Below are 115343 nucleotides of genomic sequence, written 5' to 3'. Positions count from 1 at the left end.
GCGCTGCGACGGCCAGACCGACGGGCCACCACCACAGCGGGACCCACAGTTTCTCCGAATACACGACGGTGCGTGTGTCGGCGTGAGAAGAGTCCGCGGTCGGTTCGAGGTCGGGCTGGCGATCGTGAGGCACGCCCTCCAGACTACGTGGCCAAGGGAAAGGTGCCGCATGCCGTGCAGCGCGTCACGGGCCGTACGGCGTAGTCTCGGACCACGTGAGCGACGATGCACGACGTGACGACCATCAGGCGAATTCGCCGAACCCGCCGGTGATTGCGCTGAAACGACTCGACGACGGACTGCCGTTGCCGACGCGAGCCCACGAGGGCGACGCGGGAGTGGACCTGCACATCACCGCCGACGCGAGCATCGCGCCGGGCGAGCGTCGTGTCGTCGGAACCGGCATCGCCGTGGCGCTTCCGCTGGGTACCGTCGGACTCGTTCATCCCCGTTCGGGGCTCGCCGCACGTTCGGGTCTGTCCATCGTGAACGCGCCCGGCACCATCGACGCGGGCTATCGCGGTGAGATCAAGGTCTGCCTGATCAACCTCGATCCGCGTGAGACCATTCACCTGGTCCGCGGTGACCGCATCGCGCAGCTACTGGTGCAGCGCGTCGAACTCTGCACGTTCGAAGAGGTCGATTCGCTCGACGACACGACGCGCGGGAGCGGCGGATACGGTTCGAGCGGAGGCCACGCCAGTCTGGTCGACTCGGCGGTTGCCGGAGCGACGAGCACCATGACGAAGCAAGAAGAGGACTGATCATGTTCGGACGGCGTAAGAAGAACGCAGCCACCGACGACTCGCGTGTGAGTGGCGTCGCAGACGACACGGCGCCCGACGCCGACGACACCGAGCACGCGAACGTCGACCCCACGGTCGGACCGTTCGACCTGACCGAGGTCGACGACAGCCGTGACGCACTCGTCGAGACCCGTCTCGACCTCGGCTCGGTGCTGATTCCTCTGCCCGAGGGTGGTCAGCTGCAGGTCGAGATGAACCGGTCCGGCGCGCCGCAGGCCGTACACGTCGTCACGCAGCACGGCCGCATCACCATCGCCGCCTACGCCGCTCCGAAATCGCCTGGACAGTGGCGCGAGGTGACAGGCGACCTCGCGACGTCGCTACGAGCGGACAAAGCAGACGTCAGCATCGAGACCGGCCCGTGGGGGCGTGAGCTGCACGCCGTCACGGCGAACGCCGACCTCCGTTTCATCGGCGTCGACGGCTACCGCTGGATGGTGCGCTGTGTACTCGCCGGGCCCGCCGGTGCGGTCGGCGGCGACGCCCCGCTCGTCGCGATCGCCCGGAACGTGTTGTCGCAGACGATCGTCGATCGTGGCAGCGATCCGCATCCGGTGCGCACCCCACTTCCGGTGGTTCTGCCCGCGGCTCTGACGGCTCAACTCGCGGCGGCTCAGCAGCAACAGGCCCAGCAGGCCGCGGATCGGCAAGCGCCGGGCCAACCGACGGGTCAGGCGGCCCCTCAGCCGGCTGCACCCACTGCTCCGACCGAGGGTCCGCGCCGCGGCACGTCCGGATCGGCCATGCAACAGCTCGGCTGAACTCGGCTTTCGGCTCACGTCAGGAGCGACGAGAGCGCCGACACGGTCCTGATCCCGAGAATGCCTGCGTCGCGACCGATGTCGTCGAGCGTGATGGTGGCGAGCGACGACGTCGGGAGCGCGGTGTGCCACGTGTCGGCGACGGCACGCGGGTGGACCGGGTCGTCGACGGCCGCGACGATGGCCGTCGGAACGAACGTACGACGCAGGTCGTCGATCGTGGGAGCGGCGTAGCTCGCGGCCTCGTTCAGGGCAAGCGGCAGGTCCGGCCACTGCGACGCCCACGAACGGGTGAGCGTGGCGGACAGCCACCCGGGTGTCGACGCGACCATCGCCGCGGTCACGTCGTCGAGGCCCGATTCGCACAGGCGAGCCGACGTGAAGCGGGCGCTCAGCGCTGCAGGCGCATCGCCCGGTTCGCCGAGCCACGGCGGCAACGCGGCGAGCACGCCGACGATCGATTCCGGGTGACGCCGAGCCCAGGACAGTGCGACAGCGGCACCTATCGAGATGCCGCCCACGATGATTCGGCCATGGCGTCGAGCTGCGTCGTCGAGTGCGTCCTCGTATCCCGCGACGACGCGTCGAGGATCGGGATCGATCGCCGACGTCACAGTGCCCATCGTCTCGAGGGCAGGGGAGAAGGCGTCGCGCGCGAAGACGGCGTCCGATCCCGTTCCGGGAAGAACGACGGCGTGTGTGGCCCATGTCATTCCGTCGATTGTGCCGGTAGAGCCGGCACCCCGGACAGCGGGACCGTGAGTCGTCACATGCAGTGCGAGGCCGGTTGGCCACAGCAGGTTCGCGGGTCTACAGTGGCCGATGTACAGGCCTTTACGCGACCGACCCGGTCGCAGAATGCTCCAGGAGCTCACCATGGCACCCGCTGCCGCAGGATATTTCCGCCGACTCACGCGGAAGCTGACCGAGGACGTCGACCAGCTCGACGCCGAAGAGATGGCTGAGACGTCGGAAGCGTCGGGAGCACGCCGGGCATGTGATTGCTCGCGCGGCGAAGAAGTCACGATGCTGGGTCGTCTTCGCAGCGTCGAGACGTGCTCCAAGGCTGCGAACGCCAACGTCGAAGCCGAATTCTTCGACGGCACCGCCCCCGTCACGCTGGTGTGGATCGGCCGCCGCAAGATCGCAGGCATCGAGCCCGGCAAGACGGTGATGATCAAGGGCCGCGTCGGAGAACGCGACGGCCGCAAGATCGTCTACAACCCCTATTACGAACTCCGCGACGAATCCTGATTCGCCGCGTATGGCACTCTCGACGTCGTGACCGACAGAGACGGTAAAGCACCCGACGCCCCGGAAGTACAGCAGACACCGGAGGTCGATGCGCCGCCTGTGCCGACGAACGCGGCTGCGAAGAAGGAGACCGTCCTCGAGCAGATGGGCGGACTGTCCGGGCTGGTGTCGTCGACTCTGCCGGTCATCGTGTTCGTCCCGGCGAACAGCCTGTTCGAGCTGACGGTGGCGATCTGGGCCGCTCTCGCCGTCGCTCTCGGCGTCACGATCTGGCGCCTCGCCAAGCGCACCCCGATCCAGCCGGCCATCTCCGGTTTCTTCGGCGTCGGTATCTGTGCCTTCATCGCTTATCGAACCGGAGACGCCAAGGGCTACTTCCTGTTCGGCATCTACACCAGCCTCGTCTACGGCGCGGTGTTCGTGCTGTCGATCGTCGCTCGGTGGCCGCTCGTCGGAGTCGTGTGGGGATACCTCAACGGTGGGGGCACGTCCTGGCGATCGAACCGACGGTCGGTGTACGCGTACGACATCGCGACGCTCGCCTGGGCGGTCGTCTTCGGTGCGCGGTACCTCGTGCAGTCGCAGCTCTACGATTCGGACCAGACCGGCTGGCTCGCGGTCGCCCGCATCGGAATGGGGTGGCCGCTCACCGGCGTCGCGCTGCTCGTCACGTTCTGGGCTGTGCGACGCGCGGATCGTGCGTCGGCTGCGTGATTCAGGTCGTCTGGACCAGTCCGACCGCTGCACGCAGCTCGCCCTCGACCTCGACGGACGCGACGAACAGCAGTTCGTCGCCGCCTTCGAGCGGGTCGTCCTGCTGGGGGACGATCACCCGCCCTCCGCGCAGAATCGTCACCAGCGCAGCGTCTCTCGGCAACGACAGCTTCTTGACGGGCTTGCCCGCGAGGGGTGTGTTCTCGGGGAGCGTGACCTCGACGAGGTTTGCCTGACCCTTGCGGAACGTCATGAGGTGCACCAGATCTCCGACCGACACCGCTTCCTCGACGAGGGAGGCGAGCATTCGCGGGGTGGACACCGCGACGTCGACGCCCCACGACGAGTCGAACAGCCATTCGTTGCGCGGATCGTTCACGCGTGCGACGACGCGGTTGACCCCGAATTCGGTCTTGGCCAACAGGCTCAGGACGAGGTTCGCCTTGTCGTCACCGGTGGCGGCGATCACGACGTCGTAGGTCTCGAGCGCCGACGCCTCGAGCAGTCTCAGCTCGCACGCGTCGGCGAGCACCCACTCGGCCTCGGGGATGGCGTCGGGGTCGAGGTGGTCGAGCTTGCGCTCGAGGAGCATGACCGTGTGGTCGCTGCGAATCAGCTCGCGGGCAATGGATCTGCCGACGGCGCCGGCTCCTGCGATTGCGACTCTCATGGGTTCCCGTTCGTTCTCGAGGCTGATGTGGCCAGCGTACGACTAGTCGTCCGACGGCGGCGGGTTGCTTGCCAGGGCGATGGCCTCGGCCACCGTTCCGGACACCGCCGCGACGTAGATCTCGTCGTCGGCCTGGATGATCGTCTTCCGGTCCGGGAGGAGTCCGGTGCCGAACCGGATGATGAACGCGACGCGTGAGCGCGTCGCTTCCTCGAGCAGCGACAGCTTCTTGCCGACCCAACCGTCGTCGATCTCGAGGAGCACCACCGCGACGCTGCCGGACGGATCACGCCACTTCGTGGTCGGGTCGTCACGCAACAGGTTGTGCAGGAACCGGTCCGTCGCCCACGGAACAGTGGCCACCGTCGGGATACCGAGACGCTCGTAGACCGCCGCGCGTTTCGCGTCGTAGATCCGGGCGACGACCTTGTCCACGCCGAACGTCTCCCGCGCCACACGCGCCGCGATGATGTTCGAGTTGTCGCCCGACGATACGGCGGCGAACGCTTCGGCTTTCTCGATGCCTGCTTTCACCAGCACGTCACGGTCGAACCCCATACCGACGACCCGCACCCCGTCGAACGTCGGGTCGAGCCGGAGGAACGCATTCTCGTCACGGTCGATGATCGCCACGTCGTGGCCGATCCGCTGGAGTGCGCCGGCCAGTGATGCGCCGACGCGGCCGCACCCCATCACCACTACGTACACCGCTGCTGCTCCCCTCGGATCACGACTGTCCGTCGATGCGCGTTCGCATCGGCCTGCACCAACGTATCGGGCCACGCCTCGCGAATCGAGCGGAGGTGGCATCGAATTCAAGTTTCGATGCTCCTGGTACTCGCTTCCTCGGCACGAGCGCCTAGGCTCTCACCGTGCCCAAGCTTTCGACCGCCGCGAAGCGGCTCGTGCTCGGCAGGCCGTTCCGCAGCGACAAGCTCGGTCACACGCTCCTTCCGAAGCGCATCGCACTGCCCGTGTTCGCCTCCGACGCGATGTCGTCCGTCGCGTACGCGCCCGAGGAAATCTTCCTGGTGCTGTCGGTTGCCGGGATCTCGGCCTATGCCTTCACCCCGTGGATCGGCCTTGCTGTCTGCATCGTCATGGCCGTCGTCGTCGCGAGCTACCGGCAGAACGTGCACGCGTACCCGTCGGGTGGCGGCGACTACGAGGTGGCCACCACCAACCTCGGGCCGAACGCCGGGCTGACCGTCGGCAGTGCGCTCCTCGTCGACTACGTGCTCACGGTGGCCGTCTCGATCTCGGCGGCCGCGTCGAACATCGGGTCCGCCGTACCGTTCGTCGCGCAGCACAAGGTGCTGTTCGCGGTCGTCGCGATCGTGCTCATCACCGCGATCAATCTTCGCGGCATCCGTGAGTCGGGTGCGGCGTTCGCGATCCCGACCTACGCGTTCATGATCGGCATGATCCTGATGCTGGCATGGGGTCTGGTCCGAGTGTTTGTTCTCGGTGAGGACCTGCAGGCCGAGTCCGCGTCCTTCGAGCTGAAAGCCGAGGACTCACATCTGTACGGGATCGCGTTCGCGTTCCTGATCGCACGGGCGTTCTCGTCGGGTTGTGCGGCGCTGACCGGTGTCGAGGCGATCAGCAACGGCGTTCCCGCGTTCCGGAAGCCCAAATCACGCAACGCGGCGACGACGTTGCTCATGCTCGGCGTCATCGGCATCACGCTGCTGATGGGCATCATCGTTCTGGCCGAGAAGATCGGCATCAAGTACGCCCTCGACCCGCACGAGCAGCTGATCGGTGCGCCCGCGGACTACCACCAGAAGACGCTCATCGCGCAGCTCGCCGAGACCGTCTTCCAGGGCTTCCCGATCGGGTTCTTCTTCATCACCATCGTCACCGCCCTGATCCTCGTGCTCGCCGCCAACACCGCGTTCAACGGCTTCCCGGTTCTGGGATCCGTCCTCGCACAGGACCGTTACCTTCCACGGCAGCTGCACACGCGCGGTGATCGCCTCGCGTTCAGCAACGGAATTCTGTTCCTGTCCGGTGCCGCCATCGCCTTCGTCGTCGTCTTCGGCGCCGAGGTGACCAAGCTCATCCAGCTGTACATCGTCGGCGTGTTCGTGTCGTTCACGTTGAGCCAGACCGGCATGATCCGGCACTGGACGCGGTTGCTTCGCACCGAGCAGGACCCCGATGTTCGACGCCACATGTTCCGCTCCCGCATCGTCAACGGTGTCGGTCTCGCGATGACGGGCGCGGTGCTGGTGATCGTGCTGATCACCAAGTTCGCCGCGGGAGCGTGGATCGCCATCGTCGCGATGGTCGCGATCTTCGCGTTGATGCGGATGATCCGTCGCCACTACGACACGGTCGCCCGCGAGTTGGAGAACGAGGAGTGGGACGGCGTACTGCCGAGCCGCACGCACTCGATCGTGCTGGTGAGCAAGCTGCACATGCCGACGCTGCGTGCACTCGCCTATGCACGGGCCACCCGCCCGGACACGTTGGAGGCCGTGACGGTCAACGTCGACGAGGCCGATACGCGCACTCTGGTCCGCGAGTGGGAGGACAGTGACGTCACCGTCCCGCTCAAGGTCGTGGAGTCGCCGTACCGCGAGATCACGAAGCCGGTGCTCGACTACGTCAAGCGAGTACGCCGTGACTCGCCGCGTGACGTCGTCACGGTGTTCATTCCCGAGTACGTCGTCGGACACTGGTGGGAGCAGATTCTGCACAACCAGAGTGCGCTGCGACTCAAGAGCCGCCTGCTGTTCCAGCCGGGCGTGATGGTCACCAGCGTGCCGTGGCAGCTGCATTCGTCCGAGAAGGCGAAGCGCGAGTCGATCGAGAACGCGCCGGGAGCGTCCCGTCGCGGCTACGAGCCCCCGAACGCGTCGTGACGGGACAGATGTCGATGACGGAGAACTGGTTCGGCCGCACGATCGAGGTCACCCTGGGACCACCCGGGCACGGCGGGTTCTGCGTCGCCCGCCACGACGGGCGCGTGATGTTCGTCCGGCACGGACTGCCGGGCGAAGTCGTCCGAGCCAAGGTCACCGAGGATCGAGGCGGATCGTTCTGCCGCGCGGACGCCGTCGAGATCGTTTCGCCGTCGCCGGACAGGATCCCGCAGGTCTGCCCCATCTCCGGACCCGGTGGTTCGGGCTGTTGCGACTACTCGCACGCCACCGTCGACGCCGGTCGCGCGATGAAGGCTGCTGTCGTCGCCGAGCAACTGCGTCGAATCGCGGGTATCGATCGCGACGTCACCGTGGAGGGTCTCCCCGGTGACGACGACGGCACCCGGTGGCGTACGCGAGTGCGGTTGGGTGTCGACGGCGCAGGCCGCGCCGGTTTTCACCGGTTCCGTAGCTCGACGCTGGTGACCGATCTCGGCTGCCCACAGGTGGTTGCGGGTGCACTCGACGGTCTCGACGCCGAACGATGGCGTCCGGGAAGCGAACTCGCCGTCGCGGTCGACGGGGACGACGTGCGCCACGTCGTCGAGATCGCTCCTGCTGCGGTGTCGCGGACAGGTCGTCGATCGCCGGGCCGTCGCGGCGCTGCGGCACGTCGGGCAGCCGCGTCGCGACCACGTCCGGAGAAAGTCGTCGAGGGAACCGGGCGTCCGCACGAGTTCGTCTCAGGTCGGCAGTGGGAACTCGACGCCACCGGATTCTGGCAGGCCCATCGGAACGCCGCGCAGGTCTACAGCGACGTCGTGTCCGAATGGGCCGACGCTGCCGCGGGCTCGGTGGCCTGGGATCTCTACGGGGGAGTCGGGGTGTTCGCGGCGAGCGTCGCCGACGCAGTCGGTCCGTCGGGTCGGGTCGCCAGTGTCGAATTCTCCCGTCGCGCAGCCGCGGACGGTGCTGCGGCACTTGCCGATTCACCGCAGATCGAATTCGTTCCCGGCCGGGTCGAACGCGTCGTCGCCTCGCTTCCATCCCCATCCGTCATCGTCCTCGACCCGCCGAGATCGGGCGCGGACAAGGACGTGGTGTCGGCGATCGAAGCGACGGACGCCCACCGGGTGGTCCACATCGGTTGCGATCCAGCATCGTTCGCCCGTGACACGGCGTTGTATCGAGCCGCGGGTTTCGAGTTCGCGGACATGCGGGCGTTCGACGCGTTCCCGTTGAGCCATCACGTGGAATGCATCGGATTGTTCGTTCGCTGACGGAAATCGTGGCACCCCCACGGCGACACCGGGTGTCGTAGCGTGGGCGGGTGCTGTCCAGAATGCGAACTTCGTCCCTGTCCACCCTCGCCGTAGCGGTTCTCGCCGTCGGCGCGGTGGTCTCGTGCTCGTCGTCGGAGGTCGGTGAGTCGCCCGAACCGACGGGTGCGTCCGCCGAGGGTGCTTTCCCGGTGACGATCGACACCAAGTTCGGCGAGGTGACCGTCGAATCGAAGCCCCAGCGCGTCGTGGCTCTCGGCTGGGCCGACGCGGAAACCGCTCTCGCGCTCGGTGTCCAGCCCGTCGGTGCGAGCGACTGGCTTGCGTTCGGGGGAGATGGGGTCGGGCCGTGGGCAGAGGGCTTGTACGACGCGTCGCCCGAGATCATCGGCACCCAGGAGCCGTCCTACGAGGCCGTCGCCGCGCTCGAGCCCGACGTCATTCTCGATACCAAGAGCTCCGGCGACCAGGACAGATACGACCGGCTGTCGCAGATCGCGCCGACCATCGCACTGCCCGAGGGTGCCGACAACTATCTGACCTCGCTCGATCAACAGGTCACCATGGTGTCGGCGGCACTCGGCGAGTCAGCGAAGGGAGCCGAGCTGTTGTCCGAGGTCGAGGCGAATTTCGCCGCGGCTGTGGAGCAGAATCCGGAATTCGTCGGCAAGACGATCACCGTCGGCGCGTACAGCGGAACCGGTTACGGCGCATACGTTTCCGACAGCACGCGCATGCAGTTCATGAAGAGGCTCGGGTTCGTGTCCAATCCGACGATCGATGCGCTACCGCCGCAGGGGTTCTCGGTGCCCATCTCCGACGAGGAGCTCGGCCTGCTCGACGCGGACCTCGTCGTGATCTTTCCGATTCAGACGTCGCCGTCCGACGTCACCGACAATCCGCTGTTCCGGGCGATACCGGCAGTGCAGGACGGTCGGTCGCTGGTGTTCGACGACCCCGTCGTCGCGAAGTCGTATTCGACCAGTTCTGTGCTGTCGCTGCAGTACGCGGTGGAACAGGTCGTTCCGCTGCTCGCCGACAGACTCCAGCAGTAGGCATCAGGGCAGGACGACGGCGAGCTGTGCGCGCTCCGGATACGCCGGAGCGAGGATTCGCTGGGCGCCGCAGGCGCAGTGCTGGTAGCTGATGCGGCCCTCGCTGGTGTCGTGTCGGCTCGTGGTGGTCCAGGTGTGGTCGTGTGTGGTCATACGCCCACTGTGCTGTAATGGGCTTATGCACATCAACCCTTACGGAACGTATGCGGTGCAACTGGGCGTCGACCTCTACAACACGCCGCCTGAATCGGCCGCCGAACTCGGACGGCGCTGCGTCGACGGAGGGCTCGTCGTCGACACCGAGCCGACCGACGCCGATCTCGCCGACGCGATGCAGTTCCTCCGTGAATGGGCAACCGTCGTCGACGCGACGACCGACGAGGCACGCGCGGACATCCTCAACGGGATGCTCGCCCGCGCATCGGCTTATCCACGCCTCACCGACCACGCGGGCGACGGGTGGCACATGCATTATCGTGACCCGAACATCCCGCTCGGCGCAGTCATCAGGGCGCTCGTGAGTGTGGGTACCGCACTGCACCTGACGACGCGCGGGATGACGCGGCTGGGACGCTGTGCGGCAGAGGGCTGTTCGAACATCTTCGCCGACGTCTCGCGCACCGGACGCCAACGTTATTGCGGTACAGCGTGTTCCAACCGCGACGCGGTTCGGCGCCACCGCGCACGAGCCGCGTCGCGTGCCTGACGTCAGGTCTTGCGGTTGTAGAGACGCATCGTCAGCGGCCCGAAGATCACCAGGAATCCGGCGCACATCACCGCGGTGACCATCAGCTTCGAGGAGTCGGGTTCGCCTGCCATCAGGGACCGAATCGACGTGACGAGGAAGCTGACCGGGTTGACCTCGACGAAAGCGCGCAGCCAGCCCGGCATCGTCTGTGGATCGACGAAGATGTTGCTGGCGAACGTCAGCGGGAACAGGATGAACATCGAGACGCCCATGACGGCGGCCTCGGTCCGGACGATCATTGCGATCATCGTCCACACCCACGACAGGCAGAACGAGAACACCAGCAACAGCACGACCGACGCGACGACGCCCACGACGCCACCCTCGGGCCGGAAACCGATGATCAGGCCGAGAATCAACACGATGACCGACGCCAGCGAGTAGCGCACGACGTCACCGAACAGGGCACCGACGAGCGGCGACGGACGCCAGATGGGCAGCGATCGGAAGCGGTCGAAGACGCCCTTCTCGATGTCCTTGTTGATGGTGATGCCGGTGTACATGGTGATCATGACGACCGTCTGCACCAGGATGCCGGGCAGCAGAAACTGGATGTAGGCGCTCGTCGACCCGGCCAGCGCTCCGCCGAACAAGTACGTGAACAGCAGCGTGAACATGATCGGGAACATCGTCACGTCGAACAGCTGCTCGGGAACGTGCTTGATCTTCAGCAGCGCGCGCCACCCGAACGACAGCGACGTGGACAGAGCGGACGGCCTCGCGGGTCGGGGACCCGATGCCCGAAGGACGTCGGACACCGCGTCGGTCGACGCCGCGATCTCGGTGGGGGAAGTAGTCATGACGCACGCTCCGTGGTGTCGGTGGTGTGTCCGGTCAGGGCGAGGAAGACCTCGTCGAGACTCGGTTGGCCGATGGCGAACGACGCGATACCGATTCCCGCTTCCTCGAACGCGGGCAGAGCCGATGCGACCGACGACGTCGACTCGAGACGTGCCGACAGAGCCGCAGGATCTGCTTCCTCGACGACCTGCTCACGCAGAATCGTGCGCAGGACCCTCGCTGCGGCGTCACGCTGCAGGGGATCGGAGACGCGCACGTGCAGCGATCCCGCGCCGACGGACGCCTTCAGTTCGCTCGTGGTGCCCTCGGCGATGACCTGTCCGCGATCGATGACCGCGATGCGGCCTGCGAGCTGGTCGGCCTCGTCGAGATACTGGGTGGTCAACAGGACCGTCGTGCCGCCCGCGACGAGTGCGCGCACGATCTCCCACACCTGATTTCGGCTGCGGGGGTCGAGGCCGGTGGTGGGCTCGTCGAGAAAGATCAGTTCAGGGGTGACGATGATGCTCGCCGCGATGTCGATACGTCGACGCATACCGCCGGAGTAGGTCTTCACCTGTCGCCCACCGGCATCCGCGATGCCGAAGGCCGACAACAGCTCGTCCGACCGCGAGCGGGCGGCCGGGCGAGAATAGCCGTACAAGCGTGCGAGCAGCACCAGATTCTCGGTGCCGGTGAGGTCCTCGTCGAGCGACGCGAACTGCCCGGTGAGGGACACTTTGCTGCGCACCGCGTCGGGCTCGGCGGCGACGTCGTGACCGAGTACCCGCGCGGTGCCACCGTCGATCGGTAGCAGCGTCGCGAGCATCCGAATGGTCGTCGTCTTGCCCGCGCCGTTCGGACCGAGCACGCCGTACACCCCGCCCGACGGGACGCGTAGGTCTATTCCATCCACGGCGACGTTGTCGCCGAAGCGTTTGATCAGGCCTGACGTCTCGATTGCCGCCTCGTGTCCCATTCGTCCAAGATTGTCCGAGTTCACGCTGTTCCGCAAATGAATTTCCCGGTCGGCCATCCATTTCGTGACATGTACCGAATGTGTTGTGCGGCGGGAAAACGCGGAGGTTTCGGTGTGAAGGCAATATGAGCACTACTCTCTTGATCAATGAACGCGATCAGAGTCGAAGCAGTTGGGACCTCGTTCCGGTGAGCAGCAACCCGAGCCAGGGTTCGCCGTATCAGGGAATGCCAGGCTCAGAAGAGAACCCGTCGACACCCGAGGGCGGCGACGGTCCCGCCTGTGCCGTGCCCAGCGCGCAGCTACGCAATCTGCGCGCCGACGAGGCCGAACGTCTACGCCGACTGATGGTCGCCGTCGCCGCTGGAGATCAGCGCGCCTTCGGCGAGTTGTACGACGCCACATCGGCTCGGGTGCACGGCATGGTGCTGCGGGTTCTGCGCGACCCGGGGTACAGCGAGGAGACGACTCAGGAGGTGTTCCTGCAGATCTGGCGGTCGGCGCCGAACTACGACCCGGCCCAGGGGAGTCCGCTCGCCTGGATCATGACGCTGGCGCATCGACGTGCCGTCGACCGCGTCAGGTCCGAGCAGTCGGGAACCGATCGTGAGGCGGCGTACGGGGCGATCAGCCAGTCCTCGGAACACGACGAGGTGCTCGAAGCGGTGACGCAGCGACTCGAATCCGAGGCCGTGGTTGCGTGCCTCGACACACTGACCGATACGCAGCGCGAGTCGGTACGAATGGCTTACTACAGCGGATGGACCTACCGCGAGGTGGCCGAGCGGCTCGGAGTGGCCGTGCCCACCATCAAATCGCGAATAAGAGATGGACTGATCAAGTTGAAGACATGTCTGGGGGTGACACCCTCATGAGCGACGCATCCCGACAACGGCTGCTCGACGCGGCAGAGGTGTACGCCCTGCACGCGGTCAGCGAGGCCGAGCACGCCGAGATCGAGAACGACCTGCGGTCCGTCGACGACACGGCCCGCGTTCAGTTCAACATCCTCGTCAGCGAGATCCAGGAAACGCTGGCTCTGGTGTCGGTGCTCGACGCAGTCGAACCCCCGGCGGAGCTGAGAACCCGTGTGCTGGACGAGATTCCGAACACTCCGCAGGCGGCGCCGACTCCGCGCGAGAAGTCGAACGTGACGAGCATGGCAGGCCATCGCGAACGTCGAAAGTCCAAGTGGCGCACCACGGTGATGGCCGCTGCGGCAGCGGTGGTCGTCGCGGTCGGTGGCGTCGTCGTGGCTACCCAGGTGCTGCAGAACGAGCCGACGCCGACGCAGGCCGAGCAGATCGTCGCGGCCCCGGATGCGCGCGAGGCCGTCGCCGAATTCCCCGGTGGCGGAACGGCAACCGTCTCGTATTCGCGCGAGTCCGATTCGGTCGTCGTGAAGCTCGACGGCGTTCCGGCTCCCGAGCCGGGCAAGGACTACCAGATGTGGTTCGTGGACGGGACCCCGCGATCGGTGGGTCTGGTGACTGCGGATCAGTTGTCCGGCGACGGAGACACCGTCATCGACGGCATGGGTGCGTCGACCAACTTCGCGTTCTCGCTCGAGCCTGCGGGTGGTTCACCGCAGCCGACCGAGGTGCTGACGATGGTGTCGCTGACGGCCTAGACCGCACGAGAGAGTTCGGCGTCGGGAGTCATCTGCCGACGCCGAACTGTCCCAACGACTTGATGGCGATGTTCATCTGGGCGTACGCACCCGCGGCGAGGTTGCCCAGCACGGCCAGTTTCGTCGCGGGCGCGTCCACGGTGAGCGCGTGGAAATCGGCGACGGTCACGACGGCGACGGTCAGGTCGGTGTCGGCGCGGAAATTCAGCAGAAACGGTGTGTTCGCCAACAGAGGCATCTCTCCGAAACTCATGCCGGGGGACAGCGTCGAGATCCGCTGATGGAATCCGTCGGGTGTGTCGTAGGTGGAGCTGACTTCCCCGACGAGGACGAGAAACAGACCGGCAGCGGGGTCGCCCGCCCGCACGATGACGTCGCCCGCTGCGTAGTGCCTGGTGTCGATCACTGCCTCGACCCGCGCGTACTGCTCCTCGGTGAGTCCGGCCAACACCGGATGTTCGACGGCCGAGATCCTCACGGGCTGCCGCGGGCCCACGCAGTATCGGTCGAGCACCAGTTCCTCGGCCCATCCGATGCCCGAGCCGATGTCTCCGAACACTCGTCCACCGGGGTCCTTCGGATCGATGCTGGACGACGCATGACCCAGGACGCCTCGTGGGTCGACGAACGCCGCGTGACAACGCTTTGCGGCGAGCTGGGTGCGCAGGTCGTCGAACATGCTGCGCGCGATGTCGCTGACGTCGTCGACGCCCCGGACGTCGAGCACGAGTGCGTCGAGGTCCTCGTCCAACGTTCCGATCTCGCGCACCGCGGTCTCCGCGCCCGAGAACAGCAGATCGCCGTGCAGTTCGTACACCCGCGCGCGGTGACCGAACTTGGCCAGCGCGTCCTGCTCGATGTCGCTTCTCCGTTTACGCGACGGGGCCTCCGCGACGGTGTAGCGTCCACGGACCGCCGACGCCGCGGCGCGGGGCACGTGCAGGAAGTGCAGCTCCAGCGTGCGAGAGAGCTGACGGCACGCCGCCACCCCGCGGACGCTGTTGCCGTGTCCGTCCAGGCGCGGCGAGTAGACGGCGATGCCCATCTGGCCCGGCAGGACCGCAAGTACCCCGCCGCCGACCCCGCTCTTGGCGGGCAAACCGACTTTCGCGACCCAGTCGCCTGCGCCGTCGTACATTCCGCAGGTCGTCATGACGCTGAGCACTCGCTCGACGAGGACGGGGGACAGGGCGCGTTCACCTGTTCGCGGATTGACGCCGTTGTTGGCCATGGTCGCGGCCATCATCGCCAGGTCGGCGGCGGTGACGTCGATGGAACACTGACGGAAGTACAGGTCGACGGCCTCGTCCGGGTCGCCGGCGATGATGTCGAACGACCGGAGCATGTACCCGATCGCGCGGTTCCGATGACCGGTTCTCGCCTCGGACCGGTACACGGCGTCGTTGAACGTCAGTTCGCGTCCTGCGTACCGCGAGTAGGCCTTTCTGATGCGTTCGAAGCGCTGCTCGGCAGTCCGACCGTGGATCAGCGATGCCGATGTGATGGCACCGGCGTTGATCATCGGATTTCGCGGACGTTCGGTGACGGGGTCGAGGCTGATCTCGTTGAACGGTTCGCCGGACGGCTCGATGTCGATCTTCGCGGCGACCGCGTCCTCCCCGTTGTCGGCGAGCGCGAGACCGTACGTGAACGGCTTCGAGATGGACTGAATGGTGAACGGCGCGCGCGTGTCGCCGATTTCGTAGACGTACCCGTCGCTCGTGGCCAGCGCGATTCCGAAGCCGTCGGGGGACACCGCGGCCAGTTCGGGTATGTAATCGGCCACGGCGCCCGAGATTTCGTCGCGGCACGCCTCGTGGATGCGGTGCAGAATGTCGTCGACCACGGTCGTCATGAGGCAACCCTATGCTGCAGCTACGGGATTCGATGTGACCACGGACGCGCCATCCGTGGTTGGGCGCACCGAGCAGACCACAGTATTGTCGATTGGAACGTGTTGTCGAGGGCTTCGCTCGCGACAGGCTACGTAGACTGTGCTGATCGTGACTCGCAAGAGTCCGGCCGAAGGGAGCGATCTCGGTGGGTGTCCTAGCTCGTGTTCAGACGCCCGAGGACCTGCGCCGTCTGGCCCCGTCCGAGGTTGCCGACCTGGCCGGCGAAATTCGCGATTTCCTCGTCGAGAAGGTGTCCGCCACAGGAGGCCATCTCGGCCCGAACCTCGGCGTCGTCGAACTGACACTGGCCGTGCACCGCACCTTCGATTCGCCGAACGACCCGATCATCTTCGACACCGGTCATCAGGCGTATGTCCACAAGATGATCACCGGTCGCGCGGGAGCGTTCGACTCCCTGCGCAAACAGGGCGGGCTGTCCGGCTACCCGGCTCGTTCGGAGAGCGAGCACGACTGGGTCGAGTCCTCGCACGCGTCGGCATCGTTGTCGTACGCCGACGGTCTCGCCAAGGCGTTCCAGTTGACCGGGCAGAACGACCGTCACGTCGTCGCCGTCGTGGGCGACGGCGCGCTCACCGGCGGAATGTGCTGGGAGGCACTGAACAACATCGCGGCGGGCAAGGATCGCTCGCTCGTCATCGTCGTCAACGACAACGGCCGCTCCTACGCGCCCACGATCGGCGGGCTCGCCGAGCACCTCGCGGCCCTCCGACTCCAGCCCGGCTACGAGAAAGTCCTCGACAACGGTCGACGGATCGTGCGCAGGATTCCGTTGGTCGGAAAGACGGCGTACGCGATGCTGCACGGCATGAAAGCCGGTGTGAAGGACGCGATCAGCCCCCAGGTCATGTTCACCGACCTCGGGATCAAGTACCTCGGGCCGGTCGACGGTCACGACGAGCCTGCACTCGAGGCCGCACTGCGACGAGCCAAGGCGTACGGCGGGCCCGTCATCGTCCACGCTGTCACCCGCAAGGGGATGGGCTACGCGCACGCCGAGAATCACGTTGCCGACCAGATGCACGCCACCGGCGTCATCGACCCGCTCACAGGTCTCGCGCGGTCGAAATCGGGGCCGGACTGGACGTCGGTGTTCTCACAGGAACTCATCGATCGGGCCGCGGTACGCGAGGACGTCGTGGCCATCACCGCGGCGATGGCAGGCCCGACGGGACTTGCCGCCTTCGGAGAGGCCTATCCCGACCGTTTGTTCGACGTCGGCATCGCCGAGCAGCATGCCGTCACCTCGGCGGCGGGTCTCGCGCTCGGTGGACTGCATCCGGTCGTCGCGGTCTATTCGACGTTCCTCAACCGTGCCTTCGACCAGCTGCTCATGGACGTGGCGCTGCTGAAGCTGCCGGTGACCCTCGTGCTCGACCGTGCGGGCGTCACCGGTGCGGACGGGGCGAGCCACAACGGCATGTGGGACATGTCGCTACTCGGTATCGTGCCCGGCATGCGCGTCGCGGCGCCCCGTGACGGCGCGACGTTGCGCGAGGAACTCGGCGAAGCCCTCGCGATCGACGACGGTCCGACCGCTCTGCGATTCCCGAAAGGTTCGGTCACCGAGGACGTTCCGGCGATTCGCCGGCTGGACGGCGTGGTCGACGTGCTCGCCGAGCCGGAAACGGACGACCGCGACGTTCTGATCGTTGCGGTCGGAGCGTTCGCCGGCTTGGCGCTCGACGCAGCGAAGAAGCTGACGGCACAGGGACTTTCGGTTGCCGTCGTCGATCCGCGCTGGGTGCTTCCGGTCCCGGACTCGCTGACGGCGCTCGCCGCCGATTACCGCCTCGTCGTCACGCTCGAGGACTCGGGTGTCCACGGCGGTGTCGGATCGAGCGTATCCGCAGCTATCCGAGCCGCAGGAGTCGACACGGTCTGCCGCGACATCGGTGTGCCGCAACGCTTTCTGGATCACGCCTCCCGCGAGCAGATTCACCGCGAACTGGGTCTCACGTCCGAGGACGTCGCTCAGAACATCGTCGACTGGGCCAAGACGGTCTGATCACCCGAGCGTCGCGTCGAGCCAGTCGAACATGCGTTGATCGGTCAGTAGTCGGGCCATCGGCTGGCAGTGATAGTTGGCGCCCTCGGCCGCGGTGAAGTCGCACAGATGCACCGGGGCGACGACGGCGTCGGCCAGTTGCTTCGGCTGGCCCGGCCAGAACTGTTCGTCCTCGGAGTTCGCCACGAACAACGGGGTGTCGATCTTGCCGAGCAGACCGTTCATGGTGTACCTGCGTACTTCCATCACGGTGTCGAAGTAGCCGTCGCGCAGGTACGGTCTGGCGCGGAAATTCCATTCGCGTGCAGTCTCTTTCGAGACTTTCATTCCCATCGCCATGTCGCGGTCGAATGCCGAGCGGTTACCGTCGTCGAGCATGCGGATCATGTTCTTCGGGAAGTGATCCGTCCACGAGGTGGCGACGTCGACGACGCCCGGATCGAGTATCGCTGCCGCGAAGCGGTGTTCGAACGCGAGCGCCCGCGGTACCCAGAACCCTCCCTGGCTCAGCCCGTACAGGGCCAGCTTGTCCGCGTCGACGTCGGGACGGCCGACGAGGGCGTCGACGACCGGCGTCACGACGGCTTCCCAGTCGGGTCGGAACCCGATGCCGCGTTCGAACAGCATCGATTGTTGTCCGGGTCCGTCGAACACGAGCACGTTGTACCCGCGCGCCAGCGCGCCCGCCGCCCCCGACGACCACAGCGCACTCATCGACCCGTCGCTGCCGTTGACCATGACGAACGTCTTCCGGCGACCGTCACCCGGTGCGTGGAAGAAATAGCCGGGCATGTGCCCGTCTTCGTACGGAATCTCGATGCGGTCCACCGAGTACGACGTCGTGTCCACGAAACGATCCCACGCCGAGCGATGCTGCCGGAACGTCGGCAGCAACTGGTCGTCGCTGCCCAGTCCCGCGATCGAATTGACTGCGACGGCGAAATACGTCGACGCGCGCAGATACGCCTGTGCCGCGCTGACGTCGTGGCCGGACTCGGCCGAACGGTCGGCGAGAGCCTTCACGCGCGTTCCGAGTGCGACCCAGGCGTCGAACCAGGCGTCGTGGTCGTTGTCGCGGACGTGCGCGATCGCGGACATGACCTCACCGGCGTCGGTCGCACCGAACGCGGCTGCGCCGAGCGCGATGCGGACTTCGAAGTCGAAATCGTCGTTGCGGTAGAACCCGGCGGTGAACGCCTGATGGGGATGCGTCAGGAACGATGGTGTGCGGGGCATGGTGTCACGATGCCTGTCGGCGGGTGCGGCATCGGCGCACACTCCGAAAAATCACCCTCCGAAATCACCCCGAGCCGGTGTCCATTCGGACACCCGGACATCCTCGACGAGGTGCGCGCGCGCGAACGGATCGTGGGCGAACAAGCGTCTGACGGCGTCGGCGTCGTCGGCCTGCACGATGAATGTCGCTCCGGTGTGGTCAGCCGTCGGCCCGGACGATCGAACGACCTTGCGGCGAACGAGTTCGGTCAGCCACGCGCGATGATCGGTGCGGTGGTCGTCGCGGCCGGCGGACGATTCGTGGGTGTACGAGTACTCGACGACGAACATTCCCATGACATCTCACTCCCTTCGGAGTGCTTCTCGATTCACTACAGGACCATGTCCTCGAGTTCCATACCCTTCGTCTCGCGGATCTTGAACCTGACGAAGAAGAACGACAGGAGCGCGAAGAACGCGAAGAAGGAATAGATGAAACCGAGGCCGATGGATTGCGACAGCGGTGGAAACGCAAGTGTGATGGCGAAATTCGCGATCCAGTTCGCTGCGGTACTGAGGCCGAGGGCCACAGCACGAATGTTGTTGGGGAACATCTCGCCGAGCATCACCCACATGATCGGACCCCACGTGGCGGCGAAGAAGATGACGAACAGGTTGGCGCCGACCAACGCGACGACGCCCCACGGTTCCGGGAGGGTCAGATCGTCGCCGGATCCCACCGCCTGAGAGAACGACACCGCCGCGAGTACCAGCCCGACGAACATTCCGATCGACCCGATCGACAGAAGCTTCTTGCGACCGACCCGATCGACGAACAGAATGGCGACGAACGTCATGCTGACGTTGATGATCGACGTGATCACCGACGTGACGAACGACTGATTCTCGCTGAAGCCGACCGACTTCCACAGCGTCGTCGAGTAGTAGAAGATCGCGTTGATGCCGACGAACTGTTGCAGGATCGCCATCGCGATTCCCACCCAGACGATCGGCTGCAATCCGAATTTCGGTCCTCGGATGTCGCGGAACGACGACCGAGATTCTTTCCGCAACGTCAGCCGAATTTCCTGAACTCGCTCACCGGGATTCAGCTCGCCGGACACTTCGCCGAGAATGCGCGCGGCCTCCTCGTCGAGATGCTTGCCGACGAGGTATCGCGGCGATTCGGGGATGAGCGTCGCAAGAAAGCCGTAGACGAGTGCCGGTACGACGCCGACGAGGAACATCCACCGCCACGCTTCGAGGCCGAACCACAGATCGTTCGACGGCCCACCCGCGGCGTTCTGCAGCACGGCGTCGGACAGCAGGGCTGCGAAGATGCCGACGGTGATCGCCAACTGCTGCAGCGACGCCAACCCGCCACGGAATCGAGCAGGGGCGATCTCGGAAATGTACGCCGGGGCGATCACCGACGCGATACCGATTCCGAGACCGCCGAGCACGCGCCACAGCATGAGATCGGGCACGCTGAAGGCGAATCCGGACCCGAGCGACGAAATCGTGAACAGAGCCGACCCCAGCAGCATGACGCGTTTGCGGCCCCAGCTGTCGGCGAGTCGGCCCGCGAACCACGCGCCGACCGCACACCCGAGCAGCGCGATCGCGACCGCGAAACCGGTGACGAACGACGACAGGGCGAAGTTCTCCTGAATGGAATCGACGGCTCCGTTGACCACCGAGGAATCGAAGCCGAACAGGAAGCCGCCGACCGCGGCCGCGACGGTGACCCCGATGACCTTCGCAGTGTGACGTTCTGCAGATTGCGTCATGGCGAGTCCTGCTTTCGCGGTCGGGACCAGCAGCGGCGATGGTCTGAACGTCATCATGGACCCGACCCGAGCACGGCGTGTGCGAAATCGTGCGATTCTCGTTCGAACAGTTACCGGGCCTGTTGCGTCCCGAGCCATTCGTCGAACGTCTGGGTTCCGTGGTCCGCGTCCGCGCCCGTCAGCAGGGTCCCGTCGCGCATCGCTTTGCCGTATGCGCCCGGTATCGGGAGTTCGACGATTCGGCCGCCGAGGTGTGCCGGAGTTCCCTCGATCGAGGCGGCGTAGTCGCGCACCATCCGGGACATCAGTTCTGTGTGAGGGCCGCCGAGATCCTTCACACGCCCTGCCGGCGTGCCCTCGGCCAGTTGGACGAGGCGTGCAGCGACCTCTCGCGCCGCGATGGGCTGCGACCGCATCTTCGGCACGACGATGATCGGACCGATCTTGATCTGTCCGTAGATCTGCGACGCGAACTCGTGGAATTGAGTCGCACGCAGAATCGTCCACGGCACGTCACCGCTCGTGACTTCTTTCTCCTGGGCGACCTTGCCTGCGTAGTACATGTGCGGCGCGTCGTCGATGCCCACGATGGACAGGGCGACGTGGTGCCGCACGCCCGCGGTTTTCTCCGCCGCGAGAAGAGTGCGCGTCACCGTCGTGAAGAACGCCGTGGAGTCCTTCGCTGACATCGTCTGGGTGGACGAGACGTCGATCAGTACGTCGACGCCGTCCAACGCGCCGGCCAGTCCTGTTCCGGTGGTGAGGTCCACTCCCGACGAGCGCGAAAGAACCTCGACGTCGTGTCCGTTCTCCTTCGCCACTCGGACGACGTGACGGCCCACGACGCCGGTGCCCCCTGCAACTGCGATTCTCATGTTCTGTGTCATACCACCTCGGACGAGACAGTCCGGGCGAATGTGACAGGGTGCCGCTGCGCGACCCGTGCGCGGATAGTTGGCCTGGAGGCCAACCATCCGCGCACGGGCGGCTACGCCGCAGCTACACGCTGGCGACGCCCGGAGCCAGGAAACGCTTGCCGGTCACCGCTTCCGACGTGCCGGTGCGGTCGAGGTACGGCGTGATGCCGCCGTTCCAGAATCCGAACCCACCACCGAGGAGCAGGCAGAGATCGATGTCCTCGGGTGCCGCTACGACGCCCTCGTCGAGCATGATGCGGATCTCGTCGGCGAAGGCCCGACGCGTCCGGTCGAGCACCTCTTCGGCAGTCGAGGGCGAATCACCCTGTGGCCACAGCGCGGCGACCTCGGGGTCGACGACCTGGCCTTCCGGTCCCCAGGTCCACACGCCGGGCTTCTTGGCGTCGACGAGTGCGCGGAAACCTGCGGAGTCCTTGAACCGATCCGGGTACGCCTCGCCGAGCGTCTCGGCGGTGTGCAACGCCACGGCAGGTCCGACGAGTCCGAGCAGCGTCAGCGGGCTCATCGGCATGCCGAGTTCACCGACGGCACCGTCGGCGACCTCGAACGGGGTGCCCTCGTCGATGGCGGTGATGATCTCGCCCGACGCACGCGTCACGAGTCGGTTGAACACGAAGCCAGGAAGGTCGGCGGACAGTACCGCGGACTTCTTCAGCGTCTTGGCCGTCGCGAACGCCGTTGCGAGCGTGGCATCGTCGGTCTTCTCGCCCTTGACGACCTCCAGAAGCGGAAGCACGGCAACGGGATTGAAGAAGTGGAAGCCGACGACGCGTTCGGGGTGCGACAGGTCGGCGGCCATCTTCGTGATCGACAGCGACGACGTGTTGGTCGCGAGAATTGTTTCGGGAGAGACGAATTCCTCGACCTCGGCAAAGACCTTCTTCTTCACGTCCAGGTTCTCGAACACGGCCTCGATCACGAAGTCGGTCTTCGCGAACGCAGCCTTGTCGATGGATCCGGACACCAACGCCTTCAGGCGGTTCGCGGCGTCGGGGGACAGGCGCTTCTTGCCGAGAAGCTTGTCGATCTCGTCGTGGACGTAGCCGACGCCCTTGTCGATGCGCTCCTGATCGATGTCGGTGAGGATGACCGGCACCTTCAGCTGGCGTACGAACAGCAGAGCCAGCTGGCTGGCCATCAAGCCCGCTCCGACGATGCCGACGCCGGAGATCTTGCGCGCCAACGACTTGTCGGGCGCGCCCGCCGGACGCTTCGCGCGCTTCTGCACCAGGTCGAACGCGTACAGGCCTGCGCGTAACTCGTCCTTGACGAGAAGTGTCGACAACGCTTCGTCCTCGGCGGCGAATGCCGTGTCGAGTGACGCCGAGTCGGTGATGTCCGTCGATTTGGCGAGCTCGATGAGCTCGACGGCAGCGACAGGTCCCGGTGCGAAGTTGCCGGTCTTGCCCGCAACGATTCCCCTGGCTCGGGCGACGGCGTCGTCCCATGCCTGGCCGCGATCGATGTCCGGGCGTGCCGGGGTGATCTCGCCCTTGACGACCTGTGCGGCCCATGCGAGGGACTGCTCGATGAAGTCGGCCCCGCCGAGCACGACGTCGGCGATGCCGAGGTCCAGCGCCTGTTGCGGCTTCAGGGTGCGGTTCTGGTTGAGCGAGTTCTCGATGATCACCGTGACCGCGTTCGATGCACCGATGATGTTGGGCAGCAACTGAGTTCCGCCCCAGCCGGGAACGAGGCCGAGGAAGGCCTCCGGAAGGCCCAGTGCCGCAGCGTTGTCGGCGACCGTGCGGTAGTGCGAGTGCAGACCGACCTCGAGGCCGCCACCCAATGCTGCGCCGTTGATGAACGCGAACGTCGGAATCTCGGACTCGCGCAGGCGTCGGAACACCTTGTGGCCGAGCTGCCCGATCTGCAGCGCCTCATCCTTGGTCTCGATGTTCGGTACGCCGTTGAGATCCGCGCCGACGGCGAAGATGAACGGCTTGCCGGTGACCGCGATGGCAACCGGGTTTGCCGCGAACGCCTCGTCGAGGGCCGCGTCGAGCTGCGTCAGTCCGCCGGGACCGAAGGTCGACGGCTTGGTGTGGTCGTAGCCGTTGTCCAACGTCACCAGTGCGATCGGGCCGTCGAGACCAGGGACGGCAACGAGCTTGGTGAACGCGTTCGTGACTACCTCATCGGTGAACGCCGTGGTGATGTCGCTCATTTGGAAGCTCCTGAGTAATCGGCGTGGTTCGGGTTCTCCCAGATGACGGTTCCGCCCATGCCGAGACCGATGCACATGGTCGTCAGGCCGTAGCGGACCTCCGGCTGCTGCGCGAACTGACGGCTCAGCTGCGTCATCAGTCGCACGCCCGACGAGGCGAGCGGATGACCGCACGCGATCGCGCCACCCCACTTGTTGACGCGGGGGTCGTCGTCGGAGATGCCGTAGTGCTCGAGGAACGCCAGAACCTGGACGGCGAACGCCTCGTTGATTTCGAACAGGCCGATGTCGTCGATGCCGAGGCCCGTCCGTGCGAGCACCTTCTCGGTGGCCGGGACCGGACCGATGCCCATCACAGCAGGATCGACGCCTGCGAAGGAGAAGCCGACCATCCGCATACCGACGTTCAGGCCCAACTCGTGGGCCGTGTCCTCGCCTGCCAGGATCGCGGCGGTGGCCCCGTCGTTCAGGCCTGCGGCGTTGCCGGCGGTGACGCGCCCCGCGGGACGGAACGGCGTCTTCAGCTTCGCGAGATCCTCCACGGTGGTGCCGGGGCGAGGCGGCTCGTCCTCGGTCGCCAGGCCCCAGCCTGCGGCGGACTTGGTCGCGACGGGTACGAGCGTGTCGGCGATGAAGCCGGCCTTCTTCGCGGCGTCGTACTTCTCTTGGCTCGCGGCGGCGTAGGCGTCGGTGCGATCCTTGGTGATCGACGGGAAGCGATCGTGCAAGTTCTCGGCCGTGTTGCCCATGACGAGGGCGCTCGGATCGACGAGCTTGTCGGCGAGGAAGCGCGGGTTCGGGTCGACGCCCTCGCCCATCGGGTGCCGTCCCATGTGCTCGACTCCGCCGGCGATGACGACGTCGTACTGGCCGAAGCCGATGCCCGAGCCGGTCGTGGTGACCGACGTCATCGCGCCGGCGCACATGCGGTCGATCGCGAATCCGGGGACGCTGCGGGGGAGTCCGGCGAGAAGTGCCGAGGTACGACCGATGGTGAGACCCTGATCGCCGGTCTGGGTGGTCGCAGCGATGGCGACCTCGTCGATCCGCTCGGGCGGCAGATTCGGATTCTTGCGGAGCAGCTCGCGGATGGCCTTGACGACGAGGTCGTCGGCACGGGTGTCGGCGTAGATGCCCTTGGGGCCTGCTTTGCCGAACGGGGTGCGGATGCCGTCGACGAACACGACATTCCGCTGTGAGTTGGACGCGGGTACAGACACGCTTCGATCCTCCCGACTGATGCGGACGTTCTTGCCCGGCCGACGCCGGGCTGCCCCCACTGTAGCCGGTATTACCGGTCGGTAACTTGAGGAGGGGTCAGTGCCTCGACGAGGACGGGAACGACCAGCTCACGCTGCCACGGCCGGGCGCCTGCTTCCGTGAGCCTCGACTCGAACGACGCGGCGTCGTCCGACGGTTGCCAGTCCCAGACCAGACGGCGCAACTGATCCGGCATCAGAAGGTTCTCGACGGGCACCGACACGTTCTCGCTCAACTCCGACATCGCAGCACGCACAGCGGAGAGGCGGTCGGCCGCGTCCGGGTCCTTGCGGGCCCACCGACTCGGCGGCGGCGGACCGTCGAACGGAAGCGTCTTGGGTGGCAGGTCACGCGCGTCCAGAGAGCGCGCACGCTCGAGCGCGCTCAGCCACAGGCGCGTCGACCTGCGTTGACGCGGACCGCCGAACACCGGAAGGGCGCGTAGTTCGCTCTCGGTCTTCGGGTCTGCCGTCGCCGCGGCGATGATCGCGGAGTCCGGAAGGACGCGGCCGGCCGCGAGGTCGCGACGGTGCGCGACCCCGTCGCGGGTCTGCCACAGCTCACGCACCGCGGCGAGCACGCGCGGTGACTTCACGGAGTGAATGCCCGACGTCTTGCGCCACCGATCGCCCTTCGGCTTGGGCGGTCCGAGAGTGAGGATGTGCTCGAATTCCTGACGAGCCCATTCGGTCTTGCCCTGGCGTTCCAATTCCGCTGCCATTGCATCGCGCAGCTCGACGAGGACCTCGACGTCGAGAGCGGCGTAGTTCAGCCACGTCTCGGGCAGCGGACGCGTCGACCAGTCGGCTGCGCCGTGGCCCTTCTGCAACGACAGACCGAGCATCCGCTCGACGATGGCACCGAGCCCGACGCGTTCGAATCCCGCGAGACGGCCCGCGAGCTCGGTGTCGTAGAGAGAGGCAGGCACGAGGCCGAGTTCGGCGAGGCCCGGTAGATCCTGGTCGGCCGAATGCAACACCCATTCGAGCGGGTTGACGACCTCGGCGAGGGGAGCGAGAGCGTCGGCGACCGGGATCGGATCGAGCAGCACCGTCCCCGCACCACGTCGTCGGAACTGAAGCAGGTAGGCGCGTTGCGAGTAGCGAAATCCCGACGCGCGTTCCGCGTCGACTGCCAGTGGTCCGTCGCCGCCCGCGAGCAGTTCGGCAGCGGCGCGTACACCGTCGGCCGTCGTGACGACGTCGGGCACACCGTCGGCCGGGGCGAGCAGAGGTACCGGGTTCGGTGTGTCCGAGGAGTCGTCGGAACTGGTCGCTGACATGTGAGGAGACTCTAGGCCCTCACGAGTGACCTGCGTACCGCGCTACGTGCGGCTCGCGTCCCGTCCCTTCAGCTCGGTGATGCCTGCAGGCGGCAATCCGGCGGCGTACGCCAGCACTTCGCAGAACGCTTCGACGTGCGATGCCAACTCGATCGACGTCGCCGTCCACGACGCGCGCAGCTCGAGCTGGTGAGCCTTCGGTGGGCCGGCGATGTCGCCGTAGCGCACCGAGCTGGTGGACGTCACCGTGCCCCCGAGCGCGGTCAGCGGCTCCGATCGACTCTCGAGCGCGTCGACGAGCCAGCTCCAGCCGACCTCGGGGAGAAGGGGGTCCGACGCGAGCGATTCGTCGACGTCGGCCTGGATGTAGGCCACGAGACGCATCGTGCCGTTCCAGGCTTCGTCCCCGTCGGGGTCGTACAGGAGGATCAATCGGCCGAAGGCGTCGCCGTCGAACTGCTCGTCGGTGTTCTCGTGCGCCTGCTGTTGCACCTCGGCGCCGACTGCATAGCTGTAGGGGGCAAGACGCTGCGGAGGCCGGATCGGCCCGATCTCGATCGCCGGGTGCACGACGGCCCGGTGCATCGCCTCGATCGCCGATCGAAACGGCGCAGGCTCGGCAGAGGGTCCGGGTTTGGTCACGACTCCGGACGTTAGACTTCTCACGTATTTCGGCGTCGGAGGCGCGCCGATTCGGAACAAATGTCGCTTCTGGTTCGTTCGCGTGACCCGAAACCGTGGCGTACCTGCATGAAGGAAGTGTCGCCGCCGCGTGGCAGCATGGACGGCGATGAACAACGACACGCCTTCGACCCGTCGCCAGCTGCCCGACGCCCCTCTTCTGGCGGCCGCCGCCGGAAGGAAGGCGTCGCGACGACCTGTCTGGTTCATGCGACAAGCAGGACGTTCGCTTCCCGAGTACCGGAAGATTCGTGCCGGTATCGGAATGCTCGACTCGTGCTTCGATCCGGCGCTCGTCGCCGAGATCACGATGCAGCCGGTGCGTCGCCACGACGTCGATGCGGCAATCCTGTTCTCCGACATCGTCGTTCCGCTCAAGGCTGCGGGTATCGATCTCGACATCGTCGCCGGCACCGGCCCGGTCGTCGCGAATCCGGTGCGTTCGGCGGCGGACGTAGCCGCGCTGCCCACGCTGCACAGCGAGCAGGTCGAGCCGGTGGCGAAGGCAGTGACGTTGCTGACCGAGGAGCTCGGGCAAACCGCCCTCATCGGGTTCGCCGGCGCGCCGTTCACACTGGCGTCGTACCTCGTCGAGGGTGGTCCGAGCCGCAACCACGAGAAGACCAAGGCGCTGATGCGTTCGGATTCCGCGACGTGGCATGCACTCCTCGACACCCTCGCGGACACCACGATCACGTTCCTGCAGGCTCAGATCGACGCGGGCATCGATGCCCTGCAGCTGTTCGACTCCTGGGCCGGCGCACTGTCGCTGGCCGACTACCGCGAATTCGTGCTGCCGCACTCGACCAAGGTGTTCGACGCCGTCAGCGCAGCAGGCATTCCCAAGATCCACTTCGGCGTCGGCACCGGTGAACTACTGGGCTCGATGGGCGAGGCAGGTGCGGACGTCGTCGGCGTCGACTGGCGCATCCCGCTCGACGACGCCGTCCGACGCGTCGGCCCCGGAAAAGCGTTGCAGGGCAACCTCGATCCGGCGGTGCTGTTCGCAGGCTGGGACGCCGTCGAATCCGAGGTGCGACGCATCGTCGGCGAGGCGGATCGTGCCGTGGCGGCCGGCGCCACCGGGCACGTGTTCAACCTCGGACACGGCGTGCTGCCGGATACCGACCCGGACGTGCTGACTCGCGTCGTGGAGCTGGTGCATTCGCTGTGACCGTGCGGCGGGTAGCGGTCGTCGGCGGCGGTATCACCGGCCTCACCGCGGCGTATCGGCTGCGTTCGACGCTCGGTCCGGACGCCGTGGTCACGGTCGTCGAAGAGTCGGATCGGCTCGGTGGCACGCTGCGGACGGTGCACCTCGAAGACGGCCCTCTCGACGTCGGTGCCGAGGCGTTCATCGGTCGTCGACCCGAGATCCCCGCCCTGATGGATGAGCTGGGTCTCGCGAGTCAGCTCGTGCATCCCGCAGGCAAGCGGCCACTGATCTACTCGCAGAATGCGCTGCATCCGCTTCCCGGCGGCACGCTGATGGGCATTCCGGCGTCCGCGTCGTCGGTCGTGGGACTCGTCGACGACGCGACCGTGCGCGCCATCGAGGCAGAGCCCGAAACCCCGCTGCAGTGGAATCGAAACACGGACGTCAGTGTCGCCGAGCTGGTGGGCGGACGGTTCGGTGAGCAGGTGCTGCACCGGTCGGTCGATCCGCTGCTCGGCGGTGTGTACTCGGGCCTGTCCGCGTCGATCGGTGTGCGCGCAGCGCTCCCGACTCTGGCTGCCGCACTGGATGATTCGGCGACGAGTCTCACCGCGGCGATCGCCGCAGCGATACCGCCGCCGAGCGCTGGGCCGGTCTTCGGTGCACTGCGTGACGGCTACGGCGTCCTGATCGACGCGCTCGTCGCTGCCGCGGACGCGCGCATCGTCCTCGGAACCGCGGTCACGTCTCTCCGTCGCACGTCCGGTGGTTGGGATGTCGACCCGATCGGCGAGGTCGACGCCGTCGTTCTCGCAGTTCCGGCGCCCGCGCTCGCAACCATTCTCTCCGCTGCCGTGCCCGAGGCGTCGGCAGCGGCGGCCGACATCGAGCTCGCATCGGCCGCCGTCGTCGCGATGGCACTTCCGTCGGACGCCGAACTACCCGACAACTCGGGTGTACTCGTGGCGACGGACGCAGGTCTCGAGACCAAGGCGTTCACGCTGTCGAGTCGCAAATGGGGGCACCTCGCCGACCGGTCGGTCTCGCTGGTTCGTGCGTCGTTGGGTCGATTCGGTGACACCAGGGCGCTCGACTGGACGGACGACACGCTGATCGATGTTGCGCGTCAGGATCTACGGCGCGTGACCGGCATCGAGATCGACCCGTCGTCGAGCGTCGTCCAGCGATGGCGCGGGGGACTGCCGCAGTACGCGCCGGGGCATCTCGATCGCGTCGCCGCGATCTTCTCGGCTGTCGAGGACGTCGACGGGGTGGCCGTTGCAGGCGCGTGGAGCAACGGCGTCGGTGTGCCCGCGTGTGTCGCGTCCGCCACCAGGGCGGCCGCGGCCATATGCGAAGTGGCACGATAGAGCTCATGGCACGCCTCGACTATCAAGCGCTCAACTCGACTCTTCGCTATTCGATGTTCTCGGTGTACAAGGTCACGCCCGGAGTCCTGGGTGAGGACCGCGAGGACGCTGCGAAAGAGGCGCGATCGTTCTTCGAGAATCGCGGTGAGGACGTCGTGGTCCGCGGCATCTACGACATCGCGGGCATGCGGGCCGACTCCGACTTCATGGTCTGGACGCACGCAGAGCGTATCGAGGACCTGCAGGCGACGTACTCGGACTTCCGTCGCACCACGGCGTTGGGTCGCGCGAGCACGCCGGTGTGGAGCAACTCGTCGCTGCACCGGCCTGCCGAATTCAACAAGAGCCACGTGCCGTCGTTCATCGCGGGCGAGGAGCCGGGCGCGTACATCTGCGTGTACCCGTTCGTCCGGTCCATCGATTGGTACCTGCTGCCCGACGAGGAACGCAGGACCATGCTCGCCGATCACGGCAAGGCTGCACGCGGCTATGCGGACGTCCGCGCCAACACCGTGCCTGCGTTCGCGCTCGGTGATTACGAGTGGATCCTGGCCTTCGAAGCGCCACAGCTCGACCGCATCGTCGATTTGATGCGCGACCTGCGTGCCACCGAAGCGCGGCGGCACGTGCGCGAGGAAACGCCGTTCTTCACCGGACCTCGTGTCGACATCGAGACCCTCGTGGCCTCGCTGCCGTGACGGAGCGCGAGATCCAGGCGGTCATTTTCGACTTCTCCGGAACGCTGTTCCGACTCGACGAGGACGATTCCTGGTTCGCCGGAGTGACGCGTCCCGACGGGTCGCCCCTCGACGGGCATCACGTCGCCGAGCTGATGCGCCGGATGACTGCCCCCGTCGGCGAGGTCGTGGAGTTCGACGACGTGTCGCGGCATGCCTGGCAGAACCGCGATCTCGATCCGGCGCTGCACCGTCAGGCGTACCTGCACGTATTGCGCGAGTCGGGTGTCACCGAGGCCTCGCAGGCGGATTCCGTCTACGGACGCGTCATCGATCCCTCCTGCTGGACGCCGTATCCCGACACCGCCGACGTGCTCGAATCGCTTGCGAGTCAGTCTGTTCCCGTCGCGGTGCTCAGCAACATCGCGTTCGACATCCGGCCCGCGTTCGAGGCGCTGGGGATCGACAAGTACGTGACGGAATTCGTCCTCAGCTACGAGGTCGGCGTCGTCAAGCCTCGGCCGGGAATCTTCCAGCACGCGACGCAGGCGCTCGGCGTCGATCCGGCTCGGACGTTGATGGTCGGCGACAGCGAGGAAGCCGACGGCGCTGCGACGGCCATCGGATGTTCGTTCGCGCTGGTCGAGCCGCGTCCGACGGCCGACCGTCCCACCGCGCTGCGCGACGCGCTTGCTCGATACGGACTCTGACCCCGAGGTGAGCGTCGAGGGTGCCGCGCAGCACATGGCCCACTGGGGCATGTTCCGTGCCTCGGCGACCGACGGGGAGATCACCGAGGTCCACCCGGACCGGAACGATGCCAATCCGTCGCCGGTACTGGGGAACATTCCAGGTTCGGTGCGTCACCGCTCGCGTATCGCCGGGCCCGCGGTGCGGCGCGGATGGCTGGAGAACGGCCCTGGCCCGTGCGATCGTCGGGGCAACGACGAGTTCGTCGCTGTGTCCTGGGACGAACTCACCGATCTGCTCGCGACCGAGCTCCGGCGCGTCGTCGACACATTCGGGAACGGGGCGATCTACGGCGGCTCCTACGTATGGGCCAGCGCGGGCCGATTCCATCACGCGCAGAGCCAGGTTCACCGCTTCTTGAACTGTCTCGGCGGCTATACGCGTTCGGTCGACAGCTACTCGACCGGCGCGACGAGCGTGATCATGCCGCACGTCGTCGGCGCGCACTGGAAGATGTTCTCGCGCTCCACATCCTGGGACGTCATCGCCGAGAACACCGAGTTGCTGGTCGCGTTCGGCGGCGTCCCGTTGAAGAACACCTCCATCAACCACGGCGGCACATCGAATCACCCGACCCAGGATGCGTTGACCGCGCTGCGTGCTCGTGGCGGCAAGATCGTCACGATCAGCCCGCTCCGTGACGACATGACCGGCGCCGCAACGTGGTTGGCTCCCATTCCCGGCAGCGACGTCGCCGTCATGCTGGGTCTCGCCCACGTGCTGGTGACCGAGAATCTGCACGACACGGCGTTTCTCGACGCGTACTGCACCGGCTACGACAGGTTCGAGCGATATCTGCTGGGGCACAGCGACGGTATACCGAAATCCGCTGCCTGGGCATCGGGCATCTCGGGTCTTGCCGAGCAGACCATCGTGGATCTCGCGCGCGAGATGGCGTCGCATCGAACCCTGGTGACGGTCACGTGGTCGCTGCAGCGCGTCAAGAGCGGCGAGCAGGCGCCGTGGATGGGGCTGACGCTGGCGTCGATGCTCGGCCAGATCGGTATTCCCGGAGGGGGATTCGGCCACGGGTACGGATCGATGAACGAACCGGGACTCGCCCCGGTACCGTATCCGCTGCCGACGCTGCCGCAAGGGCTCAACCCGGTGTCGACGTTCGTTCCCGTCGCGGCGGTCTCGGACATGTTGCTGCACCCAGGCGACGAATTTCGTTACAACGGCCGACGTCTGACCTATCCGGATATCAAGCTCGTCCACTGGGCAGGCGGCAATCCGTTCCATCACCACCAAGACATCGGACGGCTTCGGCGTGCGCTGGCACGTCCGGACACGATCGTCGTGCACGATCCGTACTGGACGCCGATGGCGAAACACGCCGACATCGTCGTCCCGTCGACGACGTCACTCGAACGCAGCGACATCAGTTGCACCCGCAACGACCCGCTTCTCGTCGCGATGCACCCGGCCGTACCCCGTTTCGCCGACGCGCGCGACGACTACGACACGTTCGCCGCCGTCGCCGAGAAGTTAGGCGTCGCACGGGAATTCACCGAGGGCCGGACGTCAGGGGAGTGGCTCCGACATCTTTACCGACAGTGGCAGGGCTATCTCGCGTCGGCGGGCGTCACGACACCGACGTTCGACGACTTCTGGGCCGACGGCTCGTTCCGCATGTCGACCGAAGACGGGCTGACGCTGCTCGGGGACTACAGAAAGGACCCGGTCGCCGCGCCGCTTCGCACTCCGAGCGGCAAAATCGAGATCTTCTCCGAGGTCGTCGACGGCTTCGGGTACGACGACTGCGTCGGACACCCGGCCTGGTACGAACCCGACGAGTGGCTGAACGGCGAACGCGCAGAAGCGTTTCCGCTGCATCTCATCGCGAACCAACCGCGCACGAGGCTGCACGGTCAGCTCGACCACGGCGCCACGAGCCAGGCGTCGAAAGTGCAGGGCCGCGAGCCGATTCGACTGCACCCGGCCGTGGCGCGGGCATACGGTGTCGCCGACGGTGACGTCGTGCGTGTGTTCAACGACCGTGGCTCCTGTCTCGCCGGGGTCGTCGTCGACGACGGGATGCTCGAGCGCGTCGTGCAGCTGTCGACGGGTGCGTGGTACGACCCGGAGGACCCGTCGGACACGGCGTCGATGTGCAAGCACGGCAATCCCAACGTGCTGACGGCAGACGTGGGCGCGTCGTCGCTGTCGCACGGTTGTACCGGCCAACACGTCCTCGTGCAGATCGAACGCTACGACGGCGAGCTGCCGCCGATCACGGCGTTCGATCCGCCGACGATCGTCACTCGAACACGAATCGGGTGATGGTCTCGGCGACCAGGGCCGGCTTGTCGACGCCCTCGATCTCCAGCGTCTGCGTCGTGACGATCTGGACCGCGCCCCCGGCAACGTCGTCCACCGACGCCAGCGTCGTCTGCAGCCGTACGTGCGACCCCACCGTGACGGGGTTGACGAACCGAACCTTGTTGGATCCGTAGTTGATTCCGAGCTTCACGTTCTCGACGGAGTAGATCTCCGCATTGAGCAGTGGGATCAGCGACAGACTGAGGTAGCCGTGCGCCACCGGTGCACCGAAGGGGCTTTCCTTCTTCGCTCGTTCGACGTCGACGTGAATCCATTGATGGTCACCGGTCGCGTCGGCGAACGTGTTCACCCGATCCTGGGTGATCTGCAACCAATCGCTGGTCCCGAGATCCTCGCCGACGGCGGCTTTCAACTGCTCTGCTGACGAAAAAGTGCGCATGGTCACATTATGCCTTCGCGATACGGGAAGGCAGCAATGAGATTGTCCTGAATCTCCGTCAGGTTCGGGATCGGCCGGTATTCGGTTCGCAATCGGTCGATCTCGTCATCGTTCCGTGTCAGATCGGACGAGTATTGAACCGCTTTCCCGTCGAACACCGAGTAGTAGTCCTCGAATTTGTATCCGGCCCCGCCGATTTCCCGGTCGAGCTCGATCCACGCGTTCGGAATGCCGTAGGAGTCGGCGACGATCAACCCGTGCAGGCTCGTGGACATGACGAAGTCGCAAGACGTGATGTCGGCGATGACCTTGGCAGGCTTACGAGACGGGTCGATCAGTGTGATCTTCTTGTCGCGCGCAAGAGCGAGCACAACAGGGTCGGTCTTGTGCATCCAGTGGTAGACCAGGCCGATTCGGCCGGCCACGGAGGTGGAACGTGGGTAGACCCTGCTCGCCAAGAGCCCCGGATCCCCCACGGCCACTTCACGGTCCGACTTGACGCGCTCCAACGAGAGATACCCGCGCACGGCATGGAAGTCGAAATTCGGGAAGTCGAAGATCCGACCGTCGAGCCCGTCCTTCAGCATGAAACCGGAACCCCAGATCTTCAGAGTGTCCGGCGCGTTCATCAGCTGGACCATCTCCAGCGTCGAACCAGCTCCTGTCATGTCGCTGTTCTTCGGGCGTCTCCACGAGCACTTCTTACCGAAGAGTGCGTCGACGAGGCCCGGCGTCAGCTCATCGCCGAAATTGGGGCGAATACCGGTGACCTTGAGCTGGCGCCACCAGAAAGTCTTGATCGAATTCGGCACACGATAAAGATACTGCAGTACAGGACCGTGAGGTCGGTTTACGTTCGACAGGGTTCGCAACCGCCGTGGCCGCGCCTACTCCTGGTTCGTCGAGGGCTGCAGCGTCAGCGAGATCGAGTTGATGCAGTACCGCTGGTCGGTCGGTGTCGGGTAGCCCTCACCCTCGAACACGTGGCCGAGGTGGCTGTGGCAGTTCCTGCAGACGACCTCGACACGACGCATACCGAGCGAGTTGTCCTCCTTCAGGATGACGGCGTCGCTGTCGGCGGGATCGTAGAACGACGGCCAACCGCAGTGGGATTCGAACTTCTCGGTGCTGCGGAACAGTTCGGCTCCACAGGCGCGGCAGTGGTAGACGCCTTCGGTCTTGGTGTCGGTGTACTCGCCGACGAACGGCCGTTCGGTACCGGCCTGCCGCAGCACCGCGAACTCCTCGGGAGTGAGCTTCTCGCGCCACTCCGCATCGGTGTGCTGGACGGCGGGCACGGAATTGTTGTCGGTCGCTGAACTCATGCCACCACGCTAATACGATTCCGTTGCCCGTGCGGTTTTCGCAGCTCGGTCGCCGTTCGTGGCTGCCTCTGCGTCGATGCGACGGCTGTCGGCCCCGATCCATTCGGGCTCGATTCCTCGATCCAGGCGGCCGTCGCTGCGTGCAGCGAAATACCGTCCGACGAGCACGCCGAAGATGACGATGATCAGCAAGCTCCACCCGAACGTCGTCCGCATGTAGTCGAACGCTCTGCCCGCAGTGTAGAAGCGACCGGACAGCCATCGGTCGTAGCTCATGAACCCGTAGATCGCGAGCCATGCGGGCCAGTTCCTGAGCACCGAATTCTTGAGCACCACCGTCATCAGCAGCGGGAACAGCATCATGGAGTAGTACATCTGGCCCAGCGAGCCGAGCAGCCAGTGGGCCGTGAGGACCAGGCCCGACGTCGTAGCGACGAAGAACAGGCGATCTTCGCGGCAGTAGCGGTACAGGATCCACAGCGAGACGAGCACCATGACGCCGAGGACGCCGCGGAGGCCGAAGATCATCCACTCCGGCAGACCGTAGTAGCGACCGTTTCCGACGATGGCGCTGTTGAAGTAGTCGCGCGATTCGAGCAGGTACGGGACGGTGCGTCGAACGAAGTCCATCGGATCGACCGACAGCGGCCACGCGATCGCAGTGAACACCAGAGGTATCGCCGCCGCGGTGACGAACACCTTCCACTGCTTCGTCATCAACGGGATGATGAGCAGCGGCACCAGAATCGGTTTGACGACGATGGTGAGGCCGATCGCGACACCGGCAGTCAAGTCCTTGCGCTTCAGCAGGAAGTAGACGAACGCGATCTCGCCGAGCAGGACGAACCCGTTGAAGTTCGTGAACACGAGGGTGTTCGTCACGGTTTCGCTGGCGAACGCCGCCAGGAGCAGCGCGGGGGCTGCAACCGAATTCAGGCCGTACCCGAATATCCGCAGCAGGATGTAGAGCGCCGCGATGATCGCGATCGTGCTGGCGAGGATGAACAACCAGCGTGAGCGTTCCGGGTCGATGACGGCGATCGGAGACAGCAGCATCGTCGCACCCGGTGGGTACAGGTAGTGGGGATCGACGGAGTCGAAGTTCGCCGTGTACACGGGCTGCCGGTTCAGGAACGCCAACGCCGCCTTGTAGACGGGGTTGAAGTCGTCGGTGATGTCACCGTTGACCGCGCGCACGAGCACGCGGTTGAGCACCGTCATGACGGCGAACGGCCACAGTGCGAACTTGATTACATCTGTGGTGGTCCGGCCGTTTCGAGGCTCGAGGAAGCTAAGTGACACGCGCAGAACGGTACCTTGACCGGCTGTCGTCGCTGTGTCGGACACCCCGAGCCCATGAGCTCAGGCGGGGCATGCGCTGCCGTCGGGCGGGAGTGCGGCGTCGAGCGCGTAGTTGCCGACCGCAGTCTGCGCACACACCGATCCGCCGACGACGGGGTGGCCCGCGCCCTGCCACGTCATCGACGCCGAACGCGCACCGGTGGAGGCGACGAGGCCCGTGACTCCGGCGAACCCGGCGTTGCCGACCATCGGATCGCCGGACCCGCTGAGCGACAGAACCGGAATGTCCAGCGAGGACGGTAGCGGGGCGGCCGGCGCAGTCGGCCACGACGAGCAGCTCAGCGCCGTCAGCGCCGCGTCCGTGCCGAAGACGGGGTAGCGCTCGGACCACGCGGCGCCTGCGTCTCGAACGACCTGCGGCGAGGGCCACTGCCTGCCGTCGGTGCAGCGCGCGACGAACTGGCCGTCAGTGCCGTAGGCAGCGTGCGCGCGCGACGCCAGCAGTTGCAGCCGGCCGACGTCGCCGGATCGCGCGGCCGACAGGGTGTCGGACAGATCGAGCGCCCGGCGCGATGCGTCGCCCGCCGACGATGCGAGGGCGTACGCGATGCCGTCGAGCACTTCGTGCGACGACAGTGGCGCGAGGTCACCCGCAGCGGCGCGTCCGACGAGGTCGGCGACGGCGTCCTGCGGTGCGTCGCCGAGGGAGCACTGCAGTGCTCGGCATCGCAGCGCGAACGCGGCGAACGCCGCCTCACGTCCCTGCGTCTTCTGTTCCGCCAGCGTCATCTGGTCGACGCCGACACCGGTCGGCGAGTCGAGGACGAGCCGCGCCACGTGTTCCGGATACTGCGCGGCGTAGGCCAACGCCGTCGAAGCGCCGTTACCGGTTCCGATGATGCCGAGGGTGTCGACGCCCCATGCCATCCGCAGCTGGTCCAGATCGTCGGCTGCGTAACTCGTCGCGAACGCCAACTCCTGGGGCTGGAGAAGATCAGTGCACTCGATGGTCGCCTCCCGGCCGACGTCGACGGCACGGTCCGCCGCGTCACCCGAGCCCGCCGAGAACTGACCGAGGCCCTCGAGCGCCTCGCGGGTGTCGATCTTGATGCAATCCACCGCCGTGGACCGTCCGATGCCCCGTCTGTCGACCGCCACGATCGGATTTACGCCCAACAGCGTTCCGCTCTGACCGGCCGCGATGTCGGCAAGCGTCGCCATCGACGAACGGTCGGCACCGGACGTCAGGACGAGGGGAGGCGCGTCGGCAGGCGTGCGGTCGAGTCGCGCACGCATCACACCGACCGAGAACGAGCCGAACATCTGTCCCGACGCGTCCACCGGCGATTCGAAGTCGGCACAGTCCAGAACGAGACCAGGTGTGGCGGGCGTCAGGCCGTACGCGTCGAGCGTGCTCTGAGTGCAGTCCCTCCACGCCAGGTCGTCGACCGGCTTCTCGAGCTCGGGAACCTGCGGTTCGTCGTTCGCTTCCGACTGGTCGGGTTGCCCCGGCGAATTCTGCTCGACGGCCACATCCGGCCGCGAGGACGGACCCGCCGCGCAGGCCGATCCGAAGAGCGCCACGGCCACACCGACGGCGAGTATCGATCGTTTCGGCGTCACGGCACCTCATTCTGCCCGGTCGCTGCATCCCGGGCCCGGACCCAACGCGTCAGCAGCGTGCCGTCGTCGTCGGCCAGCACGTGGGCGCGGTTCATGGCGCGCATGGACGCGTGTTCCGAGTGCGCGATGCGTCCCGCGGAGCCGGCGACGGCGATCGGGGAGACCGTCGAGCAGATCTCGTCGACGGCGTCGTCGTCGAGAAAAGTTCCGAACAGGCCCGGCCCCCCTTCGAGGAGAACCCGTCGCTCTCCGGCGCGTTCGAGCTCGGCAGTCACGGCTGCCGGGGTGACGTCACCGTCGACTACGACGACGCGCGCGCCCGCGGCTTCGAGGCGTCGTCGAGCCTCGGGGGAGGACGACGACGCGGTCACGACGGTCGGGGGAATCTCGGTGTCCGTGAACAGCCGTGACTGCGGATCGAGCGACGCGGACGCCGTCACGACGACGATCCGCGGAACCGGCGACTGTCCGGCCGCGATCCGACGCTCGCGTTCGTCGTCGGCCAGGTGCACACCGCCGTAGTCCTCGGCGCGGACGGTGCCCGCACCGACCACCACGACATCGGCCAGCGCACGCAGTGCACCGAACACTCGTTTGTCCGACGGCGTGCCAAGACCGGCGGAGACTCCGTCGGCGCTGACCGCGCCGTCGACGCTCGACACGAAGTTGACGCGAACCCACGGCCTGGTCAGAGCGCCTGGGTACGCATATGCGCGACGAAGCTCGTCGTCGTCAAGCTCGGCACCGACCCGGGACGCGAGATCGTTGTCGGATGTGAAGTAGGTCGCAAAATCCAGTAGCCGCACAAAGTAGATGAGAACACGTCGATACGCTCAGTCAATGCCTGCACGTCTTGTCGACCGCAATCCTGTGGTGCCGTCCGATCAGCTGATCGCCCAGATGGTCCCGCCAGCCATGTTCGACGACGTCAGTTTCTCCTCGTACATTCCGGACCCGAACGAGCCGAGTCAGGCCGAAGCGGTCGCCAAGGCCGAGGCGTTCTCGCAGAAGGTCGCGAAGATTCGTGGCAAGGGCGGCAAGCGCGGACTCTTCGGCAAGAAGGCCCCTGCGACGGGCGCAGGCCTGTACCTCGACGGCGGCTTCGGTGTCGGAAAGACCCACCTTCTCGCATCGATCTTCCACAGCGTGCCCGAGCCCAAGGCGTTCGGCACGTTCGTCGAGCTCACTCACGTCGTCGGCGCTCTCGGCTTCAACAAGGCCCTCGAAGAGCTGTCGAGTCACAGCGTGCTGTGCATCGACGAGTTCGAGCTCGACGACCCGGGCGACACGATGCTCGTCTCCCGGCTTCTGACCGAGCTGTCCGCGCGCGGTGTCTCGATCGTCGCGACGTCGAACACGCTGCCGGGACAGCTCGGAGAGGGCCGCTTCGCGGCCGCCGACTTCCTCCGCGAGATCAAGAAGCTCGGTTCGATCTTCGAGACCATTCGCGTCGACGGTCCCGACTACCGCCACCGTGATCTGCCGCCTGCCCCCGAACCGACGTCGGAAGCCGAGCTCGTCGAGCGTGCGGCACAGGTCGAGGGCGCCACGCTCGACGACTTCGACGAGCTTCTCGCGCATCTCAGCACGCTGCACCCGTCGCGGTACGGAAAATTGCTCGACGGCGTCAGCGCGGTGTTCCTGAAGAACGTGCACCCCGCTGCGGATCAGTCCATCGCTTTGCGGCTCGTCGTGCTCGCCGACCGGCTGTACGACGCCAGCATCCCGGTCACCTCGTCGGGCGCGAAGCTGGACGAGATCTTCACCGAGGAAATGCTGGCCGGTGGCTACCGGAAGAAGTACCTTCGCGCGACGTCGCGTCTGCTGGCACTGTCGCGCTTCGCTGCTGTCGGCTGAGGCCGCCGGTCAGAGGTCCCCGGTCAGAGGGCGCGTTCCATGACGTAATCGTCGTGCACCTCGGTGCCGACGGTGAACGTCTTGGTGCCGACGATCTCGAAGCCGTTCTTGGCGTAGAAGCGTTGCGCCCGCGCGTTCTCCTGATTGACGCCGAGCCAGACTCCCGCACATCCGGTCGCCGACGCGTGCTCGAGCGCAGCCGTCATGAGTGCACGTGCCACCTGGCCACCATGGTGACCGGGAAGCACGTACAGCTTCGACAGTTCCATCGTGGGGGAGTGCGCGACGACCGCGGCAAGCGCTGGGTCGGCAGGGTCGCCGTGTACGAGCATGGCGTATCCGACGACCGAATCGTTCTCTCTCGCAGCGAGAATGGTGCGCCCAGGATCGCTGAGGTAGTCGCCGAAGCGTTCGTGTGACAGGACGTCGGCGACGAACGCATCGATCGATTCTCGCGTCGACCCGGGTGGGCACGCCAACGGGAACGTGACGGCCGCGACGTCGGCCAATTGCTCCGCTTCCCACAGACCGGCCACACCCACCGTCACGGTCACAGCCGGTCCACCGCTTCCTTGGCCTCACGCAACGTCAGGCCGGTGCGCGCACGCAGCAGCTTGATCGCCGCGATCGTTCTGCCTTCGGACTTGAGTGTGCGGAGTTTCGGAATGATGTCTTCCCACGCTCCGGTGTCGAGCCCCGTGGCGTGCGTGTACGTACCCGGCGTCGGAAGGGGTTCTCCTCGTCCCACCGAGTCGACGATGTCCTTCGCTTCCTTCAGGCCGGCGCCCGTTCGTTCACGGAACAGTTTGACCGCGTTGATCTGTTTCTTCTCGCCGACGAGGCGGTAGATCTCGTTGCGCGCGTGGTCGTCCAGACCGGCCAGCATCATCTGCGTGGTCGTCGCAGAATTCTTGCCCGGTGCCTTACGAGCCAACAGCCATGCGGCGAGAACCGCAGTGTCGACGAGAACGAGTGCGACGATGAACCATCCCCAGGTGGGCATAGCCCTAAGTAGAACATTCGACTATGAGGGCGACGTCGTCCGGTCCCGCGTGTTCGGCGCGAAGAATTCCGACGCTGCCTCGAGAGTGCGTTCGGCCGTGTGATGCTTCGCTGCGGACAGATCGTGTCCTGCTCCGTCGATGTCGAGAAATTGCGTCGGCGCGGGGACGAGCGCGATCGCGTCCGACAGCTCTGCTGGGGTTCCGAACGGGTCCTTGGTGCCGGAGACGAACAGCGTGGGGACCGTCAGGTCGGGCAGATGGGCGGTCCGGGCCTTCTCCGGTTTCCCGGGCGGATGCAGGGGATAGGACAGCAGAACGAGGCCCTGGATCGCCCACGCGTGCTCGGCCGCGAGCATCGACATCTGGCGGCCACCGTAGGAGTGACCGGCGGCGATCAGCGGGCCGTCGACGTCGGCCAGCCTGTCTGTGGCTCGTCGAATGCTTGCTCGATCGTCGGCCGACTTCGACGGGTGTGGAGGGCCTTTCGGCTTGGTACGCCGGAACGCCATGTCGAAACGGAGAACGACGAATCCGGCCGACGACCACCGCGTGGCGATGTCGACCAACAGTGACGAGGCGCAGTTGCCGCCTGCTCCGTGCGTGAGCGCGAGCGCGCCGACCGGATCGCCACCGGGGGTGTGGAGAAAACCATGGACGTCGTCGTCGACGAGCTCGACACCCTCGGTCGGTTCACTCATCGGTGCCCGCGTCGACCTTCGGCTCGTCGGATGTGCCCGTGTTGTCCTCAACGATGTCGGCGAATGCTGTTCCCGAGACCATCCCGTCGGTCCCGGGGAGTACGACCGTGGGCCTTGCTCCTGGTTCGTATCGTTCGTCGAGACCGGCGACCTGCTCCTCTGCCTGTCGCTTGGTTTCCTCGTCGACGGAGATGTCGCTTCCCGTCTGCTTGTCGTCGGCCACGATGGGCCTCCTTCCGTTCGGGGGGCTGCCCCTACAGCGTGCACTGCGCGCGGCTCGGCCACCACCGAAAAGCAGAAGAACCCCGGACACGGGGGTGTCCGGGGTTCTTCTGCGTGGTGCGCGATACTGGGATTGAACCAGTGACCTCTTCCGTGTCAGGGAAGCGCTCTCCCGCTGAGCTAATCGCGCGGGTTCTCGAAACTATAGCCGAACTGCACGTGTGCAGCCGACGACGAGCGGATGACGGGATTCGAACCCGCGACCCTCACCTTGGCAAGGTGATGCGCTACCACTGCGCTACATCCGCATGCGAAACCGTTTCGGTCTCTGACGAAAAGAACCCCGGCACTGAGATGTCGGGGTTCCTCTTCGTGGTGCGCGATACTGGGATTGAACCAGTGACCTCTTCCGTGTCAGGGAAGCGCTCTCCCGCTGAGCTAATCGCGCAAGCTTACGAGGTGGAGACGGGAATCGAACCCGTGTGCACGGCTTTGCAGGCCGTTGCCTCACCACTCGGCCACTCCACCATGGGCCAGGCGTTCTTTCGATTGCCCTGAACTACGAGAATGTTCCAACCTCGAGCGGATGACGGGATTCGAACCCGCGACCCTCACCTTGGCAAGGTGATGCGCTACCACTGCGCTACATCCGCATTCGCTCCCCGGAGGCGGTTGCCCTCTCCGTGGTGCGGTGAAAACACTAGACCAACTTCTGGCGAACTCACAAATCGCCTCGTCAGCACAGCTGTGTGGCCTTCACGCCACGCACATAGGTATGAATGAGCGGGCGGGAATCTCGTGATGCACGCTCGTCCGTTCGGGGGTGCGGGGGCGTGCGGAGGCGATTCGGGGAATGCGTGGGGCGCGTGTTACTGTTTTGCCTCGTTCGACGAGATCCCCTCGGTCCCGTGGCTCAGTGGAAGAGCGTCCGCTTCACACGCGGAAGGTCGCTGGTTCGATCCCAGCCGGGACCACAGAATCGAAAAACCCCGCACGTACTCGTGCGGGGTTTTTCGTCGTCCGGGCACTGTCGTCGTCCGGGCACTGTCGCCGGACGTCGGTAGCCTGTATCCGTGACCGCAGACGACGCCCGCACCGACAGCCCGCCGCGCGACGACGCGCCGCGCGACGACAAGGGCGGTGTCTTCGACAAGGTCGCCGAACGGCGTCGTCGGTTCCGCAAGAAGATCGCCGCCAACCCGACCGTGGATTTCGCCTACCGCATCGCGGTCGGTGTTTTGGGTGTCGTCGTTCTCGCCCTCGGCATTCTCGCCATCCCGTACCCGGGTCCCGGTTGGCTGATCGTGTTCGCGGGCCTCGGCATCCTTGCGTCCGAGTTCACGTGGGCGCACCGCCTGCTGAAATTCGTGCGGAAGCACTACGACCGGTTCATGGAGTGGTTCTCGCGGCAGTCGCTCGTGGTCAAAGGGATAGGGGTGCTGTTCACGACCCTCGTCGTGCTGCTGACCCTGTGGCTGCTCGGCACGTTCTCGCTCGTCGGTGGTTGGTTCGGTCTGGACTGGAGCTGGCTGTCCAGTCCGCTGTAGCCACGCCGCGGACGTGTGGCGGTAAGTACCGGGTGTTCAGCCGATAGGCTGTCATCGGTCTCACCGGCCGCGAAGAACGAACGAGGAGCACATCGCTGTGAGTAGTCCCGGAAACGCCGTCTTGCCCGCACGCATCATGGTGCCGGCTGGAACGACCGCCGGAACGGCGCTCCGTGACACCGGATTACCCAACAAGGGTCCCGACGCGATCGTCGTCGTTCGTGACGCGGACGGCAAGCTACGCGACCTCTCGTGGGCTCCCGACGTCGACGCCGAGGTCGACCCGGTACCGGCGAACACCGACGACGGACGCAACGTCATCCGGCATTCGGCGGCGCACGTTCTCGCGCAGGCCGTGCAAGAGCTGTTCCCCGACGCCAAGCTGGGAATCGGCCCGTTCATCAAGGACGGCTTCTACTACGACTTCGACGTGAAGGAACCTTTCACGCCCGAGGATCTGACCAAGCTCGAGAAGAAGATGAAGCAGATCGTCAAAGCGGGGCAGCGCTTCTCGCGTCGCGTCTACGAGTCGATCGAGCAGGCACGCGAGGAACTGGCGAACGAGCCGTACAAGCTCGAGCTGGTCGACGACAAATCCGACATCGACGACCCCGAGATCATGGAGGTCGGCGGCGGTGAGCTGACGGCCTACGACAATCTCAATCCGCGCACCGGAGAACGCATCTGGGGCGACCTGTGCCGCGGACCCCACATTCCGACGACCAAGTACGTGCCCGCGTTCAAGCTGACGCGCAGTTCCGCTGCATATTGGCGCGGCAACCAGGAGAACGCAGGCCTGCAGCGCATCTACGGCACCGCCTGGGAGTCGACCGAGGCACTCGATCACCACCTCGAGCTGCTCGCCGAAGCCGAGCGTCGCGACCACCGCAAGCTCGGTTCGGAGCTCGACCTGTTCAGCTTCCCCGACGAGCTCGGATCCGGCCTCCCGGTGTTCCACCCCAAGGGCGGCGTGATCCGCAACGAGCTGGAGAACTACTCGCGGCAGCGCCACATCGAGGAGGGGTACGAGTTCGTCAACACCCCGCACATCACCAAGGGCCACCTCTACGAGGTCTCCGGTCACCTCGACTGGTATCGCGACGGCATGTTCCCGGCGATGCACCTCGACGCCGAACTGGACGATGACGGCGCAGTCCGCAAACCAGGTCAGGACTACTACCTGAAGCCGATGAACTGCCCGATGCACAACCTGATCTTCCGGTCGCGCGGTCGTTCCTACCGTGAACTGCCGCTCAGGCTGTTCGAGTTCGGCTCGGTCTACCGCTACGAGAAGTCGGGCGTCATCCACGGACTCACCCGCGTGCGCGGCATGACGCAGGACGACGCACACATCTTCTGCACCCGCGAGCAGATGCGCGACGAGCTGACCCGCACGCTGGAATTCGTGCTCGGGCTGCTGAAAGATTACGGCCTCGACGATTTCTACCTGGAATTGTCGACCCGTAACCCCGAGAAGTCGGTCGGTAGCGACGAGGTGTGGGAGGAAGCGACGAACACCCTTGCCGAGGTGGCGGCCGCGTCGGGCCTGAACCTGGTTCCGGATCCGGGTGGCGCCGCGTTCTACGGTCCGAAGATCTCGGTCCAGGCGAAGGACGCGCTCGGCCGCACCTGGCAGATGTCGACCATTCAGTTGGACTTCAACCTTCCGGAGCGCTTCGAGCTCGAATACACCGGATCCGGCGGAGTCAAGGAACGCCCCGTGATGATCCACCGAGCACTGTTCGGGTCGATCGAGCGGTTCTTCGGTGTGCTGACCGAGCACTACGCAGGTGCGTTCCCGGCATGGCTGTCACCGGTTCAGGTCGTCGGAATTCCGGTGGCCGAGGTACACCAGGACCACCTGTTCGCCGTCGTCGCCGAGTTGAAGAAGCGTGGAATTCGCGCCGAGGTCGACGCAAGCGACGATCGGATGCAGAAGAAGATCTTCAACCAGACGGCTCAGAAGGTCCCGTTCATGCTCCTGGCCGGTGAGCGCGACGTCGAAGCCGGTGCGGTCAGCTTCCGGTTCCGCGACGGTACCCAGGTGAACGGGGTTCCGACGGAACGCGCCGTCGAACTGATCTCCGACTGGATTGCCGCCCGTGACAACGCATCTCCGACGGCCGAGCTCTTTCTTCCCGACACTTCAGGAGTGAGCTGAACATGCCCGAACAGGACGCCACGATCGTCGACACCGGGGTGGGTGATCCGGATCGGTTGGAGCGGTTGTGGACGCCGCATCGGATGTCGTACATCACCGAAGCGCCGGAATCGAAGAATCACTCCAGCGAACCGTTCACCGACATCCCGAAGATGACGGACGAGGACGGGCTGGTCGTGGCGCGCGGCGAGCAGGTCTACGCGGTGCTGAATCTGTACCCGTACAACCCGGGCCACACGATGATCGTGCCGTACCGGCGCGTCGCTGCGCTCGAAGATCTGACCCGGGCCGAGAGTGACGAGTTGATGGCCTTCACGCAGCAGGCCATCCGCGTCATCAAGACGGTGTCGCGTCCGCACGGGTTCAACGTGGGATTGAACCTGGGCGCCGCCGCGGGTGGTTCGCTCGCCGAACACCTGCATCAGCACATCGTCCCCAGGTGGGGCGGCGACGCGAACTTCATCACCGTCGTCGGCGGTGCGAAGGTCATGCCCCAACTACTTCGGGACACACGGGCATTGCTGGCGTCGGCCTGGGCCGAATGACTACGATTCTGCAGGGGGGTGCGTCGTGCTGAGTATCTTGGGTCGAGCGCCGGTGTCCAAAGTGACGGCGCCACTCGGACGTGCGCTCAATGCCACCGGCCTGACTCCCAACTCGGTGACTCTGATCGGAACGGTCGTCACCGTCGTCGCCGCCATCACGATGTTCCCGGCCGGGTACCTGTTCTGGGGCACCATGGTCATCACGCTGTTCGTGCTGTTCGACATGCTCGACGGAGCGATGGCCCGGGCGCGCGGTGGCGGCACGAAATACGGGGCAGTACTCGATGCCACCTGCGATCGCGTCGCCGACGGTGCGATCTTCGCCGGTCTCGCGTGGTGGGCCGTGTTCAGCGAGAACGACAAGGTTCTCTTCGTCGCGACACTGGTATGCCTCGTGACGTCGCAGGTCATCTCCTATGCGAAGGCTCGCGCCGAGGCCAGCGGCCTGTCGGCGGACGGTGGCTGGATCGAACGTCCCGACCGCCTGGTGATCGTGCTCGTCGCAGCCGGTCTCACCGGCATCGGCAGGCACTTCGACATCCCCGGCCTGCAGAGTGTTCTCTACCCCGCGATGTGGGTGCTGGCAGCCCTCAGCGTCGTCACCGTGTTCCAGCGCGTGCTCGCCGTGCGCGGATCGGACGGTGCCCGCGACATCATCACGCCGCCGTCGAGTGACGCCACGGGAAAGACCGAATCGGCATGACGTTCGCCGAACGTGCCACCGATGCCGGGTACGCGGCAGGATGGCGAGTAGTGCGTGCCCTGCCCCACGGCCTGGCGAGGAGGGCGTTCGACACGGGCGCCGACGTCGCGGCGTCGCGGCACGGGGGACCACAGCAACTCAGGCGCAATCTAGCCCGAGTCTTGGACGTCACCCCGGACGCGGTCCCCGATGATCTGATCCGGGCGAGCGTGCGGTCGTACGCACGGTACTGGCGTGAAGCGTTCCGGCTGCCCTCGATGGATCTCGACGCCCAGGCCGCCGTCATCGACGGGTGTGTGCAGGGACGAGAACACCTGGACGCGGCCCTCGCCGACGGCTCCGGGGCCGTTCTCGCGTTGCCGCACAGCGGGAACTGGGATATGGCAGGTATGTGGCTCGTGCGCTACTACGGTCGATTCTCGACGGTCGCGGAGCGGCTGAAACCGGAGACGCTCTATCAGCGTTTCGTCGACTACCGCGAGAGCCTCGGTTTCGAGATCTTCCCGTTGAGCGGCGGCGAGACTCCGCCGTTCGCGGCGCTGTCGGATCGTCTGCGCGACAACAAGGTCGTGTGCCTGCTCAGTGAGCGCGATCTGGCCCGACACGGTGTTCCCGTCGAGTTCTTCGGTGAGCAGACGCGGATGGCCGCAGGCCCTGCGAAGCTCGCTATCGACACCGGTGCCCACCTGCTTCCCGTGCACTGCTGGTTCGACGGCGACGGCTGGGGCTTTTCGATCTCGCCGCGCATCGACGTCACGGCCGGGATCGACAGCGCCACACAGGCTCTCGCGAACGTGTTCGCGTCGAACATCGCCGCGCACCCGGAGGACTGGCACATGCTGCAGCCGCTGTGGCTGTCCGACCTGAGCCAGGCCAGGCGCGATCGAATCGAGGGCACGTGAAGATCGGAATGGTCTGCCCGTATTCGTTCGACGTTCCGGGCGGTGTCCAGGCCCACGTCGAACAGCTCGCCGACGTGTTCATCGAGCGTGGCCATCGCGTCAGCGTCCTCGCGCCCGCGTCCGAGGAGACGACGCTGCCGGAGTTCGTCGTCTCCGCGGGCGAAGCGCTCGCAATTCCCTACAACGGATCCGTTGCACGGCTCCGTTTCGGACCCGTCACCTACGCGCGCATCAGGCGTTGGATCGCCGAGAACGACTTCGACGTCCTGCATATCCACGAACCGAACGCGCCGAGTCTGTCGATGTTGGCCCTCAAGGCCGCCGAGGGTCCGATCGTCGCGACCTTCCACACGTCGACGACGAAATCGTTGGTACTGAGCACCTTTCAAGGGGTGCTGCGGCCGTACCACGAGAAGATCAGCGGACGCATCGCCGTCTCCGAGCTGGCCCGCCGCTGGCAGGTCGAAGCGCTTGGCAGCGACGCCGTCGAAATCCCCAACGGCGTCGACGTGCAGGCGTTCGCTCGCGCCCCGATGCTCCCGGGTTACCCACGCGCAGGCCGAACCGTGCTGTTCCTCGGACGCTTCGACGAACCACGCAAGGGCATGGCGGTCCTGCTCGGCGCGTTGCCGACGCTCGTCGAACACCACCCCGACCTCGAGATTCTGGTCGTCGGCCGCGGAGACGAGGACAAGCTGCGCCGCGACGCAGGCCCGCTCGCGCGGCACCTGACGTTCCTCGGGCAGGTCGACGACGACGTCAAGGCGTCGGCGATGCGCAGCGCCGACGTGTACTGCGCCCCCAACCTCGGCGGCGAGAGTTTCGGCATCGTGCTGGTCGAGGCAATGGCGTCGGGAACCGCGGTGGTGGCGAGCGAACTCGACGCGTTCCGGCGGGTGTTGCGCGACGGGACCGCTGGGTTGCTCGTTCCGATCGACGACTCCGCAGCGTTGGCGACGGCGCTCGATTCGGTGCTGTCGTCGGACGCCACACGGCAAGCACTGGTCGACGCGGCCAGCACGGTCGTCGTCGAGTACGACTGGCCGGTCGTCGCCGAACAGATCATGCGGGTGTACGAGACGGTGACCGTCGGAGGTCAGAAGGTCAGGTCGGCGAGCTGATGACGTTCTCGGCATTGACCATCCTGATTCTCGGGGCGATCGCGGCGGTGATTCTCGTCGTCGGGTTGTGGGCCTACGGCACGGCGAACCGGCTCGACCGACTGCACGTGCGCACCGATCTCGCGTGGCAGTCGCTCGACGCGGCGCTGGCGCGGCGAGCGGTCGTCGCACGTGCGGTGTCGGCGGCGACGCGCGCTCGGCCGGTCGAATCGAGGAAACTCGCGTCGCTCGCCGACGTCGCCGAACGGGCGGACCGCGTGCATCGTGAGAACGCCGAGAACGCGCTGTCCGTCGCGCTCGCCGCAGTCGATTCGACCGATCTTCCGCCGCAGCTCGTCGCCGAACTGGCCGACGCCGAAGCGCGCGTGTTGATCGCGAGGCGGTTCCACAACGACGCGGTGCGCGACACGCTGGCACTGCGCACGACCCGTCCGGTCCGCGTCCTGCATCTCGGTGGCACGGCGCCGTTGCCTGCCTACTTCGAGATCGTCGAGCGGTCTGCATCCGCGACGTACGGAACCGAGGGTCGAGCCGTGCAACGGACGTCGTCGCGTGTCGTTCTCGTCGACGAGCGCGGACGGGTGCTGCTGCTGCGCGGCCACGATCCGACCGTTCCCGACGTCTATTTCTGGTTCACGATCGGCGGCGCCGTCGAACCCGGCGAGAACCTGCGCGAGGCGGCGGCACGCGAAGTACTGGAAGAAACCGGGCTCGTCGCCGCGGCGGCGGACCTCAAGGGCCCGATGTGGCGACGCGTCGCCACGTTCCCGTTCAACGGGACGCTCCTGCGGTCCGAGGAACTGTTCTTCGCCTACCGCACACAGGAGTTCGAGCCCGAGCACTCGGGGTTCACCGATCTGGAACGGCGCACGGTCACCGGGCATCGCTGGTGTACCGAGGACGACATCCGGTCGCTGGCGGCGACGGGGGAGACCGTCTACCCGCAGGATCTCGCCGAACTGCTCGACGAGGTCAACATCGTGTTGGCACGACGCGTCGAACCCGAGGTCCGCGCGATTCGCTGAGAACGACGGCGTCGAGAGGTCCAGGAAATCTCGATTGGCTATGGAGTGACGGTCCACTGCTCCCTACACTCGGTCGCGCCGTGAGCAGCAGTGCCGGCAACGCCATCGTTCCCATACTTCAGGAGTTCGTCGTGAGTACCCCTATCGTGCCAGTGAGCAGCCACACCGACAGCGTCGACGGCGGCGTCGGAACGGCCAGGGTCAAGCGCGGGATGGCCGAGATGCTCAAGGGCGGCGTCATCATGGACGTCGTCACCGCCGAACAGGCCAAGATCGCCGAGGATGCAGGCGCCGTCGCGGTCATGGCGCTCGAACGCGTCCCCGCCGACATCCGTGCTCAGGGTGGCGTGTCGAGGATGAGCGACCCGGACATGATCGACAGCATCATTTCCTCGGTGTCGATCCCGGTCATGGCGAAGGCCCGCATCGGACACTTCGTCGAGGCGCAGATCCTGCAGAGCCTCGGTGTCGACTACATCGACGAGTCCGAGGTCCTCACCCCGGCCGACTACGCCAACCACATCGACAAGTGGAACTTCACCGTCCCGTTCGTGTGTGGCGCCACGGGCCTCGGCGAGGCGCTCCGCCGAATCACCGAGGGCGCGGCCATGATTCGCTCCAAGGGCGAGGCGGGCACGGGCGACGTGTCGAACGCGACCACGCACATGCGGAAGATTCGTGACGAGATCCGTCGCCTCACGTCGCTGCCCGAGGACGAGTTGTACGTCGCCGCAAAGGAATTGCAGGCGCCCTACGATCTCGTGGTCGAGGTCGCGAAGGCGGGCAAGCTGCCGGTGACGCTGTTCACCGCGGGCGGCATCGCCACGCCTGCCGACGCGGCGATGATGATGCAGCTCGGCGCCGAGGGTGTCTTCGTCGGATCGGGAATCTTCAAGTCCGGCAACCCGCAGCAGCGCGCCGAGGCCATCGTCAAGGCCACCACGTTCCACGACGACCCCGATGTCCTCGCCAAGGTCTCGCGTGGTCTCGGCGAGGCAATGGTCGGCATCAACGTCGACGATCTGCCCGTCGGCCACCGTCTGGCCGAGCGCGGCTGGTGAACCGCATGTGAGTGCGAATGCGTGCTCCAGCACGCATTCGCACTCACGAGGGGATGATCGCAGGCCGGTCGGGATGGTCCCAGCGGACGAGGAAATCGGGCCGGTCGGTCACGTCCCGGTAGTACTCGGCCAGCGGTTCGAGAGTCCACTGTTCGGATTCGCCGGTCCTTCTGCGAAGAGTCGCCGCGGACAGCGTCAGATGTACGACGACGGCAGCGGATACCCGTCCCAGCAGCATCGGTCCGGCGACGATCACCAGGTGGTCCGGGGCCGCGTCGACGAGCGTGGCGCGGGCCGAGCGGTCCGTCGCTTCGTCCCACAACCGGGGCAGGATTCGGCCACGACCGCCGGGCTGCAGCGGTGCGATCACCTCACGGTCGAGGGCGTCGAAGTCGAACCACGTGGTCCGGTAGGTCAATTCGTCGGTCCGCGAGTACTCGAAGCGCAACGACGCGGGTCTGACGAAGTCGTGAAGGTCGATTACCGTCGCCGACCGTCCGTCGGATGCGGCGACATCACGGACGCGCGCGGCGAATTCGACCGGATCGGCCGCGTCCGCGCCGTCGATCGCAACAACGGCACGACGTCCACGCGGGGTTCGTTCGACGATCGTATGGGCGAGACGATCCGGGAAGATCGGTTGAACGGCAGGCACGTCGACCATCCTGCCTGTACGGCTGCTTGTTAGCCTTCTTCGGCAGCTAGAGAAAGGTGACCCATGGCCAGTATCGAGGACATTCTCGAACTAGAGCGCATCGAGAACGACATCTTTCGAGGCAGAACGTTCCCGAGTCTGCTCCAGCGCACCTTCGGTGGACAGGTCGCCGGTCAGGCGCTCGTGTCCGCAGTGAACACCGTCGAGGAGCAGTACCGGGTGCACTCGCTGCACGGTTACTTCATTCGACCGGGGAATCCGACCGAGCCCACGATCTACCTCGTGGATCGCATCCGCGACGGCCGGTCGTTCTGCACGCGGCGCGTCACCGGAATCCAGGACGGCAAGGCCATCTTCACGATGTCGGCGTCCTTCCATGTCGACGACGACGGCATCTCGCACCAGGACACGATGCCGCGTGCCGTCGACCCCGAATCTCTGCCCGATCCGCGTGAACTGCCCGACTACGACCACTCGTTCTACGCGGAGTGGAAGGAGTGGGACATCCGGCGTATCCCGGACGATCAGCAGGACAAGCATGCGAGTTTCGCGGCGCAGCAACGAGTGTGGTTCCGCTACCGCGATCGGTTGCCGGACAGCCAGGTGTTCCATGTCTGTGCACTGGCGTACATGTCGGACATGACGCTCATCGGCTCGGCGAAGGTGCCGCACCCGGACGTCGTCACGCAGACCGCGTCGCTCGATCACGCGCTGTGGTTCCTACGCCCGTTCCGTGCCGACGAATGGTTGCTCTACGACCAGACGTCGCCGTCTGCGGATTTCGGTCGTGCTCTCGCGCAGGGCCGGATCTTCGATCGGCAGGGCCGAATGGTCGCGGCCGTCGTACAGGAGGGTCTGATGCGTTTCGAACGTGACACGAGCAAATCCGCCACAGACCCGTTCACGCCTCGATGACCGAGCCGACGATCGGCGTTCTGGCGCTGCAGGGCGACGTCCGTGAGCACCTCGCAGCGCTGGAAACCAGCGGAGCACACGGCATCACGGTGCGCAGGCCCGAGGAACTCGACGCGGTCGACGGTCTGATCGTCCCCGGCGGAGAGTCGACCACCATGAGCACTCTGCTCTCGGTGTTCGACCTGCTCGAACCACTCCGAGCCCGGTTGAAGGACGGCTTGCCCGCGTACGGGTCCTGCGCGGGCATGATCCTACTGGCGAGCGAGATACTCGACACTCGGCCCGACGCACAGCATCTCGACGGGCTCGACATCACCGTTCGACGCAACGCGTTCGGTCGGCAGGTCGATTCCTTCGAAACCGACCTCGACGTCGTCGGCATCGACGGGGATCCCGTCCGCGCGGTCTTCATTCGCGCACCGTGGGTCGAACGCGTCGGTTCCGGCGTCGAGGTCCTCGCGACCGTCCCCGACGGCCCAGCCGAGGGGCGCGTCGTCGCGGTGCGTCAGGGAAGCGTCATGGCGACCAGCTTCCACCCCGAGGTCACCGGTGACCGCCGCGTGCACCGGCTGTTCGTGGACCTCGTCCGAGCGGCCTGATCGGGTTCGACCGCCATCGCGGCGTCGGACGCCCGAGGGCGCGCGTAAACTGTGCAGACACTTGTATGCAGTACGAAAGGGGCTCCATCGTATGAGCGGCCACTCCAAATGGGCCACCACCAAGCACAAGAAGGCTGTGATCGACGCCAAGCGCGGCAAGTCGTTCGCCAAGCTGATCAAGAACATCGAGGTGGCGGCCCGCACCGGTGGTGGAGACCCCTCGGGTAACCCGACGCTGTACGACGCCATTCAGAAGGCGAAGAAGACGTCGGTTCCCAACGACAACATCGAGCGGGCACGCAAGCGCGGTGCGGGCGAGGAAGCCGGCGGCGCCGACTGGCAGACCATCATGTACGAGGGCTACGGCCCCAACGGTGTCGCGGTGCTGATCGAGTGCCTCACCGACAACCGCAACCGCGCAGCCGGCGAGGTGCGTGTCGCGATGACGCGCAACGGCGGCAACATGGCCGACCCGGGTTCGGTGTCCTATCTGTTCTCCCGCAAGGGACTGGTCACCCTCGAGAAGAACGGCCAGTCCGAGGACGACGTCCTCATGGCCGTGCTCGACGCCGGTGCCGAGGAAGTCAACGACAACGGTGACACGTTCGAGATCGTCAGTGAGCCGACCGACCTCGTCGCGGTCCGTACCGCTCTGCAGGACGCGGGCATCGACTACGACTCCGCCGAGGCCAGCTTCCAGGCGTCGGTCAGCGTTCCGGTCGACGCGGACGGCGCACGCAAGGTGTTCAAGCTGATCGACGCGCTCGAGGACAGCGACGACGTACAGAACGTGTACTCCAACGTCGACATCTCGGACGAGGTGCTGGCCGAACTCGACGCCGACTAGGTCGGCGCACCGGGCGGGTGTCGCACACGCCCGCCCGGGCGTCCCTCCGCTACGCTATCGAACAACAGTTCGTAGGCGGAAGGTGTGCCAGAGTGCGTGTGATGGGCGTCGATCCCGGCTTGACCCGCTGCGGGTTGAGTTTGATCGAAGGCGGTACCGGGAGGAGCGTCACCGCGCTCGACGTCGACGTCGTCCGCACTCCCGCGGACATGGAACTGTCCCAGCGTCTTCTCCGTATCTCCGAGGCAGCCGAGTACTGGCTCGACACACACAAGCCCTCCGTGGTCGCGATCGAACGTGTCTTCGCGCAGCACAACGTGCGGACGGCGATGGGCACCGCTCAGGCCGGGGGAGTCATCGCCCTCGCCGCCGCCAGACGCGGCATCGACGTCTGCTTCCACACGCCCAGTGAGGTCAAGGCAGCCGTCACCGGTAACGGAAGCGCCGACAAGGCGCAGGTCACCGCGATGGTGATGCGTATTCTCGGCCTGCAGGTCGCACCGACGCCCGCCGACGCCGCGGATGCTCTCGCGCTCGGGATCTGTCATTGTTGGCGGGCTCCGATGATCGCCCGGATGGCACAGGCCGAGAAGATGGCGGCGGAGCAGAAGCGCAAGTACGAAGCGAGGCTCGCCGAGGAGCGCAAGGCCCGTGCGGCACGCAAGTCCGCAGCCGAGCGTGAGGTGGCACGAAAGGCAGGTGCGCGGTGATCGCGTCGATACGCGGCGAAGTCCTCGAGATCGCCCTCGATCACGCCGTGTTGGAAGCGTCGGGCGTCGGATACCGCGTCAACGCGACGCCCGCGACTCTCGGAACGTTGAGCCGCGGCGCCGAGTCGAGGTTGCTGACCACGATGATCGTCCGCGAGGACTCGATGACCCTGTACGGCTTCTCGGACAACGAGACGCGTGACCTCTTCTCGCTGCTGTTGACGGTGTCCGGCGTCGGGCCGCGCATCGCGATGGCGACGTTGGCTGTCCTCGACCCGCATGCGCTGCGTACGGCACTCGCGGACAGCAACGTGACGGCGTTGACGCGTGTGCCCGGGATCGGCAAGCGCGGCGCCGAACGCATGATCGTCGAGCTGCGCGACAAGGTCGACGCGATCGTCGGATCGTCGGGTGTTCCGTTGCCGTCCGGGAGCGCCGCCGGTTCACCGGTACGTGATCAGATCGTCGAAGCGCTCACGGGACTCGGCTTCGCCGTCAAACAAGCCGAGGACGCCACCGATTCGGTTCTCGCCGCGCAGCCCGACGCGTCGACATCGGCCGCGCTGCGGTCGGCTCTGGCCTACCTGAGCAAGAGCAAATGACCGACGAGTCCGACGTCGACGAGTCGCAGGTGACCGCCCAGGCCACCCCGGACGATCTCGACATCGAAACGAGCCTGCGACCGAAGTCGCTGACGGATTTCATCGGCCAACCCCGTGTGCGGGAGCAGCTGCAGCTGGTGCTGTCCGGTGCCAAGCTCCGCGGTGGCACTCCGGACCACATTCTGATGTCGGGACCTCCCGGTCTCGGCAAGACCTCGATGGCGATGATCATCGCTCAAGAACTCGGTACGTCCCTGCGCCTGACGTCGGGGCCCGCGCTCGAACGGGCGGGCGATCTCGCCGCCATGCTCAGCAACCTCGTCGAGGGTGACGTTCTGTTCATCGACGAGATCCACCGCATCGCTCGACCTGCCGAGGAAATGCTGTATCTCGCGATGGAGGACTTTCGGGTCGACGTCGTGGTCGGCAAAGGCCCCGGCGCCACGTCCATTCCCCTCGAAGTCGCGCCGTTCACCCTCGTCGGCGCCACCACCAGGTCCGGCGCACTGACCGGCCCGCTGCGAGACCGGTTCGGCTTCGTCGCTCACATGGATTTCTACGAGCCGGAGGAACTCGAGCGCATTCTGCTCCGGTCGGCCGGAATCCTGGGTGTCCCGATCGACAAGGGCGGGTGCGCCGAGATCGCGGGACGGTCCAGGGGCACGCCTCGTATCGCCAACCGTCTGCTCCGACGTGTCCGCGACTACGCCGACGTGCGCGGCGACGGCACCGTGACGAAGGACACCGCGAAAGCGGCGCTCGTGGTCTACGACGTCGACGACCTGGGCCTCGACCGACTCGACCGGGCCGTGCTCAGCGCGCTGATCCGCAGCTTCGGGGGAGGGCCGGTGGGCGTGTCGACGCTGGCAGTGGCGGTCGGCGAAGAACCTGCGACGGTCGAGGAAGTGTGCGAGCCGTTCCTGGTCCGAGCCGGAATGATCGCGCGCACCCCGCGCGGACGCGTCGCCACTGCAGCCGCGTGGGAGCACCTGGGTCTCGTGCCTCCGCCGGATCTCGCCATCGGCGGTATCACGGTCCGGGCGAGCGAGCCTCAACAGGGCCTATTCGAATAATCTGCTGATAATCGGTGGGAGCCGAGCAGTGGACGACCCCGGTAATGGCACACTGGGGGCCGTGCACGGACTCCGCTGCGGAGTTCGAGCGTGCGCACTGCACGTACCGATGACATTCGAGAACACCCCGTACTACGAAACTTCGAGGACTGACGTAAAGATGGAACTGCTCTTCCCGCTCCTGATCGTGGCCCTGCTCGTACCGATGTTCCTGAACGTCCGCAAGCAGAAGAAAATCATGGCCGACACGCAGGCGCTGCAGGATTCGCTGAAGATCGGCGACGAGGTCGTCACCACCGCCGGGCTGTACGCACGTGTCGTGCTCGTCGAGGACGACACCGTCGACCTCGAAATCGCCGACGGCATCGTCACCACGTGGTCGCGCGCCGTCGTCCGCGAAGTTCTTCCCGCCGACACCGAAGGCGACGAGGAATTCTCCGCGCCCGACGACCTGTCCGGCATCGGTGACTCCACTCCGTCGCTCGAGAAGCCGGCACCCCAGGCTCCCGCAGACGAAACGACCTCGCAGACCACGCCTCGCCTCGACAAGGAGTGACCTCGGCCCAGCACGGTCGCCGCTGTCGGACCTGATCCGGCAGCGGTTTCGCGTGCCGGGGAACGCGTCCCCCTCGTCCGACCCAGCATGCCGTCCGAAAGCCCAGAGGAGAATCACACACCGTGGCACCTTCCAGCGGATCGGTGCATCCAGGTCGCTATCTAGCCGTGTTCGCGGTTCTGATGGCTGCCGTGTATGCACTGGTCTTCTTCACCGGAGACAAGTCGCCGAGTCCCAAACTGGGCATCGACCTGCAGGGCGGCACGCGCGTCACCTTGACCGCACGAACCCCTGACGGCAGCGCGCCGAGCCAGGACAGCCTGAAGCAGGCTCAGCAGATCATCGAGACGCGCGTCAACGGCCTCGGCGTCTCGGGGTCCGAGGTCGTCATCGACGGCGACAACCTGGTCATCACGGTTCCCGGCGACGACAGCTCGCAGGCTCGATCGCTCGGACAGACGGCACGTCTGTTCATTCGGCCCGTCCAGAGCGCCTTGCAGCCGTCGGCCGGCGCGCAGGCGCCTGCGACCGAGACGCCGGCTCCGGCCGCGCCGACGACCGAGGCACCGGCGCCTGCAGGCGATTCGGTTCCGCAGGGACGCCCGTTCCCGGCTCAGGACCCGAGCGCAGTCGACCCGACTCTTTCTCCCGAAGCCCCCGCTGCGGACACCACGTCGTCCGAGGAGCCCGCGACCGAAGGCACCGAGAGCGAGCAGGCTGCCGCACAGATCGCCGAGGCAAAAGCCTCGCGACAGAGCGAAGACCCTCAGGTTCAGCAGACTGCGGCCGCGACGATCGACTGCAACGCGCCCGACCCGCTGCAGGGTAACGACGACCCGGCGCTGCCCCTCGTCGCGTGCTCCACGGACGGTACCGCGGTCTACATCCTCGGCCCGAGCATCATCGACGGACAGCAGATCGCGGATGCGACGTCGGGTTTCAACACACAGCAGTCGCGTCACGAGGTCAGTCTGAGTTTCGACTCCGAAGGAAGCACCACGTGGGCGCAGTTCACCGGCGCCAACATCGGTAGTCAGGCCGCGTTCACGCTCGACTCCAAGGTCGTCAGCGCCCCGCAGATCCAGGGCGCGACGCCCGCCGGCAGCGCGACGTCGATAACGGGGCAGTTCACCGCCCAGTCCGCGGCCGAGTTGGCGAACACCCTAAAGTACGGATCGCTGCCGCTGTCGTTCGCGTCGTCGGAAGCCGAAACGGTGTCCGCGACTCTCGGACTCGCATCGCTCGAGGCGGGCCTCATCGCGGGCGCGATCGGTCTGGCCCTCGTGCTGGTGTACTGCTTGATCTACTACCGGGCGCTCGGACTGCTGACCGCGTTGTCGCTGGTCCTGGCCGGGTTGATGGTCTACGGCATCCTGGTACTGCTCGGTCGGTGGATCAACTTCACCCTCGACTTGGCAGGTATCGCCGGTCTGATCATCGGCATCGGTATGACCGCCGACTCGTTCGTGGTGTTCTTCGAACGCATCAAGGACGAGATTCGCGAGGGACGCAGCTTCCGGTCCGCCGTTCCGCGAGGATGGGCTCGCGCCCGCAAGACGATCCTGTCCGGTAACGCGGTCAGTTTCATCGCCGCCGCTGTGCTGTACGTGCTCGCTGTCGGCCAGGTGCGTGGATTCGCGTTCACACTCGGCTTGACGACGATCCTCGACGTCGTGGTCGTCGTTCTCGTCACGTGGCCGCTCGTCTACCTGGCGTCCAAGTCCACGTTCTGGTCCAAGCCCGGGGTCAACGGCCTCGGCGCCGTCGCCGAGATCGCGCAGGAACGCAAACGTGCGGCCGCGCGACCGAAGCCCGACACTGCGGCCGCCGCGCCGACCAAGGGGGCATGACATGTCAGATTCTCCCCGCAGCGACGTCGAGGGTTCGACGCTCGTGAAGGACGCCGACGTCGCACAGGACGCTCAGCCGCATCATGGTTGGCTGAACCGCCTTTACACCGGTACCGGTGCGTTCGAGGTCGTCGGACGTCGGCGCTTCTACTACCTGCTGACCGGTGCGATCGTCTTGATCTGCCTTCTGAGCATGGTCTTCCGCGGCTTCACGCTCGGCATCGACTTCGAGGGTGGAACGAGGATTCAGCTCCCGGCCGCCGACAATGTCAGCACCGAGCAGGTCGAGACCGTCTTCTCCGACACGCTCGGTTTCGAGCCGGTGTCGGTGCAGACCGTCGGTTCCGGCGCCGCGGCCACCGTGCAGGTGCGGTCCGAGGCCCTCGACGCAGGCCAGGTCGACAGCGTGAAGACTGCCCTGTTCGACGCGTTCCAGCCCGTCGACGGCAGCGGAACCGCCACGCCGAACGCGATCAGCGTGTCCGACGTCAGTGAGACGTGGGGTGGTCAGATCACGCAGAAGGCGTTGATCGCGCTCGTGGTGTTCCTGGTGATCGTCAGTATCTACATCTCGATACGCTACGAACGGGACATGGCGTTGGCGGCGCTCGCCGCGCTCGGGTTCGACCTGTTGGTCACAGCCGGTGTCTATTCGCTCGTCGGATTCGAGGTGACTCCGGCGACGGTCATCGGTCTGCTCACGATCCTCGGTTTCTCGCTGTACGACTCCGTCGTCGTGTTCGACAAGGTCGAGGAGAACACTCGCGGCATCCTGCACCTGAACCGCAAGACCTACGCCGAACAGGCCAACCTGGCTGTCAACCAGACGTTGATGAGGTCGATCAACACGACCGTCATCGGTGTGCTTCCGGTGCTGGCGTTGATGATCGTGGCGGTGTGGCTGCTCGGCGTCGGAACGCTGAAGGACCTGGCCCTCGTCCAGCTCGTCGGCATGATCGTCGGCGCGTACTCGTCGATCTTCTTCGCGACGCCGCTGCTCGTCACGTTCAAGGAGAAGTGGGGTCCGGTCGCGGCGCACACCAAGAAGGTGTTGGCCAAGCGCGCCGAGGCGGCCCAGCGCGGCGGGGGAGCGACGCCTGCCGTCGCCGTCGCATCCAAGGCTCCCGCGTCGGTGACTCCGACGCCCGGTTCGCGGCCGACCGGAAAGCGGAACAAGAAGAGGCGTTGATGCACGCACGGATCGGGGTAGTGCGCATGACGACGGCAGCGGTGGCTGCCGTCGTCACGGCATCGGTCGTAGCGGGCTGTTCGGCAGCCGAGGACCAGGTTCCGTCCATCGGGTACGCGCTCGACAACGTCGTCACGACGTACAACGCGAACACCGTCGACGGCGCGGCATCGGGTGCGCGACAAGCGTTCCCGCGGGTGCAGACCGGGTTCAGCTACCTGGGGCCCGAGGGAGAAGCGCTGGCGGACAACGACATCGGCAGTGCGGCCGTCGTGCCCGGCGATGTGCTGACGGTGCGGTACGTGATCGCGCCACAGGCCGTGTACTCCGACGGTGTTCCGATGACGTGCGACGATCTTGTGCTGACGTGGGCTGCCAACAGCGGCCGCTTCGTGGCGGGCGAGAACGATCTGCCACTGTTCGACGCGGCGTCGACGGCCGGGTACAAGGACATCGATCAGGTCGCCTGCACCGCAGGAGCCAAGGAAGCCACGGTCACGTTCCGGGCCGGGCGTTCGTACTCGGACTGGCGAAACCTGTTCGGCGCCACCGATATTCTCCCCGCCCATGTCGCAGCCCGGGTGGCAGGCGTTCCCGACGTCGTCGCGCCGATTGCGTCGGACGACCTCGACGTCGTCGGCCGCATCGCCGAATTCTGGAACACGGGGTGGAATCTGACGCCCGGCTCGGTCGACACGTCGTTGCTGCCGTCGAACGGACCGTATCGAGTCGATTCCTACACCGCGGACGGCGGTCTCGTGCTCGTCGCCAACGACAAGTGGTGGGGCATCGCCCCGGCCACCGATCGGATAGTCGTGTGGCCCAAGGGAACCGACATTCAGTCTCGTGCCGGTGAGGGCGAACTGGAAGTGATCGACCTCGGGGCGGGTAACGACGTCCCGTCGGACGGGTTCGCGCGTACCGACTATCCGTCCACCGGCATCGAGCAACTGACGTTCGCGACGAGCGGTGCACTCGCCCCGTCGGCTGCGCGCCGGGCGATCGCGCTGTGCACGCCGCGACAGTCCCTGTTCGACAGCTACGGTCACCCCGGTTTCGACGAGACGACCGGTGTCGGGTCGGGCGTCGTCGATTCGCGTCTCGTTCGCGTCGACGATCTGCTGTACGCGCCGGTGGCGGCGACGGCGGCGAACCGGTTCCGTCAGCCCGACATCGCCACGGCGACGGCCGAACTCGCCGGTGCAGGCATCGACGGCCTCACCGTCCGTATCGGATACCTCGCGCCGGATTCGCGTCGCGCCCAGATCGTCGCGGACATCGCGGCCGCGTGCGCACCGGCCGGAATCACGGTGCAGGACGCGGGTTCACCGCAGTTCTCGCCGACGGCACTCCGAACGGGCGGGGTGGACGCGATTCTCGGTTCCACGGCGTCGGCGTCCGGTGCCGCGGGTTCGGTGTCCGACGCGACTGCGCACGACAGTCTGCACAGCGGTGCGGGCAGCAACGTCGGCGGCTACGCGAACGGTCGTATCGACGCGATCGTCGACCAACTGTCCGTGGAAACCTCGGATGCCTCGCGTCTCGCGCTGTCTACCGAGGGCGAGAACATTCTGTGGAACGACATGCCGTCGTTGCCACTGTTCTCGGCCCCGCGAACCGCGGCCGTGGCCGACGGTATGGGCAACGTCGTCGTCGATCCGACGGCCGCGGGTATCGGCTGGAACATGGACAGGTGGATACTTCATCGGTGAGTAGACACAGCGACCCGTCCGTGACGACCGAGAGCACGGCGTCGAAGAACATCGACCGACTCGTACGGTGGGCGGACGACTTCCCGACCGCGGGTGTGCGTTTCGCCGATCTGACCCCGGTGTTCGCCGACGCCGTCGGTCTTTCATCCGTCATCGACGAGCTGGCCGTCGCGGGCGAGGGCACCGATCTCGTCGCCGGTATCGACGCCCGCGGATTCCTGCTCGGGGCAGGCGTGGCGTTGGCACTCGGTTCGGGAGTTCTGGCCATGCGCAAAGCGGGCAAGCTTCCTCCGCCTGTGGTGTCCCAGCGATACGAACTCGAATACGGCGCAGCCGAACTGGAGATCCCCGAGGCGATCGATGTCTCGGGCCGCCGTGTTCTCGTCGTCGACGACGTGCTGGCCACCGGTGGCACCATCGCCGCGGCCGCGGAACTGCTGCGAGGGCGCGGCGCCGAGATCGTCGGTGCCGCCGTCGTCCTCGAGATCGCTGCGCTCGGTGGACGTTCGCGATGTGAGGGGTACCCGGTCACCTGCCTGAAGCAGGTGTGAGGACTAAAGTTGTCCCATACTGCGTTCCAAGCGGGAGCGACACGACGCAGACAGCGCGGCAGGAGGCGATCACATGACCCGTTCCGTCGACCGATCCGTGCCAGAACGATCCAGGCCGGAGACCGAGCAGAACGACGCGGGGGACCAGCAGGCCACGCCGTCTCGGGCGGCAACCGGTAGAACCACGCCCGCGGTGCCGACGTCGGCGTCGAGACGAGTCCGCGCGCGGCTGGCGCGTCGCATCACGGCCGGACGCAGCACGGCGGTCAAGCCGGTGCTAGAGCCGCTGGTGTCCATGCACCGGGAGTTGTACCCGAAAGCCGATCTCGCGCTGCTGCAGCGGGCGTACGACGTCGCCGACGAACGGCATGCGACGCAGATGCGCAAGTCGGGCGATCCGTACATCACCCATCCGCTCGCCGTCGCGAACATTCTCGCCGAGCTTGGCATGGACACGACGACGCTCGTCGCCGCGCTGCTGCACGACACCGTCGAGGACACCGGGTATTCGCTGACTCAGCTGACCGACGAGTTCGGCGAAGAGGTCGCGCACCTGGTCGACGGCGTCACCAAGCTGGACAAGGTCGTTCTCGGGTCCGCGGCCGAGGGCGAAACCATCCGCAAGATGATCATCGCCATGGCCCGCGACCCGCGTGTGCTCGTCATCAAGGTCGCCGACCGGTTGCACAACATGCGCACGATGCGGTTCCTGCCGCCGGAGAAGCAGGCGCGCAAGGCCAAGGAGACGCTGGAGGTCATCGCGCCGCTCGCGCATCGCCTCGGCATGGCGACGGTCAAGTGGGAACTCGAGGACCTCGCGTTCGCGATCCTGCACCCCAAGAAGTACGACGAGATCGTCCGCCTGGTCGCAGATCGGGCGCCGTCGAGGGACACCTATCTCGAGAAGGTGCGTGCCGAGATCAACGCGTCGCTGTCCGCGTCGCGCATCAGTGCCGCGGTCGAGGGGCGTCCCAAGCACTACTGGTCGATCTACCAGAAGATGATCGTCAAGGGGCGCGACTTCGACGACATCCACGATCTCGTCGGCGTTCGCATCCTGTGCGACGAAATTCGCGACTGTTACGCCGCGGTCGGCGTCGTGCACTCGCTGTGGCAGCCGATGGCAGGCCGGTTCAAGGACTACATCGCGCAGCCGCGGTACGGGGTCTACCAGTCGTTGCACACCACCGTCGTCGGTCCGGAGGGCAAGCCGCTCGAAGTGCAGATTCGCACCCGCGACATGCACAGGACGGCCGAGTTCGGCATCGCCGCGCATTGGCGCTACAAGGAGACACGCGGCAAGCACGGCAGCGACAACGCCGAGGTCGACGACATGGCGTGGATGCGTCAGTTGCTCGACTGGCAGCGTGAAGCCGCCGACCCGGGCGAGTTCCTCGAATCATTGCGCTACGACCTCGCGGTCAAGGAGATCTTCGTCTTCACGCCGAAGGGCGACGTCGTGACGCTGCCCGCCGGGTCCTGTCCGGTGGACTTCGCGTACGCCGTGCACACCGAGGTCGGGCACCGTTGTATCGGCGCCCGCGTCAACGGCAGACTCGTCGCCTTGGAACGCACGCTCGACAACGGTGAGGTCGTCGAGGTCTTCACGTCGAAGGCCGTCAACGCCGGGCCGAGCCGTGACTGGCAGGGGTTCGTCGTCTCGCCGCGCGCGAAGACGAAGATCCGCCAGTGGTTCGCGAAGGAGCGCCGCGAGGAAGCACTCGAAGCAGGCAAGGACGCGATCGCCAAGGAGGTCCGCCGCGGCGGTCTTCCGTTGCAGCGGTTGATGAATGCCGAGTCGATGTCGACCATCGCTCACGAACTGCGCTACGTCGACGTATCGGCGCTGTACACGGCTGTCGGCGAGAGTCACGTGTCCGCGCAACACGTCGTCCAGCGGCTCGTCGCGCACCTGGGCGGGGTCGGTGACGTCGAGGAGCAGTTGGCCGAGAGGGCAACGCCGTCGACCATTCCGACGCGGCCGCGTCACGTCGGCGATGCGGGCGTGCTGGTGTCCGGTACCGAGGGCGTCGTCGCCAAACTCGCCAAGTGCTGCACCCCGGTGCCCGGTGACGAAATTCTCGGCTTCGTGACGCGAGGAGGTTCGGTGAGTGTGCACCGGACCGACTGCACCAACGCGAAGTCGCTCGGTGAGCAGTCGGAACGATTCATCGACGTGCAGTGGGCTCCGTCGGCGTCGTCGGTGTTCCTGGTGGCGATTCAGATCGAGGCGCTCGACCGGCATCGGCTTCTGTCCGACGTGACGAAGGCGTTGGCGGACGAGAAGGTCAACATCCTGTCGGCGTCGGTGGCGACGTCGGGCGATCGCGTCGCGATCAGTAAGTTCACGTTCGAAATGGGCGACCCGAAGCACCTGGGCCACGTGTTGAACGTCGTACGCAACGTCGAAGGCGTCTACGACGTCTACCGGCTCACGTCGGCGGCGTAAGGCGGCGTCGCCGCCCGTGAGTGCGAATGTACAGCCCGCTGTACATTCGCACTCACGTGGCGCTACTGCGCGACTACCGTCTCGAGCGTGACCTCGGCGTTCGGCGCACCGTCTCCACCGGGGGTCGCGACGCCCGCGGCTGCGACCTTGTCGAGCGTGGCGAGTCCTTCCTCGGAGATCGTGCCGAACACGGTGTACTGCGGCGGCAGCACCGAATCCGCGTAGACGAGGAAGAACTGGCTTCCGTTCGTGTCCGGACCGGCGTTCGCCATCGCGACGGTGCCACGCGGGTACACGACCGGCTGCGACGACGCGGGATCTCCGACGGGATACGCCGTGGTCGGGTATTCGTTCGCGAACTCGTAGCCCGGTCCGCGGTTGCCCTGCCCGGACGGGTCACCGCACTGCAGAACTTCCAGTCCCGGCGTCGTGGTCAGCCGGTGGCAGGTCGTGTCGTCGAAGTAGCTCTGCGTCGCAAGACTGGTGAAACTGTTGACAGTGCACGGAGCTTCGCCGCGGTCGAGAACCAGCTGGATCGGGCCTTGGCTCGTCGTGATCGCGACGTCGACGGTGCCTTGCGTCGACACCCCGTCGGTCGCCGGCGGGGTGTTGTCCTTGATGGCGGGCGTCGCCTCCGGGTAGTCGCACGTCGTCGTCGACGCCTCGGGTGACGGAACAGCGGGCAGAGCGCCGAACCGGCTGAGGTCGAGCTGCTGCTCCGTCGTCGGCGCGGCCGAGGTGGTCGAGCCGACCGACCCGGACGTCGTCGACGACGCGGTGCCGGAACCGTCGGACGAGCAGCCGGCCACGAGAAGGGCGACGGCGGCTGCGCCGACGAGGACTGCGGGCGAGGTACGGCGCATCACAGGTCACTCACCATCGACGTGATCTCCACGGGCTGCGCGGGCTTGCCGTCCTGGGCGCCGCCTTCCACGCCTGCGGCTGCGATCTTGTCCAACGTCTGCAGTCCCGTCTCGTCGATGGTGCCGAACACTGTGTACGCGGGAGGAAGCGTCGAGTCGCCGTACACCAGGAAGAACTGACTGCCGTTGGTGCCGGGTCCGGCATTGGCCATCGCGATGGTGCCACGGGGGTACGTGATCGGCTCGTCGGCTGCCGGGTCGCCCTCGGCGAATTGGTCGGCGGGAAACTCGTCCGCGAATTCGTATCCGGGGCCGCCCATTCCGGTGCCGGCCGGGTCACCGCACTGGAGCACGCTCAGCGAGGAGCTCGTCGTCAGTCGGTGGCACGAGGTGCCGTCGAAGTAGCCCTGGTTGGCCAGGGACACGAAGCTGTTCACGGTGCACGGGGACTGCGGGTTGTTCAGCGTCAGGCCGATGTTGCCCTGCGACGTCGCCATGCTGTAGCTCAGCGGTTCGTCCGACGTCGGAACGCCGTCGGTGCGAGGGGGAGTGTTCTCCTTCGCCGCGGGCTGTGCCGACGCAGGGTAGGCGCAGGTCACGGTGTCGGGCAGCGGCTCGGACCGGCCGTCGGCGATGAGCGTGTCCGAGGACGGCGTGGCGGACGCGGTGGTGGTCTCCGACTCGTCGTCGCCGCCTCGGGTCAACGCGAACACCACGGCGACCGCTCCGACCACAACGACGACGCCCAGTACGGATCCTGCGATCGTCAGCTGCTTGCGCTTCTTCGCACGCTCGGCACGGCGTTCGAGCTGCCGCTCGAGTTTCCTTTTCGCCGCCTCACGCCGCTGCTCGTTGCTGGGCACTTCGGTATCCTCCTGCTCGTCCAGGGCCGAAACCGGCCGTGAGTGAGTGTGCCATTACTTCCTGAGAAGTGACTGACGGGCATCACCGGCGCACAGTGCCGGAGTGGAGCCTGCAGGAACGACCCGAGAGTGCCGGAGTGGAGCCTGCAGGAACGACCCGAGAGTGCCGGAGTGGAGCCTGCAGGAACGACCCGAGAGTGCCGGAGTGGAGCCTGCAGGAACGACCCAAGAGTGCCGGAGTGGAGCCTGCAGGAACGACCGGATTACTGTGGACGAACTACCTGGCCGCAACCCTTAGGAGCTAGTGCTGTGCTCGTCACCGGATTCCCGGCGGGGATGTTCCAGACCAACTGCTACATCCTCGCGCAGGACGATGCGACCGAATGCGTCGTCGTCGATCCCGGGCAGGATGCTGCGGAACCGTTGATCGAGTTCTTGAACTCGTCGTCGATTACGCCGGTCGCGGTGCTGTTGACGCACGGTCATCTCGATCACACGTGGTCGGTCGCACCGGTGTGCGCCAAGTTCGGTGTCCCGGCCTACATCCACGACGACGACCGCTACATGCTGTCCGATCCGCTGCGCGGGACAGGTCCGACGCTCGCCGCGCTGTTGGGCGACGCGGAGTTCCACGAGCCCGAGACGGTCGAGAATCTGGTCGGAGGTTCCACACTCGAGCTCGCGGGCATCACGTTCGAGGTTCTGCACACGCCGGGGCACACGCAGGGATCGGTCGTCTTCACGACCGACGTCGACACCCCGGACGGCACGGCAACGATCGCGTTGACGGGAGACACGTTGTTCGCGGGTTCGATCGGGCGCACCGACCTGCCTGGCGGCAACCACGAGCAACTGCTCGCCTCGATCGCGACCACACTGTTGCCGCTGGCCGACGAGACGGTGATCCTGCCCGGCCATGGCGGTCAGAGCACGATCGGCCAGGAACGGGCGTCGAACCCCTTCCTCGTTGGACTGTCCGGCCCCGAACAAGGAACACTGTGACCGTGAGCAAGCCGTCTACGTTCTCTGCGCCCAAGGGCATTCCCGACTACGTTCCTCCGAACTCGGCCGAGTTCGTCGCCGTCCGCGAGGGACTGCTGAATGCAGCCCGCAACGCCGGATACGGACACATCGAACTGCCGATATTCGAGGACACCGGATTGTTCGCTCGCGGCGTCGGCGAGTCGACGGACGTCGTGAGCAAGGAGATGTACACGTTCGCGGACCGCGGTGACCGGTCCGTCACCCTGCGCCCCGAGGGAACAGCGGGCGTGATGCGTGCGGTCATCGAGCACGGACTCGATCGCGGCGTGCTCCCCGTCAAGCTCGCGTACGCAGGGCCGTTCTTCCGGTACGAACGTCCGCAGGCAGGTCGCTACCGACAGCTGCAGCAGGTCGGCGTGGAGGCCATCGGCGTCGACGACCCCGCACTCGACGCCGAGGTCGTCGCCGTCGCCGACGCGGGATTCCGCAGCCTCGGGCTGACCGACTTCCGGCTGGAGATCACCTCGCTCGGCGACGACACGTGCCGACCGCAGTATCGAGAGCTGTTGCAGCAGTTCCTGTTCGCGCTTCCGCTCGACCCGGAGACGCGTAAGCGCGCCGAGATCAACCCGTTGCGCGTGCTGGACGACAAGCGGCCCGACGTCCGTGAGATGACCGCCGACGCACCGCTCATGCTCGATCACCTGTCCGAGGCCGCCAAGGCGCACTTCGACGAGGTCCTCGGACACCTGGACGCGTTGAAGGTTCCGTACGTCGTCAATCCGCGTATGGTCCGCGGCCTGGACTACTACACCAAGACGACGTTCGAATTCGTCCACGACGGCCTCGGGGCGCAGTCCGGCATCGGGGGCGGCGGCCGTTACGACGGGCTGATGGCCCAGCTCGGCGGTCAGGAGTTGTCGGGTATCGGTTTCGGGCTCGGCGTCGACCGCACCATGCTCGCTCTCGCAGCCGAGGGCAAGTCGGCCGGTTCCGCGGCGCGTTGCGAGGTGTTCGGAGTGCCGCTCGGAACCGACGCGAAGGCTCAGCTCGTGGCGATCGCCGGACAGCTGCGGACCAAGAACATCAGCGTCGATCTGGCGTACGGCAACCGCGGAGTCAAGGGTGCGATGAAGGCCGCCGACCGGTCCGGCGCGCGCTACGCGTTGGTTCTGGGCGACAAGGAATTGGCCGAACGCGTCGTGGTCGTCAAGGATCTGTCGACCGGTGAGCAAAAAGAAACGCCGCTGGCCGACGTCGTCGCCGTGTTGGAGGCCGAACTTGCCGGCTGACGGCAGGGGCGCCGATCACGTCGACCTAGATCTCGTACCGGCCGAATTGATCGCGCCACGCCTACGCAAGGTGGCCGTCGGCGCAGTCGTCGTCGGCGTCCTGCTCGCCGTGATCGCGAGTTTCTTTCTGCCCGTTGCGGTCGCGGTCGTCCTCGGCGTCGTGGTCGCGGTCCCGGCAGCGGGTTCGGCGTGGGTGGGGCTGCGTCGACGCCTGTGGCTCGACGGCACGACCCTGCATGCGCGTGGGGCCGTCCGCACGCGGGCGCTCGACGTACCGACGCTCGTCTCGGCGGAGGTCCAGGTACGCACCGCGCGTATCGATCAGATCTCGCTTCGCCTGTACGACGGGCGAACTCGCGTCTCGATCCCGCTCGCTCTCTACACCCAGGGCGGCGGCCGCGAGCTGCCGATCCTGTCTCTGCGAGCGCTCGCCGACGCGTTGTGGACGAGCGAGCTGGTTCCCGCGGCTGCGGTCGCGTCGGTCCTCGTCGACCAACTCAAGGCGGAGGCACGGGACGCGGGCCTGAACGAACGCCCGCTGTACCGTGCGATCGAACTGGTGAGGAAAGCCGGGCGGACGCCGATGGCCACCCTCACCGATCGTGAAGTGGCGGGCTTGTCGAGCTGACGGGTCTACGTCACCAGAAAGGCGTCGAGGACAACGGATTCGGCCGACCTCGTGCCCGACGTCACCACGAGAGCACGGTTCAAGTAAGTGAACTGCGGCACCGACGTCGCGATGTCGAGTGTGCCGCGGAAGTAGTAGGTCGCGGGGTCGACTTCCTCGGTCCCGTTCAGTGATTCGATCACCTCGGCAGGCCCGAACTGAAAGCCCCGGTACGTCAGCGACAGATAACCGCCGTCGGTCAGTTCCAACGTCAGCTCGGCACTGAATTCGGTGCAGCCGTCCGGGCGTGTCACTCCCACGACGGACGCCGAACCCGCAAGTGTCCCTTCGATGTCCGGGCCAGGGGCAGCACCGCCGAGGATCGGAGTCACGACGCGCGCACCGCCGGGAACGCTGCCGACGTCGATCGGAACGCCGAGCGTCAGGCCAAGGCGGAGAATGGGTTCGAGAGTGGGCGCGATGGGTGCAGACACGTGGGGGAACGCTCCTCGGGGCGACGAAAGGGATCGGGTACACGCTATCTTCCCGTCGTGACCCGTGGCGTCTTGACACGGCCTAGAACACATGTTCGACTATTGGGCATGCGATGGTCCGGTCAGACGCTCGACGCCGCCGACGAGGGCGCGCTTCCCGGTCTGGAGCGGTCGGGTCTGGTGCGCAGCGTACAGACACCCGAGTTCGAGGGCATCACGTTCCACGAGGTGCTGTGCAAGAGTGCGCTCAACAAGATCAGCGGTGACGCGTCGCTTCCGTTCACGTGGACCGTCAATCCGGCGCGCGGGTGCTCGCACGCGTGCCGCTACTGCTTCGCTCGGCCGACGCACGAGTACCTCGATCTCGATGCCGGAACGGATTTCGACACTCAGATCGTCGTCAAGACCAACATTGCCGCGGTGCTCCGCAAGGAACTCGCACGCAAGTCGTGGAAGCGAGAGCCGGTTGCGCTCGGAACCAACACCGATCCGTATCAGCGTGCAGAGGGCCGGTATCGGTTGATGCCCGGCATCATTCGCGCGCTCGCGGAGTCCGGCACACCGTTCTCGATTCTCACCAAGGGCACGTTGTTGCGACGTGACCTCCCGTTGCTGACGCTTGCCTCGCAGCAGGTCGAGGTGCGCGTCAACGTCAGTCTGGCCATCCACGACGCGGATCTGCAGAAGCAACTCGAACCGGGGACACCGAGTCCGCGGGCGCGGCTCGACCTGATTCGGGCAGTGCGCGACGCGGGACTGACGTGCGGTGTCCTGGTGGCGCCCGTCATTCCGTTCCTCACCGACGGTGCCCGTCAACTCGACGCGTTGATCGGCGCGCTCGCCGACGCAGGCGCCACGTCCGTCTCCGCGATGCCGATGCATCTGCGGTCGTCCACGAAGGACTGGTTCCTGTCGTGGCTCGCCGAGCAGCATCCCGCGCTGGTGCGTCGGTACCGACAGCTGTACGGCCACGGCGCCTACGTCACGCCCGAATACAAGGCATGGCTGCGTCAGCGCATCGACCCTCTGCTCGACGAGCACGGCTTCGGCGTCGGAGAGTCCCGGTCGATGCCCGAGAACGTGCCGGCGGATCCGGACCGGGCAGCGGACGCCCGCACGCCCGCGTTGACTCTGTTCTGACGCGTCATCTCAGAGCCGGAGGCGCATCGAGGTCACGCGCGGAAAACGTGTCGCACGCGGCTACCTGGCCGGTGCGGTAGCCGGCCAGGAACCACTGCTGACGCTGCTCGGACGAGCCGTGCGTCCACCCCTCGGGGTTGACGCGTCCGCTCGATGCCTGCTGGATTCGGTCGTCGCCGACCGACGACGCCGCGGACAGCGCGTCCCGGATGTCGTCGTCGGTGAGGGGTTCGAGGAACGGCTCGCCGGTGCTCGGATCATCGATGACGGCGGCGTGGTGCGCCCAGATCCCTGCGTAGCAGTCGGCCTGCAGTTCGACGCGCACCGCGCCCGATTCCGCACCCTGCGGATCCGCCTGAGCGCGGCCGATGTCGCCGAGTTGGTTCTGGATGTGGTGGCCGACCTCGTGGGCGACGACGTACTCCTGCGCCAGCGGGCCACCGCTGGATCCGAAGCGGTCGACGAGAACCTGGAAGAAGCTCGTGTCGAAGTACGCGGTGGAGTCGGCGGGGCAGTAGAACGGGCCGACGGCGCTCGTGGCGTTTCCGCAGCCGGTGTTGGTCGAGCCGGAGAACAGACGCACCGCGGGCTGGACGTACGCGACTCCGGTCTGCGGCTGTAGCTGCGATTCCCAGACGGTGTCGAGGCTGCCGACGGTGAAGTTGACGCGGCAATCGACGTTCGCATTCGCGTCGGCGCCGGTCTCGCAGTTCTCGAGTGTGCCCGCTCCCGACTCGTACTGGCCCGAGTTGTCGGCCGATCCGCTGAGCTGGCCGAGCAGCGAGCCGGGGTCGCCGCCGAACAGCAGTGCGAGCACCAGGATGACGAGTCCGCCTGCACCACCGCCGAGTGCGATCTTGCCTCCGCGGCCGCCACCGCCGCCGCCGACCGACACGCGGCCGGGCTGCATCCTGGCGCCTTCTCTGAACGTCATCGCCCAATCCTCTCGCGGAGTCCGTGCCCCGACGGAGTCGGATGAACCGTCGGTCGAGTAGCAGCTTCCCATGCGGGCGAGGTATCCGTTTCCGGTCCGGGCACGTGTCTCCGTAGGATCGGTACTCGACGAACACTCTCGAACCCCATTTTTTCGAAAGGAAACCCGTGCTGCGCACCCACCTCGCCGGCTCCCTCAGAGCCGAGCACGTCGATCGAACAGTCACACTGACGGGTTGGGTGGCGCGTCGTCGCGATCACGGCGGTGTCATCTTCATCGACCTCCGCGATGCTTCCGGTGTCGCGCAGGTCGTGTTCCGCGAGGGCGACGTTGCCGAGAAGGCACACCGTCTGCGCGCCGAGTACGTGGTCAAGGTCGTCGGCAAGGTCGAAGAGCGTCCCGAGGGCAACCAGAACTACGAGATTCCCACCGGCGCGATCGAGGTCGATGCGACCGACATCGAGGTGTTGTCCGAGAGCGCGCCGCTGCCGTTCCAGCTGGACGACCAGCCGGGTGAGGAAGCGCGCCTGAAGTACCGCTACCTGGATCTGCGCCGCGAGGGCCCGGGTCACGCCATCCGCCTGCGCTCGCACGTCAACGCGGCGGCGCGCGGTGTTCTGGCGCACCACGAGTTCGTCGAGGTCGAGACACCGACGTTGACTCGGTCGACGCCCGAGGGTGCCCGCGACTTCCTGGTGCCCGCACGGCTGCAGCCCGGAAGCTTCTACGCTCTGCCGCAGAGCCCCCAGCTGTTCAAGCAGCTGCTGATGGTGGGTGGCATCGAGCGCTACTACCAGATCGCACGCTGCTACCGAGACGAGGACTTCCGCGCCGATCGGCAGCCGGAATTCACGCAGCTCGACATCGAGATGAGCTTCGTCACGCAGGACGACGTGATCCTGCTCGCCGAGGAGATCCTCGCCGCGCTGTGGAAGCTCGTCGGACACGAGTTCACGTCGGCGATTCCTCGCATCACCTACGCCGAGGCGATGCGTCGCTACGGTTCGGACAAGCCGGACCTTCGCTTCGACATCGAACTCGTCGAGTGCACGGATTTCTTCTCCGACACCACGTTCCGCGTCTTCCAGGCGCCGTACGTCGGCGCCGTCGTGATGCCGGGCGGTGCGTCGCAGCCGCGTAAGCAGCTCGACAAATGGCAGGAGTTCGCCAAGCAGCGCGGACACAAGGGTCTGGCGTACGTCCTCGTCGGCGAGGACGGAACTCTCGGCGGACCCGTCGCGAAGAACCTCACCGACGCCGAACGCGACGGCATCGCAGCGCACGTCGGTGCCGCGCCGGGTGACGCGATCTTCTTCTCCGCCGGACCGGTCAAGGCGTCTCGTGGCCTGCTCGGCGCGGTACGCGGCGAGATCGCCCGCAAGCTCGACCTCATCGACCCGAAGGCGTGGGCGTTCGTCTGGGTCGTCGACGCGCCGCTGTTCGAGCCCGCATCCGACGCGACCGCCAGCGGTGACGTCGCCGTCGGTTCGGGCGCGTGGACCGCAGTGCACCATGCGTTCACGTCGCCGAAGCCCGAGTCGATGGACACGTTCGACACCGATCCCGGTTCGGCTCTCGCCTACGCCTACGACATCGTGTGCAACGGCAACGAGATCGGCGGCGGCAGTATTCGTATCCACCGCAAGGACATTCAGGAACGCGTCTTCGCGATCATGGGTATCGACGAGGCCGAGGCGCAGGAGAAGTTCGGCTTCCTGCTCGACGCCTTCAGCTACGGCGCGCCCCCGCACGGCGGGATCGCGTTCGGCTGGGACCGCATCACGGCGTTGCTGGCAGGCGTCGACTCGATCCGTGAGGTCATCGCATTTCCGAAGTCCGGCGGTGGCGTCGACCCGCTGACGGACGCGCCTGCGCCGATCACACCGTTGCAGCGCAAGGAATCCGGTATCGACGCGAAGCCGGAGAAGCGGGACGAGAAGGTCGACGCGGACGCCGCGTCGGAGTAACACGAACACCACGAAGCCCTCCTGCGATCTGTCGCAGGAGGGCTTCGGTGTCGGTTCGCGACCCGTCAGGCGGGCAGGGACTGCGAGACGACGCGGTACGCGTACGTCGACGCGATCATCGTGATCGGGATGGTGACGAGAAGACCCAAGCCGCACGGAATCACGCCCAGAATGTTGATGCCGACGAGTGCCAGTGCCAGCAGAATCAGCTGGCCTGCGTTCGACGAGATCGCCTTGACGCTCGACTTGATGGCAGTGATCGCATCCTGATTGCGATCGATGACGAACTGAAGTGTCCACCACGTCAGGAACGTCAGGATGATGCCGGGAATGATCAGCAGGACGAACCCGACCAACACCAGGATGCCGACGAGGAAGCTCGCGAGAATGATCGCGGCCACGTTGCCGAACTGGAAGAACGACCCGATCGCGGGCTTGTTGCCGTCGACCTCGTGCAGGGCGCCGCGAATGAGGGACGCCTGAATGAGATAGCCGACGACGGTGCTGATCACCGTGCCGATGATGGCCAGGGCGCCGAACCCAGCCGAGAGATCTCCTGACGTGTCGGTACCGCCGAAGATCAAGTTGATCACGATCTGGATGACCGCGGCGATCACCGCGATACCGATCCAGACTCCGGCGTTGTCCTTGAATCGATTCCAGCCGAAGGACACCGCGTCGCCGACGCTCAACGTCGTCGGCACGCCGCGGTAGTTTCCTCCGCCGTAGTTTCCTGCGCCGTAGTTGCCGGGTCCGTAGTTCCCGGGCGGCGGCGGGTAGTTAGAAGGAGGCGGAGGATAATTGCCGGGAGGGGGCGGGTAGCCGCCCTGCGGCGGCGGAGGATATCCACCGGGCGGCGGGTAGTTTCCGGGCGGCGGATAGCCACCGGGAGGCGGGGTGCTGCCCTGCGGTGGGGGATATCCACCGGGCGGTGGGTAATTGCCGGGGGGTGGGTAGTCGCCGGGAGGTGTGGGTGTTCCGCCTGCGGGCGGGTAGTTCTGCGGGGGCGGCGGGTAACCGCGTCCCGGCTCGTTCTTGCCGAGGTCGGGGCGTTCCGGATCGGGGCTGCTGCCGTACTGCGGTCCGTCGGGTGGGTTCTCGCTCACGGTCATCACTCCTCGTAGGGGGACTCGAACAGATTGTGACCGACTACGTCGCGTCGGGCACCGCGAGTTGTCGGATCGAAACATTGCAATGGGAAGAGAAGTGGGCCCGTCGCCTGGAGGCGACGAGCCCACTCGCGTTGCTCTCTGGGGGATCAGCCGACCTTGACGACCTGCGTTCCACCGGCGAGTTCGTCGTGCTTGCCCTGCTTGGTGGGACTGGAGTTGATGGTGACCGCGATGACGATGTACGCGATGAACACCAACAGTCCGCCCAGAAGCGGAACGATGTTGAGAAGCAGGAAGGCGTTGCGCTTCGCTGCCTCTGCCTGCGTCGGGTTGCCCCCCGCAGCGCCGAGGGTCCGCAGACCGAGGATTTGCTTGCCGAAAGTCTGACCACGGCTGGATTCGAGGAACGTGAAGTACGCGAAACCGAGAAGCGCACTGACGAGCCCGAGGATGAACTGCCCGACGAAGCCGTCCCCGGCGATGAAGTACGCGATCAGAGCGATGATGCCGATGATGATTCCGTCGATGAAGCGAGCGGCGAAACGCAGTCCCAGGCTGCCGGGTTGCCCGCCGCTAGGAAGCTGCGAGCCCGACCCGTAGCCGTAGTTGCCCGTCGACGGAGGTGGCGGGTAGTTGCCGGGCGGGGGGTAGTTACCGGGAGGCGGGTAGTTTCCCGGAGGAGGGTAGTTGCCCGCTGGACTCTGCGGGTACTGCGGCTGGTTGGGGTCCGGACTGCCGCCGTACTGCGGTCCATTGGGTGGATTCTCGCTCACTGACATTCCCCTCGGCTGGAGTATTTATAGTTGCGTACCAATTCTTTACACATGCGCTGGTGAGCGAACCGCATTCCCGAGGGTGTGTCAAGCAGTACACGAGGTCGAGGAGAACGGGCATTTTCGGACCTGTCGATTCTCGACAGGCGAGTGGGCCTGGCCCGAACTATGGTTGTGCATTCGCACCCATTCCGGGACAGGTGAGGGGCTCGCCATGGGCATCAAGGTCGCACTGGAACATCGGACGAGCTATTCGTTCGACCGCATGGTGCGGGTATATCCGCACGAGATCCGTCTGCGTCCGGCGCCGCATTCGCGGACGCCGATCGAGGCATACTCGTTGACGATCGAACCCGCCGAGCATTTCGTCAATTGGCAGCAGGATGTCTTCGGAAATTTCCTTGCGCGCGTTGTCTTTCCCGAACGCACCGATCGCATGTCCGTCACGGTCGGACTCGTCGCCGACATGGCGGTGATCAATCCCCTCGACTTCTTCGTCGAGGACTGGGCGGAACACTTCGGTTTCGAGTACGAGGAACGCGACCTTCCGGATCTGGAGCCGTACCTGCGGGCCGTCGACGAAGAGGAGCCGGGATCGGGGCCGGGGCCGGTCGTCACCGCGTGGGTGGAGAAGCTCGACGCTGCTGTGCGAGAACGTGGTTCGACGATGCGGACGATCGACTTCCTGGTCATGGCGAACAGGGCCGTCCTCGGTGACGTCGAGTACTCGGTCCGCATGGAACCCGGTGTGCAGACGCCCGATCACACGCTGACCTCCGGGGTCGGCTCGTGCCGCGACTCGGCCTGGCTGTTGGTGTCGGTCCTTCGACAGATGGGCCTGGCCGCGAGGTTCGTCTCGGGCTATCTCGTGCAATTGGCGTCGGACGTGAGATCGCTGGACGGCCCGTCGGGTCCCTCTGCCGACTTCACCGATCTGCACGCATGGACCGAGGTCTATCTGCCCGGTGCGGGCTGGGTCGGCCTGGATCCGACGTCGGGGTTGTTCGCCGGCGAAGGTCACATTCCACTGTCCGCGACGCCCCATCCCTCCACGGCTGCAGCCATTTCCGGCGCCACCGGCAAATGCGAGGCCGAACTCGATTTCTCGAACACCGTCGTGCGCGTCCACGAGGATCCCCGCACGACGTTGCCGTACACCGCCGAGCAATGGACGGCCGTTCGCGCGGCCGCAGCGGTCCTCGACGAACGGATGTCCGAGCAGGACATCCGCCTCACGGTGGGGGGCGAGCCGACGTTCGTCGCGATCGAGAATCAGGAGGCGCCGGAATGGAACACGACGGCCGACGGCCCGCATAAACGTCGACTCGCGAGCGACCTCGCCGAACGGTTGCGCACCGTCTACGCTCCGGACGGGCTCGTGCAACGCAGCCAGGGCAAGTGGTATCCCGGAGAGCCGTTGCCGCGCTGGCAGATCGGGCTCTTCTGGCGTACCGACGGCGAATCCTTGTGGCGGAACTCCGATCTCGTCGCCGACCCCTGGCTGCCCGACGACCGTAGGCCCGCCCCTGTCGATCCGGCGACGTCACGTGCCCTCGTGGAGAAGCTCGTCGAAGCACTGGGTCTGCCCGAGACTCAGGCCCGCCCGGCCTACGAGGATCCACTCGTGCGACTTCTGGATCTGGTTCGGCAACCGTACGGAGACCCGCCGCACGACGACGACATCGAGCCGGGCGCCGATTCGGCGGAGACGCGGGCGGCACTGTTGCGCCGACTCGAATCCAGCACCGACGAGCCAGCTGCGTTCGTGCTCCCGATCAGCAGGAGCGTCGATGGCGCAGGCTGGCAGAGCGCCGACTGGACGCTGCGGCGGGGGAGACTGGTTCTGCTCGAGGGCGATTCACCCGCCGGTCTTCGACTGCCGTTGAACGCGATCACGTGGGCGGGCCGACCGCCCGAGAATCCGGACGATCCGACTGCCCCGAAAGATCCACTGCCGCAGCAACGGACACAACGTCCGCCCAGGCAGGTCGACCCGGCCGAAGCGCGCTACGCGCGGCTCGTCGAGACGAACGAGGCTGCGCGCGGTCGCGTCGGGGGCTCGGATGTGACGGCCCTCGTCGCCGAAGTCCGCGACGGAATCCTGTACGTGTTCATGCCACCGACCAACCGACTCGACGACTTCGTCGAGTTGGTCACGCTCGTCGAGAACGCAGCCGCTGCACTCGACACGCCGGTCGTGGTCGAGGGGTACGGTCCGCCGTCGGACCCACGAATCCAGACACTCACCGTGACGCCGGATCCAGGCGTCATCGAGGTCAACGTGCAGCCGACGTCGTCGTGGGGCGAACAGGACGATCTGATGCAGACGCTGTACGAGCAGGCGCGGCAGTCACGTCTGAGCACGGAAGGGTTCGACAACGACGGCACCACCCGCGGCACGGGCGGGGGCAACCACATCACACTCGGTGGCACGACGCCGTCGGACTCGCCGATTCTGAGGCGACCCGACCTGCTCGTGTCGCTGCTGACGCACTGGCAGCGGCATCCGTCGTTGTCGTACCTGTTCTCGGGCAGGTTCATCGGTACGACGTCGCAGGCGCCGCGCGTCGACGAGGGGCGCGAGGAGGCTCTCTACGAGCTCGAGGTGGCGTTCAGCGAGATCGCGCGGATGACGGATGCGGATCGAACCGCGTCACCGTGGGTGGTCGACCGAGCACTGCGACACCTGCTGACCGACATCACCGGCAACACTCACCGGGCCGAGTTCTGCATCGACAAGCTGTACAGCCCGGACAGTACGCGGGGTCGACTCGGTCTGCTCGAGCTGCGTGGATTCGAGATGCCGCCGCACCACCAGATGGCGATGGTGCAGTCGTTGCTGGTGCGGTCGTTGGTCAGCCGGTTCTGGGACGAACCGCTGAAGGCGCCCCTCGTCCGCCACGGCGCGAACCTGCACGGCCGCTACATGTTGCCGCACTTCGTGACCGCCGACATCGGACGCGTCGCCGAAGACCTGCGCGAGCACGGGATCGACTTCGACACCAGCTGGCTCGACCCGTTCACAGAGTTCCGATTTCCCAGGATCGGTACGACGGTCGTCGGCGACGCGGAACTCGAACTGCGCGGAGCCATCGAACCGTGGAACACGTTGGGCGAGGAGTCGACGTCGTCCGGCACCGCGCGGTACGTCGACTCCTCGGTCGAACGGATCCAGGTGCGTGTGGCAGGCGCCGACGACGGCCGCTACCTGGTCACCTGCAACGGCGTGCCCGTGCCACTGCTGCGCACCGATCGGAACGACGTCCAGGTCGCCGGTGTGCGCTACCGGGCGTGGCAGCCGCCGAGCGCGTTGCACCCGACCATCGAGGTGCAGAGTCCGCTGCACTTCGACGTCGTCGAGAAACAGACGGGGCGTGCTGTCGGTGGGTGCACCTACCATGTCGTCCACCCGGGAGGCCGGTCGTACGACGGGCCTCCGGTCAACGCCGTCGAGGCGGAATCGCGTCGTAACGGTCGGTTCGAGGAGGGCGGATTCGCCGCGGGGAAGTTGAACGTAGCAAGATTGGTCGAAATGCAAGCGCGACAGTCGATCGACGTCACCGCCCCGGGAATGCTCGATCTCCGGCGTACGGGTGTCCAGTTCTGACCGCGGTGCCCACCGGTGACCGGCGGCGTCGACTCGTCCCACGAAAGGAATGACGACTCGATGGTGCCCGTCGATACGGTCGACCCCGCGTCCGGGTCGGTCGACGGCAGTCCCGGCTCGCCTTCGGTCTCCGACCGCTTGGTGTCGCAGTATCACGCACGCCGCAGTACGTTGCGCGGCGCGGACACCCGCTACGACGAATTCCTCGCGCCCGACGGATGCGTCCGGCCGCAGTGGGATCGGCTCGTCCGGGGCATCGATTCCGCGGGGCCAGGTGGGGAGCGCGCTCTGCAGTCACGTGTGCGCCGCCTCGTCGACGACCACGGCATCACGTACAACCCGATCCCGGCCGACGGCACCGAACGGGTCGCGTCTCCCGTGCGCTGGCGACTGGACAGCGTTCCGCTCGTCCTCTCCGCCGACGACTGGACAGGCCTGGAAGCAGGCCTGATTCAACGATCTCGACTGTTCGACGCTCTGCTGACCGATCTGTACGGCGCGATGGACACGGTTCGGAGGTCGCTCGTCCCGCCCGAACTGATCTACGGCGACCCCGGCTACATCAGAGCCGCGCACGGCATCACCGTGCCCGGCCCGCATCAGTTGTTCATCCACGCCGCCGACGTCGGTCGGTCGTCGGACGGACGGTTCCGTGTCGTCGCCGATCGCACGCAGGCGCCGTCGGGGATCGGCTACGCGCTCGCCGATCGCCGGGTGATGTCGCGTGCCGCACCGGAATTGTTCGCCGGCACCAATCCTCGGCCGTTGTCGACGTTCGCCCGGGCGATGCGGTCGGCGTTGATCGACGCGGCGCCCGCTGCGGCAGAAGATCCGGTCGTCGTCGTCCTCAGTCCGGGTTCGCAGTCCGAAACGGCGTTCGACCAGGCCTATCTGGCGACGATTCTCGGTTTTCCGCTCGTCGAGAACGCGGATCTCGTCGTTCGCGACGGGTCATTGTGGATGCGCTCGCTCGGCACGTTGCGTCGGGTCGACGTCGTGCTCAGACGCGTCGATGCCGCGTTCACCGATCCGCTCGACCTCCGACCGGATTCACGTCTCGGCGTCGTCGGTCTCGTCGAGGTGTTGCGCCGCGGCGGCGTGACCGTCGTCAACACGCTCGGCAGCGGCATTCTGGAAAGCCCCGCGCTGTACCCGCTTCTCCCGTCGCTCAGCCGGGCGCTGCTGGACGAGGATCTGCTGCTCGAATCCACTCCGACGTACTGGGGTGGTGAACGCGCCGGCTTGTCTCACCTGACGTCGCACGTGCGGTCGCTGCTGTTCACATCGGTGACCACGCGCACGACCGTCCTCGGTCACGACCTGTCCGAAGCGGACGTCGACTCGCTCTTGAGGCAGGTGCGCGCCGAGCCGTGGAAGTGGGTCGGCCAGGACATTCCCGAGTTCGCCGTCGCCCCGTCGGGTTCGGCGTACGGCGGTCAGGTGGGCGCAGCCGAGGTGGGTCTCAGGCTGTTCAGCGTTGCGCAGCGCGTCGGATACACGCCCATGGCAGGCGGTCTCGGCCGCGTGTTGGTCACTTCGCCGGTTGCAGAGCCACTCATCACGGTGGCCTCCAAAGACGTCTGGGTCAGGTCCGCCGAACGTGCCACTCCCGCCGACGCCGCGGCGCACACCCCGCCGTCGTCCGTCGAAGAACTTCCGCACTACGCGGCAACCTCGGGCGACGTCGTCAGCTCGCCTCGTGTTCTCGGAGATCTGTTCTGGCTCGGTCGCTACAGCGAACGCGCCGAGGACATGACACGCCTGCTCATCGCAGTCCGCGAACGCTTGCAGGACTTCTCGTCGATGCCGTGGCTCGACGGGAGCGACAGCCTCCCGCTTCTGCTCGAAGCGGTGACGCGGGTGTCGGGAACGGCGCCGGGATTCTTCGACGAGAAGATCCGCGCCGACGCACAGTCCGAACTTCGGTCGCTCACGCTTGCGGTGGACCGACTCGGGTCGTTGGCGCAGTCGATCGACCGTGTACAGCAGGCAGCCCGGCGCGTGCGAGACCAGCTGTCGACCGACACGTGGGCGGTGCTGGCCCGGATCGACACCGCGCTGGCCGAACTCGAAGCCTCGGAGGGCAACGGCGCGCAGTTGGCGGCGTCGCATACGTCGGTTCTGCGTGGCCTCCTGTCGCTCAGCGGACTTGCGTCGGAGTCGATGGTCCGTGACGCGGGCTGGTACCTGATGGATACCGGCAAGCGAATCGAGCGAGGCCTTCAACTGACGGCTCTTCTGTCGGCGACGTTGAGCCACGCGTTGCCACCGACGACGGAGCAGGCAGTCATCGACTCGGTGTTGTCGGCTGCCGAGTCCTCGGTGATCTACCGGCGTCGCAATCGTGGGCCCGCGCGGCCGGCGGCCGTCGCACAGTTGTTGTTGTTCGACGAAGGTAATCCGCGGTCGTTGGTGTACCAGCTCGATCGGCTCAAGGACGATCTCGGCTCGCTTCCGGACGCGTCGGGCACCTCACGGCCGGAAGTCCTCGTCGAACAGATGGCCGTGCGGCTTCGGCGCGTCGACCCGGGCGACCTCGAGAGCGTCGACGCGTCCGGTGTGCGCACCGAGTTGGTCGAGCTGGTGGACGGCATTCACGCACAGCTCGAAGAGCTTTCGGTCGTCGTGTTGGCGACGCACATGGTCCTGCCGGGCGGAACGCAGCCACTGTGGGGTTCGAGAGCGCTGCGAGGTTCGACAGGCGAGGTCCGAGAGTGAGCAAGAGCTACCGCATCAGACACATCACCACCTACACCTACTCCGATCGTGTGACGTCGTCGTACGGACGGGGCTTCCTGGCGCCGCGCGACACCGACGCTCAGCGGTGCGTCGAGAAATCGGTGACCGTCGAGCCTGCGCCCTCCGATCAGTCGTTCGGCGTCGACGTCTACGGCAACGAAGACGTCTACTTTCATGTCACCACCGACCACGAGACCTTGGTGGTCACGGCGGACTCGCTCGTCGAGGTGTCGGAACCGACCGGTGCCGACGATGCGCTCGGCACGACGTCGCCCTGGGAGACCGCGCGCCCGCAGTACCTCGGCGCCGACGGTGCCACCGCGGTCGAGTTCGTCCTCGACCTGGACGTTCCCGAGATCACCGACGAGGTTCGTGACTACGCCGCTGCGAGCTTCCCGCCGAATCGGTCGCTGCGTGACGCCGTCGTCGATCTGACGCACCGCATCTTCACCGACTTCACGTACGAGTCCGGTTCGACGACGGTGTCGACGACCGTCGCCGACGTGCTGGGGGCCAGGTCCGGGGTCTGTCAGGACTTCGCGCGGCTCGCGATCGCGTGCCTGCGCTCGAAAGGCCTGGCGGCACGGTACGTCTCGGGCTACCTCGCGACCGAACCGCCTCCCGGTAAGGAACGCATGGTCGGCGTCGACGCGACCCACGCCTGGGCCGCGGTGTGGACACCGGACGGAACATGGCTCGCGTTCGACCCGACCAACGATCAGCTGGTCGACGAGCGTTATGCGACCGTTGCGTGGGGTCGGGACTACGCCGACGTGCCGCCGTTGCGCGGAGTCATCTACACCGAGGCCGAGTCCAGCACGATCTCGGTATCGGTGGACGTCGCACCGGTGACCTAAGCGTTGTCGACCGTCGTGATGCAACTGCGACAGGACCTTTGCGCAGGTCGACCGGAAAGCGTCCGATTCGTTGTGTTGCGGAGGGCACAGTCGGTCGGTGCGACCGGGTACCTTGGTACCCGATGACCGCAACATTGGCAGACCCTGTCTCAGAGGTTGTAGCAGCTGCACAGCAGTTGCTCACCAAGCGCACCGGCGCACCCGTCACGCTCGTCGATGCCGTCGACCTCGGCGGCAGTGGGCAGGCTGTCGTTCTCCGTGTCCGGGTGGCCGAGAACCCATTTCAGCTTCCGCGCACCCTCGTGATCAAGCAGCTCCGTGAGACCGCCGCCGACGCCGACGTTCACGAGGGCAAGCAGACCACCGGCAGTCAGGCGGCGTTTCTCCGGGAGGCGGCGTCGTACCAGTTCGCGACGGCGCTCGCGACGGACAGCAGACCAGGACCGGACCTGCTCGCCTACGACCTTCACGCCCGACTTCTCGTGCTCAGCGACCTCGGGGACGCGAGCCCGATCACGACGCTGCTTCGGCATTCCGACACGGCGTCGGTGACCAACTCGCTCATGGCCATGGCGCAGGCGCTCGGACGCATGCACGCGGCAACCGTGGGTCGCGAGGAAGATTTCGCAGCACTGCTGCGGCGTGCCGGGCTGCCGCTGTCCGACGACGGTATCGCGGCTCAGATTCCCGACGCACTGGTTGCCGTTCCACGCATGCTTTCCGACGAACTCGATCTGGGGGAGACGCCGGAGTCGATTCTGCACCGTGTCGAGCGCAGCGGACGGCTGTTCGCGCACGGCGCGTTCCGCGCGTTCAGTCCGGCCGATCTGTGTCCCGACAACATCATCGTCAACGACGAAGGCGTCCGTTTTCTCGACTACGAGTGGGGTGGCTTCCGCGACGCGACTCTCGACATCACGTATGCGTTGGCGTCGTTCCCGGGTTGCCTGTGCCACTTCGATCTGTCCACCGAGCGTGCGCAGGCGATGATCGACGCGTGGCGCGCCGAGGTCGTCGGCATCTGGCCGCACCTCGCCGACGATCACGTGCTCGCGTCCAAGATTCTCGACGCGCAGCTCATCTGGGTGTGGCTGTCGACCTACTGGTTCCTGCCGAACGATCACGCGCGCATCGCTGCTGCTCGCGAGCATCATCTGTCGGTGCCGCGCTCGGCGGCCCTGCTGGCCCGTTGGAGTGTGCTCGCCGATCAGGCAGAGCGGACGGGGGCGTCCGATGTCGCCGAGTTCGTCCACCGCGTCGTCACCGCGCTGCGCGTCAAGTGGGACCGGTGATCGGCAGCTCGGTCGTCGTATAGCGTTTTCGACGTGAGTACAGGTTTCGGTGCGGGGTTCGACGACGACGCCGAAGAGAACGGTCTGTTCGAGGCCCCGCAGGCGGAGGACGAGGACATCGCACCCGACGTGACGTCATCGGCACCCACCTCTCGCCCGTATGTCAGGCCCGACGCGCCACTCGCGGTTCGAATGCGTCCGACGACGCTCGACGAGGTGGTCGGGCAATCGCATCTGCTCGCGCCCGGTGCCCCGCTGCGAAGGCTCGTCGACGGCTCGGGCGCGTCGTCGGTCATGCTGTACGGCCCGCCCGGCACCGGCAAGACGACCCTGGCGTCGCTGATCTCGGGTGCGACCGGCCGCAAATTCGAGGCGTTGTCGGCATTGTCGGCCGGAGTTAAGGAAGTGCGCGGCGTCATCGACCTCGCCCGTCGCAGGTTGACCGCAGGCGAACAGACCGTGCTGTTCATCGACGAGGTACATCGGTTCTCCAAGACCCAGCAGGATGCGTTGCTCGCGGCCGTCGAGAACCGGATCGTGTTGCTCGTCGCCGCAACCACGGAGAACCCGTCGTTCTCCGTCGTGTCTCCCTTGTTGTCGCGCTCGCTCGTGCTGCAGTTGCAGCCGCTGAGCAGCGACGACATCGAACTGCTGCTCACCAGGGCCGCGAACGATCCGCGTGGTCTGGACGGCGCCGTGACCATCGACGAGGACGCCATGGCTCACCTGGTGCGGTTGGCGGCCGGTGATGCGCGACGCGCACTGACGGCGCTGGAAGCGGCAGCCGGCGCCGCATCCGGACCGGTGTTGGACCTGAAGACCGTCGAGGCAAGCGTCGACAAGGCCGCGGTGCGCTACGACCGCGACGGTGACCAGCACTACGACGTGATCAGCGCGTTCATCAAGTCCATCCGCGGATCGGACGTCGACGCGGCGCTGCACTACCTGGCTCGGATGATCACCGCGGGGGAAGATCCTCGGTTCATCGCGCGGCGCCTCGTGGTGCATGCGAGCGAGGACGTCGGTATGGCGGATCCGACGGCACTGCAGACAGCGACGGCAGCCGCGACGGCCGTGCAGCTGATCGGAATGCCCGAGGCACGGCTGGCGCTGGCGCAGGCCACCATCCACCTCGCGACGGCGCCGAAGTCCGGTGCCGTGATCGCCGCGCTCGGTGCCGCGATGGCCGACGTCGCCGCAGGCAAGTCCGGATCCGTGCCTGCGCACCTGCGGGACGGTCACTACAAGGGCGCGCAGGCTCTCGGCAACGCCGTCGGATACAAGTACCCGCACAGCGACCCCGGCGGTGTGCTGAGGCAGCAGTATCCACCCGACGAATTGGTCGGCGTCGACTACTACGAGCCCACCGATCACGGCGTCGAACGGGAGATCGGCACGCGCGTCGGGAAGCTCCGGCGTATCGTTCGAGGACGTTAGCGGCGGACCGCGGCGGGGCCTGCGCCTGTGCCGAGTCCGGCGCGTTAACCTGTGTACGTGCAAACCCATGACATTCGCAGGCGTTTCCTCGACCACTTCGTGAAGGCCGGGCACACCGAAGTGCCCAGTGCCTCGTTGGTGCTCGACGACCCCAACCTGCTGTTCGTCAATGCGGGCATGGTGCAGTTCAAGCCGTACTTCCTCGGCCAGCAGACCCCGCCCTTCCCGACCGCGACGAGCGTTCAGAAGTGCGTGCGGACCGGCGACATCGAGAACGTCGGCGTCACGACCCGGCACAACACCTTCTTCCAGATGGCGGGCAACTTCAGCTTCGGCGATTACTTCAAGGAGGGCGCGATCACGCTCGCCTGGGAGCTGATCACGAAGCCCCAGTCCGAAGGCGGTTACGGTTTCGATCCGGAACGGATCTGGGTCACCGCGTACGACCAGGATCCCGAAGCTGCCGAGATCTGGCGACGCGTCGCGGGAATGCCCGACGAGCGGATCCAGTTCCGTGACGGCGCGGACAACTACTGGGACATGGGCGTGCCAGGACCGGGCGGACCGTGCTCGGAGATCTACTACGACCGCGGACCCGAGTACGGCAAGGAGGGCGGGCCCGTCGTCGACGAGGACCGCTACATCGAGATCTGGAATCTCGTCTTCATGCAGGACGTTCGCGGTGACCTGAGCCCGAAGAAGGGTCACCCGCCCGTCGGCGTGCTGCCGAAGAAGAACATCGACACGGGCATGGGTGTCGAGCGTGTCGCGTTCCTGCTGCAGGGTGTCGACAACGTGTACGAGACGGACCTGGTTCGTCCCGTCATCACGAAGGCCGAGTCGCTTTCCGGGCGCACGTACGGCACCGATCACCAGGCAGACGTCCGGTTCCGCGTCATCGCCGATCATGCTCGTACCGCCGTGATGCTGATCGCGGACGGCGTCAACCCCGGTAACGAGGGCCGCGGGTACGTGTTGCGCCGACTGCTGCGTCGCATCATCCGGTCTGCTCGACTTCTCGGGGCCGACAAGCCGAGCATGGCGGAGTTCGTCACCGTCGTGCGGGACACGATGGCCGAGTCGTACCCGGAACTGGTCACCGATTTCGATCGCATCCTCACCGTTGCCGTCGGCGAGGAGACCGCCTTCCTGAAGACGCTCTCGTCCGGTTCGAAGCTGTTCGACACCGCCGCCGAGTCGGTCAAGGCTGCGGGCAAGACGACGATCGGCGGCGCCGAAGCGTTCGCGCTGCACGACACGTACGGATTCCCGATCGACCTGACGCTGGAAATGGCGTCGGAGGCCGGTCTTCAGGTCGACGAAGAGGGCTTCCGGACGCTGATGGCCGAGCAACGTCGTCGCGCCAAGGAGGACGCGCAGTCGCGCAAGCATGCGCACACCGACCTGTCCGTCTACAAGGACTTCGTCGACACCGCAGCGACCGAATTCACCGGTTTCGACGAATTGTCGTCCGAGGCAACGGTTCTTGCGCTCATCTCCGGCGGCGTCCGTGTTCCGACGGCTACTGCGGGTGAATCCGTCGAGGTCATTCTGGACCGCAGCCCGCTGTACGCGGAGTCCGGCGGCCAGATCGCCGACATCGGTTCGATCAGCGCGCCCGGCTTGTCGGTCAAGGTGAACGACGTGCAGAAGATCGCCAAGAAGGTCTGGACGCACAAGGTGACCGTCGAGACCGGACAGATTACCGAGGGTGACGTCGTCCGCGTCGACGTCGATCCCGCATGGCGCAAGGGCGCGACGCAGGGTCACTCGGGAACGCACATGGTGCACGCAGCGCTCCGACAGGTGTTGGGTCCCAACGCAACTCAGGCGGGCTCGCTCAACAAGCCGGGTTACCTGCGATTCGACTTCTCGTGGCAGGGCGCCCTGTCCGAGGCGCAGCGCAACGACATCGAGGCCGTCGCGAACGACGCGATCGGCGCGGACTTCGCCGTCAACACGATGGTCACCGATCTCGACAGTGCCAAGGCGATGGGCGCGATGGCGCTGTTCGGCGAGAACTACGGCAACGAGGTGCGTGTCGTCGAGATCGGCGGGCCGTTCTCGATGGAGCTGTGCGGTGGTACCCACGTCGGCCACTCGTCGCAGATCGGACCGGTCACGCTGCTCGGTGAGTCGTCCGTGGGTTCCGGTGTGCGCCGAGTCGAGGCGTTCGTCGGTCTCGACTCCTACCGCTACCTCGCGAAGGAGCGTGCGCTGCTCGCCGGAGTCGCGTCGTCGCTGAAGGTGCCGACCGACGAAGTGCCTGCCCGTATCGAGACGCTCGTCGATCGCCTCCGGGTCGCCGAGAAGGAACTCGAAGCGGTGAAGGCTGCGTCGGTTCTGGCCTCGGCAGGGACTCTGGCCGACTCGGCCGAGCGCATCGGGTCGGTCCGCGCTGTCGTCGCGCAGGCTCCCGACGGGGTCGGCGGCAACGACCTGCGCACTCTCGCCGCCGACGTGCGCGGACGTCTCGGGTCCGATCCCGCCGTCGTCGTGCTGTTCGGCACCGTCGACGGCAAGGTCCCGTTCGTCGTGAACGCCAACCAGGGCGCCCAGGACGCCGGCATCAAGGCCGGTGAACTCGTGTCGAGCTTCGGTCCCGCGATCGGTGGCCGCGGAGGTGGCAAGGGGGAAACCGCGCAGGGATCCGGCTCCAACCCGGACGGTATCGCGCAAGCTCTGTCGGGAGTGCGTGCTCGAATCTCGGAACTCGCTTCCTGATCGTGACGGATTCCGCCGGACAGGCCCGGCCGTCCCGTCGCGATCCCGACCGCCCCGGCGACGACGACCCGGGGCCCGGCCGACGCATAGCCATCGACGTCGGAAGCGTGCGCATCGGCGTCGCATCGAGTGATCCGGGTGGGGTGCTCGCGACGCCGGTGGAGACCGTCGCCCGATCCAAGATCAAAGGCCCCGACGCGCCCGATGTCGCTCGGGTGATCGAGATCGTCCGGGAGTACGAGGCCGTCGAGATCGTCGTCGGGCTGCCGCGCACTCTCCGGGGTGAGAGCGGTTCGGCGGTGAAAGCTGCGGAGGGCTTCGCGCGTACATTGTCGCGACGTCTGCCCGGCGTGCCGGTACGCATGGCGGACGAAAGATTGACTACCGTGACTGCGGCGCGTGCACTTCGAGAAAGCGGAGTCCGTGCCAAGGCTCAGCGTTCGGTGATCGACCAGGCTGCGGCCGTCGCGATCCTGCAGGGGTGGCTCGACGAGCGCTCCGGCCGCCTGAGCGCGGCACGCACCAGCACCACCAGTTCCGAAGACACAGGTCCGACTCCGGAGGCCGGCGAGTGAACAACTACAGGTACGAGGACGAGGTCCACACCGATCCGATCGGCTATCGAACGGACGAAGGCAGCGAGTTCCATCGTGCCGTGAACGCTCCGGGCCCCCGCGAGGTCGGCCGCAGTCGCGCCCAGCGTCGGCAGGACCTCGAGGCCAAGCGCCGCAAGCGCCGAGGACGGACCGTCGGGTTGGCGTTGGGATTGATCGTCGTCCTGGCCGTAGCCGGAGTGGGGTACTTCGTGTTCGATCGATTCACCGGAGGACCAGGCGGCCCCGAGGACTTCGCGTCGGGAACCGCCGGGCCGTCCGTCGTCGTACGGGTGCATCCCGGTGACACTGCAGAGCAGATCGGCGCCGACGCCGTCGACAAGGGTGTCGTCGCCAGCACCGGTGCGTTCATGAGCGCTGCCGTGCAGAATTCGTCGATCTCCGCGGTGCAGCCGGGCTACTACCTGCTGCCCAGTCATGTTCCGGCGTCCGAGGCCGTCGCCGCGCTCGTCGACCCCGCAGCTCGCGTCGGCAGCGTCGTCATCTCCGAGGGGCGTCAGCTGCACGATTCCAGCGACGTGAACACCGAGGCGGTCAAGAAGGGCATCTACACGCTGCTGTCGGAGGCGAGCTGCATCGACACCACCGGCAGCGGCACCCCGACCTGCATCTCGTACGAGGACTTCAACGCCGCAGGCGCGGCCGAGGACTCGTCGACCCTCGGGGTTCCGGACTGGGCTGCGGAACGAGTGAGCACGGTTCCCGACCGTGACCGTCAGCTCGAAGGCCTCATCTCGGCGGGCAGCTGGGACTTCGATCCCACCGCGTCGCCCACCGACATCCTGGCGCAGCTCGTGTCCGAGAGCGCCGAGACCTACGAGAGCACCGGCATTCTGACCGCGGGAGCCAACTCGGGCCTCGATCCGTATCAGACGCTGGTGGCCGCGTCGCTCGTCGAACGGGAATCGCTTCCCCAGGACTTCAGCAAGGTCGCGCGCGTCATCATCAACCGTCTCGCAGAACCGCAGAAGCTCGAATTCGATTCGACGGTCAACTATGCGCTCGACACCACCGAGGTCGCGACGACCGACCTCGACCGAGCCACCGTGACGCCGTGGAACACGTACGCGATGGAGGGTCTGCCTGCCACACCGATCGCGTCGCCCAGTGTTGGGGCGGTCGAGGCAGTCGAGGCGCCCGCCGACGGCGACTGGCTGTACTTCGTGACCATCAACACCGCAGGGGAGACGCTGTTCACCCGAAGCTACGACGAGCATCTGGCGAACATCGGCAAGGTCGAGGACGGCTTCCTCGAGAGCGGGCGCTGATCGATGCGCGCTGCGGTACTCGGCAGTCCCATCGAACACTCGAAGTCGCCTCTTCTGCACCTGGCGGCCTATCGCGCGCTCGGACTGGACGACTGGACGTACGAGCGAATCCTGTGCACGGGCGAACAGCTGCCTGATCTGGTGTCCGGTCTCGACTCGGACTGGGTCGGACTGTCGGTGACGATGCCGGGCAAGGTCGCAGCGCTGAATGTCGCCGACGAGCGCACCGACCGCGCGGTGTTGGCCGGATCGGCCAACACGCTCGTGCGGACGGCGACGGGGTGGCGCGCGGACTGCACCGACGTCGACGGCGTCGCAGGTGCCCTCATCGAGGCAGGGATCGTCGACCTGACGGGTCGCTCGGTTCTCGTCGTCGGAGCAGGCGGAACTTCGCGTCCTGCCATCGTCGCTCTCGCCGGGCTCGGGGCGGTATCGGTCACCGTCGTGGCGCGATCGGCCGAGCGTGCGCAGGACACCATCGCGTGCGCGAAGGCAACGGGGATGGCCGCGGACTTCGTGACCATCACGGACCCGAACCTCGCCGGTGTGGCCGAACGCGCCGCAGTGGCCGTCAGTACGGTGCCTGCGGTCGGCGTCGAACCCGTCGCTGCGGCCGTCGCGCATGCTCCGGTCGTCCTCGATGCCATCTACGACCCGTGGCCGACGCCGTTGGCCACGGCCGTCGAGACCGCGGGCGGCACTGTGATCTCGGGTGTCCAGATGCTGCTGAATCAGGCGTACGGCCAGGTCGAGCAGTTCACCGGCAAGCCCGCGCCCAGAGCCGCCATGCGCGACGCGATCTGAGGAAATTCCACAGGTTCTCTTCGCTCACAGGGCAGATCGCGACCAGGGCATTCCGCGTGAGGGCCGACGCGACGCACGCGAGCATGCCTGTGTGTACTTCCAAACCCTTCCTGTCGAGCTCGGATCCGCTTACGCTGCAACGGCCGCCGGATGGCTCGACGGCGGACCCCTGGTCGTCGCGTTCGTCTCGTGGTGCGTGTGCCTGTCCTGCATCGACCTGATGTCACGGCGGTTGCCGAATTCGCTGACCGGTACAGGAGCTGCCGCGATCGCCGTGTATTCGGGCGTCGTGGGTGCCGTTCCCGCAATGCTGGCGGGTGCCGTCGCACTGTTCGGTTGCTACCTGGCCGTCCATCTCGCGGCGCCGCGCGCGTTGGGCGCGGGCGACGTCAAGTTGGCGTGGTCGCTGGGCGGTGTCACCGGTATGGCGGGTGCCGACGCGTGGGCGGTGGCCGCGGTCGCTGCACCGCTGCTCACCGGCCTGTGCGGGCTTGCGCTGTCTGCTGCCGGCCGCTCACGGACTCCGGTGCCACACGGCCCGGCGATGTGCGCGGCCACCCTGCTGGCACTCGCGGCGTGACGGACGTGGAAGGATAGCTGCGTGCTGCGCTGGATTACTGCTGGAGAATCTCACGGTCCCGCTCTCGTGTCCATCCTCGAAGGAATGGTCGCGGGTGTCGAGGTGACCTCGGACGACATCGCCGCTCAGTTGGCGCGTCGACGACTCGGATACGGGCGTGGTGCCCGCATGAAGTTCGAGGCCGACAAGGTCACCATCACGGGCGGCGTCCGGCACGGCCTGACCCTCGGTGGTCCCATCGCGATCGAGGTCGGAAACACCGAGTGGCCCAAGTGGGAACAGGTCATGTCGGCCGATCCGGTCGATCAGTCGGTGCTGTCCGACCTCGCTCGCAACAGTCCGCTGACCCGTCCCCGTCCCGGTCACGCCGATTACTCCGGCATGCTCAAGTACGGCTTCGACGACGCCCGCCCGGTGCTCGAACGTGCGAGCGCGCGCGAGACCGCAGCCCGCGTCGCGATCGGAACCGTCGCACGGCGATTCCTGAAGCAGGCGTTCGGCGTCGACGTCGTCTCACATGTCATCTCGATCGGCGCGTCGGAGCCGTACGTCGGCCCTGCGCCGTCCGGTGACGACCTGGACGCGATCGACGCCAGTCCCGTCCGCGCGTTCGACGCCGCGGCCGAGGCGTCGATGATCGCCGAGATCGAGGCCGCCAAGCGTGACGGTGACACCCTCGGCGGCGTCGTCGAGGTCGTCGTGCACGGTCTGCCCGTCGGACTCGGGTCGTTCGTCAGCGGCGAGCGCAGGCTCGACGCACGGCTCGCGGCCGCCCTCATGGGCATCCAGGCGATCAAGGGTGTCGAGGTGGGCGACGGTTTCGAGACCGCCCGCAGGCGCGGAAGCGCCGCGCACGACGAGATGAAGCCGGGCCCCGACGGAGTTCTACGGTCGACCAACCGCGCAGGCGGCATCGAAGGTGGCATGACCAACGGCGAGGCGCTGCGTGTGCGCGCTGCGATGAAGCCGATCTCGACGGTTCCCCGCGCGCTCGCCACCGTCGACATGTCGACCGGTGACGAGGCCGTCGCGATCCACCAGCGGTCCGACGTCTGCGCGGTCCCTGCTGCCGGCGTCGTCGCCGAGACGATGGTTGCCCTTGTCGTCGCGCAGGCCGCGCTCGAGAAGTTCGGGGGAGACTCGCTCGCGGAGACGGCGAGCAACGTCGACCACTACGTGAAGGGCTCTGCCGCCCGGCCGCCGCGATGACTCCGTACGCGGTGTTGATCGGCCCGCCCGGTGCCGGCAAGTCGACCATCGGGCGGCGGGTCGCTCAGGCGCTCGAACTGGAACTGCTCGACACCGACGCCGCGATCGAACGGACGACCGGACGGACCATCGCGGACATCTTCGCCGAGGACGGCGAACCCGCGTTCCGCGTCATCGAGGAGCAGGTGGTCGCCGACGCCATCGCGACCCACAGCGGCATCGTGTCGTTGGGAGGGGGATCGATCCTCTCCGAGCGCACACGCGCGCTGCTGGAGTCGCAGACCGTGGTCTATCTGGAGATCAGCGTTGCCGAGGGCTTGCGCCGCACGGGCGCCAACAATGCTCGACCGCTGCTGGCCGGCCCGGATCCGCGTACGAAGTACCAGAACCTGATGCGTACGAGGCGGCCGCTGTACCGTTCGGCAGCCACCATCCGGGTGCGCACCGACGGGCGCAGTCCGGCACGTGTCGTCACCCAGGTCGTCGCGAAACTGAAAGCGCATCACGAGCACGCGGGTGCCACGACACCGCCCGTACTGGGGCGACCCAACCGATTCGATGGAGGGTGAGAACAATGACCGAGCCCGTACGCGTCATGGTCGAGACCGCAGCGCCGTACCCGGTGATCATCGGCAGGGGACTGCTGGGTGATCTGGTCGACGAACTGGCCGGAACGGCCACCGTCGCGATCTTTCACCAGCCGCCGCTCGCGGAGACTGCCGAAGCCGTTCGAGAGGCCTTGGCGGCCAAGGGAATCGATGCTCACCGCATCGAGATTCCGGATGCCGAGGACGGCAAGGAACTGGCGGTCGCCGGGTTCTGCTGGGAGGTGTTGGGCCGGATCGGTCTGACGCGCAGCGACGCCGTCGTCAGCCTCGGCGGCGGCGCGGCCACCGATCTCGCCGGTTTCGTCGCCGCGACGTGGATGCGCGGGGTCAAGATCGTGCACGTGCCGACGACGCTCCTGGCGATGGTCGATGCAGCAGTCGGCGGCAAGACGGGCATCAACACCGAGGCCGGCAAGAACCTCGTCGGCTCGTTCCACGAACCCGCAGCGGTCCTCATCGACCTCGCGACGCTCGAAACCGTTCCGCGCAACGAGATCGTGGCCGGTCTGGCCGAGGTGATCAAGACCGGTTTCATCGCCGACCCGACCATCCTCGATCTGATCGAAGCCGATCCGGACGCCGCCCTCGACCCCCAGGGGACCGTTCTGCCGGAACTGATTCGTCGTTCCGTCGAGGTCAAGGCCCGCGTCGTCGCGGCCGACCTCAAGGAGTCGAGTCTGCGCGAGATCCTGAACTACGGACACACGCTCGGCCATGCCATCGAACGCCGGGAGCGCTACCGCTGGCGTCACGGTGCTGCCGTCGCCGTCGGTCTCGTCTTCGCGGCCGAACTGGGTCGCCTGGCCGGCCGTCTCGACGACGCCACCGCCGACCGTCACCGCAGCATCCTCGAAGCGGTGGGGCTGCCGACGACGTACGACGCGGACGCGTTCGGTGATCTGTTGAAGGGCATGCAGACCGACAAGAAGAATCGCGCCGGAATGCTGCGGTTCGTCGTGCTCGACGGCCTTGCCAAGCCGGGACGACTGGAAGGACCGGACCCGAGCCTTCTCGTCGCGGCCTACTCGGCCATCGCACGGGACGACTCAGGCCCGTCCAGCACCGGAATTCTGCTCTAGCTGGTGCTCTTCTTCGAGCCCTGATCTTTCTGCAGGTCTGGACCGACGGCCGGGAACACTTCGGTGTCGGCCGAGTCGTCGGCCCACCGTGCTTGGTCGGCCGTCGACTGCGACGGCGCTGCCTGACCGGTAGCCGACTGACCCGAGGCGTTCGCGCCGACCGTGTGATGTTCGCGGCGGTGCTGCTCGCGCTCGGCGTCGGTCGCGGCGAGCTTCTTCTTCGCATCGCGCGAAGCGAGAAGGCGTCCGAGGAACACGGCGATCGTCGCCGGAATGAAGATGACGAGGATCGTGAACGCGGCGCCCGACGTCAGTTCGAAGAACAGCGAGTTCTGGCCGACGCTGAACTCGACGAGGAATCCGACCAGCCACGCGAGAAGGCCTGCCAGCAGACCACCGACGACCGCGGCCTTCAGCCAGACCATCGTCAGATCCTTGCCGTATTCGGGATCGGGATTGGCATGTCGGTCGCGGATTCCGTCGATTCCGGCCCACACGACGACCGCCAGCAGCACGGCGGCCATGCCCACCCAGCGCAGCTGCGAGCCGTGCGTCGGCCACTGCGCGACGGCTGCCCCCAGCAGTATCCGCACCCCCACGTTGATCAGACCCATACCGATTCCGCGCACAACCCACCCAGTCATGGGGTCAGCCTATCCCTACCCGCCGGTAAGTGTGTCCGGCCCCACAGAATTTCGTGACGGTCTACGACATCGATGGGCCGTGGCAGCTGCGTCGAACGATAGGTTGGAGGAATGTCTGCAGACCGGAAACGAGCCGACTTCGGAGCGCGTCGAGCCGCGCTCCGTCGCGCTCTGCACGCGAAGAACCTCGACGCACTCCTGGTGACCGATCTCCTCAACATCCGGTACCTGACCGGGTTCACCGGGAGCAACGCCGCCCTCGTGGTGTCCGCCGCCGATTCCGACGGGAACGAGGACGGAACCGTCATCTGCACCGACGGTCGGTATCTCTCCCAGGTCGCCGCCCAAGTTCCCGACCTTCGTGCGTCGATCGACAGGTCGTCGGCGACGGCGTTGCTGACCGACGACCGGGCGGCGCCGTCCGGGAACGTGGGATTCGAAAGCCATGTCGTGACGGTCGAACAGCACGACGCGTGGAGTGCTCTGGACGCGGCTCCGACGCTCGTCCGCAGTCCGGGCCTCGTCGAGGATCTGCGCATGGTCAAGGACGAGCACGAGATCGGGCTGTTGCGCGACGCGTGTCGTGCTGCGGACGAGGCCTTCGCGCTACTGATCGAGCGCGGGGGAATCAGAGCCGGACGTACCGAGCTCGAGGTGGCGCGCGAGCTCGAAGCTCTGATGCTCGACGCGGGTGCCGACGGCATCTCGTTCGAGACGATCGTCGCAGCGGGTGCGAATTCCGCCGTGCCTCACCATCGGCCCACGGCGGCTGTGCTCGCGACGGGTGACTTCGTGAAATTCGACTTCGGTGCGCTCGTGGGCGGGTACCACTCGGACATGACACGCACGGTCGTCATCGGGGAGCCCGACGCGTGGCAGAAGGAGATCTACGAGCTCGTGCTGCGGTCTCAGGCCGCGGGCCGAGAGGCGCTGGCACCCGGCGTGAGCACGGCCTCGGTGGACGCGGCATCACGATCGGTCATCGAGGACGCCGGGTACGGGGAGCTGTTCCTGCACGGCCTCGGACACGGTGTCGGCCTCGAAATCCACGAAGCGCCGGGAATTGCACGCACCAGCACCGGTACACTGCTGAGCGGTGCAGCTGTGACCGTCGAGCCGGGTGTGTACATCTCGGGGCGCGGTGGCGTCCGGATCGAAGACACACTCGTCGTTCGCGACGGCGGACCCGAGTTGCTCACCATGACCAGCAAAGAACTGATTCTCGTGTGACGCACGGCGCAGGCGAGAAATACGAGGAGACGTAAGAGCCAGTGGCTTCTACCAGCGATTTCAAGAACGGTCTCGTTCTCAACATCGACAACCAGCTGTGGTCGATCATCGAGTTCCAGCACGTCAAGCCGGGCAAGGGCCCCGCTTTCGTGCGTACGAAGCTCAAGAACGTGCTGTCGGGCAAGGTCGTCGACAAGACGTTCAACGCAGGCGTCAAGGTCGACACCGCGACGGTCGATCGTCGCGACATGACGTACCTGTACCACGACGGCAGCGACTACGTCTTCATGGACGGCGACACCTACGACCAGATCTCGATCTCCGAGGCGACGGTCGGCGACGGCGCACGCTTCCTGCTCGAGAACATGCAGGTTCAGGTCGCGACCCACGAGGGCGCGCCGCTGTACGTCGAGCTGCCCGTCACGGTCGAGCTCGAGGTCAAGCACACCGATCCCGGTCTCCAGGGCGACCGCTCCACCGGCGGCACCAAGCCTGCAACCCTCGAGACCGGCGCCGAGATCTCCGTTCCGTTGTTCATCAACACCGGCGACAAGCTGAAGGTCGACTCGCGTGACGGCAACTACCTCGGGCGTGTGAACTCCTAACGTGTCGTCGAAGAAGAACCAAGCACGTCTTGGATCGAAACAGCCCGAGCAGCCGAAGAAGCTCGGTGCGCGCCACAAGGCTCGCAAGCGGGCAGTGGACTTCCTGTTCGAGGCCGAGGCGCGTGACACCGATCCGGTGGACCTGGCCAAGGAGCGTATCGAGTTGGCGCGCGGCGACGACACGATCGCGCCCGTCAGCGAGTACACCGAGACGCTGGTCGTCGGCGTCGCAGAGAATCTCGATCGTCTCGACGGTGTGATCTCCGACCACCTGACGGATTGGACGCTGAACCGGCTTCCGGCCGTCGACCGCGCGATTCTGCGTGTCGCGGTGTGGGAACTCTTCCACGCGACGGACGTGCCGCCGGTCGTGGCCGTCGACGAAGCCGTCGAACTCGCGAAGCAGCTGTCCACGGACGATTCGCCGTCGTTCGTCAACGGCGTTCTCGGCCAGATCGTGCTCGTAGCGCCTCAGGTTCGAGCGGCAGCCGCGGCCGTGTCCTCGCGTACTGCCGAGGACAAGCCCGCCGACTCCTGAGTATCTTTCGATTCGCTCCTCCCCGCCGCTCGTGCGGGGAGGAGCGATTGCTAGGCTGTGTCACCGTCAGACATCCTTTAACGATCCGTCCAGAGAGGCGGAGAAGGAGGTCGTAGTTTGCCTGCGCCCGACAGTTCTTCCGTTCCCGACAATCGACCCGGTTCTTCCCGCGAGCTGCTGTCCGCCGCGGATGTGGGCCGGACCATCGCCCGGATGGCGCATCAGATCATCGAGAAGACCGCGCTGGATTCCGCGGACGGCCCTCGTGTCGTTCTCCTCGGCATTCCGACGCGCGGCACCACGCTCGCCGAGCGTCTCGCCGAGCGCATCGAGGTCTTCAGCGGGGTGCGCCCGCCGCTCGGCTCGCTCGACATCACGCTGTACCGCGACGATCTGCGGAACAAGCCGCATCGCCCCCTGGAGCGGACCCTCGTTCCGGAGGGTGGAATCGACGACGCACTCGTGGTTCTCGTCGACGACGTCCTGTTCTCCGGCCGGACGGTGCGGTCAGCGCTGGACGCGCTGCGTGACCTCGGTCGCCCCAGGGCCGTTCAGCTGGCCGTTCTCATCGACCGCGGACACCGCGAACTCCCGTTGCGCGCCGACTACGTCGGAAAGAACGTGCCGACGGCTCGGACCGAGGACGTGTCAGTGTCTCTGACCGAGCACGACGGGCAGGACGGTGTATCTATCTCAGCCGGGAGCGGAGCCCGCAGGAGTGACCCGGAAGAAGGCGGGAGCGGAGCCCGCAGGAGTGACCCAGATGGAAACAAGGGTGTAGTGCAGTGAAGCATTTGCTGTCCGTGGCCGATCTGACCCGCGAGACCGCGACCGAGCTGCTCGACGAGGCCGATCGGTTCGAGCAGGCGCTGCTGGGCCGTGAGGTCAAGAAGCTCCCGACTCTCCGTGGCCGCACGGTCATGACCGTCTTCTTCGAGAACTCGACCCGCACCCGTGTGTCGTTCGAGGTCGCAGGCAAGTGGATGAGTGCCGACGTCATCAACGTCAGCGCCAGCAGCTCGTCGGTGTCGAAGGGCGAGTCCTTGCGGGACACCGCGATGACGCTGCGTGCCGCGGGCGCGGACGCGCTGATCGTGCGTCACCCGTCGTCGGGTGCGGCACACCAGATCGCCGCGTGGACGAAGGGCCAGGGCGACGGGGCGGGACCCGCGATCATCAACGCAGGTGACGGAACCCATGAGCACCCAACGCAGGCGCTGCTCGACGCCGTGACCCTGCGCCAACGTCTCGGTGACATCGAGGGCAGGCGCATCGGCATCGTCGGCGACATCCTGCACAGTCGCGTCGCGCGATCGAACGCGATTCTGCTGTCGACGCTCGGCGCCGAGGTGGTTCTCATCGCGCCGCCGACGCTGCTGCCCGTCGGAGTCTCCGGCTGGCCGGTCCGCGTGTCGCACGACATCGATGCCGAACTGCCGTCGCTCGACGCCGTGCTGATGCTGCGCGTGCAGGCGGAACGGATGAACGGCGGATTCTTCCCGTCGGCGAAGGAGTACTCGATCACGTACGGGCTGTCCCAGAAGCGGATGGACCTTCTCCCGGAGCATGCCGTCGTGCTGCACCCGGGACCGATGCTGCGCGGCATGGAGATCGCGTCGTCGGTGGCCGATTCACCCAGAACTGCTGTACTGCAACAGGTTACGAACGGAGTTCACGTGCGCATGGCGGTGCTGTTCCGATTGCTCGTCGGCTCGGACGGAGGTGCGCTGTGAGTGTTCTGCTGCGCGGCGTTCTGATCTACGGCGAGGAACCCGCTACCGACGTCCTGATCGACGACGGCCAGATCGCCGCCATCGGATCCGATCTCGACGCAGGTGATGCCGAGGTCGTCGAGGCGGGCGGGCAGATTCTGCTCCCCGGATTCGTCGACCTGCACACCCACCTGCGCGAGCCCGGCCGCGAGGACACCGAGACCATCGAAACCGGTTCTGCCGCAGCCGCTCTTGGTGGTTACACGGCGGTGTTCGCGATGGCCAACACCAACCCTGTCGCCGACTCGGTCGTCATCACCGATCACGTGTGGCGTCGCGGCCAGGAGGTCGGACTCGTCGACGTGCACCCGGTCGGTGCCGTCACGGTCGGTCTCGGGGGCAAGCAGCTCGCCGAGATGGCGACGATGGCGAGCGGCGTCGGCAAGGTCAAGATGTTCTCCGACGACGGCAAATGCGTCGACGACCCGCTGATCATGCGTCGCGCGCTCGAGTACTCGAGCTCGCTCGGGGTGCTCATCGCGCAGCACGCCGAGGAGCCGCGTCTGACCGTCGGTGCCGTCGCACACGAGGGGCCGACGGCAGCTCGCCTGGGTCTCGCCGGCTGGCCGCGTGCCGCCGAGGAGTCGATCGTCGCCCGTGACGCTCTGCTCGCTCGCGACGCCGGAGCGAAGGTGCACATCTGTCACGCATCGACGGCGGGAACCGTCGAACTGCTGAAGTGGGCACGCGCACAAGGGATTTTGATCTCGGCCGAGGTGACGCCGCATCACCTGCTGCTCGACGATTCGCGCCTGGAGACGTACGACGCCGTGAACAAGGTGAACCCGCCGCTGCGCGAGGCGTCCGACGTCGCGGCGCTGCGCAAGGGCCTCGCCGACGGCACGGTCGACTGCGTCGCGACCGATCACGCGCCACACGCCGAGCAGGACAAGTGCTGCGAGTTCTCCCAGGCGCGTCCGGGCATGCTCGGTCTCGAGACCGCGCTCGCGATCGTCGCGCAGACGATGGTCGAGCCCGGTCTGCTCGATTGGCGTGGCGTGGCCCGCGTCATGAGCGAGCGTCCGGCGGAGATCGTCGGACTCGCCGACCAGGGCCGTCCGATCGAGGTCGGAGAGATCGCGAACCTGACGCTCGTCGACCCGGACGCATCGTGGACGGTCGAGGGCAGGAAGTTCGCCAGTATCTCCGAGAACACGCCGTTCGAGCAGATGGCGTTCTCGGCCAGAGTCACCACGACGTTGCTGCGCGGACGGATCACTGCCCGCGATGGCGCCGTGCGCGTCGCGACGGAGGCATAGCCGTGGACAGAGTGGTCATCGTCGTCGCGTTCGTCGTCTTCTGGCTCGCGATGATCGGTTTGATCTTCTGGGGCTGGCGCGGCCGCCAGAAGCGCCAGGCGGACCGGATCGGGGTGTTCCCTCCCGTGCCCGCCGATCTCGGGGCACCGTCGATCGCCGCAGCGACCGGCCTGTACGTCGGCAGCACGATCGCGCCGAACTGGCAGGACCGCATCGCCGTCGGCGACATCGGCCACCGCGCGACGGCGGAACTGTCGCGGTACGAGAAGGGCATCCTGCTCGAGCGAACAGGGGAGTCCACCATCTGGATTCCGCAGGAGTCCATTCGCGGGATCAGAACCGATCGTGCGTTGGCGGGCAAGGTCATGAGCAAGGACGGCCTGCTGGTCATCCGCTGGACCCTGCCGACCGGCACCGAGATCGACACCGGCTTTCGAGCCGACGACAAGCTCGTCTACCCCACCTGGGTCGACACACATCCGAACACAGGCACGAACGACTCGAAGGAGACACCCGCGTGAGCAGCGCAGTTCTTGTTCTGGAGGACGGCCGGACGTTCCGTGGCACCACCTTCGGCGCCACCGGACGGACTCTCGGCGAAGCCGTCTTCTGCACCGGCATGACCGGATACCAGGAAACCTTGACCGACCCCAGCTACCACCGCCAGATCGTCGTCGCGACAGCGCCGCAGATCGGCAACACGGGCTGGAACCAGGAAGACGGCGAAGCCGCGAGCGCCCAGGATCCCAACAAGATCTGGGTCGCGGGTTACGTCGTCCGTGACCCGGCACGACGCACGTCGAGCTGGCGGGCAACCGGATCGTTGCAGGAACAGCTCGAGGCGCAGAACGTCGTCGGCATCGCCGGCATCGACACGCGCGCTCTCGTACGCCACCTGCGCACCCGCGGTTCGATGCGCGCGGGCGTCTTCTCCGGTGACGCACTCGGCACGGAGACGGAGATGCTCGAGCAGGTCGTCGGTCAGCCGTCGATGCTCGGTGCCGACCTGGCCGGTGAGGTCACCACCGACACCGGCTACGTGATCGAGCCCGAAGGCGGCGACGCCCGATTCACCGTCGCCGCAGTCGATCTCGGCATCAAGACGAACACACCGCGTATGTTCGCGCAGCGCGGTATCCGTGTGCACGTGGTTCCGTCGGCGGCCACCATGGACCAGATTCTGGAGCTGAATCCCGACGGCGTCTTCCTGTCCAACGGACCGGGCGACCCGGCGACCGCCGACGCCAACGTCGCGCTGACCCGCGAGGTTCTCGGACGCGGACTGCCGTTGTTCGGCATCTGCTTCGGAAACCAGATCTTCGGCCGCGCGCTCGGACGCTCGACGTACAAGATGAAGTTCGGCCACCGCGGCATGAACATCCCCGTCGTCGAGCACACCACCGGACGCATCGCCATCACCGCGCAGAACCACGGCTTCGCGCTCGAAGGCGAAGCAGGCGAGGAGTTCGACACCGACTTCGGCCGCGCCCGGATCAGCCACACGTGCGCCAACGACGGCACCGTCGAAGGCGTCGAACTGCTGAGTGGAAGCGCGTTCTCGGTTCAGTACCACCCCGAGGCCGCGGCGGGCCCACACGACGCCGCGTACCTCTTCGATCGGTTCACATCAGTGCTTGAGGGAGTTGACAAGTAATGCCACGCCGCAGCGATCTGGGACACGTCCTGGTCATCGGTTCGGGACCGATCGTCATCGGACAGGCCTGTGAGTTCGACTATTCCGGCACTCAGGCGTGCCGGGTACTCCGCGAGGAGGGCCTGCGCGTCAGCCTCGTGAACTCGAACCCGGCCACCATCATGACCGACCCGGAGTTCGCCGACGCCACCTACGTCGAGCCGATCACCGCCGATTTCATCGAGAAGATCTTCGCTCGCGAGGCCGAGCAGGGACATCCGATCGACGCCGTTCTCGCAACCCTCGGTGGCCAGACCGCGCTCAACGCGGCCGTCGGGCTGCACGAGCAGGGGATCCTCGAGAAGTACGACGTCGAGCTCATCGGCGCGGACTTCGACGCCATCCAGCGTGGCGAGGACCGTCAGAAGTTCAAGGACATCGTGTCCAAGGTCGGAGGGGAGAGCGCGCGCTCTCGCGTCTGCTACACGATGGACGAGGTGCGTGAGACCGTCGCCGAGCTTGGCTTCCCGGTCGTCGTGCGGCCGTCGTTCACGATGGGCGGCTTGGGCTCGGGCATGGCCTACGACGACGCCGACCTCACGCGCATCGCCGGAGGCGGGCTCGCCGCGTCGCCGACCGCGAACGTGCTCATCGAGGAGTCCATCCTCGGCTGGAAGGAATACGAGCTCGAGCTCATGCGCGACGGCCGCGACAACGTGGTCATCGTCTGCTCCATCGAGAACGTCGACCCGGTCGGTGTGCACACCGGCGACTCGGTCACCGTCGCCCCGGCGATGACGCTGACCGACCGCGAATACCAGAAGATGCGCGACCTCTCGATCGACATCCTCCGCGAGGTGGGCGTCGACACCGGTGGTTGCAACATCCAGTTCGCGATGGACCCGACGGACGGCCGACTCGTCGTCATCGAGATGAACCCGCGTGTCTCGCGGTCGTCGGCACTGGCGTCGAAGGCCACCGGCTATCCGATCGCGAAGATGGCCGCCAAGTTGGCCATCGGCTACACCCTCGACGAGATCGTCAACGACATCACCAAGGAAACCCCGGCGTGCTTCGAGCCGACGCTGGACTACGTCGTCGTCAAGGCGCCGCGGTTCGCGTTCGAGAAGTTCCCGGGCGCCGACGGCACGCTCACGACGACGATGAAGTCCGTCGGCGAGGCGATGTCGATCGGCCGCAACTTCGCCGAGGCGTTCGGCAAGGTCATGCGGTCGCTCGAGACGAAGCGAGCGGGATACTGGACCGGCCCCGAGGTCGAGGCCGTGAACCTCGAGTCGTTGCTGAAGGACCTGTCCGTCCCGAAGGACGGCCGGATGTACGGCATCGAGAAGGCGTTCGAACTGGGCGCGACCCTCGAGCAGCTGTTCGACGCCACCAAGATCGACCCGTGGTTCCTCGACCAGTTCCAGCAAATCCACGAACTCGGACACGAACTGCGTGCCGCCGAGAAGTTCGACGAGGCGCTCCTGCGTCAGGCCAAGTACCACGGCCTGTCGGACCGCCAGATCGCCGCAGTCCGACCGGAACTCGGTGGTGAAGACGGTGTTCGCGCCTTGCGCACCGAGCTGGGTGTCCACCCCGTCTACAAGACGGTCGACACCTGCGCAGCCGAGTTCGAGGCCAAGACGCCGTACCACTACGGCACCTACGAGCTCGATCCGAACGCCGAGTCCGAGGTCGCCGAACAGCGCGAGCGCCAGAAGGTGCTCATCCTCGGTTCGGGCCCGAACCGCATCGGCCAGGGCATCGAGTTCGACTACTCGTGTGTGCACGCGGCGCAGACGCTGTCGCAGGCCGGCTACGAGACCGTCATGGTCAACTGCAACCCGGAGACCGTGTCGACCGACTACGACACCGCCGACCGCCTGTACTTCGAGCCGCTGACGTTCGAGGACGTGCTCGAGGTCTATCGAGCCGAATCGCAGTCCGGCACCGTGGCAGGCGTCATCGTGCAGCTCGGTGGCCAGACGCCGCTGGGACTGGCGAAGCGCCTGAAGGCTGCGGGTGTTCCCATCGTCGGAACCAGCCCCGAGGCGATCGACCTTGCCGAGGATCGCGGCGAGTTCGGGCGTGTCCTCACCGAGGCGGGCCTGCCTGCTCCGAAGTTCGGTACCGCGACGACGTTCGACGGCGCTCGCGAGATCGCGGGCGGTATCGGCTACCCCGTACTCGTGCGTCCGTCGTACGTGCTCGGTGGCCGCGGCATGGAGATCGTCTACGACGAGGCATCGCTCGCCGACTACATCTCGCGTGCTACCGAGATCTCGCACGACCGCCCGGTTCTCGTCGACCGCTTCCTCGAAGACGCGGTGGAGATCGACGTCGACGCCCTGTGCGACGGCACCGAGGTCTACCTCGGTGGCGTCATGGAACACATCGAGGAAGCCGGTATCCACTCCGGGGACTCGGCGTGTGCGCTGCCGCCGATCACGTTGGGCAAGGCCGACATCGAGAACGTGCGACGGTCGACCGAGCTGCTCGCCAAGGGCATCGGCGTGAAGGGACTGCTCAACGTCCAGTACGCGCTCAAGGACGACATTCTGTACGTCCTCGAAGCGAATCCGCGTGCGAGCCGGACGGTTCCGTTCGTGTCCAAGGCCACGGCCGTGCAGCTGGCCAAGGCATGTGCGCGCGTCATGCTCGGTGAGTCGATCGCCGACCTGCGGGCCGAAGGCATCCTGCCTGCCGAGGGCGACGGCGGGACGACACCGCTGGACGCGCCGATCGCCGTCAAGGAAGCGGTCCTGCCGTTCAACCGATTCCGTCGCGCCGACGGCACAGGCGTCGACACGCTGCTGAGCCCGGAGATGAAGTCGACGGGCGAGGTCATGGGTATCGACGCGGACTTCGGTACCGCCTTCTCCAAGAGCCAGACGGCGGCATACGGTTCGCTGCCGACGTCGGGCTCGGTGTTCGTGTCGGTCGCCAACAAGGACAAGCGGTCGCTGATCTTCCCGGTCAAGCGTCTCGCCGACCTCGGCTTCACGATCCTCGCGACCGAGGGCACCGCAGAGGTGCTGCGTCGCAACGGCGTCGAGTGCCAGCAGGTCTACAAGCAGTCCGGTGAGGACGTACCTGCAGGGGAGTCGACGATCGTCGACCGCATCCTCGCCGGGGATGTCGCGATGGTGATCAACACCCCGTACGGCAACTCGGGACCGCGCGTCGACGGCTACGAGATCCGCAGCGCCGCGGTGGCACAGAGCATCCCGTGCATCACGACGGTGCAGGGCGCGTCGGCTGCGGTGCAGGGCATCGAAGCCGCCATTGCCGGTGGGGTGGGAGTGCGGTCGTTGCAGGATCTGCACGCAGCCATCGCGGGCGCCTCGGTCACGGCATGAGCAAGACGTGGGCGGATCGGCTGCGCGCTGCGACGGCGGCGCGCGGTCGGCTCTGCGTCGGCATCGATCCGCACCCGTCGCTGCTCGACGCCTGGGGTCTGCCCCGATCGGCCGACGGGTTGGAGACCTTCGCCGAGCTGTGCGTCGAGGCGTTCGTCGGCGAGGTCGCCGTCGTGAAGCCTCAGGTCGCGTTCTTCGAGGCCTACGGCAGCGCGGGGTACGCCGTGCTCGAACGCACCGTCTCGGTGCTACGTGACGCAGGGACACTCGTCGTCGCCGACGCCAAGCGCGGCGACATCGGGAGCACGATGAGCGCTTACGCGCAGACGTGGCTCGGGGAAGACTCGCCGCTGTCGTCGGACGCGGTCACCGTCTCCCCGTACCTGGGGTTCGATTCGCTGCGCGAGACGTTCGACCTGGCCGCGCGAAACGGTCGAGGAGTCTTCGTCCTCGCGCGAACGTCCAACGCCGAGGGGGCAGACCTGCAGACCGCGACGGCGTCCCATCGGTCGGTCGCGCAGTCCATCGTCGACGGGGCTGCCGACATCGACCGGGACGGACGCGCCACGGCCGGTCTCGTCGTCGGTGCGACGCGTGATCACGGTCTGGATCTGAGCGACTTCACCGGCCCGATCCTCGCTCCCGGGCTCGGCGCTCAGGGCGCGGGTGTCGACGATCTCGCCCAGATCTTCGCGGGTTCCCGAGAGCTTCTGCTGCCCAACTCGTCTCGCGGCGTGCTCGCGGCAGGGCCGTCGGTCACCGCTCTTCGCGATGCCGCCACCACCCTCCGCGACGAAGTGGAAGCGGGCCTCGCGTAGACCATGGTTGCGACCCCGTCAGCTCCGGGGGCAAGTTCGCCATGCGGGTCGCGCGTCGGTAACGTCGCTGATGTTGCTGGTGACCACGAGTTGCGCAGCAGCGACGTGCGCGACCCGCCATTCCGTGCACTGTCCACCCCACGATGAGACGGAGGAAACGTGGCGCTTCCCCAGTTGACCGCAGAGCAGCGTGCCGCTGCTCTGGAGAAGGCGGCTGCCGCCCGTAAAGTCAGGGCCGAGCTCAAAGAGCGCCTCAAGCGAGGCGGCACCGATCTGAAGCAGGTGCTCAAAGACGCCGAGACCGACGAGATCCTCGGCAAGATGAAGGTGTCGGCACTTCTCGAGGCGTTGCCGAAGGTGGGCAAGGTCAAGGCGCAGGAGCTGATGACCGAGCTGGAGATCGCGCCGACGCGTCGTCTCCGCGGCCTCGGCGATCGCCAGCGCAAGGCATTGCTGACCAAGTTCGATTTCGACGCCTGAGTGCACGTACAAGCGGAGGTAGCGCACGTGTCCGATCGTGACGCGTCATCGCCCCGGAGGGGCCGGCTCATCGTTTTGGCCGGTCCCTCCGGCGTCGGTAAGTCCAGTGTCGTCCGCGTCGTTCGACGCGTATTGCCCGAACTGTGGTTCAGCGTGTCCGTCACCACGCGCGACCCACGTCCGGGTGAGATCGACGGTGAGGACTACCACTTCGTCACCGCCGCGGAGTTCGATCGCATGATCGAGGCAGGGGAGCTGCTCGAATGGGCGAGCGTTCACGGTGGCCTGCATCGGTCCGGCACCCCGGCCGCGCCGGTCGAAGAGGCGCTCGAGCAGGGGAAACCGGTGCTTCTGGAGCTCGACCTCGCCGGTGCGCGAGCGGTTCGGGTGTCCAAGCCCGAGGCGCAGCTGGTGTTCATGGCACCACCGACGTGGGACGACCTCGTTCACCGACTCACGTCGCGGGCGACCGAGGAATCGGCGGCCACCGCACGCCGACTCGAGACCGCCAAGGTCGAACTGGCCGCTCAGGACGAGTTCGACACGGTCATCGTCAATACCGATGTCGACCATTCGTGCGAAGAGTTGGTATCCTTGTTGGTCGGTAGCTCGTCGGTCGGCCCTTCCTGAGGTTCTCGGCCTCCGAGGTTCACGAGCACGAACGACCTTTTCGCAGTTCAGTACGTATGCAGCATCGACGCTATTCAGGGAGATTCCATAGTGAGCAGCACTTCAGTGGCCGGTTCCGACTTCGACGCGCGTAGCGCACTCCCGGCTTACGACACGCCGCTCGGGATCACCAACCCTCCGATCGACGAGCTCCTCGCGCGCACGTCGTCGAAGTACGCGCTGGTCATCTACGCAGCCAAGCGCGCACGTCAGATCAACGACTACTACAACCAGCTCGGCGACGGCATCCTCGAGTACGTCGGCCCGCTCGTCGAGCCGGGCCTGCAGGAGAAGCCGCTGTCGATCGCGCTTCGCGAGATCCACTCCGATCTCCTCGAGCACTCCGAAGGCGAATAAGAACCGATCAAGGAATCAGCCAAGTTGCGCGTAGTCGTCGGTGTAGGCGGAGGTATCGCCGCCTACAAGAGCTGTTCCCTCATTCGAAGTTTCACCGAGAACGGTGACCACGTCCGCGTCATCCCGACCGAATCCGCGCTCGAGTTCGTCGGCCGCGCAACGTTCGAGGCGTTGTCGGGCAACCCGGTCCATACCGGAGTGTTCGCCGACGTTCCCGAGGTGCCTCACGTGCGTCTCGGGCAAGAGGCGGACCTGGTCGTCGTCGCGCCTGCGACCGCCGATCTGATCGCTCGGATGGCAGGCGGCCGTGCCGACGACCTTCTGACCGCCACGTTGTTGACGGCGAGATGTCCCGTCGTCGTCGCGCCTGCGATGCACACCGAGATGTGGGAGCACCCGGCGACGGTCGCCAACGTCGCCACTCTGCGCAGTCGCGGCGTCACGGTCATCGAACCCGCTTCGGGGCGGCTGACCGGCCGCGACACCGGCGCGGGACGGCTTCCCGAGCCCGACGAAATCTACGCGCTCGCGATGCTCTCGGCAGAGCGCACCGATTCGCTTCCGCACGATCTCACCGGCCGCCGCGTCGTCGTGACGGCGGGCGGCACCCGCGAACCGCTCGATCCGGTTCGGTTCCTGGGCAATCGCAGCTCCGGCAAACAGGGCTACGCCATCGCCCGCGTCGCGGCGCAGCGCGGTGCGCGTGTGACGTTGATCGCCGGCTTCACCGCGAATCTTCCTGATCCTGCCGCCGTCGACGTCGTTCACGTCAAGACCGCGCACGAGATGCGGGACGCAGTGACTCAGTACTCGGCGGACGCCGACGCCATCGTCATGGCTGCGGCCGTCGCGGACTTTCGCCCGTCCAGTATCGCGACGAGCAAGATCAAGAAGGGCGCCGACGAGCCCGACTCGATCCCGCTCGTCCGCAACGACGACATCCTCGCCGGTCTCGTCGACGCGCGTCGGAACGGCGAGATCGACAAGGCCACGGTCATCGTCGGTTTCGCCGCCGAAACCGGTGACGAGCACGGCGACGTCCTGACCTACGCACGCGCGAAGCTCGAACGCAAGGGTTGCGATCTGCTCGTCGTCAACGCGGTCGGCGACGGCAAGGCGTTCGAGGTGGATCACAACGACGGATGGCTCCTCGGATCGGACGGATCGGAAGCCGCTCTCGGTGCCGGGTCGAAGGCGCTGCTCGCCAGTCGCGTCGTCGACGCGGTGGTCTCCGTGCTGTCCGATGTTTCACATTCGAATCTCGGGTGATTTCAAGGGTGCACGGGCGGCATCGACGCGACTAGTGTCGGTGTGCCAGAACGCCCATGTGTGCTTACCTGCAGTAACAGCGTGACCGTAGACAATGGAAGTGCCGACCGGAGCAGCGGCTCCGATCGGCCGGGAAACACGTCGAGAGGAAATCCGTGAGCAAGTCCGGCAGTCGGCTCTTCACCAGTGAGTCCGTGACCGAGGGTCACCCAGACAAGATCTGCGACGCCATCAGCGATTCGATTCTCGACGCGCTCCTCGCGGAGGATCCGCGTGCGCGCGTGGCGGTGGAGACGCTCGTCACGACCGGCCAGGTTCACGTCGCGGGCGAGGTCAACACCACCGCCTACGCCGACATCCCGAAGATCGTGCGCGACAAGGTGCTCGAGATCGGCTACGACTCGTCCGCCAAGGGCTTCGACGGCAACTCCTGTGGCGTCAACATCGCCATCGGTGCGCAGTCTCCGGAGATCGCGCAGGGCGTCGATCACTCCCACGAGGCACGCGTCGAGGGCCTGTCCGACGACGAGATCGACCGGCAGGGCGCAGGCGATCAGGGTCTGATGTTCGGCTACGCCAACACCGACACCCCCGAATTGATGCCGTTGCCCATCGCGCTCGCACACCGGCTGTCGCGTCGTCTCACCGAGGTTCGTAAGTCGGGTGTGCTTCCGTACCTGCGTCCGGACGGCAAGACCCAGGTCACCATCGAGTACGACGGGGACGACGCGGTGCGCCTCGACACGGTCGTGGTGTCGACGCAGCACGCTGCCGACATCGACCTCGACAACCTGCTGACACCCGACATCCGCGAGAAGGTTCTCGGCTCGGTACTCGAAGAACTGAACGTGCCCACGCTGGACACGTCCAACATTCGTCTGCTCGTCAACCCGACCGGCAAGTTCGTGCTCGGTGGGCCGATGGGCGACGCAGGTCTGACCGGCCGCAAGATCATCGTCGACACCTATGGCGGAATGGCGCGCCACGGTGGTGGCGCGTTCTCGGGCAAGGATCCGTCGAAGGTCGACCGGAGCGCCGCGTACGCGATGCGCTGGGTCGCCAAGAACGCCGTCGCCGCAGGTCTGGCCGACCGCATCGAGGTCCAGGTCGCCTACGCCATCGGCAAGGCAGCCCCTGTCGGTCTGTTCGTCGAGACCTTCGGTACCGAGAAGACCGACCCGGCGCGCATCCAGTCGGCGATCAACGAAGTCTTCGACCTGCGTCCGGGCGCGATCATTCGCGATCTCGACCTCCTTCGCCCGATCTACGCGCCGACCGCCGCCTACGGTCACTTCGGTCGTACCGACATCGCGTTGCCGTGGGAGTCGACCGACCGCGCGGAGAAGCTGCGCGCGGCAGCGGGTCTCTGAGCAGCACAGCGCGAGCGGCAGCACCCGAGCTTCCCATAGCTCGGGTTCTGCCGCTCTTGCCGTTACCGCACCTCGATCGCGAGTTCGACTATCTCGTTCCCGCCGAATTCGCCGACGACGCGAAGGTCGGCGTTCGTGTCCGCATCCGCTTCGCGGGGCGACTCGTCGACGGTTTCGTCGTCGAACGCGTGGCGACCACCGAGCACACCGGCAAGCTGGGGTGGCTCGACCGCGTCGTGTCCGACGAGCAGGTTCTGACGCCGGAGGTCAGCCGGCTGGTGTCGGCCGTCGCGCATCGCTACGCGGGAACGCGCGCCGACGTTCTCCGGCTGGCGGTTCCGCCGCGCCACGCCAAGGTCGAGGCCGAGGATCCGCCCGGAAAACCGGACGTTCCAGAGCCCGTGGTCGACGAACGAGCGTGGAGCAGCTACACCCACGGGTCCGCGTTTCTCGATGCACTCCGCGCCGGCCGCAATCCACGGGCCGTCTGGCAGGCCCTTCCGGGCGAGGAGTGGGCGCGTCGGCTCGCCGAGCTCGCGGCAACGTGTGTCTCCGTGGGCCGCAGCGCCGTCATCGTGGTGCCCGATCAACGCGACCTGGATCGGGTCGCGGCCGCGTGTGAAGCGGCAGCGGGCCCGGACGTCGTGGCTGCGCTCTCCGCCGGGCTCGGTCCGGCCAAGCGATACCGGAGATGGCTCGGCGTGCTGCGTCGAGACGTGTCGATCGTGGTCGGTACCCGCAGTGCCGTCTTCGCACCCGCCGCGAATCTCGGTCTCGTCGTGCTGTGGGACGACGGTGACGACGGATACGCCGAGCCGCGTTCGCCGTATCCGCACGCCCGCGAAGTCGCGTTGCTGCGAGCGTTCGAGACCGGATGTGGCGTCGTCCTCGCCGGACACGCACGCACCGCAGAGGCCGAAGCGCTCGTCGACTCGGGATGGGCGCACGATCTCGTGGCGCCACGAGACGTGGTCCGCGCCCGGCAGCCTCACGTCGTCGCATTGGCCGACAGCGATCATGCGCTTGCCCGCGACCCGGGGGCCCGCGCTGCGAGGCTGCCGGCGATTGCCTTCGACGCTGCGCGAACAGCGGTGAAGAACGACCTACCGGTGCTGGTGCAGGTACCGCGCGGCGGCTACATCCCGTCTCTCGCGTGCGGAAAATGCCGGACCCCAGCGCGATGCCGCCGATGCAACGGCCCGTTGGCATTACCGTCGGCGCCAGGAGCCGACGGGGCCGCGAGCCCCACGTGCACGTGGTGTGGCATCGCCGACACCAATCATCGCTGCACCGTGTGCGGCTCGCGCGCGCTCCGCGCAGTCGTCGTCGGAGCGCACCGCACCGCCGAGGAACTGGGACGCGCATTCCCCGGCGTCACGGTGCGAACATCGGGGGGCCCGGCAGTTCTGGACACCGTCGAACCCGGTGCGTCGCTTGTCATCTCGACGGTCGGCGCCGAGCCGTGGGCTCCGGGCGGGTACGGTGCTGCGCTGCTTCTCGACGGATGGGCGCTGCTCGGCCGAGCCGACCTGCGTGCGGCCGAGGAAGCGCTGCGACGCTGGATGACGGCAGCTGCCCTCGTACGTCCGGGAGCCGAGGGCGGCCGCGTCGTGGTCGTCGCGGAATCCGAGATTCCGACGGTTCAGGCTCTGGTCCGGTGGGATCCAGTAGGGCACGCGCGAAGTCAACTCGACGAGCGCGCCGAGGTGCGCTTTCCGCCTGCTGTCCATGTCGCGGCCGTCGATGGTACGACCGCCGCGATCATGGCTCTCGTCGAGACGGCCGAATTGCCCGAGGGGACAGAGGTTCTCGGGCCGGTGGACCTTCCCGAGGGGCAACGGCTGCCTGCGGGCGGCGGCGAGGACAGGATGCCAGGAGACGTGCAACGGCTGTTGTTGCGGGTCCCGCGTGCCGCCGGGGGAGCGCTGGCACACGCGCTCGCCGACGCTCAGGCGGTTCGGAGCGCGCGGAAGAACACCGAGGCGGTCCGCGTGCAGATCGATCCCATTCGTATCGGTTGAGTCACCGCGCGGCTGCCCGTCCGCATAGAGTCCTCGGCGACGACGTCGCACCACACGAAACTCGGCCGCGAGGAGGGCGCTTCGAATGCACCGCAGGCAGTGGGTTCGGCGGGTGGCGACGGGACTGACCGGCATCGCGGGGGCGCGGTTCGCGGGTCGGAGTTTCGCACATGCGGCAGCCGGGATCGGATCGGGCGATCTACCGGCGCCGGCGGTGCCGCTGGGCGAACTGGTGCGCATCGTCTCGTTGTCGCACGTCAACGATCCGGCGTCCACGCCGATCTTCCCCGGCGACCCGGAGTTCGTGCTGGAGACGGCCGCGACGGTCGCCGAGGACGGGTACTACCTGCAGAACGTGCGCCAGGGTGAGCACACGGGAACGCACTGGGGTGCGCCTGCGCACTTCCAGGACGGAGGCCTGACGGCGGACCGACTCGTACCCGAGGATCTGTTCCTGCCTGCCGTCAAGATCGACATTCGCGACAAGGCCGCGGCCGACGCCGACTATGCGGTCACCGTCGCCGATCTGCAGGAGTGGGAAACTGCACACGGGCAAATCCCATCCGGAGCTGCGGTCGTGCTCTGGACCGGCTGGGAATCGCGATGGGGCACCGATGCATACGTGGGCGCGGACGCCGACGGTGTGACCCATCAGCCCGGATTCTCCGCCGACGCCGCCCAGTGGTTGATCGACACGGGCAGGCTCGCCGTTCGCGGCGCACTCGGCACCGATACGTTCGGTCCCGATCTCGGCAACGACGAGACGTACCCGGTGTCGGAAAAGCTGTACGACCAGCACCGCATCAGCCTCGAAAATCTGACCAACCTCGGATCGCTGCCCACCACCGGTGCTTACATCCTGGTCGGAGGCCCGATCAATCGCGCCGGATCGGGTTCTCCTGCAACGATATTCGGGTTGGTTCCGCGGCTGTCCTGACGCGGGTGAGCTCAACCGTCAGGGGGTTGTCATCGATGCATTGTCGATATATCGTCAATATGTCCAAACGATATGATAAGGAGCAAGGACATGGAAAACTACTTCGACATGCACCGCATGCCCTGGATGGGCATGGCGGAACGTGCACAGAAGCGGCGAGCGTTCACGATGTGGATGCCGCAGGATGCGTCCGGTCCCGAGGATTCGCGACCGGATTCAGGTCATCGTGGCGGGCCGGGTCACCGTGGTGGCCATGGGCGTCGCGGACACGGCGGCGACGAACACCGCGGACGCGCCGACCGGAATCGCGGCTTCGGGCCAGGTGGCTTCGGTCCGGGCGGATTCGGCGCTTTCGGGCCGGGCGGCGACTTCGGACGAGGTCGAGGACGGGGCGGACGTGGGCGGCGAGGAGACGTCCGATCGGCAATTCTGTTGTTGCTGGCGGAATCTCCCATGCACGGCTACGAGCTGATCCAGCAGATCGTCGCGCGAAGCGAGGGTGCATGGAAGCCGAGCCCGGGCTCGATCTATCCCGCGCTGTCCCAGTTGGAAGACGAGGGTCTCGTTCTGATCGAGAAAATCGACGGTCGCAAGACTGCACGACTCACCGAGCAGGGAATCACCTTCGTCGACGAGCACCGAGCTGAGCTGGGCGCCCCGTGGGACGACGTGCGCCGCAGTGTCGGCGGTGACGCTCTCGATCTGCGCGGTCTCATCGGCCAACTGATGGGCGCAGCAGGCCAGGTTGCGTCAGTCGGGACGCCCGACCAGGTGAAGGCGGCCGGTGAGGTTCTCGCCGACGCACGGCGACGTCTCTACCGCATTCTCGCCGAGGACGATGCCGACAACGGCGACGCCGCGTCGTCGCCTACGGCGGAGTGATCGATGAGCTGCGACAGCGGTTCCCTAGAATAGGTAGTTCGTCGTACGGATTCGAACTACCTATTCTTCGGGAGCCAACTGGTGCGTGTTGTGTTTGCAGGGACGCCTGATGCGGCGGTTCCGTCGCTGGAACGGCTGATCGCGTCGACGAAACACGATGTGGTGGCCGTCGTGACGCGGCCCGATGCCCACGCCGGACGCGGCCGCAAGGTCAATCGTTCCCCCGTCGGACTACTGGCCGACCAGCACGGGATCCCGGTTCTGACCCCGAGGCGTCCGTCCGAACCCGAATTCGTGTCGGAACTGACCGATCTCGCTCCCGACGTGTGCCCCGTCGTCGCGTACGGCGCTCTACTTCCGCGGCCCGTTCTCGACATCCCTCGCTTCGGCTGGATCAATCTTCATTTCTCTCTTCTCCCAGCGTGGCGCGGAGCAGCGCCCGTGCAGGCGTCGATCGCCGCAGGAGACGACATCACCGGAGCATCGACCTTCCTGCTCGACGACGGCATGGACACCGGTCCTGTTCTCGGCGTCGTCACCGAGACGATTCGCCCGACCGACACGTCGGGAGATCTGTTGCACCGGCTGTCGGTGAGCGGTGCGGAGCTTCTGGAGGCGACGCTCGACGCCATCGAATCCGGTGAGGCATCGGCAATCCCGCAACCCACGGACGGTGTGTCCCACGCCGCGAAGGTGACCGTCGACGCGGCCCGCATCGACTGGTCGGCGTCGTCGACGGCGGTCGACCGGCACATTCGTGCCGTCACCCCCGCGCCGGGTGCCTGGACGACGATCGGAGATCTGCGCGTGAAGATCGGACCGGTCCGTCCGTCCCACGAGACGCTCGAACCCGGAGAGGTTCTGGCGCGCAAGGACGGTGTCCACATCGGAACCGGTGACGGCTCGATCGTTCTCGGTGACGTGCAACCGCAGGGCAAGAAACTCATGAAGGCAGCAGATTGGGCGCGCGGCGCACGATCGATCGACGGGACGGTGGCGCAGTGAGCGACCGCAGCAGTAACTCGAACCGAGACGGCAACTCCGACAACGCAGGTCGGCGTCGTTCCGGCGGCGGATCGGCTCGCGGCGGTCGGCCGCAGCGCAGTCCCGGATCTCGTGGTGGCGGTGGCCAGCGACCCCAGCGCGGGCGCGGACCGTCGTCGGCACCGCCGATCGATCCGGCACGGCTGGCAGCGCGCGATGTACTGAAGGCAGTTCGTGAACGCGATGCGTACGCCAATCTCGTTCTGCCAGGACTGCTTCGGGATCGCAAGCTGGACAGCCGCGACGCGGCGCTCGCGACCGAACTTGCCTACGGCGCGTGTCGCGCCCGTGGGTTGCTCGACGCGGTCGTCGAATCAGGTTCGGGC

At 66.5% G+C, this 115343-nt stretch carries 109 protein-coding genes and 6 tRNA genes (2 of these 115 running past the window's edge); 76 read left to right on the top strand and 39 right to left on the bottom strand.

Annotated elements, in window-relative coordinates; all coding sequences use genetic code 11:
• A protein-coding gene (locus tag DK926_RS06460) for a DUF3093 domain-containing protein (RefSeq protein WP_068425993.1) crosses the window boundary here: on the bottom strand, window positions 1-64 show its 5' portion. Its footprint begins 404 nt before the window's first position; the window shows 64 of its 468 coding nt (coding positions 1-64); it begins with the start codon at window positions 62-64; its stop codon lies beyond the left edge, outside the window.
• Between the two features lie 205 nt (window positions 65-269).
• Between DK926_RS06460 and dut the strand changes: the two genes are divergently transcribed.
• Both dut and DK926_RS06450 read left to right on the top strand, forming a co-directional pair.
• On the top strand, window positions 270-764 hold the full coding sequence (gene dut / locus DK926_RS06455) for a dUTP diphosphatase (RefSeq protein WP_174551416.1): 495 nt from the start codon (window positions 270-272) through the stop codon (window positions 762-764).
• A gap of 2 nt (window positions 765-766) precedes the next feature.
• Window positions 767-1567 carry a DUF3710 domain-containing protein gene (locus DK926_RS06450; RefSeq protein ID WP_114329685.1) on the top strand — a complete coding sequence of 267 codons (801 nt, stop codon included), beginning with the start codon at window positions 767-769 and terminating at the stop codon, window positions 1565-1567.
• Between the two features lie 14 nt (window positions 1568-1581).
• On the opposite strand, the gene DK926_RS06445 is transcribed toward DK926_RS06450, so the two are convergent.
• The gene (locus DK926_RS06445) at window positions 1582-2280 is read right to left on the bottom strand and encodes an alpha/beta hydrolase (RefSeq protein ID WP_114329684.1); all 699 of its coding nucleotides are present in this window, start codon (window positions 2278-2280) and stop codon (window positions 1582-1584) included.
• 163 nt (window positions 2281-2443) lie between these two features.
• Here DK926_RS06445 and DK926_RS06440 point away from each other — a divergent pair, with 163 nt between their 5' ends.
• Both DK926_RS06440 and DK926_RS06435 read left to right on the top strand, forming a co-directional pair.
• Entirely contained in the window at window positions 2444-2821 is a 378-nt protein-coding gene (locus DK926_RS06440; protein WP_068425992.1) for an OB-fold nucleic acid binding domain-containing protein, read from the top strand.
• Between the two features lie 144 nt (window positions 2822-2965).
• Window positions 2966-3535 (top strand): DUF3159 domain-containing protein, encoded by a 570-nt coding sequence (locus DK926_RS06435; protein WP_114329746.1) that lies wholly within the window; start codon window positions 2966-2968, stop codon window positions 3533-3535.
• Window position 3536: 1 nt separating this feature from the next.
• Here DK926_RS06435 and DK926_RS06430 read toward each other — a convergent pair whose 3' ends face one another.
• Together DK926_RS06430 and DK926_RS06425 are read right to left on the bottom strand one after the other, a co-directional pair.
• Entirely contained in the window at window positions 3537-4205 is a 669-nt protein-coding gene (locus DK926_RS06430; RefSeq protein ID WP_114329683.1) for a TrkA family potassium uptake protein, read from the bottom strand.
• 42 nt (window positions 4206-4247) lie between these two features.
• Window positions 4248-4913, bottom strand: coding sequence for a TrkA family potassium uptake protein (locus tag DK926_RS06425; protein WP_207890757.1), 666 nt, complete (start codon window positions 4911-4913; stop codon window positions 4248-4250).
• A gap of 164 nt (window positions 4914-5077) precedes the next feature.
• Here DK926_RS06425 and DK926_RS06420 point away from each other — a divergent pair, with 164 nt between their 5' ends.
• The 3 genes from DK926_RS06420 (at window position 5078) to DK926_RS06410 (ending at window position 9410) form a co-directional block, all read left to right on the top strand.
• The gene (locus tag DK926_RS06420; protein ID WP_114329682.1) at window positions 5078-7075 is read left to right on the top strand and encodes an APC family permease; all 1998 of its coding nucleotides are present in this window, start codon (window positions 5078-5080) and stop codon (window positions 7073-7075) included.
• 14 nt (window positions 7076-7089) lie between these two features.
• Window positions 7090-8355 (top strand): TRAM domain-containing protein, encoded by a 1266-nt coding sequence (locus DK926_RS06415; RefSeq protein ID WP_114329744.1) that lies wholly within the window; start codon window positions 7090-7092, stop codon window positions 8353-8355.
• A 62-nt stretch (window positions 8356-8417) separates the two neighbouring features.
• Window positions 8418-9410: an iron-siderophore ABC transporter substrate-binding protein gene (locus DK926_RS06410; RefSeq protein WP_207890756.1), complete on the top strand. Its 993-nt coding sequence runs from the start codon at window positions 8418-8420 to the stop codon at window positions 9408-9410.
• A 3-nt stretch (window positions 9411-9413) separates the two neighbouring features.
• Here the strand turns inward: DK926_RS06410 and DK926_RS26590 are convergent, their stop codons facing one another.
• Window positions 9414-9563 carry a hypothetical protein gene (locus tag DK926_RS26590; RefSeq protein WP_165839517.1) on the bottom strand — a complete coding sequence of 50 codons (150 nt, stop codon included), beginning with the start codon at window positions 9561-9563 and terminating at the stop codon, window positions 9414-9416.
• A 25-nt stretch (window positions 9564-9588) separates the two neighbouring features.
• Between DK926_RS26590 and DK926_RS06405 the strand changes: the two genes are divergently transcribed.
• Window positions 9589-10116 (top strand): CGNR zinc finger domain-containing protein, encoded by a 528-nt coding sequence (locus DK926_RS06405; protein ID WP_165839516.1) that lies wholly within the window; start codon window positions 9589-9591, stop codon window positions 10114-10116.
• 2 nt (window positions 10117-10118) lie between these two features.
• Here DK926_RS06405 and DK926_RS06400 read toward each other — a convergent pair whose 3' ends face one another.
• The gene (locus tag DK926_RS06400) at window positions 10119-10958 is read right to left on the bottom strand and encodes an ABC transporter permease (protein WP_114329681.1); all 840 of its coding nucleotides are present in this window, start codon (window positions 10956-10958) and stop codon (window positions 10119-10121) included.
• Window positions 10955-11917, bottom strand: a complete 963-nt coding sequence (locus DK926_RS06395) for an ATP-binding cassette domain-containing protein (protein WP_207890755.1) — start codon at window positions 11915-11917, stop codon at window positions 10955-10957. Before DK926_RS06395 ends, DK926_RS06400 begins: the two co-directional genes overlap by 4 nt.
• Before the next feature lie 125 nt (window positions 11918-12042).
• Between DK926_RS06395 and DK926_RS06390 the strand changes: the two genes are divergently transcribed.
• A complete protein-coding gene (locus DK926_RS06390) occupies window positions 12043-12792 on the top strand; it encodes a sigma-70 family RNA polymerase sigma factor (protein ID WP_114329679.1) in 750 nt (249 codons plus the stop codon).
• A complete protein-coding gene (locus DK926_RS06385) occupies window positions 12789-13547 on the top strand; it encodes an anti-sigma factor (protein ID WP_068424445.1) in 759 nt (252 codons plus the stop codon). The genes DK926_RS06390 and DK926_RS06385 overlap by 4 nt, the downstream gene beginning before the upstream one ends.
• A gap of 28 nt (window positions 13548-13575) precedes the next feature.
• On the opposite strand, the gene glsA is transcribed toward DK926_RS06385, so the two are convergent.
• Complete coding sequence (gene glsA / locus DK926_RS06380) at window positions 13576-15402, bottom strand: glutaminase A (RefSeq protein ID WP_114329678.1); 1827 nt, start codon at window positions 15400-15402, stop codon at window positions 13576-13578.
• A 185-nt stretch (window positions 15403-15587) separates the two neighbouring features.
• On the opposite strand from glsA, the gene dxs reads away from it, so the two are divergent.
• Window positions 15588-17468 carry a 1-deoxy-D-xylulose-5-phosphate synthase gene (gene dxs, locus DK926_RS06375; RefSeq protein ID WP_114329677.1) on the top strand — a complete coding sequence of 627 codons (1881 nt, stop codon included), beginning with the start codon at window positions 15588-15590 and terminating at the stop codon, window positions 17466-17468.
• Here dxs and DK926_RS06370 read toward each other — a convergent pair whose 3' ends face one another.
• From DK926_RS06370 to DK926_RS06335, 8 genes are all read right to left on the bottom strand, one after another.
• A complete protein-coding gene (locus DK926_RS06370) occupies window positions 17469-18704 on the bottom strand; it encodes a prolyl oligopeptidase family serine peptidase (protein WP_114329741.1) in 1236 nt (411 codons plus the stop codon).
• Between the two features lie 51 nt (window positions 18705-18755).
• The gene (locus DK926_RS06365) at window positions 18756-19040 is read right to left on the bottom strand and encodes a YciI family protein (protein ID WP_114329676.1); all 285 of its coding nucleotides are present in this window, start codon (window positions 19038-19040) and stop codon (window positions 18756-18758) included.
• Between the two features lie 35 nt (window positions 19041-19075).
• The gene (locus tag DK926_RS06360) at window positions 19076-20473 is read right to left on the bottom strand and encodes a sugar porter family MFS transporter (protein WP_114329740.1); all 1398 of its coding nucleotides are present in this window, start codon (window positions 20471-20473) and stop codon (window positions 19076-19078) included.
• Between the two features lie 110 nt (window positions 20474-20583).
• A complete protein-coding gene (locus DK926_RS06355; RefSeq protein WP_114329739.1) occupies window positions 20584-21348 on the bottom strand; it encodes an SDR family oxidoreductase in 765 nt (254 codons plus the stop codon).
• 124 nt (window positions 21349-21472) lie between these two features.
• Window positions 21473-23578 (bottom strand): 3-hydroxyacyl-CoA dehydrogenase NAD-binding domain-containing protein, encoded by a 2106-nt coding sequence (locus DK926_RS06350; RefSeq protein WP_114329674.1) that lies wholly within the window; start codon window positions 23576-23578, stop codon window positions 21473-21475.
• A complete protein-coding gene (locus DK926_RS06345; RefSeq protein WP_114329672.1) occupies window positions 23575-24798 on the bottom strand; it encodes an acetyl-CoA C-acyltransferase in 1224 nt (407 codons plus the stop codon). The genes DK926_RS06350 and DK926_RS06345 overlap by 4 nt, the downstream gene beginning before the upstream one ends.
• Before the next feature lie 71 nt (window positions 24799-24869).
• On the bottom strand, window positions 24870-26120 hold the full coding sequence (locus tag DK926_RS06340; RefSeq protein ID WP_114329671.1) for a ribonuclease D: 1251 nt from the start codon (window positions 26118-26120) through the stop codon (window positions 24870-24872).
• A gap of 42 nt (window positions 26121-26162) precedes the next feature.
• Window positions 26163-26762, bottom strand: a complete 600-nt coding sequence (locus tag DK926_RS06335; RefSeq protein WP_114329738.1) for a DUF3000 domain-containing protein — start codon at window positions 26760-26762, stop codon at window positions 26163-26165.
• A gap of 148 nt (window positions 26763-26910) precedes the next feature.
• On the opposite strand from DK926_RS06335, the gene hemE reads away from it, so the two are divergent.
• The 5 genes from hemE to DK926_RS06310 are packed head-to-tail and all read left to right on the top strand — an operon-like array spanning window position 26911 to window position 33037.
• Complete coding sequence (gene hemE, locus DK926_RS06330) at window positions 26911-27975, top strand: uroporphyrinogen decarboxylase (RefSeq protein ID WP_114329669.1); 1065 nt, start codon at window positions 26911-26913, stop codon at window positions 27973-27975.
• A complete protein-coding gene (locus DK926_RS06325) occupies window positions 27972-29327 on the top strand; it encodes a protoporphyrinogen oxidase (protein WP_114329667.1) in 1356 nt (451 codons plus the stop codon). The genes hemE and DK926_RS06325 overlap by 4 nt, the downstream gene beginning before the upstream one ends.
• Window positions 29328-29332: 5 nt before the next feature.
• Window positions 29333-30025, top strand: a complete 693-nt coding sequence (hemQ, locus tag DK926_RS06320) for a hydrogen peroxide-dependent heme synthase (protein WP_114329665.1) — start codon at window positions 29333-29335, stop codon at window positions 30023-30025.
• The gene (locus DK926_RS06315) at window positions 30022-30714 is read left to right on the top strand and encodes an HAD family hydrolase (RefSeq protein WP_165839515.1); all 693 of its coding nucleotides are present in this window, start codon (window positions 30022-30024) and stop codon (window positions 30712-30714) included. Before hemQ ends, DK926_RS06315 begins: the two co-directional genes overlap by 4 nt.
• Before the next feature lie 34 nt (window positions 30715-30748).
• Window positions 30749-33037: a molybdopterin-dependent oxidoreductase gene (locus tag DK926_RS06310; RefSeq protein ID WP_165839520.1), complete on the top strand. Its 2289-nt coding sequence runs from the start codon at window positions 30749-30751 to the stop codon at window positions 33035-33037.
• Here DK926_RS06310 and DK926_RS06305 read toward each other — a convergent pair.
• The 6 genes from DK926_RS06305 to DK926_RS06280 all read right to left on the bottom strand — a co-directional run bounded on the left by DK926_RS06305 (window position 33015) and on the right by DK926_RS06280 (window position 38532).
• Window positions 33015-33476, bottom strand: a complete 462-nt coding sequence (locus DK926_RS06305; RefSeq protein ID WP_206030953.1) for a MaoC family dehydratase — start codon at window positions 33474-33476, stop codon at window positions 33015-33017. The two genes, DK926_RS06310 and DK926_RS06305, sit on opposite strands and share 23 nt — an antisense overlap.
• A gap of 2 nt (window positions 33477-33478) precedes the next feature.
• Entirely contained in the window at window positions 33479-34288 is an 810-nt protein-coding gene (locus DK926_RS06300) for a polysaccharide pyruvyl transferase family protein (protein ID WP_114329661.1), read from the bottom strand.
• A 75-nt stretch (window positions 34289-34363) separates the two neighbouring features.
• On the bottom strand, window positions 34364-34801 hold the full coding sequence (gene msrB / locus DK926_RS06295) for a peptide-methionine (R)-S-oxide reductase MsrB (RefSeq protein ID WP_114329659.1): 438 nt from the start codon (window positions 34799-34801) through the stop codon (window positions 34364-34366).
• 9 nt (window positions 34802-34810) lie between these two features.
• Window positions 34811-36103, bottom strand: a complete 1293-nt coding sequence (locus DK926_RS06290) for a glycosyltransferase family 87 protein (protein ID WP_243636674.1) — start codon at window positions 36101-36103, stop codon at window positions 34811-34813.
• 60 nt (window positions 36104-36163) lie between these two features.
• Complete coding sequence (locus DK926_RS06285) at window positions 36164-37726, bottom strand: alpha/beta hydrolase (protein ID WP_114329657.1); 1563 nt, start codon at window positions 37724-37726, stop codon at window positions 36164-36166.
• The gene (locus DK926_RS06280) at window positions 37723-38532 is read right to left on the bottom strand and encodes a pyrimidine reductase family protein (protein ID WP_114329655.1); all 810 of its coding nucleotides are present in this window, start codon (window positions 38530-38532) and stop codon (window positions 37723-37725) included. Before DK926_RS06280 ends, DK926_RS06285 begins: the two co-directional genes overlap by 4 nt.
• A 34-nt stretch (window positions 38533-38566) precedes the next feature.
• Here DK926_RS06280 and zapE point away from each other — a divergent pair, with 34 nt between their 5' ends.
• Window positions 38567-39583 carry a cell division protein ZapE gene (gene zapE / locus DK926_RS06275; protein ID WP_114329653.1) on the top strand — a complete coding sequence of 339 codons (1017 nt, stop codon included), beginning with the start codon at window positions 38567-38569 and terminating at the stop codon, window positions 39581-39583.
• Between the two features lie 23 nt (window positions 39584-39606).
• On the opposite strand, the gene DK926_RS06270 is transcribed toward zapE, so the two are convergent.
• The 9 genes from DK926_RS06270 to DK926_RS06230 form a co-directional block, all read right to left on the bottom strand.
• Complete coding sequence (locus DK926_RS06270) at window positions 39607-40137, bottom strand: GNAT family N-acetyltransferase (RefSeq protein ID WP_114329651.1); 531 nt, start codon at window positions 40135-40137, stop codon at window positions 39607-39609.
• Complete coding sequence (locus DK926_RS26990) at window positions 40134-40586, bottom strand: ribosomal protein L7/L12 (RefSeq protein ID WP_240931111.1); 453 nt, start codon at window positions 40584-40586, stop codon at window positions 40134-40136. The genes DK926_RS06270 and DK926_RS26990 overlap by 4 nt, the downstream gene beginning before the upstream one ends.
• A gap of 21 nt (window positions 40587-40607) precedes the next feature.
• A complete protein-coding gene (locus DK926_RS06260) occupies window positions 40608-41285 on the bottom strand; it encodes an alpha/beta family hydrolase (protein ID WP_114329649.1) in 678 nt (225 codons plus the stop codon).
• Window positions 41278-41508 (bottom strand): hypothetical protein, encoded by a 231-nt coding sequence (locus DK926_RS06255; protein WP_114329647.1) that lies wholly within the window; start codon window positions 41506-41508, stop codon window positions 41278-41280. The genes DK926_RS06260 and DK926_RS06255 overlap by 8 nt, the downstream gene beginning before the upstream one ends.
• Before the next feature lie 114 nt (window positions 41509-41622).
• Window positions 41623-41697, bottom strand: a tRNA-Val gene (locus DK926_RS06250).
• A 46-nt stretch (window positions 41698-41743) separates the two neighbouring features.
• Window positions 41744-41815: transfer RNA gene (locus DK926_RS06245), tRNA-Gly, on the bottom strand.
• Window positions 41816-41880: 65 nt separating this feature from the next.
• A tRNA-Val gene (locus tag DK926_RS06240) sits at window positions 41881-41955 on the bottom strand.
• Window positions 41956-41964: 9 nt separating this feature from the next.
• A tRNA-Cys gene (locus DK926_RS06235) sits at window positions 41965-42035 on the bottom strand.
• Between the two features lie 53 nt (window positions 42036-42088).
• Window positions 42089-42160 (bottom strand) — tRNA-Gly (locus tag DK926_RS06230).
• Window positions 42161-42409: 249 nt separating this feature from the next.
• Here DK926_RS06230 and DK926_RS06225 point away from each other — a divergent pair.
• The 9 genes from DK926_RS06225 (at window position 42410) to pdxS (ending at window position 50572) form a co-directional block, all read left to right on the top strand.
• Window positions 42410-42481 (top strand) — tRNA-Val (locus DK926_RS06225).
• A gap of 99 nt (window positions 42482-42580) precedes the next feature.
• The gene (locus DK926_RS06220; RefSeq protein ID WP_114329645.1) at window positions 42581-43054 is read left to right on the top strand and encodes a TIGR02611 family protein; all 474 of its coding nucleotides are present in this window, start codon (window positions 42581-42583) and stop codon (window positions 43052-43054) included.
• A gap of 136 nt (window positions 43055-43190) precedes the next feature.
• Window positions 43191-45215: a threonine--tRNA ligase gene (gene thrS, locus DK926_RS06215; protein WP_207890760.1), complete on the top strand. Its 2025-nt coding sequence runs from the start codon at window positions 43191-43193 to the stop codon at window positions 45213-45215.
• A 2-nt stretch (window positions 45216-45217) separates the two neighbouring features.
• Window positions 45218-45760 (top strand): HIT domain-containing protein, encoded by a 543-nt coding sequence (locus DK926_RS06210; protein WP_068424394.1) that lies wholly within the window; start codon window positions 45218-45220, stop codon window positions 45758-45760.
• A gap of 25 nt (window positions 45761-45785) precedes the next feature.
• Complete coding sequence (gene pgsA / locus DK926_RS06205; RefSeq protein WP_114329641.1) at window positions 45786-46463, top strand: phosphatidylinositol phosphate synthase; 678 nt, start codon at window positions 45786-45788, stop codon at window positions 46461-46463.
• The gene (locus DK926_RS06200) at window positions 46460-47365 is read left to right on the top strand and encodes a phosphatidylinositol mannoside acyltransferase (RefSeq protein WP_114329639.1); all 906 of its coding nucleotides are present in this window, start codon (window positions 46460-46462) and stop codon (window positions 47363-47365) included. Before pgsA ends, DK926_RS06200 begins: the two co-directional genes overlap by 4 nt.
• A complete protein-coding gene (locus DK926_RS06195) occupies window positions 47362-48486 on the top strand; it encodes a glycosyltransferase family 4 protein (protein WP_114329637.1) in 1125 nt (374 codons plus the stop codon). The genes DK926_RS06200 and DK926_RS06195 overlap by 4 nt, the downstream gene beginning before the upstream one ends.
• Window positions 48486-49511, top strand: a complete 1026-nt coding sequence (locus DK926_RS06190; protein ID WP_114329635.1) for an NUDIX domain-containing protein — start codon at window positions 48486-48488, stop codon at window positions 49509-49511. The genes DK926_RS06195 and DK926_RS06190 overlap by 1 nt, the downstream gene beginning before the upstream one ends.
• Before the next feature lie 131 nt (window positions 49512-49642).
• Window positions 49643-50572, top strand: coding sequence for a pyridoxal 5'-phosphate synthase lyase subunit PdxS (pdxS, locus tag DK926_RS06185; RefSeq protein ID WP_279387061.1), 930 nt, complete (start codon window positions 49643-49645; stop codon window positions 50570-50572).
• Window positions 50573-50615: 43 nt separating this feature from the next.
• Here the strand turns inward: pdxS and DK926_RS06180 are convergent, their stop codons facing one another.
• Window positions 50616-51236 carry a hypothetical protein gene (locus DK926_RS06180; protein ID WP_243636673.1) on the bottom strand — a complete coding sequence of 207 codons (621 nt, stop codon included), beginning with the start codon at window positions 51234-51236 and terminating at the stop codon, window positions 50616-50618.
• Window positions 51237-51290: 54 nt separating this feature from the next.
• Here DK926_RS06180 and DK926_RS06175 point away from each other — a divergent pair, with 54 nt between their 5' ends.
• The 12 genes from DK926_RS06175 (at window position 51291) to DK926_RS06120 (ending at window position 64280) form a co-directional block, all read left to right on the top strand.
• Window positions 51291-52142 carry an acyl-CoA thioesterase II gene (locus tag DK926_RS06175; protein ID WP_068424381.1) on the top strand — a complete coding sequence of 284 codons (852 nt, stop codon included), beginning with the start codon at window positions 51291-51293 and terminating at the stop codon, window positions 52140-52142.
• Window positions 52139-52741 (top strand): pyridoxal 5'-phosphate synthase glutaminase subunit PdxT, encoded by a 603-nt coding sequence (gene pdxT, locus DK926_RS06170; protein WP_114329633.1) that lies wholly within the window; start codon window positions 52139-52141, stop codon window positions 52739-52741. The genes DK926_RS06175 and pdxT overlap by 4 nt, the downstream gene beginning before the upstream one ends.
• A 91-nt stretch (window positions 52742-52832) precedes the next feature.
• Complete coding sequence (locus DK926_RS06165) at window positions 52833-53588, top strand: YebC/PmpR family DNA-binding transcriptional regulator (protein ID WP_068424375.1); 756 nt, start codon at window positions 52833-52835, stop codon at window positions 53586-53588.
• A gap of 92 nt (window positions 53589-53680) precedes the next feature.
• The gene (gene ruvC, locus DK926_RS06160; RefSeq protein WP_114329631.1) at window positions 53681-54298 is read left to right on the top strand and encodes a crossover junction endodeoxyribonuclease RuvC; all 618 of its coding nucleotides are present in this window, start codon (window positions 53681-53683) and stop codon (window positions 54296-54298) included.
• On the top strand, window positions 54295-54900 hold the full coding sequence (gene ruvA / locus DK926_RS06155) for a Holliday junction branch migration protein RuvA (protein ID WP_114329629.1): 606 nt from the start codon (window positions 54295-54297) through the stop codon (window positions 54898-54900). Before ruvC ends, ruvA begins: the two co-directional genes overlap by 4 nt.
• On the top strand, window positions 54897-55973 hold the full coding sequence (gene ruvB, locus DK926_RS06150) for a Holliday junction branch migration DNA helicase RuvB (protein ID WP_114329627.1): 1077 nt from the start codon (window positions 54897-54899) through the stop codon (window positions 55971-55973). Before ruvA ends, ruvB begins: the two co-directional genes overlap by 4 nt.
• A 160-nt stretch (window positions 55974-56133) precedes the next feature.
• Window positions 56134-56529 (top strand): preprotein translocase subunit YajC, encoded by a 396-nt coding sequence (gene yajC, locus DK926_RS06145; RefSeq protein WP_114329624.1) that lies wholly within the window; start codon window positions 56134-56136, stop codon window positions 56527-56529.
• Between the two features lie 122 nt (window positions 56530-56651).
• Window positions 56652-58379 carry a protein translocase subunit SecD gene (gene secD / locus DK926_RS06140; protein ID WP_207890753.1) on the top strand — a complete coding sequence of 576 codons (1728 nt, stop codon included), beginning with the start codon at window positions 56652-56654 and terminating at the stop codon, window positions 58377-58379.
• Window position 58380: 1 nt separating this feature from the next.
• Window positions 58381-59568 (top strand): protein translocase subunit SecF, encoded by a 1188-nt coding sequence (gene secF / locus DK926_RS06135; protein WP_114329620.1) that lies wholly within the window; start codon window positions 58381-58383, stop codon window positions 59566-59568.
• A gap of 26 nt (window positions 59569-59594) precedes the next feature.
• The gene (locus tag DK926_RS06130; protein WP_243636672.1) at window positions 59595-61280 is read left to right on the top strand and encodes an ABC transporter substrate-binding protein; all 1686 of its coding nucleotides are present in this window, start codon (window positions 59595-59597) and stop codon (window positions 61278-61280) included.
• Window positions 61277-61831, top strand: coding sequence for an adenine phosphoribosyltransferase (locus DK926_RS06125; RefSeq protein ID WP_068424358.1), 555 nt, complete (start codon window positions 61277-61279; stop codon window positions 61829-61831). The genes DK926_RS06130 and DK926_RS06125 overlap by 4 nt, the downstream gene beginning before the upstream one ends.
• Window positions 61832-61904: 73 nt before the next feature.
• Window positions 61905-64280 carry a RelA/SpoT family protein gene (locus DK926_RS06120; RefSeq protein WP_114329616.1) on the top strand — a complete coding sequence of 792 codons (2376 nt, stop codon included), beginning with the start codon at window positions 61905-61907 and terminating at the stop codon, window positions 64278-64280.
• Window positions 64281-64342: 62 nt separating this feature from the next.
• On the opposite strand, the gene DK926_RS06115 is transcribed toward DK926_RS06120, so the two are convergent.
• Together DK926_RS06115 and DK926_RS06110 are read right to left on the bottom strand one after the other, a co-directional pair.
• On the bottom strand, window positions 64343-65143 hold the full coding sequence (locus DK926_RS06115) for a peptidylprolyl isomerase (protein ID WP_114329614.1): 801 nt from the start codon (window positions 65141-65143) through the stop codon (window positions 64343-64345).
• Entirely contained in the window at window positions 65143-66006 is an 864-nt protein-coding gene (locus DK926_RS06110; RefSeq protein WP_114329612.1) for a peptidylprolyl isomerase, read from the bottom strand. The genes DK926_RS06115 and DK926_RS06110 overlap by 1 nt, the downstream gene beginning before the upstream one ends.
• Before the next feature lie 309 nt (window positions 66007-66315).
• Here DK926_RS06110 and DK926_RS06105 point away from each other — a divergent pair, with 309 nt between their 5' ends.
• From DK926_RS06105 to DK926_RS06095, 3 genes are read left to right on the top strand one after another with little or no spacing between them, the layout of a single operon-like run.
• Window positions 66316-67008 (top strand): MBL fold metallo-hydrolase, encoded by a 693-nt coding sequence (locus DK926_RS06105; protein WP_114329610.1) that lies wholly within the window; start codon window positions 66316-66318, stop codon window positions 67006-67008.
• A 2-nt stretch (window positions 67009-67010) separates the two neighbouring features.
• On the top strand, window positions 67011-68282 hold the full coding sequence (gene hisS, locus DK926_RS06100) for a histidine--tRNA ligase (protein WP_114329732.1): 1272 nt from the start codon (window positions 67011-67013) through the stop codon (window positions 68280-68282).
• The gene (locus DK926_RS06095; protein WP_114329608.1) at window positions 68272-68910 is read left to right on the top strand and encodes a hypothetical protein; all 639 of its coding nucleotides are present in this window, start codon (window positions 68272-68274) and stop codon (window positions 68908-68910) included. Before hisS ends, DK926_RS06095 begins: the two co-directional genes overlap by 11 nt.
• 5 nt (window positions 68911-68915) lie before the next feature.
• On the opposite strand, the gene DK926_RS06090 is transcribed toward DK926_RS06095, so the two are convergent.
• Window positions 68916-69383 carry a DUF3237 family protein gene (locus DK926_RS06090; RefSeq protein WP_068424346.1) on the bottom strand — a complete coding sequence of 156 codons (468 nt, stop codon included), beginning with the start codon at window positions 69381-69383 and terminating at the stop codon, window positions 68916-68918.
• Between the two features lie 108 nt (window positions 69384-69491).
• Here DK926_RS06090 and DK926_RS06085 point away from each other — a divergent pair, with 108 nt between their 5' ends.
• Window positions 69492-70523: an Rv2578c family radical SAM protein gene (locus tag DK926_RS06085; RefSeq protein ID WP_114329606.1), complete on the top strand. Its 1032-nt coding sequence runs from the start codon at window positions 69492-69494 to the stop codon at window positions 70521-70523.
• Window positions 70524-70527: 4 nt separating this feature from the next.
• Here the strand turns inward: DK926_RS06085 and DK926_RS06080 are convergent, their stop codons facing one another.
• Complete coding sequence (locus DK926_RS06080) at window positions 70528-71457, bottom strand: neutral zinc metallopeptidase (RefSeq protein WP_114329731.1); 930 nt, start codon at window positions 71455-71457, stop codon at window positions 70528-70530.
• A gap of 167 nt (window positions 71458-71624) precedes the next feature.
• Between DK926_RS06080 and aspS the strand changes: the two genes are divergently transcribed.
• Window positions 71625-73424 carry an aspartate--tRNA ligase gene (gene aspS / locus DK926_RS06075; RefSeq protein WP_114329604.1) on the top strand — a complete coding sequence of 600 codons (1800 nt, stop codon included), beginning with the start codon at window positions 71625-71627 and terminating at the stop codon, window positions 73422-73424.
• Window positions 73425-73489: 65 nt separating this feature from the next.
• Here aspS and DK926_RS06070 read toward each other — a convergent pair whose 3' ends face one another.
• The gene (locus tag DK926_RS06070; RefSeq protein ID WP_114329730.1) at window positions 73490-74530 is read right to left on the bottom strand and encodes a hypothetical protein; all 1041 of its coding nucleotides are present in this window, start codon (window positions 74528-74530) and stop codon (window positions 73490-73492) included.
• Window positions 74531-74682: 152 nt separating this feature from the next.
• A complete protein-coding gene (locus DK926_RS06065) occupies window positions 74683-75309 on the bottom strand; it encodes an RDD family protein (protein ID WP_243636671.1) in 627 nt (208 codons plus the stop codon).
• A gap of 214 nt (window positions 75310-75523) precedes the next feature.
• Here DK926_RS06065 and DK926_RS06060 point away from each other — a divergent pair, with 214 nt between their 5' ends.
• The 13 genes from DK926_RS06060 (at window position 75524) to aroB (ending at window position 94127) form a co-directional block, all read left to right on the top strand.
• Window positions 75524-78916, top strand: coding sequence for a transglutaminase family protein (locus tag DK926_RS06060; RefSeq protein ID WP_114329602.1), 3393 nt, complete (start codon window positions 75524-75526; stop codon window positions 78914-78916).
• Window positions 78917-78976: 60 nt separating this feature from the next.
• Entirely contained in the window at window positions 78977-81634 is a 2658-nt protein-coding gene (locus tag DK926_RS06055) for a circularly permuted type 2 ATP-grasp protein (RefSeq protein WP_114329600.1), read from the top strand.
• A complete protein-coding gene (locus DK926_RS06050) occupies window positions 81631-82512 on the top strand; it encodes a transglutaminase family protein (RefSeq protein ID WP_114329598.1) in 882 nt (293 codons plus the stop codon). The genes DK926_RS06055 and DK926_RS06050 overlap by 4 nt, the downstream gene beginning before the upstream one ends.
• Window positions 82513-82634: 122 nt before the next feature.
• Window positions 82635-83804, top strand: coding sequence for a kinase (locus DK926_RS06045; RefSeq protein WP_114329596.1), 1170 nt, complete (start codon window positions 82635-82637; stop codon window positions 83802-83804).
• 33 nt (window positions 83805-83837) lie between these two features.
• Window positions 83838-85241: a replication-associated recombination protein A gene (locus tag DK926_RS06040; RefSeq protein ID WP_114329594.1), complete on the top strand. Its 1404-nt coding sequence runs from the start codon at window positions 83838-83840 to the stop codon at window positions 85239-85241.
• Between the two features lie 57 nt (window positions 85242-85298).
• Window positions 85299-87965 carry an alanine--tRNA ligase gene (gene alaS / locus DK926_RS06035; RefSeq protein WP_114329728.1) on the top strand — a complete coding sequence of 889 codons (2667 nt, stop codon included), beginning with the start codon at window positions 85299-85301 and terminating at the stop codon, window positions 87963-87965.
• 2 nt (window positions 87966-87967) lie between these two features.
• Complete coding sequence (ruvX, locus tag DK926_RS06030) at window positions 87968-88540, top strand: Holliday junction resolvase RuvX (RefSeq protein ID WP_114329592.1); 573 nt, start codon at window positions 87968-87970, stop codon at window positions 88538-88540.
• Entirely contained in the window at window positions 88537-89847 is a 1311-nt protein-coding gene (locus tag DK926_RS06025; RefSeq protein ID WP_114329590.1) for an endolytic transglycosylase MltG, read from the top strand. The genes ruvX and DK926_RS06025 overlap by 4 nt, the downstream gene beginning before the upstream one ends.
• A gap of 3 nt (window positions 89848-89850) precedes the next feature.
• Window positions 89851-90651, top strand: coding sequence for a shikimate dehydrogenase (locus DK926_RS06020; RefSeq protein WP_114329588.1), 801 nt, complete (start codon window positions 89851-89853; stop codon window positions 90649-90651).
• A 169-nt stretch (window positions 90652-90820) separates the two neighbouring features.
• The gene (locus tag DK926_RS06015) at window positions 90821-91231 is read left to right on the top strand and encodes an A24 family peptidase (protein WP_243636682.1); all 411 of its coding nucleotides are present in this window, start codon (window positions 90821-90823) and stop codon (window positions 91229-91231) included.
• A 21-nt stretch (window positions 91232-91252) separates the two neighbouring features.
• Window positions 91253-92440 carry a chorismate synthase gene (aroC, locus tag DK926_RS06010; protein WP_068424329.1) on the top strand — a complete coding sequence of 396 codons (1188 nt, stop codon included), beginning with the start codon at window positions 91253-91255 and terminating at the stop codon, window positions 92438-92440.
• Window positions 92437-93009 carry a shikimate kinase gene (locus tag DK926_RS06005; RefSeq protein WP_114329586.1) on the top strand — a complete coding sequence of 191 codons (573 nt, stop codon included), beginning with the start codon at window positions 92437-92439 and terminating at the stop codon, window positions 93007-93009. The genes aroC and DK926_RS06005 overlap by 4 nt, the downstream gene beginning before the upstream one ends.
• A 5-nt stretch (window positions 93010-93014) precedes the next feature.
• A complete protein-coding gene (gene aroB, locus DK926_RS06000; RefSeq protein ID WP_114329585.1) occupies window positions 93015-94127 on the top strand; it encodes a 3-dehydroquinate synthase in 1113 nt (370 codons plus the stop codon).
• Here the strand turns inward: aroB and DK926_RS05995 are convergent.
• Complete coding sequence (locus DK926_RS05995; protein ID WP_068424325.1) at window positions 94124-94771, bottom strand: B-4DMT family transporter; 648 nt, start codon at window positions 94769-94771, stop codon at window positions 94124-94126. The two genes, aroB and DK926_RS05995, sit on opposite strands and share 4 nt — an antisense overlap.
• 111 nt (window positions 94772-94882) lie before the next feature.
• Between DK926_RS05995 and DK926_RS05990 the strand changes: the two genes are divergently transcribed.
• The 20 genes from DK926_RS05990 to DK926_RS05895 form a co-directional block, all read left to right on the top strand.
• Window positions 94883-96001, top strand: a complete 1119-nt coding sequence (locus DK926_RS05990; RefSeq protein WP_114329583.1) for an aminopeptidase P family protein — start codon at window positions 94883-94885, stop codon at window positions 95999-96001.
• 41 nt (window positions 96002-96042) lie between these two features.
• Window positions 96043-96606: an elongation factor P gene (efp, locus tag DK926_RS05985; RefSeq protein WP_068424322.1), complete on the top strand. Its 564-nt coding sequence runs from the start codon at window positions 96043-96045 to the stop codon at window positions 96604-96606.
• A 1-nt stretch (window position 96607) separates the two neighbouring features.
• Window positions 96608-97144: a transcription antitermination factor NusB gene (gene nusB, locus DK926_RS05980; protein ID WP_114329581.1), complete on the top strand. Its 537-nt coding sequence runs from the start codon at window positions 96608-96610 to the stop codon at window positions 97142-97144.
• 117 nt (window positions 97145-97261) lie between these two features.
• Window positions 97262-97933, top strand: coding sequence for a bifunctional pyr operon transcriptional regulator/uracil phosphoribosyltransferase PyrR (pyrR, locus tag DK926_RS05975; protein WP_207890752.1), 672 nt, complete (start codon window positions 97262-97264; stop codon window positions 97931-97933).
• Window positions 97930-98877, top strand: a complete 948-nt coding sequence (locus DK926_RS05970) for an aspartate carbamoyltransferase catalytic subunit (RefSeq protein WP_114329579.1) — start codon at window positions 97930-97932, stop codon at window positions 98875-98877. The genes pyrR and DK926_RS05970 overlap by 4 nt, the downstream gene beginning before the upstream one ends.
• Complete coding sequence (locus tag DK926_RS05965) at window positions 98874-100175, top strand: dihydroorotase (protein ID WP_114329577.1); 1302 nt, start codon at window positions 98874-98876, stop codon at window positions 100173-100175. The genes DK926_RS05970 and DK926_RS05965 overlap by 4 nt, the downstream gene beginning before the upstream one ends.
• Before the next feature lie 2 nt (window positions 100176-100177).
• On the top strand, window positions 100178-100696 hold the full coding sequence (locus DK926_RS05960; RefSeq protein ID WP_068424313.1) for a transporter: 519 nt from the start codon (window positions 100178-100180) through the stop codon (window positions 100694-100696).
• Complete coding sequence (gene carA / locus DK926_RS05955; protein ID WP_114329575.1) at window positions 100693-101829, top strand: glutamine-hydrolyzing carbamoyl-phosphate synthase small subunit; 1137 nt, start codon at window positions 100693-100695, stop codon at window positions 101827-101829. Before DK926_RS05960 ends, carA begins: the two co-directional genes overlap by 4 nt.
• The gene (gene carB, locus DK926_RS05950; protein ID WP_114329573.1) at window positions 101829-105170 is read left to right on the top strand and encodes a carbamoyl-phosphate synthase large subunit; all 3342 of its coding nucleotides are present in this window, start codon (window positions 101829-101831) and stop codon (window positions 105168-105170) included. Before carA ends, carB begins: the two co-directional genes overlap by 1 nt.
• The gene (pyrF, locus tag DK926_RS05945) at window positions 105167-105988 is read left to right on the top strand and encodes an orotidine-5'-phosphate decarboxylase (protein ID WP_068424308.1); all 822 of its coding nucleotides are present in this window, start codon (window positions 105167-105169) and stop codon (window positions 105986-105988) included. Before carB ends, pyrF begins: the two co-directional genes overlap by 4 nt.
• A 159-nt stretch (window positions 105989-106147) precedes the next feature.
• Complete coding sequence (mihF, locus tag DK926_RS05940; protein WP_068424306.1) at window positions 106148-106468, top strand: integration host factor, actinobacterial type; 321 nt, start codon at window positions 106148-106150, stop codon at window positions 106466-106468.
• 27 nt (window positions 106469-106495) lie between these two features.
• Complete coding sequence (gene gmk / locus DK926_RS05935; protein ID WP_068425940.1) at window positions 106496-107098, top strand: guanylate kinase; 603 nt, start codon at window positions 106496-106498, stop codon at window positions 107096-107098.
• Window positions 107099-107188: 90 nt separating this feature from the next.
• Complete coding sequence (gene rpoZ, locus DK926_RS05930; RefSeq protein WP_068424304.1) at window positions 107189-107494, top strand: DNA-directed RNA polymerase subunit omega; 306 nt, start codon at window positions 107189-107191, stop codon at window positions 107492-107494.
• 6 nt (window positions 107495-107500) lie between these two features.
• Complete coding sequence (coaBC, locus tag DK926_RS05925) at window positions 107501-108763, top strand: bifunctional phosphopantothenoylcysteine decarboxylase/phosphopantothenate--cysteine ligase CoaBC (RefSeq protein WP_165839518.1); 1263 nt, start codon at window positions 107501-107503, stop codon at window positions 108761-108763.
• Window positions 108764-108918: 155 nt separating this feature from the next.
• On the top strand, window positions 108919-110133 hold the full coding sequence (gene metK / locus DK926_RS05920) for a methionine adenosyltransferase (protein WP_068424300.1): 1215 nt from the start codon (window positions 108919-108921) through the stop codon (window positions 110131-110133).
• A complete protein-coding gene (locus DK926_RS05915) occupies window positions 110130-112154 on the top strand; it encodes a primosomal protein N' (protein ID WP_207890759.1) in 2025 nt (674 codons plus the stop codon). Before metK ends, DK926_RS05915 begins: the two co-directional genes overlap by 4 nt.
• 85 nt (window positions 112155-112239) lie before the next feature.
• Entirely contained in the window at window positions 112240-113091 is an 852-nt protein-coding gene (locus DK926_RS05910; RefSeq protein ID WP_114329569.1) for a cyclase family protein, read from the top strand.
• A gap of 90 nt (window positions 113092-113181) precedes the next feature.
• The gene (locus tag DK926_RS05905; RefSeq protein ID WP_243636670.1) at window positions 113182-113973 is read left to right on the top strand and encodes a PadR family transcriptional regulator; all 792 of its coding nucleotides are present in this window, start codon (window positions 113182-113184) and stop codon (window positions 113971-113973) included.
• Between the two features lie 81 nt (window positions 113974-114054).
• A complete protein-coding gene (fmt, locus tag DK926_RS05900) occupies window positions 114055-114978 on the top strand; it encodes a methionyl-tRNA formyltransferase (RefSeq protein WP_114329567.1) in 924 nt (307 codons plus the stop codon).
• A protein-coding gene (locus DK926_RS05895; RefSeq protein WP_114329565.1) for a transcription antitermination factor NusB crosses the window boundary here: on the top strand, window positions 114975-115343 show its start. Its footprint extends 1140 nt past the window's final position; 369 of the gene's 1509 nt are visible here — the first part of the coding sequence; its start codon is at window positions 114975-114977; its stop codon lies off the right edge, out of view. Before fmt ends, DK926_RS05895 begins: the two co-directional genes overlap by 4 nt.

It is taken from the genome of Rhodococcus sp. Eu-32, assembly GCF_003336925.1.
Classification (GTDB): domain Bacteria; phylum Actinomycetota; class Actinomycetes; order Mycobacteriales; family Mycobacteriaceae; genus Rhodococcoides; species Rhodococcoides kyotonensis_B.
The sequence above is the reverse complement of the archived record's forward strand: the minus strand, read 5'-3'. Positions and strand labels throughout refer to the sequence as shown.

Excerpts from the sequence above, each read along its gene's own strand:
- DK926_RS06060 (WP_114329602.1), top strand. The coding sequence starts at position 75,524 with ATGGGCATCAAGGTCGCACTGGAACATCGGACGAGCTATTCGTTCGAC.
- DK926_RS06340 (WP_114329671.1), bottom strand. The coding sequence starts at position 26,120 with ATGTCAGCGACCAGTTCCGACGACTCCTCGGACACACCGAACCCGGTA.
- DK926_RS06190 (WP_114329635.1), top strand. The coding sequence starts at position 48,486 with ATGACGTTCTCGGCATTGACCATCCTGATTCTCGGGGCGATCGCGGCG.
- DK926_RS06355 (WP_114329739.1), bottom strand. The coding sequence starts at position 21,348 with ATGAGAATCGCAGTTGCAGGGGGCACCGGCGTCGTGGGCCGTCACGTC.
- msrB (WP_114329659.1), bottom strand. The coding sequence starts at position 34,801 with ATGAGTTCAGCGACCGACAACAATTCCGTGCCCGCCGTCCAGCACACC.
- pyrF (WP_068424308.1), top strand. The coding sequence starts at position 105,167 with ATGAGCAAGACGTGGGCGGATCGGCTGCGCGCTGCGACGGCGGCGCGC.
- DK926_RS06055 (WP_114329600.1), top strand. The coding sequence starts at position 78,977 with ATGGTGCCCGTCGATACGGTCGACCCCGCGTCCGGGTCGGTCGACGGC.
- carB (WP_114329573.1), top strand. The coding sequence starts at position 101,829 with ATGCCACGCCGCAGCGATCTGGGACACGTCCTGGTCATCGGTTCGGGA.
- DK926_RS06400 (WP_114329681.1), bottom strand. The coding sequence starts at position 10,958 with ATGACTACTTCCCCCACCGAGATCGCGGCGTCGACCGACGCGGTGTCC.
- DK926_RS06165 (WP_068424375.1), top strand. The coding sequence starts at position 52,833 with ATGAGCGGCCACTCCAAATGGGCCACCACCAAGCACAAGAAGGCTGTG.
- DK926_RS06200 (WP_114329639.1), top strand. The coding sequence starts at position 46,460 with ATGACGTTCGCCGAACGTGCCACCGATGCCGGGTACGCGGCAGGATGG.
- DK926_RS06385 (WP_068424445.1), top strand. The coding sequence starts at position 12,789 with ATGAGCGACGCATCCCGACAACGGCTGCTCGACGCGGCAGAGGTGTAC.
- thrS (WP_207890760.1), top strand. The coding sequence starts at position 43,191 with ATGGTGCCGGCTGGAACGACCGCCGGAACGGCGCTCCGTGACACCGGA.
- DK926_RS06175 (WP_068424381.1), top strand. The coding sequence starts at position 51,291 with ATGGCCAGTATCGAGGACATTCTCGAACTAGAGCGCATCGAGAACGAC.
- DK926_RS06390 (WP_114329679.1), top strand. The coding sequence starts at position 12,043 with ATGAGCACTACTCTCTTGATCAATGAACGCGATCAGAGTCGAAGCAGT.
- DK926_RS06445 (WP_114329684.1), bottom strand. The coding sequence starts at position 2,280 with ATGACATGGGCCACACACGCCGTCGTTCTTCCCGGAACGGGATCGGAC.
- DK926_RS26990 (WP_240931111.1), bottom strand. The coding sequence starts at position 40,586 with ATGCCCACCTGGGGATGGTTCATCGTCGCACTCGTTCTCGTCGACACT.
- zapE (WP_114329653.1), top strand. The coding sequence starts at position 38,567 with ATGCCTGCACGTCTTGTCGACCGCAATCCTGTGGTGCCGTCCGATCAG.
- DK926_RS06305 (WP_206030953.1), bottom strand. The coding sequence starts at position 33,476 with ATGCGCACTTTTTCGTCAGCAGAGCAGTTGAAAGCCGCCGTCGGCGAG.
- DK926_RS06080 (WP_114329731.1), bottom strand. The coding sequence starts at position 71,457 with ATGACGTTCAGAGAAGGCGCCAGGATGCAGCCCGGCCGCGTGTCGGTC.
- DK926_RS06365 (WP_114329676.1), bottom strand. The coding sequence starts at position 19,040 with ATGGGAATGTTCGTCGTCGAGTACTCGTACACCCACGAATCGTCCGCC.
- yajC (WP_114329624.1), top strand. The coding sequence starts at position 56,134 with ATGGAACTGCTCTTCCCGCTCCTGATCGTGGCCCTGCTCGTACCGATG.
- DK926_RS06450 (WP_114329685.1), top strand. The coding sequence starts at position 767 with ATGTTCGGACGGCGTAAGAAGAACGCAGCCACCGACGACTCGCGTGTG.
- DK926_RS06130 (WP_243636672.1), top strand. The coding sequence starts at position 59,595 with ATGACGACGGCAGCGGTGGCTGCCGTCGTCACGGCATCGGTCGTAGCG.
- DK926_RS06395 (WP_207890755.1), bottom strand. The coding sequence starts at position 11,917 with ATGGGACACGAGGCGGCAATCGAGACGTCAGGCCTGATCAAACGCTTC.
- aroB (WP_114329585.1), top strand. The coding sequence starts at position 93,015 with ATGACCGAGCCCGTACGCGTCATGGTCGAGACCGCAGCGCCGTACCCG.
- DK926_RS06360 (WP_114329740.1), bottom strand. The coding sequence starts at position 20,473 with ATGACGCAATCTGCAGAACGTCACACTGCGAAGGTCATCGGGGTCACC.
- DK926_RS06260 (WP_114329649.1), bottom strand. The coding sequence starts at position 41,285 with ATGAGTGAACCGACCGAGGGTGTCGAGCTCGTCGACGACGACGTCCAT.
- DK926_RS06350 (WP_114329674.1), bottom strand. The coding sequence starts at position 23,578 with ATGAGCGACATCACCACGGCGTTCACCGATGAGGTAGTCACGAACGCG.
- ruvB (WP_114329627.1), top strand. The coding sequence starts at position 54,897 with ATGACCGACGAGTCCGACGTCGACGAGTCGCAGGTGACCGCCCAGGCC.
- DK926_RS06180 (WP_243636673.1), bottom strand. The coding sequence starts at position 51,236 with ATGGTCGACGTGCCTGCCGTTCAACCGATCTTCCCGGATCGTCTCGCC.
- DK926_RS05910 (WP_114329569.1), top strand. The coding sequence starts at position 112,240 with ATGCACCGCAGGCAGTGGGTTCGGCGGGTGGCGACGGGACTGACCGGC.
- DK926_RS06405 (WP_165839516.1), top strand. The coding sequence starts at position 9,589 with ATGCACATCAACCCTTACGGAACGTATGCGGTGCAACTGGGCGTCGAC.
- DK926_RS06005 (WP_114329586.1), top strand. The coding sequence starts at position 92,437 with ATGACTCCGTACGCGGTGTTGATCGGCCCGCCCGGTGCCGGCAAGTCG.
- hemQ (WP_114329665.1), top strand. The coding sequence starts at position 29,333 with ATGGCACGCCTCGACTATCAAGCGCTCAACTCGACTCTTCGCTATTCG.
- DK926_RS06410 (WP_207890756.1), top strand. The coding sequence starts at position 8,418 with ATGCGAACTTCGTCCCTGTCCACCCTCGCCGTAGCGGTTCTCGCCGTC.
- DK926_RS06415 (WP_114329744.1), top strand. The coding sequence starts at position 7,090 with ATGACGGAGAACTGGTTCGGCCGCACGATCGAGGTCACCCTGGGACCA.
- DK926_RS06115 (WP_114329614.1), bottom strand. The coding sequence starts at position 65,143 with ATGCGCCGTACCTCGCCCGCAGTCCTCGTCGGCGCAGCCGCCGTCGCC.
- hemE (WP_114329669.1), top strand. The coding sequence starts at position 26,911 with ATGAACAACGACACGCCTTCGACCCGTCGCCAGCTGCCCGACGCCCCT.
- DK926_RS06045 (WP_114329596.1), top strand. The coding sequence starts at position 82,635 with ATGACCGCAACATTGGCAGACCCTGTCTCAGAGGTTGTAGCAGCTGCA.
- DK926_RS06440 (WP_068425992.1), top strand. The coding sequence starts at position 2,444 with ATGGCACCCGCTGCCGCAGGATATTTCCGCCGACTCACGCGGAAGCTG.
- DK926_RS26590 (WP_165839517.1), bottom strand. The coding sequence starts at position 9,563 with ATGACCACACACGACCACACCTGGACCACCACGAGCCGACACGACACC.
- DK926_RS05995 (WP_068424325.1), bottom strand. The coding sequence starts at position 94,771 with ATGACTGGGTGGGTTGTGCGCGGAATCGGTATGGGTCTGATCAACGTG.
- glsA (WP_114329678.1), bottom strand. The coding sequence starts at position 15,402 with ATGACGACCGTGGTCGACGACATTCTGCACCGCATCCACGAGGCGTGC.
- DK926_RS06430 (WP_114329683.1), bottom strand. The coding sequence starts at position 4,205 with ATGAGAGTCGCAATCGCAGGAGCCGGCGCCGTCGGCAGATCCATTGCC.
- DK926_RS06085 (WP_114329606.1), top strand. The coding sequence starts at position 69,492 with ATGCGATGGTCCGGTCAGACGCTCGACGCCGCCGACGAGGGCGCGCTT.
- DK926_RS06370 (WP_114329741.1), bottom strand. The coding sequence starts at position 18,704 with ATGCCCCGCACACCATCGTTCCTGACGCATCCCCATCAGGCGTTCACC.
- DK926_RS06310 (WP_165839520.1), top strand. The coding sequence starts at position 30,749 with ATGGCCCACTGGGGCATGTTCCGTGCCTCGGCGACCGACGGGGAGATC.
- DK926_RS06120 (WP_114329616.1), top strand. The coding sequence starts at position 61,905 with ATGACCCGTTCCGTCGACCGATCCGTGCCAGAACGATCCAGGCCGGAG.
- DK926_RS06435 (WP_114329746.1), top strand. The coding sequence starts at position 2,966 with ATGGGCGGACTGTCCGGGCTGGTGTCGTCGACTCTGCCGGTCATCGTG.
- DK926_RS05905 (WP_243636670.1), top strand. The coding sequence starts at position 113,182 with ATGGAAAACTACTTCGACATGCACCGCATGCCCTGGATGGGCATGGCG.
- DK926_RS06210 (WP_068424394.1), top strand. The coding sequence starts at position 45,218 with ATGCCCGAACAGGACGCCACGATCGTCGACACCGGGGTGGGTGATCCG.
- pdxT (WP_114329633.1), top strand. The coding sequence starts at position 52,139 with ATGACCGAGCCGACGATCGGCGTTCTGGCGCTGCAGGGCGACGTCCGT.
- secF (WP_114329620.1), top strand. The coding sequence starts at position 58,381 with ATGTCAGATTCTCCCCGCAGCGACGTCGAGGGTTCGACGCTCGTGAAG.
- DK926_RS05990 (WP_114329583.1), top strand. The coding sequence starts at position 94,883 with ATGTCTGCAGACCGGAAACGAGCCGACTTCGGAGCGCGTCGAGCCGCG.
- DK926_RS06020 (WP_114329588.1), top strand. The coding sequence starts at position 89,851 with ATGCGCGCTGCGGTACTCGGCAGTCCCATCGAACACTCGAAGTCGCCT.